The sequence below is a fragment of the Catenuloplanes indicus genome (genome assembly GCF_030813715.1).
In the GTDB taxonomy this organism is placed as follows: domain Bacteria; phylum Actinomycetota; class Actinomycetes; order Mycobacteriales; family Micromonosporaceae; genus Catenuloplanes; species Catenuloplanes indicus.
Genome location: NZ_JAUSUZ010000001.1, coordinates 217,924 through 327,469 on the forward strand (window position 1 = coordinate 217,924; position 109,546 = coordinate 327,469).

Annotated in this window: 114 protein-coding genes, 3 pseudogenes and 1 riboswitch (2 of these 118 running past the window's edge); of the genes and pseudogenes, 56 read left to right on the plus strand and 61 right to left on the minus strand. The window is 72.6% G+C overall.

What is annotated here, in order from left to right; genetic code table 11:
- The 3 genes in view from J2S42_RS01265 to J2S42_RS01275 are tightly spaced (at most 45 nt apart) and all read left to right on the plus strand, a layout consistent with a single transcriptional unit that may run on beyond the window.
- Nucleotides 1–177, plus strand: the 3' end of a protein-coding gene (locus J2S42_RS01265) for an ABC transporter ATP-binding protein (RefSeq protein WP_307234333.1). Its footprint begins 777 nt before the window's first position; the window shows 177 of its 954 coding nt (coding positions 778–954); its start codon lies beyond the left edge, outside the window; its stop codon occupies nucleotides 175–177.
- The gene (locus tag J2S42_RS01270; protein WP_307234335.1) at nucleotides 177–986 is read left to right on the plus strand and encodes an ABC-2 transporter permease family protein; all 810 of its coding nucleotides are present in this window, start codon (nucleotides 177–179) and stop codon (nucleotides 984–986) included. The genes J2S42_RS01265 and J2S42_RS01270 overlap by 1 nt, the downstream gene beginning before the upstream one ends.
- Nucleotides 987–1,031: 45 nt before the next feature.
- Nucleotides 1,032–1,652: a TetR/AcrR family transcriptional regulator gene (locus tag J2S42_RS01275; protein WP_307234337.1), complete on the plus strand. Its 621-nt coding sequence runs from the start codon at nucleotides 1,032–1,034 to the stop codon at nucleotides 1,650–1,652.
- 60 nt (nucleotides 1,653–1,712) lie between these two features.
- On the opposite strand, the gene J2S42_RS01280 is transcribed toward J2S42_RS01275, so the two are convergent.
- Nucleotides 1,713–2,591 carry an SDR family NAD(P)-dependent oxidoreductase gene (locus J2S42_RS01280; RefSeq protein ID WP_307234339.1) on the minus strand — a complete coding sequence of 293 codons (879 nt, stop codon included), beginning with the start codon at nucleotides 2,589–2,591 and terminating at the stop codon, nucleotides 1,713–1,715.
- Nucleotides 2,592–2,757: 166 nt separating this feature from the next.
- On the opposite strand from J2S42_RS01280, the gene J2S42_RS01285 reads away from it, so the two are divergent.
- Complete coding sequence (locus tag J2S42_RS01285; RefSeq protein WP_307234341.1) at nucleotides 2,758–3,618, plus strand: helix-turn-helix transcriptional regulator; 861 nt, start codon at nucleotides 2,758–2,760, stop codon at nucleotides 3,616–3,618.
- Nucleotides 3,619–4,127: 509 nt separating this feature from the next.
- Here J2S42_RS01285 and J2S42_RS01290 read toward each other — a convergent pair.
- From J2S42_RS01290 to J2S42_RS01315, 6 genes are all read right to left on the minus strand, one after another.
- On the minus strand, nucleotides 4,128–4,871 hold the full coding sequence (locus tag J2S42_RS01290) for a hypothetical protein (protein ID WP_307234343.1): 744 nt from the start codon (nucleotides 4,869–4,871) through the stop codon (nucleotides 4,128–4,130).
- A gap of 672 nt (nucleotides 4,872–5,543) precedes the next feature.
- Nucleotides 5,544–6,458 carry an ABC transporter permease gene (locus J2S42_RS01295; RefSeq protein ID WP_307234345.1) on the minus strand — a complete coding sequence of 305 codons (915 nt, stop codon included), beginning with the start codon at nucleotides 6,456–6,458 and terminating at the stop codon, nucleotides 5,544–5,546.
- Nucleotides 6,451–7,476: an ABC transporter permease gene (locus J2S42_RS01300; RefSeq protein ID WP_307234346.1), complete on the minus strand. Its 1,026-nt coding sequence runs from the start codon at nucleotides 7,474–7,476 to the stop codon at nucleotides 6,451–6,453. Before J2S42_RS01300 ends, J2S42_RS01295 begins: the two co-directional genes overlap by 8 nt.
- Nucleotides 7,473–8,972 (minus strand): ABC transporter ATP-binding protein, encoded by a 1,500-nt coding sequence (locus J2S42_RS01305; protein ID WP_307234348.1) that lies wholly within the window; start codon nucleotides 8,970–8,972, stop codon nucleotides 7,473–7,475. Before J2S42_RS01305 ends, J2S42_RS01300 begins: the two co-directional genes overlap by 4 nt.
- On the minus strand, nucleotides 8,962–10,038 hold the full coding sequence (locus J2S42_RS01310) for a BMP family ABC transporter substrate-binding protein (protein WP_307234351.1): 1,077 nt from the start codon (nucleotides 10,036–10,038) through the stop codon (nucleotides 8,962–8,964). Before J2S42_RS01310 ends, J2S42_RS01305 begins: the two co-directional genes overlap by 11 nt.
- 57 nt (nucleotides 10,039–10,095) lie before the next feature.
- Nucleotides 10,096–11,262 (minus strand): cytochrome P450, encoded by a 1,167-nt coding sequence (locus tag J2S42_RS01315; RefSeq protein WP_307234353.1) that lies wholly within the window; start codon nucleotides 11,260–11,262, stop codon nucleotides 10,096–10,098.
- 153 nt (nucleotides 11,263–11,415) lie between these two features.
- Between J2S42_RS01315 and J2S42_RS01320 the strand changes: the two genes are divergently transcribed.
- Nucleotides 11,416–12,483: an LLM class flavin-dependent oxidoreductase gene (locus J2S42_RS01320; protein WP_307234355.1), complete on the plus strand. Its 1,068-nt coding sequence runs from the start codon at nucleotides 11,416–11,418 to the stop codon at nucleotides 12,481–12,483.
- Between the two features lie 11 nt (nucleotides 12,484–12,494).
- Here the strand turns inward: J2S42_RS01320 and J2S42_RS01325 are convergent, their stop codons facing one another.
- Both J2S42_RS01325 and J2S42_RS01330 read right to left on the minus strand, forming a co-directional pair.
- The gene (locus J2S42_RS01325) at nucleotides 12,495–13,442 is read right to left on the minus strand and encodes a TIGR03620 family F420-dependent LLM class oxidoreductase (RefSeq protein ID WP_307234357.1); all 948 of its coding nucleotides are present in this window, start codon (nucleotides 13,440–13,442) and stop codon (nucleotides 12,495–12,497) included.
- Nucleotides 13,443–13,607: 165 nt separating this feature from the next.
- Complete coding sequence (locus J2S42_RS01330) at nucleotides 13,608–14,387, minus strand: SDR family oxidoreductase (RefSeq protein WP_307234359.1); 780 nt, start codon at nucleotides 14,385–14,387, stop codon at nucleotides 13,608–13,610.
- 80 nt (nucleotides 14,388–14,467) lie between these two features.
- On the opposite strand from J2S42_RS01330, the gene J2S42_RS01335 reads away from it, so the two are divergent.
- The 3 genes and pseudogenes from J2S42_RS01335 (at nucleotide 14,468) to J2S42_RS01345 (ending at nucleotide 16,230) form a co-directional block, all read left to right on the plus strand.
- Nucleotides 14,468–15,064, plus strand: coding sequence for a TetR/AcrR family transcriptional regulator (locus tag J2S42_RS01335; RefSeq protein ID WP_307234361.1), 597 nt, complete (start codon nucleotides 14,468–14,470; stop codon nucleotides 15,062–15,064).
- Nucleotides 15,065–15,244: 180 nt separating this feature from the next.
- Nucleotides 15,245–15,598 (plus strand): annotated as a pseudogene (locus J2S42_RS01340) (MFS transporter); the annotation flags it as partial.
- A 293-nt stretch (nucleotides 15,599–15,891) separates the two neighbouring features.
- Nucleotides 15,892–16,230 (plus strand): hypothetical protein, encoded by a 339-nt coding sequence (locus J2S42_RS01345; protein ID WP_307234363.1) that lies wholly within the window; start codon nucleotides 15,892–15,894, stop codon nucleotides 16,228–16,230.
- 674 nt (nucleotides 16,231–16,904) lie between these two features.
- On the opposite strand, the gene J2S42_RS01350 is transcribed toward J2S42_RS01345, so the two are convergent.
- From J2S42_RS01350 to J2S42_RS01360, 4 genes and pseudogenes are all read right to left on the minus strand, one after another.
- Nucleotides 16,905–17,780: a ketopantoate reductase family protein gene (locus J2S42_RS01350; RefSeq protein WP_307234365.1), complete on the minus strand. Its 876-nt coding sequence runs from the start codon at nucleotides 17,778–17,780 to the stop codon at nucleotides 16,905–16,907.
- A 24-nt stretch (nucleotides 17,781–17,804) separates the two neighbouring features.
- A pseudogene (locus tag J2S42_RS01355) lies at nucleotides 17,805–18,168 on the minus strand (TrmH family RNA methyltransferase); the annotation flags it as partial.
- Nucleotides 18,169–18,221: 53 nt separating this feature from the next.
- A pseudogene (locus J2S42_RS42100) lies at nucleotides 18,222–18,308 on the minus strand (rRNA methyltransferase); the annotation flags it as partial.
- Nucleotides 18,309–18,310: 2 nt separating this feature from the next.
- A complete protein-coding gene (locus J2S42_RS01360) occupies nucleotides 18,311–19,096 on the minus strand; it encodes a phytanoyl-CoA dioxygenase family protein (protein WP_307234367.1) in 786 nt (261 codons plus the stop codon).
- A 266-nt stretch (nucleotides 19,097–19,362) separates the two neighbouring features.
- Here J2S42_RS01360 and J2S42_RS01365 point away from each other — a divergent pair, with 266 nt between their 5' ends.
- Nucleotides 19,363–20,784, plus strand: coding sequence for a hypothetical protein (locus J2S42_RS01365; RefSeq protein ID WP_307234369.1), 1,422 nt, complete (start codon nucleotides 19,363–19,365; stop codon nucleotides 20,782–20,784).
- Nucleotides 20,785–20,914: 130 nt separating this feature from the next.
- On the opposite strand, the gene J2S42_RS01370 is transcribed toward J2S42_RS01365, so the two are convergent.
- Nucleotides 20,915–21,673 (minus strand): nuclear transport factor 2 family protein, encoded by a 759-nt coding sequence (locus J2S42_RS01370; RefSeq protein ID WP_307234371.1) that lies wholly within the window; start codon nucleotides 21,671–21,673, stop codon nucleotides 20,915–20,917.
- Between the two features lie 338 nt (nucleotides 21,674–22,011).
- Here J2S42_RS01370 and J2S42_RS01375 point away from each other — a divergent pair, with 338 nt between their 5' ends.
- On the plus strand, nucleotides 22,012–22,839 hold the full coding sequence (locus J2S42_RS01375; protein ID WP_307234373.1) for a helix-turn-helix domain-containing protein: 828 nt from the start codon (nucleotides 22,012–22,014) through the stop codon (nucleotides 22,837–22,839).
- Between the two features lie 1,131 nt (nucleotides 22,840–23,970).
- Here J2S42_RS01375 and J2S42_RS01380 read toward each other — a convergent pair.
- Nucleotides 23,971–24,714: an ABC transporter permease gene (locus J2S42_RS01380; RefSeq protein WP_307234375.1), complete on the minus strand. Its 744-nt coding sequence runs from the start codon at nucleotides 24,712–24,714 to the stop codon at nucleotides 23,971–23,973.
- A complete protein-coding gene (locus J2S42_RS01385) occupies nucleotides 24,714–25,436 on the minus strand; it encodes an ABC transporter ATP-binding protein (RefSeq protein WP_307234377.1) in 723 nt (240 codons plus the stop codon). Before J2S42_RS01385 ends, J2S42_RS01380 begins: the two co-directional genes overlap by 1 nt.
- A 123-nt stretch (nucleotides 25,437–25,559) precedes the next feature.
- On the opposite strand from J2S42_RS01385, the gene ccmD reads away from it, so the two are divergent.
- Nucleotides 25,560–26,756, plus strand: a complete 1,197-nt coding sequence (gene ccmD, locus J2S42_RS01390) for a heme exporter protein CcmD (protein WP_307234379.1) — start codon at nucleotides 25,560–25,562, stop codon at nucleotides 26,754–26,756.
- Nucleotides 26,753–27,409, plus strand: coding sequence for a response regulator transcription factor (locus J2S42_RS01395; protein WP_307234381.1), 657 nt, complete (start codon nucleotides 26,753–26,755; stop codon nucleotides 27,407–27,409). Before ccmD ends, J2S42_RS01395 begins: the two co-directional genes overlap by 4 nt.
- A 932-nt stretch (nucleotides 27,410–28,341) precedes the next feature.
- Here the strand turns inward: J2S42_RS01395 and J2S42_RS01400 are convergent.
- The gene (locus J2S42_RS01400; RefSeq protein WP_307234383.1) at nucleotides 28,342–29,121 is read right to left on the minus strand and encodes a TspO-related membrane protein; all 780 of its coding nucleotides are present in this window, start codon (nucleotides 29,119–29,121) and stop codon (nucleotides 28,342–28,344) included.
- On the minus strand, nucleotides 29,111–29,644 hold the full coding sequence (locus tag J2S42_RS01405; protein WP_307234385.1) for a MarR family winged helix-turn-helix transcriptional regulator: 534 nt from the start codon (nucleotides 29,642–29,644) through the stop codon (nucleotides 29,111–29,113). The genes J2S42_RS01400 and J2S42_RS01405 overlap by 11 nt, the downstream gene beginning before the upstream one ends.
- Nucleotides 29,645–29,723: 79 nt before the next feature.
- Between J2S42_RS01405 and J2S42_RS01410 the strand changes: the two genes are divergently transcribed.
- Together J2S42_RS01410 and J2S42_RS01415 are read left to right on the plus strand one after the other, a co-directional pair.
- Nucleotides 29,724–30,740 (plus strand): ATP-binding cassette domain-containing protein, encoded by a 1,017-nt coding sequence (locus J2S42_RS01410; RefSeq protein ID WP_307234387.1) that lies wholly within the window; start codon nucleotides 29,724–29,726, stop codon nucleotides 30,738–30,740.
- Nucleotides 30,737–31,573 (plus strand): hypothetical protein, encoded by an 837-nt coding sequence (locus J2S42_RS01415; RefSeq protein WP_307234388.1) that lies wholly within the window; start codon nucleotides 30,737–30,739, stop codon nucleotides 31,571–31,573. The genes J2S42_RS01410 and J2S42_RS01415 overlap by 4 nt, the downstream gene beginning before the upstream one ends.
- A gap of 72 nt (nucleotides 31,574–31,645) precedes the next feature.
- Here the strand turns inward: J2S42_RS01415 and J2S42_RS01420 are convergent, their stop codons facing one another.
- Both J2S42_RS01420 and J2S42_RS01425 read right to left on the minus strand, forming a co-directional pair.
- Entirely contained in the window at nucleotides 31,646–33,037 is a 1,392-nt protein-coding gene (locus tag J2S42_RS01420) for a matrixin family metalloprotease (protein ID WP_307234390.1), read from the minus strand.
- The gene (locus J2S42_RS01425) at nucleotides 33,034–33,162 is read right to left on the minus strand and encodes a hypothetical protein (protein WP_307234392.1); all 129 of its coding nucleotides are present in this window, start codon (nucleotides 33,160–33,162) and stop codon (nucleotides 33,034–33,036) included. Before J2S42_RS01425 ends, J2S42_RS01420 begins: the two co-directional genes overlap by 4 nt.
- A 143-nt stretch (nucleotides 33,163–33,305) precedes the next feature.
- On the opposite strand from J2S42_RS01425, the gene J2S42_RS01430 reads away from it, so the two are divergent.
- Nucleotides 33,306–34,442: a right-handed parallel beta-helix repeat-containing protein gene (locus J2S42_RS01430; RefSeq protein WP_307234393.1), complete on the plus strand. Its 1,137-nt coding sequence runs from the start codon at nucleotides 33,306–33,308 to the stop codon at nucleotides 34,440–34,442.
- Between the two features lie 51 nt (nucleotides 34,443–34,493).
- Here the strand turns inward: J2S42_RS01430 and J2S42_RS01435 are convergent, their stop codons facing one another.
- Together J2S42_RS01435 and J2S42_RS01440 are read right to left on the minus strand one after the other, a co-directional pair.
- Nucleotides 34,494–35,156, minus strand: coding sequence for a lytic polysaccharide monooxygenase auxiliary activity family 9 protein (locus J2S42_RS01435; RefSeq protein ID WP_307234395.1), 663 nt, complete (start codon nucleotides 35,154–35,156; stop codon nucleotides 34,494–34,496).
- Between the two features lie 165 nt (nucleotides 35,157–35,321).
- Nucleotides 35,322–36,053 carry a dienelactone hydrolase family protein gene (locus J2S42_RS01440; RefSeq protein WP_307234397.1) on the minus strand — a complete coding sequence of 244 codons (732 nt, stop codon included), beginning with the start codon at nucleotides 36,051–36,053 and terminating at the stop codon, nucleotides 35,322–35,324.
- Between the two features lie 292 nt (nucleotides 36,054–36,345).
- Between J2S42_RS01440 and J2S42_RS01445 the strand changes: the two genes are divergently transcribed.
- Genes J2S42_RS01445 through J2S42_RS01470 form a run of 6 tightly spaced genes read left to right on the plus strand, consistent with a single transcriptional unit; the run spans nucleotide 36,346 to nucleotide 39,760 of the window.
- Entirely contained in the window at nucleotides 36,346–36,687 is a 342-nt protein-coding gene (locus tag J2S42_RS01445) for a YbaB/EbfC family nucleoid-associated protein (protein WP_307234399.1), read from the plus strand.
- A 5-nt stretch (nucleotides 36,688–36,692) separates the two neighbouring features.
- A complete protein-coding gene (locus J2S42_RS01450) occupies nucleotides 36,693–37,076 on the plus strand; it encodes a YbaB/EbfC family nucleoid-associated protein (protein ID WP_307248581.1) in 384 nt (127 codons plus the stop codon).
- On the plus strand, nucleotides 37,069–37,395 hold the full coding sequence (locus tag J2S42_RS01455; protein ID WP_307234401.1) for a hypothetical protein: 327 nt from the start codon (nucleotides 37,069–37,071) through the stop codon (nucleotides 37,393–37,395). Before J2S42_RS01450 ends, J2S42_RS01455 begins: the two co-directional genes overlap by 8 nt.
- 3 nt (nucleotides 37,396–37,398) lie before the next feature.
- A complete protein-coding gene (locus J2S42_RS01460; RefSeq protein WP_307234403.1) occupies nucleotides 37,399–38,400 on the plus strand; it encodes a hypothetical protein in 1,002 nt (333 codons plus the stop codon).
- Complete coding sequence (locus J2S42_RS01465; protein WP_307234405.1) at nucleotides 38,397–39,560, plus strand: hypothetical protein; 1,164 nt, start codon at nucleotides 38,397–38,399, stop codon at nucleotides 39,558–39,560. The genes J2S42_RS01460 and J2S42_RS01465 overlap by 4 nt, the downstream gene beginning before the upstream one ends.
- Nucleotides 39,524–39,760, plus strand: a complete 237-nt coding sequence (locus J2S42_RS01470) for a hypothetical protein (protein ID WP_370879135.1) — start codon at nucleotides 39,524–39,526, stop codon at nucleotides 39,758–39,760. Before J2S42_RS01465 ends, J2S42_RS01470 begins: the two co-directional genes overlap by 37 nt.
- Here J2S42_RS01470 and J2S42_RS01475 read toward each other — a convergent pair.
- A complete protein-coding gene (locus J2S42_RS01475; protein WP_370879365.1) occupies nucleotides 39,748–41,235 on the minus strand; it encodes a pectate lyase family protein in 1,488 nt (495 codons plus the stop codon). The two genes, J2S42_RS01470 and J2S42_RS01475, sit on opposite strands and share 13 nt — an antisense overlap.
- 249 nt (nucleotides 41,236–41,484) lie before the next feature.
- Nucleotides 41,485–42,693: a citrate synthase family protein gene (locus J2S42_RS01480; protein WP_307234409.1), complete on the minus strand. Its 1,209-nt coding sequence runs from the start codon at nucleotides 42,691–42,693 to the stop codon at nucleotides 41,485–41,487.
- A 67-nt stretch (nucleotides 42,694–42,760) separates the two neighbouring features.
- Between J2S42_RS01480 and J2S42_RS01485 the strand changes: the two genes are divergently transcribed.
- Nucleotides 42,761–43,852, plus strand: a complete 1,092-nt coding sequence (locus J2S42_RS01485; protein WP_307234411.1) for a citrate synthase 2 — start codon at nucleotides 42,761–42,763, stop codon at nucleotides 43,850–43,852.
- A gap of 217 nt (nucleotides 43,853–44,069) precedes the next feature.
- Here the strand turns inward: J2S42_RS01485 and J2S42_RS01490 are convergent, their stop codons facing one another.
- Entirely contained in the window at nucleotides 44,070–44,882 is an 813-nt protein-coding gene (locus tag J2S42_RS01490; protein ID WP_307234413.1) for a hypothetical protein, read from the minus strand.
- The gene (locus tag J2S42_RS01495) at nucleotides 44,879–45,472 is read right to left on the minus strand and encodes an RNA polymerase sigma factor (protein ID WP_307234414.1); all 594 of its coding nucleotides are present in this window, start codon (nucleotides 45,470–45,472) and stop codon (nucleotides 44,879–44,881) included. Before J2S42_RS01495 ends, J2S42_RS01490 begins: the two co-directional genes overlap by 4 nt.
- A gap of 72 nt (nucleotides 45,473–45,544) precedes the next feature.
- Between J2S42_RS01495 and J2S42_RS01500 the strand changes: the two genes are divergently transcribed.
- Entirely contained in the window at nucleotides 45,545–46,345 is an 801-nt protein-coding gene (locus tag J2S42_RS01500; RefSeq protein ID WP_307234416.1) for an alpha/beta fold hydrolase, read from the plus strand.
- On the opposite strand, the gene J2S42_RS01505 is transcribed toward J2S42_RS01500, so the two are convergent.
- The gene (locus tag J2S42_RS01505) at nucleotides 46,327–46,740 is read right to left on the minus strand and encodes a DUF6924 domain-containing protein (protein ID WP_307234418.1); all 414 of its coding nucleotides are present in this window, start codon (nucleotides 46,738–46,740) and stop codon (nucleotides 46,327–46,329) included. The genes J2S42_RS01500 and J2S42_RS01505 overlap by 19 nt on opposite strands.
- Before the next feature lie 128 nt (nucleotides 46,741–46,868).
- On the opposite strand from J2S42_RS01505, the gene J2S42_RS01510 reads away from it, so the two are divergent.
- Nucleotides 46,869–47,267, plus strand: a complete 399-nt coding sequence (locus J2S42_RS01510) for an NUDIX hydrolase (protein WP_307234419.1) — start codon at nucleotides 46,869–46,871, stop codon at nucleotides 47,265–47,267.
- Nucleotides 47,268–47,444: 177 nt separating this feature from the next.
- A complete protein-coding gene (locus J2S42_RS01515) occupies nucleotides 47,445–48,251 on the plus strand; it encodes a nitroreductase/quinone reductase family protein (RefSeq protein ID WP_307234421.1) in 807 nt (268 codons plus the stop codon).
- A gap of 156 nt (nucleotides 48,252–48,407) precedes the next feature.
- Here J2S42_RS01515 and J2S42_RS01520 read toward each other — a convergent pair whose 3' ends face one another.
- A complete protein-coding gene (locus J2S42_RS01520; RefSeq protein WP_307234422.1) occupies nucleotides 48,408–49,559 on the minus strand; it encodes a helix-turn-helix domain-containing protein in 1,152 nt (383 codons plus the stop codon).
- A gap of 66 nt (nucleotides 49,560–49,625) precedes the next feature.
- Between J2S42_RS01520 and J2S42_RS01525 the strand changes: the two genes are divergently transcribed.
- Entirely contained in the window at nucleotides 49,626–50,810 is a 1,185-nt protein-coding gene (locus J2S42_RS01525) for an MFS transporter (protein ID WP_307234424.1), read from the plus strand.
- Between the two features lie 4 nt (nucleotides 50,811–50,814).
- Here J2S42_RS01525 and J2S42_RS01530 read toward each other — a convergent pair whose 3' ends face one another.
- The 6 genes from J2S42_RS01530 to J2S42_RS01555 form a co-directional block, all read right to left on the minus strand.
- The gene (locus tag J2S42_RS01530) at nucleotides 50,815–51,606 is read right to left on the minus strand and encodes a GNAT family N-acetyltransferase (protein ID WP_307234426.1); all 792 of its coding nucleotides are present in this window, start codon (nucleotides 51,604–51,606) and stop codon (nucleotides 50,815–50,817) included.
- A 12-nt stretch (nucleotides 51,607–51,618) separates the two neighbouring features.
- Nucleotides 51,619–52,140: a nucleotidyl transferase AbiEii/AbiGii toxin family protein gene (locus J2S42_RS01535; RefSeq protein ID WP_307248583.1), complete on the minus strand. Its 522-nt coding sequence runs from the start codon at nucleotides 52,138–52,140 to the stop codon at nucleotides 51,619–51,621.
- Nucleotides 52,125–52,259, minus strand: a complete 135-nt coding sequence (locus tag J2S42_RS01540) for a hypothetical protein (RefSeq protein WP_307234428.1) — start codon at nucleotides 52,257–52,259, stop codon at nucleotides 52,125–52,127. Before J2S42_RS01540 ends, J2S42_RS01535 begins: the two co-directional genes overlap by 16 nt.
- Nucleotides 52,260–52,352: 93 nt before the next feature.
- Complete coding sequence (locus J2S42_RS01545) at nucleotides 52,353–53,210, minus strand: bifunctional 5,10-methylenetetrahydrofolate dehydrogenase/5,10-methenyltetrahydrofolate cyclohydrolase (protein ID WP_307234430.1); 858 nt, start codon at nucleotides 53,208–53,210, stop codon at nucleotides 52,353–52,355.
- 15 nt (nucleotides 53,211–53,225) lie between these two features.
- Nucleotides 53,226–53,309, minus strand: a riboswitch (ZMP/ZTP riboswitch).
- A gap of 160 nt (nucleotides 53,310–53,469) precedes the next feature.
- Nucleotides 53,470–54,240, minus strand: a complete 771-nt coding sequence (locus tag J2S42_RS01550) for a maleylpyruvate isomerase family mycothiol-dependent enzyme (protein WP_307234432.1) — start codon at nucleotides 54,238–54,240, stop codon at nucleotides 53,470–53,472.
- A gap of 38 nt (nucleotides 54,241–54,278) precedes the next feature.
- Nucleotides 54,279–55,196, minus strand: coding sequence for a LysR family transcriptional regulator (locus J2S42_RS01555; protein WP_307234433.1), 918 nt, complete (start codon nucleotides 55,194–55,196; stop codon nucleotides 54,279–54,281).
- Nucleotides 55,197–55,266: 70 nt separating this feature from the next.
- On the opposite strand from J2S42_RS01555, the gene J2S42_RS01560 reads away from it, so the two are divergent.
- Entirely contained in the window at nucleotides 55,267–56,193 is a 927-nt protein-coding gene (locus J2S42_RS01560) for a DMT family transporter (RefSeq protein ID WP_307234436.1), read from the plus strand.
- On the opposite strand, the gene J2S42_RS01565 is transcribed toward J2S42_RS01560, so the two are convergent.
- The gene (locus J2S42_RS01565) at nucleotides 56,094–56,990 is read right to left on the minus strand and encodes a helix-turn-helix domain-containing protein (RefSeq protein WP_307234438.1); all 897 of its coding nucleotides are present in this window, start codon (nucleotides 56,988–56,990) and stop codon (nucleotides 56,094–56,096) included. The two genes, J2S42_RS01560 and J2S42_RS01565, sit on opposite strands and share 100 nt — an antisense overlap.
- 83 nt (nucleotides 56,991–57,073) lie before the next feature.
- On the opposite strand from J2S42_RS01565, the gene J2S42_RS01570 reads away from it, so the two are divergent.
- Nucleotides 57,074–57,403, plus strand: a complete 330-nt coding sequence (locus J2S42_RS01570) for a DUF3140 domain-containing protein (RefSeq protein WP_307234440.1) — start codon at nucleotides 57,074–57,076, stop codon at nucleotides 57,401–57,403.
- Here J2S42_RS01570 and J2S42_RS01575 read toward each other — a convergent pair.
- A complete protein-coding gene (locus J2S42_RS01575) occupies nucleotides 57,390–58,424 on the minus strand; it encodes a glycoside hydrolase family 113 protein (RefSeq protein ID WP_307234442.1) in 1,035 nt (344 codons plus the stop codon). The two genes, J2S42_RS01570 and J2S42_RS01575, sit on opposite strands and share 14 nt — an antisense overlap.
- Before the next feature lie 49 nt (nucleotides 58,425–58,473).
- Between J2S42_RS01575 and J2S42_RS01580 the strand changes: the two genes are divergently transcribed.
- Both J2S42_RS01580 and J2S42_RS01585 read left to right on the plus strand, forming a co-directional pair.
- Nucleotides 58,474–59,088 carry a TetR/AcrR family transcriptional regulator gene (locus tag J2S42_RS01580; RefSeq protein WP_307234443.1) on the plus strand — a complete coding sequence of 205 codons (615 nt, stop codon included), beginning with the start codon at nucleotides 58,474–58,476 and terminating at the stop codon, nucleotides 59,086–59,088.
- 347 nt (nucleotides 59,089–59,435) lie between these two features.
- Complete coding sequence (locus J2S42_RS01585) at nucleotides 59,436–60,215, plus strand: PP2C family protein-serine/threonine phosphatase (RefSeq protein ID WP_307234445.1); 780 nt, start codon at nucleotides 59,436–59,438, stop codon at nucleotides 60,213–60,215.
- On the opposite strand, the gene J2S42_RS01590 is transcribed toward J2S42_RS01585, so the two are convergent.
- On the minus strand, nucleotides 60,212–60,712 hold the full coding sequence (locus J2S42_RS01590) for a DUF6624 domain-containing protein (protein WP_307234448.1): 501 nt from the start codon (nucleotides 60,710–60,712) through the stop codon (nucleotides 60,212–60,214). The two genes, J2S42_RS01585 and J2S42_RS01590, sit on opposite strands and share 4 nt — an antisense overlap.
- A gap of 142 nt (nucleotides 60,713–60,854) precedes the next feature.
- Between J2S42_RS01590 and J2S42_RS01595 the strand changes: the two genes are divergently transcribed.
- On the plus strand, nucleotides 60,855–61,829 hold the full coding sequence (locus J2S42_RS01595) for a tyrosine-type recombinase/integrase (protein ID WP_307248585.1): 975 nt from the start codon (nucleotides 60,855–60,857) through the stop codon (nucleotides 61,827–61,829).
- A 70-nt stretch (nucleotides 61,830–61,899) separates the two neighbouring features.
- On the opposite strand, the gene J2S42_RS01600 is transcribed toward J2S42_RS01595, so the two are convergent.
- The 3 genes from J2S42_RS01600 to J2S42_RS01610 all read right to left on the minus strand — a co-directional run bounded on the left by J2S42_RS01600 (nucleotide 61,900) and on the right by J2S42_RS01610 (nucleotide 65,177).
- Complete coding sequence (locus J2S42_RS01600; RefSeq protein ID WP_307234450.1) at nucleotides 61,900–63,582, minus strand: endo-1,4-beta-xylanase; 1,683 nt, start codon at nucleotides 63,580–63,582, stop codon at nucleotides 61,900–61,902.
- A 63-nt stretch (nucleotides 63,583–63,645) separates the two neighbouring features.
- Nucleotides 63,646–64,116 carry a hypothetical protein gene (locus J2S42_RS01605; protein ID WP_307234452.1) on the minus strand — a complete coding sequence of 157 codons (471 nt, stop codon included), beginning with the start codon at nucleotides 64,114–64,116 and terminating at the stop codon, nucleotides 63,646–63,648.
- Between the two features lie 23 nt (nucleotides 64,117–64,139).
- Nucleotides 64,140–65,177, minus strand: coding sequence for a tyrosine-type recombinase/integrase (locus J2S42_RS01610; RefSeq protein ID WP_307234454.1), 1,038 nt, complete (start codon nucleotides 65,175–65,177; stop codon nucleotides 64,140–64,142).
- Between the two features lie 586 nt (nucleotides 65,178–65,763).
- On the opposite strand from J2S42_RS01610, the gene J2S42_RS01615 reads away from it, so the two are divergent.
- A complete protein-coding gene (locus J2S42_RS01615; protein WP_307234457.1) occupies nucleotides 65,764–66,216 on the plus strand; it encodes an SRPBCC domain-containing protein in 453 nt (150 codons plus the stop codon).
- Nucleotides 66,213–66,551 (plus strand): ArsR/SmtB family transcription factor, encoded by a 339-nt coding sequence (locus tag J2S42_RS01620; protein ID WP_307234458.1) that lies wholly within the window; start codon nucleotides 66,213–66,215, stop codon nucleotides 66,549–66,551. Before J2S42_RS01615 ends, J2S42_RS01620 begins: the two co-directional genes overlap by 4 nt.
- Here J2S42_RS01620 and J2S42_RS01625 read toward each other — a convergent pair.
- Complete coding sequence (locus J2S42_RS01625) at nucleotides 66,511–67,425, minus strand: alpha/beta fold hydrolase (RefSeq protein ID WP_307234460.1); 915 nt, start codon at nucleotides 67,423–67,425, stop codon at nucleotides 66,511–66,513. The genes J2S42_RS01620 and J2S42_RS01625 overlap by 41 nt on opposite strands.
- Before the next feature lie 79 nt (nucleotides 67,426–67,504).
- On the opposite strand from J2S42_RS01625, the gene J2S42_RS01630 reads away from it, so the two are divergent.
- The 3 genes from J2S42_RS01630 to J2S42_RS01640 are packed head-to-tail and all read left to right on the plus strand — an operon-like array spanning nucleotide 67,505 to nucleotide 69,110.
- On the plus strand, nucleotides 67,505–68,062 hold the full coding sequence (locus J2S42_RS01630; protein WP_307234462.1) for a TetR/AcrR family transcriptional regulator: 558 nt from the start codon (nucleotides 67,505–67,507) through the stop codon (nucleotides 68,060–68,062).
- Between the two features lie 47 nt (nucleotides 68,063–68,109).
- Complete coding sequence (locus J2S42_RS01635) at nucleotides 68,110–68,460, plus strand: hypothetical protein (protein WP_307234464.1); 351 nt, start codon at nucleotides 68,110–68,112, stop codon at nucleotides 68,458–68,460.
- 8 nt (nucleotides 68,461–68,468) lie between these two features.
- Nucleotides 68,469–69,110 (plus strand): nucleotidyl transferase AbiEii/AbiGii toxin family protein, encoded by a 642-nt coding sequence (locus tag J2S42_RS01640; protein WP_307234466.1) that lies wholly within the window; start codon nucleotides 68,469–68,471, stop codon nucleotides 69,108–69,110.
- On the opposite strand, the gene J2S42_RS01645 is transcribed toward J2S42_RS01640, so the two are convergent.
- Nucleotides 69,094–69,942: a helix-turn-helix transcriptional regulator gene (locus J2S42_RS01645; RefSeq protein ID WP_307234467.1), complete on the minus strand. Its 849-nt coding sequence runs from the start codon at nucleotides 69,940–69,942 to the stop codon at nucleotides 69,094–69,096. The genes J2S42_RS01640 and J2S42_RS01645 overlap by 17 nt on opposite strands.
- A gap of 102 nt (nucleotides 69,943–70,044) precedes the next feature.
- Between J2S42_RS01645 and J2S42_RS01650 the strand changes: the two genes are divergently transcribed.
- The 3 genes from J2S42_RS01650 (at nucleotide 70,045) to J2S42_RS01660 (ending at nucleotide 72,893) form a co-directional block, all read left to right on the plus strand.
- Nucleotides 70,045–70,782, plus strand: a complete 738-nt coding sequence (locus J2S42_RS01650) for an SDR family NAD(P)-dependent oxidoreductase (RefSeq protein WP_307234469.1) — start codon at nucleotides 70,045–70,047, stop codon at nucleotides 70,780–70,782.
- A 111-nt stretch (nucleotides 70,783–70,893) separates the two neighbouring features.
- The gene (gene hemC / locus J2S42_RS01655) at nucleotides 70,894–71,814 is read left to right on the plus strand and encodes a hydroxymethylbilane synthase (protein WP_307234471.1); all 921 of its coding nucleotides are present in this window, start codon (nucleotides 70,894–70,896) and stop codon (nucleotides 71,812–71,814) included.
- A gap of 356 nt (nucleotides 71,815–72,170) precedes the next feature.
- Nucleotides 72,171–72,893: a hypothetical protein gene (locus J2S42_RS01660; protein ID WP_307234473.1), complete on the plus strand. Its 723-nt coding sequence runs from the start codon at nucleotides 72,171–72,173 to the stop codon at nucleotides 72,891–72,893.
- Nucleotides 72,894–72,908: 15 nt separating this feature from the next.
- On the opposite strand, the gene J2S42_RS01665 is transcribed toward J2S42_RS01660, so the two are convergent.
- Together J2S42_RS01665 and J2S42_RS01670 are read right to left on the minus strand one after the other, a co-directional pair.
- Complete coding sequence (locus J2S42_RS01665) at nucleotides 72,909–73,715, minus strand: SDR family NAD(P)-dependent oxidoreductase (protein ID WP_307234475.1); 807 nt, start codon at nucleotides 73,713–73,715, stop codon at nucleotides 72,909–72,911.
- Complete coding sequence (locus tag J2S42_RS01670; RefSeq protein ID WP_307234477.1) at nucleotides 73,712–75,295, minus strand: ABC-F family ATP-binding cassette domain-containing protein; 1,584 nt, start codon at nucleotides 75,293–75,295, stop codon at nucleotides 73,712–73,714. Before J2S42_RS01670 ends, J2S42_RS01665 begins: the two co-directional genes overlap by 4 nt.
- A 190-nt stretch (nucleotides 75,296–75,485) precedes the next feature.
- On the opposite strand from J2S42_RS01670, the gene J2S42_RS01675 reads away from it, so the two are divergent.
- Nucleotides 75,486–75,863, plus strand: a complete 378-nt coding sequence (locus tag J2S42_RS01675; protein WP_307234479.1) for a VOC family protein — start codon at nucleotides 75,486–75,488, stop codon at nucleotides 75,861–75,863.
- Here J2S42_RS01675 and J2S42_RS01680 read toward each other — a convergent pair.
- Complete coding sequence (locus J2S42_RS01680) at nucleotides 75,860–77,554, minus strand: AAA family ATPase (protein ID WP_307234481.1); 1,695 nt, start codon at nucleotides 77,552–77,554, stop codon at nucleotides 75,860–75,862. The two genes, J2S42_RS01675 and J2S42_RS01680, sit on opposite strands and share 4 nt — an antisense overlap.
- A 55-nt stretch (nucleotides 77,555–77,609) precedes the next feature.
- Nucleotides 77,610–78,182 (minus strand): GNAT family N-acetyltransferase, encoded by a 573-nt coding sequence (locus J2S42_RS01685; protein ID WP_307234483.1) that lies wholly within the window; start codon nucleotides 78,180–78,182, stop codon nucleotides 77,610–77,612.
- 23 nt (nucleotides 78,183–78,205) lie between these two features.
- Between J2S42_RS01685 and J2S42_RS01690 the strand changes: the two genes are divergently transcribed.
- Nucleotides 78,206–78,814 carry a pentapeptide repeat-containing protein gene (locus tag J2S42_RS01690; RefSeq protein WP_307234485.1) on the plus strand — a complete coding sequence of 203 codons (609 nt, stop codon included), beginning with the start codon at nucleotides 78,206–78,208 and terminating at the stop codon, nucleotides 78,812–78,814.
- A gap of 2 nt (nucleotides 78,815–78,816) precedes the next feature.
- On the opposite strand, the gene cydB is transcribed toward J2S42_RS01690, so the two are convergent.
- Nucleotides 78,817–79,860 carry a cytochrome d ubiquinol oxidase subunit II gene (gene cydB / locus J2S42_RS01695; RefSeq protein WP_307234487.1) on the minus strand — a complete coding sequence of 348 codons (1,044 nt, stop codon included), beginning with the start codon at nucleotides 79,858–79,860 and terminating at the stop codon, nucleotides 78,817–78,819.
- A gap of 20 nt (nucleotides 79,861–79,880) precedes the next feature.
- Nucleotides 79,881–81,293 (minus strand): cytochrome ubiquinol oxidase subunit I, encoded by a 1,413-nt coding sequence (locus J2S42_RS01700; protein WP_307234488.1) that lies wholly within the window; start codon nucleotides 81,291–81,293, stop codon nucleotides 79,881–79,883.
- 209 nt (nucleotides 81,294–81,502) lie between these two features.
- Between J2S42_RS01700 and J2S42_RS01705 the strand changes: the two genes are divergently transcribed.
- The 5 genes from J2S42_RS01705 (at nucleotide 81,503) to J2S42_RS01725 (ending at nucleotide 85,392) form a co-directional block, all read left to right on the plus strand.
- Nucleotides 81,503–82,270 (plus strand): lysophospholipid acyltransferase family protein, encoded by a 768-nt coding sequence (locus J2S42_RS01705; protein WP_307234490.1) that lies wholly within the window; start codon nucleotides 81,503–81,505, stop codon nucleotides 82,268–82,270.
- Between the two features lie 54 nt (nucleotides 82,271–82,324).
- Complete coding sequence (locus tag J2S42_RS01710) at nucleotides 82,325–83,272, plus strand: helix-turn-helix transcriptional regulator (protein ID WP_307234492.1); 948 nt, start codon at nucleotides 82,325–82,327, stop codon at nucleotides 83,270–83,272.
- Between the two features lie 56 nt (nucleotides 83,273–83,328).
- Nucleotides 83,329–84,129 carry a GNAT family N-acetyltransferase gene (locus tag J2S42_RS01715; protein ID WP_307234494.1) on the plus strand — a complete coding sequence of 267 codons (801 nt, stop codon included), beginning with the start codon at nucleotides 83,329–83,331 and terminating at the stop codon, nucleotides 84,127–84,129.
- A 53-nt stretch (nucleotides 84,130–84,182) separates the two neighbouring features.
- Nucleotides 84,183–84,881 carry a Type 1 glutamine amidotransferase-like domain-containing protein gene (locus tag J2S42_RS01720; RefSeq protein ID WP_307234495.1) on the plus strand — a complete coding sequence of 233 codons (699 nt, stop codon included), beginning with the start codon at nucleotides 84,183–84,185 and terminating at the stop codon, nucleotides 84,879–84,881.
- Between the two features lie 94 nt (nucleotides 84,882–84,975).
- Nucleotides 84,976–85,392: a YcxB family protein gene (locus J2S42_RS01725; RefSeq protein ID WP_307234498.1), complete on the plus strand. Its 417-nt coding sequence runs from the start codon at nucleotides 84,976–84,978 to the stop codon at nucleotides 85,390–85,392.
- A 13-nt stretch (nucleotides 85,393–85,405) separates the two neighbouring features.
- Here the strand turns inward: J2S42_RS01725 and J2S42_RS01730 are convergent, their stop codons facing one another.
- Both J2S42_RS01730 and J2S42_RS01735 read right to left on the minus strand, forming a co-directional pair.
- A complete protein-coding gene (locus J2S42_RS01730; RefSeq protein WP_307234500.1) occupies nucleotides 85,406–86,512 on the minus strand; it encodes an acyl-CoA dehydrogenase family protein in 1,107 nt (368 codons plus the stop codon).
- A gap of 97 nt (nucleotides 86,513–86,609) precedes the next feature.
- Entirely contained in the window at nucleotides 86,610–87,524 is a 915-nt protein-coding gene (locus tag J2S42_RS01735) for an RNA polymerase sigma factor (protein ID WP_307234502.1), read from the minus strand.
- Between the two features lie 68 nt (nucleotides 87,525–87,592).
- On the opposite strand from J2S42_RS01735, the gene J2S42_RS01740 reads away from it, so the two are divergent.
- On the plus strand, nucleotides 87,593–87,886 hold the full coding sequence (locus tag J2S42_RS01740) for an SDR family oxidoreductase (RefSeq protein WP_307234504.1): 294 nt from the start codon (nucleotides 87,593–87,595) through the stop codon (nucleotides 87,884–87,886).
- A gap of 150 nt (nucleotides 87,887–88,036) precedes the next feature.
- On the opposite strand, the gene J2S42_RS01745 is transcribed toward J2S42_RS01740, so the two are convergent.
- Together J2S42_RS01745 and J2S42_RS01750 are read right to left on the minus strand one after the other, a co-directional pair.
- Nucleotides 88,037–88,765 carry a hypothetical protein gene (locus tag J2S42_RS01745; RefSeq protein ID WP_307234506.1) on the minus strand — a complete coding sequence of 243 codons (729 nt, stop codon included), beginning with the start codon at nucleotides 88,763–88,765 and terminating at the stop codon, nucleotides 88,037–88,039.
- A 90-nt stretch (nucleotides 88,766–88,855) separates the two neighbouring features.
- The gene (locus J2S42_RS01750; protein WP_307234508.1) at nucleotides 88,856–89,353 is read right to left on the minus strand and encodes a GNAT family N-acetyltransferase; all 498 of its coding nucleotides are present in this window, start codon (nucleotides 89,351–89,353) and stop codon (nucleotides 88,856–88,858) included.
- Between the two features lie 90 nt (nucleotides 89,354–89,443).
- Here J2S42_RS01750 and J2S42_RS01755 point away from each other — a divergent pair, with 90 nt between their 5' ends.
- The gene (locus tag J2S42_RS01755; RefSeq protein WP_307234509.1) at nucleotides 89,444–90,091 is read left to right on the plus strand and encodes a TetR/AcrR family transcriptional regulator; all 648 of its coding nucleotides are present in this window, start codon (nucleotides 89,444–89,446) and stop codon (nucleotides 90,089–90,091) included.
- A 298-nt stretch (nucleotides 90,092–90,389) separates the two neighbouring features.
- Here the strand turns inward: J2S42_RS01755 and J2S42_RS01760 are convergent, their stop codons facing one another.
- Nucleotides 90,390–91,055, minus strand: a complete 666-nt coding sequence (locus J2S42_RS01760) for a response regulator (RefSeq protein ID WP_307248587.1) — start codon at nucleotides 91,053–91,055, stop codon at nucleotides 90,390–90,392.
- Nucleotides 91,040–93,901, minus strand: a complete 2,862-nt coding sequence (locus J2S42_RS01765; protein ID WP_307234511.1) for a histidine kinase — start codon at nucleotides 93,899–93,901, stop codon at nucleotides 91,040–91,042. The genes J2S42_RS01760 and J2S42_RS01765 overlap by 16 nt, the downstream gene beginning before the upstream one ends.
- A gap of 97 nt (nucleotides 93,902–93,998) precedes the next feature.
- Between J2S42_RS01765 and J2S42_RS01770 the strand changes: the two genes are divergently transcribed.
- Complete coding sequence (locus J2S42_RS01770) at nucleotides 93,999–94,904, plus strand: CPBP family intramembrane glutamic endopeptidase (protein ID WP_307234513.1); 906 nt, start codon at nucleotides 93,999–94,001, stop codon at nucleotides 94,902–94,904.
- Here J2S42_RS01770 and J2S42_RS01775 read toward each other — a convergent pair.
- Both J2S42_RS01775 and J2S42_RS01780 read right to left on the minus strand, forming a co-directional pair.
- A complete protein-coding gene (locus tag J2S42_RS01775; protein WP_307234515.1) occupies nucleotides 94,883–95,413 on the minus strand; it encodes a LuxR family transcriptional regulator in 531 nt (176 codons plus the stop codon). The two genes, J2S42_RS01770 and J2S42_RS01775, sit on opposite strands and share 22 nt — an antisense overlap.
- Nucleotides 95,410–98,151, minus strand: a complete 2,742-nt coding sequence (locus tag J2S42_RS01780; protein WP_307234517.1) for a helix-turn-helix transcriptional regulator — start codon at nucleotides 98,149–98,151, stop codon at nucleotides 95,410–95,412. Before J2S42_RS01780 ends, J2S42_RS01775 begins: the two co-directional genes overlap by 4 nt.
- Nucleotides 98,152–98,379: 228 nt before the next feature.
- Here J2S42_RS01780 and J2S42_RS01785 point away from each other — a divergent pair, with 228 nt between their 5' ends.
- From J2S42_RS01785 to J2S42_RS01805, 5 genes are all read left to right on the plus strand, one after another.
- The gene (locus J2S42_RS01785) at nucleotides 98,380–100,065 is read left to right on the plus strand and encodes a dynamin family protein (protein ID WP_307234519.1); all 1,686 of its coding nucleotides are present in this window, start codon (nucleotides 98,380–98,382) and stop codon (nucleotides 100,063–100,065) included.
- Nucleotides 100,062–101,990, plus strand: a complete 1,929-nt coding sequence (locus J2S42_RS01790) for a dynamin family protein (protein WP_307234520.1) — start codon at nucleotides 100,062–100,064, stop codon at nucleotides 101,988–101,990. Before J2S42_RS01785 ends, J2S42_RS01790 begins: the two co-directional genes overlap by 4 nt.
- Nucleotides 101,987–103,531 (plus strand): hypothetical protein, encoded by a 1,545-nt coding sequence (locus J2S42_RS01795; protein WP_307234522.1) that lies wholly within the window; start codon nucleotides 101,987–101,989, stop codon nucleotides 103,529–103,531. The genes J2S42_RS01790 and J2S42_RS01795 overlap by 4 nt, the downstream gene beginning before the upstream one ends.
- A gap of 77 nt (nucleotides 103,532–103,608) precedes the next feature.
- Nucleotides 103,609–104,409: a hypothetical protein gene (locus J2S42_RS01800; protein ID WP_307234523.1), complete on the plus strand. Its 801-nt coding sequence runs from the start codon at nucleotides 103,609–103,611 to the stop codon at nucleotides 104,407–104,409.
- A complete protein-coding gene (locus tag J2S42_RS01805) occupies nucleotides 104,406–104,774 on the plus strand; it encodes a GntR family transcriptional regulator (protein ID WP_307234525.1) in 369 nt (122 codons plus the stop codon). Before J2S42_RS01800 ends, J2S42_RS01805 begins: the two co-directional genes overlap by 4 nt.
- Nucleotides 104,775–104,885: 111 nt before the next feature.
- On the opposite strand, the gene J2S42_RS01810 is transcribed toward J2S42_RS01805, so the two are convergent.
- Nucleotides 104,886–105,224 (minus strand): helix-turn-helix transcriptional regulator, encoded by a 339-nt coding sequence (locus J2S42_RS01810; RefSeq protein WP_307234527.1) that lies wholly within the window; start codon nucleotides 105,222–105,224, stop codon nucleotides 104,886–104,888.
- A gap of 243 nt (nucleotides 105,225–105,467) precedes the next feature.
- Between J2S42_RS01810 and J2S42_RS01815 the strand changes: the two genes are divergently transcribed.
- Both J2S42_RS01815 and J2S42_RS01820 read left to right on the plus strand, forming a co-directional pair.
- Complete coding sequence (locus J2S42_RS01815; RefSeq protein ID WP_307234529.1) at nucleotides 105,468–106,091, plus strand: TetR/AcrR family transcriptional regulator; 624 nt, start codon at nucleotides 105,468–105,470, stop codon at nucleotides 106,089–106,091.
- A 516-nt stretch (nucleotides 106,092–106,607) separates the two neighbouring features.
- Complete coding sequence (locus J2S42_RS01820; RefSeq protein WP_307234531.1) at nucleotides 106,608–108,095, plus strand: FAD-dependent oxidoreductase; 1,488 nt, start codon at nucleotides 106,608–106,610, stop codon at nucleotides 108,093–108,095.
- Here J2S42_RS01820 and J2S42_RS01825 read toward each other — a convergent pair.
- The 4 genes from J2S42_RS01825 to J2S42_RS01840 form a co-directional block, all read right to left on the minus strand.
- Complete coding sequence (locus J2S42_RS01825) at nucleotides 108,092–108,448, minus strand: GntR family transcriptional regulator (RefSeq protein ID WP_307234533.1); 357 nt, start codon at nucleotides 108,446–108,448, stop codon at nucleotides 108,092–108,094. The genes J2S42_RS01820 and J2S42_RS01825 overlap by 4 nt on opposite strands.
- Nucleotides 108,449–108,513: 65 nt before the next feature.
- On the minus strand, nucleotides 108,514–109,335 hold the full coding sequence (locus J2S42_RS01830; protein WP_307234535.1) for an NAD-dependent epimerase/dehydratase family protein: 822 nt from the start codon (nucleotides 109,333–109,335) through the stop codon (nucleotides 108,514–108,516).
- 37 nt (nucleotides 109,336–109,372) lie between these two features.
- Nucleotides 109,373–109,504 carry a hypothetical protein gene (locus J2S42_RS01835; protein WP_307234537.1) on the minus strand — a complete coding sequence of 44 codons (132 nt, stop codon included), beginning with the start codon at nucleotides 109,502–109,504 and terminating at the stop codon, nucleotides 109,373–109,375.
- On the minus strand, nucleotides 109,501–109,546 hold the end of the coding sequence (locus J2S42_RS01840; protein WP_307234539.1) for an LD-carboxypeptidase. 284 nt of this gene lie beyond the right edge of the window; the window shows 46 of its 330 coding nt (coding positions 285–330); its start codon lies beyond the right edge, outside the window — the gene reads right to left on this strand; the stop codon is at nucleotides 109,501–109,503. Before J2S42_RS01840 ends, J2S42_RS01835 begins: the two co-directional genes overlap by 4 nt.

Consider the following 109,546-nt stretch of genomic DNA (forward strand, 5'->3'; position numbering starts at 1 on the left):
GCAGGCGCACACGACGCCGCCCCGATCAACCGCGCGGCCCATGCCGCCGGCATCACTCTTCGCAGTCTGAACGTCGTCCAGGATTCCCTCGAGGACGTGTTCCTCGCGATGACCGGCGACACGGACCAGCAGCTCATGGCCGCCCGCGCCACCGAGGCCCAGCGAGGAGGCCGGTGATGGTGATCGACATCGTCAATGCCGTACGCAGCGAACTGGTCCGGACCCGTCGCAAGGGTCTCGTCATCGGCTGGCTGGGCCTCACCGTACTGGCCGCCGTACTGATCAACGTCGTGATGTTCCAGGTGGTCGACACCGCTGAAGCCGTGCCTGCCGCGGGCCCCGGCGTCACCTTTCCCACCGCCGAGGAACTGGCCCGTCCCGAGGGCCTGGTGGCCGGGCTCGGGGCCGCCGCCAGCATGTTCGGGGTGATCACTCTTTCGTTCTGGGCGCTGATCACGGCTACCGACTACCAGACCGGGCTGATCCGGCTGCTCGTTTCCGCGCAGCCGCGCCGGTGGATCCTGCTGACCAGCAAGATCATCGCTCTGGTGCTGTGGACGGCGGCGGTGACGACCGTCGCCGTCATCGCTGACCTGGTCGTCGCCCCGGCGGTGGCCGGCGGTTCCCGCATCGACGTGTCCGCCTGGCGAGAGAACGTGCCGGCGACCCTGGCCGAGGGCTGGCTCAATCTGTTCTGCGCACTCGTGGTGTGGGGGATCTTCGGACTTGCCGTGGCAGTCGTGGCCCGATCGAGCGCCATCGCCATCTCTGCCGGGGTGGGTTACGTTCTCGTCGTGGAGTCCGTGATCCGGGCTGCAGCGGACAGCCTCGGCGACCGGCTACCGGGAAGCACCCTGTCCGCACTGGCTCAGGGCGGCGACGCCACCCTGAGCTATGGGACCGCCCTGGCCCTGGGCGCTGCCTACACTCTCGTGAGCATCGGCATCGCCCAGATCGTCTTCCACCGGCGCGACATCACCGATTGACGGCCGGCATCCGAGAACGCCGCGAGAGAAGGAGAGTGCACGAGGTTGGCCGCACGTGGTGATGCAACGCGCGACAAACTGCTCGACGCGACCATCCGGCTGGTTCGGGAGGTCGGGTACACCCAGACGACCACGCGTGCCATCGCTCAGGCCGCCGGGGTCGCCGAAGGTACGCTGTATCGCCACTACCCCGACAAGGCCGGCCTGCTCGCGGCCGCGATCAGCAAGCGGAGCGCCCCTGTCCTCGCCTGGGTCCGGGGGCTGCCCATGAAGGCCGGAACAGGTACTCTCGCCGGCAACCTGACGGATTGCCTGACCCGGCTCGCTACGCTGCGTGCCGATATCGTCCCGTTCGAGCTGGCGATCCTCACCGATCCGGAACTCGGCCGCGCGGCCGCCGCGGCACACGCAGCCGAGCCCGGTCCGCCCGAATTTCTCACGCAGTACCTGCACGCCGAGCAGCGGCTGGGCCGGATCCGGGCCGACGTCGATCCGGGCAGGATCGCCGTGGTGCTACTGGCGACGCTCTTCGGCCTCGCCGTGCCGGCGCCACCAGCCGTCGATGCCCTCGGCGACAGCTGGCCGGACGTCAGCGATGCCGTCGCCATGATTGTCGAAGGAGTCGCCGCCCGCCCCGCCACGAGCGAGCCTCCCAGGAAGGTCTAATTAGGAGCGCGATGCCGAGGCCGGCCCCGGTGATCGGAACGGTCTTGTTCGCCGGGTCGGTCATGCGTTCCCCCGGTCGTGAGCGCCAATGTCGGTGAGCGCGGTGGTGGCCTGCCACAGCCTCGTGGCTGTGGCAGGGTTCCGGGCGGCGCGGCTGGGCTTGTGGACCACGGGGTGACCGGTGAAGTGGAACAGGCCGCCCGGGCCGACATATGCGTTTCCGGGCACGTCCTGGGTGGCCGCGTAGAGGATCGGCAGCGCGGCGGGCTCGACGTCCTGGACGAGGGCCGGGAAGCGGTTGACGACGTTCAGCCACGAATGCGCGTTGAGTTCACTGCGCACGACGCCGGGGTGCGCGACGATCGAGCGGACGGGGCTGCCCTCGGCGGTCAGGCGGCGCTCCAGCTCCAGTGAAAAGAGGATCATGGCGAGCTTGGACGCGTTGTACTTGTCGAGCATCGTGCGGAACCCGGGGTTGCGCCAGTCGAGGTCGTCGAGGCGAAGTCTGCCGAAGCGGTGCAGCTGGCTCGAGACGCTGACGACGCGGTCGGTCACCCGGGGCAGCAGCAGGTTGGTGAGCACGAACGGGCCGAAGTAGTTGGTCGCCGTCTCCACGTCGAGGCCCTGCGCGGTCCGCGCCGCCGGGATGCGGGCCACCCCAGCATTGTTGATCAGGACATCGACGCGGCCGGTGTACGAGTGCGCGAACGTGCGCACCGAGTCGAGGTCGGAGACGTCGAGCTGCTGGAACTCGAGGTCGCCGCCGGTGCCGGTCAGCGCCCGGCGTGCCTTCTCCACGCTGCGGACGGCGACCACCACGTGGGCGCCGGCCCGGGCGAGTTCGCGGGTCACGACGAGGCCGATGCCCCGGCCGCCTCCGGTGATCACCACCGTCCGGCCGGTCAGGTCCGGCATCTGGTCCGCGGTCCATCTGGTCATGAGGTGTCCTCCGTCATCGGGCGTTCGTCATGCGACGCCGACCAGTAGAAGAGACCCCGGGCGCCGGATTAAGTGCCCGCTCAGCCTTTGACCGCCAGTACCTGGTTAACCGCGGCGGTCGGGCCGATCATGGGAGCAGGTACACGACGACTGAGACCGGGGCCCGATGGAAGACGACACGCTTGATGGTGACGGCCTGGCGGCCTTTCTGCGCGGTCGCCGGCTGGCGCTGCAGCCGGAGGACGTCGGGCTTCGGCGCGGGCCCCGGCGGCGTACCAGTGGACTGCGTCGGGAGGAGGTCGCCGAGCTGTGCGATATGTCGGTCGACTACCTGACCCGTCTGGAGCGTGGCACCAAGTCGAAGCCGTCCCAGCACATGGCCGCCGCGCTCGCCCGGGGGCTGCGCCTGACCCCGGAGGAGCGTAACCACCTCTTCCTGCTCTGCGGCCTCCGTCCCGAAGCGCGTGATCCCCGGGACGCGCACATCAGCCCCGGGCTGTTGCGTGTGATGGACCGGCTCCAGGACACGCCGGCGGAGATCGTGGGCCCGCTCGGCGACACGCTGCAGCAGACGCCGCCCGCCGTGGCCCTGCTCGGCGACGAGACCCGCCACACGGGCCCGGCGCGCAGCGCCTTCTATCGGTGGTTCACCGACCCGGCCGCGCGCGCCCGATACCTGCCCGAGGACCACCAACTACACAGCCGCGTGTACGTGTCGATTCTGCGTGCCGCCGCCACCGCCCAAGGGGCCGGATCGTCGGCCGCCGTGCTCGCGGCCGGGCTGCAGCGGTACCCGGAGTTCGCCGAGTTGTGGCAGCGCCAGGAGGTGGGCCTGCGGTGGAGCAGCGCGAAACGCTTCGTCCATCCCGAGGTCGGGCGCATCGATCTGTACTGTCAGACGCTGTTGGACCCGGATGAGGGCCAGTCGTTGCTGATCTTCACCGCCACGCCCGGCACGGAGAGTTATGACAAGCTGACGCTGCTGGCCGTGCTGGGCACCGACAGATTCGCCGGCTCTGACGCGTGAGCCGCATGTCCGACAACACCGCAGCCGCGGCGTGCAGGCGGGGCAGCGGTCGAGCCAGGCCTCGACTGGGTCCCCGCCCCGGGAAGAGGAGGCGCTGATCTTCTCTTCGTCCTCCGCCGGCGACGCTGCATCCTCCGGATCCTCCGCTCCCGGGCGGGCGGCGTGCTCACGGCTGCTCGATGATGTCGGCCAGGGCGCTCGGTTTCGGCCTCGTGGAGGGCCGCCACCGGCTGCGCGCACGCGACTGACTTCTCCGGGCGGGCGGTCGATGGCCGGTGTCGACAGCACTCGCAGGCCGGCCAGTCCCACATCGTCGCCCTTCCACCCACGCAACCCCATGGTCGACACTGACGTTGTCGCCGGCCGGGGGGTTACCGGTCGGCGGCAACGCGACGGTCAACCCGCGGTCAAGGTTCCCATGCCGTAGGTGGAGCCATGACCGATCCGGCTGATTGACACCGCGGGCGCGCAGCAGGCGAGCCGGTGCAGCAGCGTGGTGTCCGGGATGGCTATGCCGGGACGATGATCCCGCCGGGCTGGATGGATACCGTGACGCCGATCTCCTGGGACGCCGCCGCGGCGAGCACCGCGTCGGCCTCGGTGCGGCCTCGGGCAGGCGGGTCGATGTAGTCGCCGTGAACAATGATGCCGTCGAAGTCGGCCGTGACGCCCGCGGTCGAGTTGATCGTGAAGTTGGCGAACGGCCCGCGGCCGCTGAGGCCGTGGAGAGCTTTTTGTCCGCGGGTGAGGTCGGCCAGGCTGTACTTGCGTTGCCGGACGGTCACGGTGATGCCGAGCTGGGCTGCCTTCTCCGTGATGGCCTTCTGCGTCTGGTTCGCCTCACCGTGCCAGAGCAGGATCGTGGAACCTGTCTGTGCGTCGTTCACCGAGGCCACGTAACCGTTCGCGTGCACGTCGGGTTGGGTGAGGATCCAGGTGTTCAGGTCGGAGAGCCGGTTCTGCATCACGGTGCTGTCGGGCCGCGTGGCGGGTGCGGGCTCGGCGGCCGCGCCGGCCGTCACTGCCACCCCCGTGAGCACGGCCGCGGCCAAAATCGTACGGCGACTCCACCGCTTCACCGCCGGGGGAGCCGACGGGTCGCCGGCTGTCTCGCTGAAGGCCATGTTCTTCCCCTGTCGAGGTATGGATCGGGCGGGCCGGCAGGTGGCGCTCACCACGTGCCGGCCCGCCCAGGGATGCGGATCGGCAGTCACCGGGCCGGTACCTGGAACGGCCCGGACGATGGTACGCATGCTGGTAAACAGAGGGTCGCGCTGCGAACGCCGCCGTCGCGGACCGGGCCGCCGCAGGGTGACAGCACCGCGGAACGCGTGGCTCCGCCGGCTGTAGCGCGGCGGCCCGGGCCTGCGCGCACACGCTTCCGGATCGTCACGATCGGTAAGCGTGCCGTTTGCCCCCGGACCCTGCCGCCGGTACGGTGCCCCGTCACCCAAGGTGTAGCCTCCGCGGACGCAAAAACGCTGATCAGGGGGCTGGAGCAATGGCCGGATTACGCCGTACCCCTGCCGCTTGTGGTGTTGTGGCCGTTGCGCTGTCGTCCGGATGCACGCCGGAGAGATTCACCGAGACGTCACCCCCGTGGCGGGCTGGCCGTGGTGACCGCGTCCGGCTGCGCGGAACCTGCCGTTCCACGCGGAGACCGACGCCCAGGGGAGGCTGCGGATGTTCTCGTTCGGCCTGCCCGAGCCGCCGGAATACGGGCCGGACACGATGAGCCTAGCATCCTAGGAAGCGTTGAACGGTGTGCCTCACGGCACCCATAAAACCCAAACAAGGACGGCTTCGCCGACAAGCCCGAAGAACGTGACTTTGCGGAGCGGGTCGCGCCAGCGGTGCTGCCCTCGGCGGATTGACCGCCGTCTGCTGGCCGGCGAACGCGACGCCGGGGCCCGTGACGGCGTGCGTCAGGACGGGCGCCGGAAGGGCTGTGCCAGTGCTGCCGGCCGTCGTTGCCGGGTGGTGAACAGCAGCATGGCGAGCAGGGCCAGCAGGTACGGTGCCGAGATCAGCAGCTGCGAGTTGACCGTGTACCCGAGGGCGGGCAGGGCCAGGCGCAGCGCGTCGGCGAGGCCGAACAGGGCGCAGCCGGCGAGGGTGCGGCCGAGGCGCCATCCGCCGAAGATGACCGCGGCGATGACGAGGTAGCCGCGGCCGGCGGTCATGTTCTGGTTGAAGGAGCCGACTTCGCCCACCGCGAGATAGGCGCCGCCGAGCCCGGCGAGGGCACCGCACCACAGCAGCGCCTGCCGTCGCCGCAGGTTGACCCGGATGCCGGTCATGTCCGCGGCCTGTGGGTTCTCGCCGGCGGCGCGCAGTTCCAGTCCCCAGCGGCTGCGTTCGACCAGCCACCAGGTCAGCGGGAGCAGCGGGAGGAGCAGGTAGACCGGCCAGCGTTCGGTGAACAGTGGCGTGCCGAGTACCGGCAGGTCGCGCAGTACCGGCACGCTGACCTGCGCGACCTGGTGCCGGCCGAGTTCGCCGACGGTGAGCAGGTAGCTGGTCAGGCCGAGGACGAGTGCGTTGAGGACGAGCCCGGCGACGAAGGTGTTGATGTGCCAGCGGTGCGCGAGTGTGCCGTGGGCCAGGCCTACGACCGTGCCGAGCGGTACGCCGGCGAGCAGCCCGGCGGTGGCGCTGCCGGTGAGGCCGGCGACGGCGATCGCGCCGAAGGCGGCGCCGAGCATCATCGCCTCGACGGAGACGTTGAGTGTGCCGGCGCGTTCGGCGACGTATTCGCCGCAGGCGGCGAACGCGAGCGGCGCGGCCAGCCGGATGCCGCTGGAGAGGATGGTCTCCAGGTTCGCGGCGATGCTACTCATGTGACCACCGGCCGGCGACGAGTGCGAGTGTCAGTAGTGCCTTGACGACGTCGACGAGGTAGGGTGGCACGCCGGTCGCGGCGAGGAAGCTGCCGCCGGCGCGCAGGGCCGCGAAGAGTGCGGCGACCGGGATGGTGAGCAGCGGCCGGTTGCGGGCGATGAGTGCGACCAGCAGGCCGTCCCAGCCGATGTTGATCGAGAGGTCGGGTTGCAGCCGGTTGGTGCTCAGTGGGCTGGTCAGCAGCACGGCGCCGGCCATGCCGGCGAGCGCGCCGGAGGTGGCCAGGGCGGCGGCGTTGACGGCGGCGACGGGTACGCCGGCGTGCTGGGCCGCTGCCGGGTTGAGTCCGGTCATCGTCAGTCGCAGTCCCCATCGGGTCCGGTCGAGTGTGACGGCGGCGAGCAGCGCGGCGGCGAGTGCGACGGCGAGCCCGAGGTTGAGTTGCAGCGCGGGGTGGTCGCCGAGCGAGCCGAGCAGCGCGGCGGGGGGCAGTGTGTTCGACTGGGGTAGTGCGGCTGCGGCGCCCAGCCGGGATTCCTGGAGCAGCCAGGGTGTGGTGACCGCGTATGCGACCGCCTGTTGTGCGAGGAATGTCGTGAGCAGTGTGCTGACCGCGATGTCGACGCCGCGGAGGCGGTGCATGAGTGCGCTGAGCCACGCCCAGGTGCCGGCGGCGAGTGCGGCGGCGAGCAGGACGACGAGTGGCAGGGCGGGTTCGGGTGCGGCCAGGCGTAGTCCGGCGGTGGCGCCGGCGAGCGCGCCGATGAGCACCTGGCCTTCCTGACCGATGTTGAATGCGCCGGACCGGGTGCTGCAGCAGGTGCCGACGGCGACGAGCAGGAGCGGCGCGGCGTACAGCAGGGTTTGGCTGATGGCGGTCGGGTCGCCGAGGCTGCCCTGGATCAGTGCTTGCAGCGCTGCGGTGGGGGAGCCGCCGGTGGCGGTGATGAGCAGGGCGGAGAGGGCCAGTGCCGCGGCGGTGGTCGCGGCGGGTAGCCAGGGTTCGGTGCGGGTCATGTGGCGCCGCCGATGAGCAGGCCGAGCTGTTGCGGGTCGGCCTGTGCGGTGGGCAGCTCGCCCACGATCCGGCCGTGGAGGATCACGGCGAGCCGGGTGGTGAGTGCCAGGAGTTCGTCCAGGTCGGTGGAGATGATCAGGACGGCGATGCCGTCGACGGCGCAGCGGCGTAGGCGGGTGTACAGGTCTTCGGCGGCGCCGACGTCGAGGCCGTGGGTGGGCTGGGCGGCGACCAGGACCCGGGGCCGGCCGGAGAGTGCGCGTGCCAGTACGACGCGTTGCTGGTTGCCGCCGGAGAGGTGGCGTAGCGGTGTGTCGAGGGAGTGGGTGGTGATGCCGTACTCGTCCACCAGGGCCTGTGCCTGCCGGTGCAGGCGCCGCCGGTCGATGAGTACGCGGCCGCTGACGTCGCCGAGCCGGGTCATGAGGAGGTTCTGGGCCACGTTGAGGTCGGCGATGATGCCGGTGCGGTGCCGGTCCTCGGGCACGATGCCGAGGCCGGCGGCGGTGAGTGCGCCGGGCCGGTGCAGGTCGACGGCGGTACCGGCGATCTCGACCGTGCCGGCGTGCGGGACGGTCAGTCCGCTGAGGATGTCTTCGAGTGTTTTCTGGCCGTTGCCTTCGGGGCCGTACAGTCCGGCGATTTCCCCGGGCTGGACGGTGAGGTGCAGGTCGTTGAGGCCGGGCGGCACGGTCAGCCCGGTGAGCCGCAGTGCTGCTCCCGGTGCTGCCGGTGCTGCCGGTGGGGTGGGGTGCGGGGGTGTGCCTGGTGTCGTCGTCTCGCGGTCGATCATCTGCCGGGCCAGTTCGGTCTCGGTGGTGGCGGCTGTGGTGCGGCGCAGGACGACTCGTCCGGCGCGCATGACGGTCACCCGGTCGGTGGCTGTGGTGATCTCGGTGAGTTTGTGGCTGATCAGGACGACGGCGCGGTCTTCGGCTGTGACGGCGCGGCGCAGGACGGTGAACAGTTCGGCTGACTCGGCCCGGGTCAGCACGGATGTGGGTTCGTCCATGATGAGTACGGCCGGGTCGCGTCGCAGGCATTTGATGAGTTCGACGCGTTGCCGTTCGCCGGCTGACAGTGTGCCGACGGGGGCGTCGGGGTCGATGACGAGTCCGTAGTGTTCCGCGACCGCGCGTACGCCGGCCCGGGCCGCGGCTCGCCGGACCGGTCCGGGGTCGCCGAGCACGACGTTCTCCCACACGGTGAGTGGGTCGATCAGGCTGAGGTGCTGGTGCACCATGCCGATGCCGTGTGCTGCGGCGTCCCTCGGCCCGGTGATGGTGACGGTGTGGCCGTCGCGTGCGACGGTGCCGGCGTCGCGTGTCTCGAGCCCGAGCAGGATGCGCATCAGCGTCGATTTGCCGGCGCCGTTCTCGCCGAGCAGGCCGTGGATCTCGCCGCGTTCGACGGTCAGGTCGACGTTGTCGCAGGCGATCACCGTGCCGTACTTCTTGGTGATTCCGCGTAGGCGCAGGGCCGGTTCAGGAGCCAAGCTTCTGCACCTCGGCCGCCGGGTCGATGGTGCCGCGGCCGATGTCGGCGATGAACGCCGCCAGTTTCGCGTTCTGTTCGGGGGTGCCGTTGCAGAGTTTCACGGTCGGGTACGGGTCGACGCCCAGCTGCCACGTCTTGGTGATCCCCATCTGCAGCGTGCCGGCCGCGTACAGCTGTAGTGCGGCGGCGAAGTAGTCGCCGGGGTCGAACAGCACCGAGATGTCGAAGGTGGGGCTGGTGGAGGTGCACCGGTCGGTTCCGGGGGTCAGCGTGATCGCGCCGGCGGAGTTGGCCAGCGCGGTGGCGACGTCGGTCGCGCCGCCCAGGTACGGGTAGATCGCTCCGGCTCCCTGGCTGAGCTGTGCCTGGGTTGCTTCCCGGGCTTTGCCGGAGTCGTCGAAGTCGCCGGTGTACGTGGTGACGAGCGTGGCGTCCGGGACGAGTTGGCGGATGCCGGCCAGGAACGCGGACGAGGCGATTTTGGTGAAGTCAGCCTCCGGGCCGGTGACGAACCCGGCCTTGGTGCTGTTGCGTGTCTGCATGAGCAGGCCGGCGGCGTACCCGGCGACGAGCATCGACTGTTTCGGGTCGTCGCTGGACAGCATGATCTTCGGGGTCTGTGGGACGTTCGCGGAGGACGGCACGTACCAGGCGGTGGTGGCGCAGACGGCTTCCTCGGAGGCCGGGATGGCGTCCTTGAGTTCGCTGGCGCCGATCGCGACCATGTCGGCGTGCTGTCGGCACAGGGCGCGGGCGGCGGTGAGTGCCTCGGAGACCGGCACGCTGCCGCGTTTGATGACGGTCCAGCCCTGCGCCGCGGCGAATGCCTCGGCTTTGACCACGAAGCTTTCGTAGTAGCCGTTGTCGTTGATGTCGCCGGGGCTGAGCACCCCGATGATGACCTTGCCGTCGCCGTTGACGTCGGGTGCGCCGGGCAGCAGGGTGCCGGTGCTGCTGCCCGGTGCCGCGGACGGTGCCGGGGTCGCGGTCTCGTCGTTGCTGACACATGCGGCGAGCGCGGTGGTCGTGGCGGCGGCGGTGATCAGTGCCAGTGTTTTCCTCACGGACGCAGTCAAACTCATCCCCGTCGATTCTGTAAGTCCGTTGTGGATATTCGTGGTTCACCGGTGTGGTTGGTGCAGGTCCGGTAGCCGTGCGGTGAGCACCTGCAGTGCGATGCGCGCCTGGGCCCGGGCCGGTGCCGCGCCGACGCAGGTGTGCACCCCGGCCCCGAAGCCGAAGTGCCGGGCAGGCTTGCGCGTGACGTCGAATTGCCCGGCGTCGGGGTAGTGCTGCTCGTCGCGGTTCGCGGACGCGAACACCACCAGCACGTCCGCCCCCTGCGGGATCTCGACGCCGCCGATGGTGGCGGCGCGGGTGGCCCGGCGGAACATGGTGCGGATCGGCGTCCGGAACCGCAGCACCTCCTCGACCGCGCCGGTGATCAGCTCCGGCCGGCGGCACAGCAGCGCCCACTGCTGCGGGTGGGCGGCCAGGAGCGTCACGGCGCTGCCGATGAGGTCCGCGGTGGTGATGTGCCCCGCACCGAACGCGCTGCTGATCGTGGTGACCAGTTCCGCCTCCTGGTCGGCGGTCAGTGGCCCGTCGCCGTCGGCCAGTGCGGCCGTGACGTCGCTGATCAGGTCGCCGTTCGGTGCCGCGCGCCGCCGGTGGGCGTACCGTGCGACGAGGTGCTGGTACGCGACGACGGCCCGGGCGTCGGCCGCTTCGTCAGCCTCGGTGAGGTCGGTGACGCCCAGCCGGAACGACGCCTCGCTGCCGTCGCGTGCGGTCGGCACGTCGCCGGGTGCGAACCCGAACATCTCGGCTGCGGTCCGCAGCGGCAGTGGCTTCGCGAACCGGGTGATCAGGTCGGTGCTGCCGTCCGTGGCCAGCCCGTCGACCAGGGTCTCGGCCCGTGCCCGTACGCCCGGCTCCAGGTCTTTGATCCGGCCGGGTGCGGTCAGGTGCCGCGTGTACGGCAACCGTAGCCGGCGGTGGGTGTCCCCGTCGGACGTGACGTTGTCCGCGCGCGGTGCGAACCCCTCGGCGAGCGCGGTCAGCGTCGCCGGGTGCAGCGGCCGGAACGGCCGCAGGCTGTTGACCGAGGAGAAACCCGCCCAGTCCTTGACCACGGCCTGGACGTCGGCGAACCGGGTCACCAGCCAGGCGTCGATGCGCGGTGCGTAGAGCACCGGTTCCCGGCGGCGGGCCTCGGCGTAGAAGGGGTACGGGTCCTCGGCGTGTGCGCCGAGCGGGTCGTAGCTCTCCGCGAGATCACTGACCACGTGGCGGCTCCTCGGGTGACTGCCGGTCCATCGAGAGTGAACCATGGCCGGGACGCCGGGCAACAGTGCCGCCGATTCCGTCGTGGACGAGGACGACGGCCGGGAGCGGAGGTGGTTTACTCCCCTGAAACCAACTCCGATTCGGGGGTGTCGATGGCAGGCAACGGTCGCGCGGGCAAGGAGTTCGGTGTCTTCCTCCCGATCGGCAACGGCGGCTGGATGATCTCCCGGTCGGCGCCGCACCCCGAGGCGACCTACGCCTACAACCGCCGGGTGGCGCGCGACGCCGAGGCGATCGGGCTGGACTTCATCATGTCGATGGCGAAATGGAAGGGCTTCGGCGGCAGCACCGACCACTGGGGCCGCACCCTGGAGTCGATGACGATGATGTCGGCGCTGGCCGAGGCGACCAGCACGGTCGGCATCTGGGCCACCGTGCACGCGAACGTGTTCCATCCCGCGCTCGCCGCCAAGATGTTCACCACCCTGCAGGACGTCTCCGGCGGCCGGGCCGGGATGAACATCGTCAACGGCTCCTACGCCGCCGAGTTCGCCCAGATGGGCCTGTGGGACCCGGCCCTGTCGCACGACGAGCGCTACCGGATGACCGAGGAATGGCTGATCGCGGTCCTGCGGCTGTGGACCGAGGACACCGTGACGATGGCCGGTGACTTCTTCACCCTCCAGGACTGCGAGTCACGCCCGCACCCGGCGGTCCGGCCGACGCTGATCAGCGCCGGCCGGTCGGAGAAGGGCCGCGAATTCCAGGCACGGTACGCCGACGGCGCCTTCCTCAGCGCCGACAACCTCGACCAGATGCGCGACTACTCCCGCGCGGTCCACGACCGGGCCGCCGACCTCGGGCGCACGATCAAGACCTACTCGATGCTCACCGTCGTGCTCGACGAGACCGACGCGGCCGCGGCGGCCAGGGCGGCCCGCTACGCCGTCGGCCTCGACAAGGTCGCCCTGGCCGGGATGCGCGCGTCGTGGGGCATCCCGGCCGACGCGGCACGCGCCTGGGCCGAGGGCGCCCCCGGGGCGGAGGCGTTCCAGACCGCGTACGTGACCGGCCGCCCGGAGACGATCACCGAGCACATCACGCACATCATGACGGCCGCCGAACTGGACGGCCTGATGCTGATCTTCCCGGACTACCACGCCGACCTGCCCCCGTTCGGCGAGTCGGTCCTGCCCGCCCTCCGCCGCAGCCTCACCTGACCGGCGGGGGGTCAGGTGAGGTGGGGCAGAACCGTGGCGAGCTCGGCCCACTGCTGTGCGGGGATCTGCTGGCCGGGGGTGATGACGTGCAGCGCGACGTGGTCGGCGCCGGCGTCCAGGTGTTGCTGGATCCGGGTCCGGACGGCTTCGAGGTCGCCCCGGGCGACGAGTGCGTCGATGAGGCGGTCGCTGCCGCCGGGCACGAAGTCGGCGTCGGAGAATCCGAGGCGGCGCAGGTTGCCCTGATAGGTGTGCAGGCCGAGGAAGAAGCCGATGCCGTCCCGGGCGATCTCGCGGGCCCGGCTCGGGTCGGTGTCCAGGACGACGGTCAGGTGCGGGGCGAGGAGGGCGTCGCCGCCGAGGTTCTCCCGGTAGCCGGCGGCGGCCTCGGCCGGTACGAGGAACGGGTGCAGTCCTGCGGTCCGGGCTCCGGCGAGCGTGGCCATTCTCGGTCCGAGTGAGCCCAGAAGCCGGCGGTGCCCGGGAAGCGGCGCCGGTGCGTCATCGAGGACTTGGAGGTAGCTGTCCATCTCCTGGACGGCCGTGCTGAACGGCTTGCCGAGGGCACGGGCCACTTCCGGGGCGCTCACGCCCAGTCCGGTGAGCAGCCGGCCGGGGAAACGCGACTCGACCGTGGCGGCGTGGGCGGCCAGTTCGGCGGGTTCCTGCTTCCAGATGCTCTGTACGCCGATGACGACGGACGCCTGCCGGGTGGCGTGCAGGAGACGTTGCGCGTCGGTGAACACCGGGCCGCCGTCCAGCCCGGGAATCCACAACGCGCGGAACCCGGCCTCGTCCAGATCATGCGCGGCGTGTTCGATCGCCTGGGCGGGAGCGGTGCGCAGCTGCATGCTCCACACACCGGCCCGGCCGAGCCGTTCGCGCCACCGCGCACGGTTGCCGTGGGCGCTTGTTGCAGCGCCGCTGTCGTTCGATGCTGTCCTCGGGTCACCGGTCATGTGATCGTCCTGCCAGTCATAGATGTGGGGCGGTGTGGGGGTGCGGGGACGACCCCGGTCGGCCGCGCGCACCCCGCGGCCGACCGGGTCTCCGAGCCAGGGCCGGTATCGACGCGGGCGGCACCTTGACCACGCCTCGCTCCGGCCTTCACGTCGAGACCGGGGCTAGATGGCGGGGAGTTCGCCGCCGTCGACGTTCAGGCTCGCCCCGGTGATCCACTGGGCTCGGTCCGAGGCGAGGAAGGCGACGGCCTCGGCGATGTCCCGCGGGTCGCCGGGGCGGCCGAGCGGGATGCCCGCGGTGATCGCGGCGAGCTCGACGCCCATCGCGTCGGCGAAGTTCTGGCGGATCACGTCGGCGCCTGGGGTGAGCACGTTGCCGGGCATGATCGTGGTGACGCGGATCCCGGCCGGCGCCAGCTCCGCGGCGAGCGCCTTGCCGTAGGTGTTGAGCGCGGCCTTCGCGGCGCCGTAGTGCGCCAGCGGCGGGCCGGGCAGGATCGCCGACCCGGAGGAGATGTTGACGATCACGCCGCCCGCTCCGGCCTCGCGCAGCGCCGGCAGCAGCGCGTTGTTGACCCGCACGGCGGACAGGTAGTTGAGGTCGAGCGCGTCGCGCCATTCCTCGTCCGGGATGGTCGCGATGCCGCCGAGGTGAGTCCGCGCCGCGGCCGCGTTGTTCACCACGATGTCGACGCCGCCGAGCTCGCGCAGCGCTGCCGCGGTGAACGCCTGAACGCCGGCGAGCGTGCTGATGTCGCCCTGGATGAAGGTGGCGCCCTTCGGCGTCTCGCCGGTGGCGTTGCGTGCCGTGGTGACGACGCGCGCGCCGCCGTCGAGCAGCCGCTGCACGACAGCCGCGCCGATACCGCGCGAACCGCCGGTGACGATCGCGCGCTTGCCGGCGAACTCGGTGAGGTCTGCTGGAACAAGGGTTTTGAACATGCGTTCAGAATAAGCATGTTCTGGAACGCACGTCCAGAACTTTTTTGGAACCAGCGTTCAGAACGACGTACCATGGGGGCATGGGGCGTCCACGTAAATTCGATGAGCACGAGGTGCTGGTCGCTGTGCGCCGGCAGTTCAACGAGACCGGCTACCACGGCACCTCGGTCGAGGATCTGTCCCGCGTGACAGGGCTGAGCAAAGGCAGCCTCTACAGCGCTTTCGGCGACAAGGACACGCTGTTCCGGCGCATCTTCGAGGAATACTGCGCCAGCTCCGACCAGGGCGCCGCCGCGCGGGTCGACGGTCCGGAGGATCAGGCACTCGACCGCCTCCGCGCCTGGCTCGCCGCGCCCGAGGGCTGCCCCGACCGGCGTGGCTGCCTGCTGGCCAAGACCACCGCCGAACTGGCGTGGGAGGACGAAAACATCGCTGCCCGCTCGCGCGCGGCGTACGAAACGCTGCTCGAAAGCTGCCGCCTGCTCGTCGAGCAGGCACAGCGTGCCGGACAGGTCGATCCGGCCGCCGACCCCGAGGCGCTCGGCGGGCTCATCCTGGCCACGCATCGCGGGCTTGAGGCGCTCCTCAAGGCGGGGGTCGACACGAAGACGCTGAACCGCATCGCCGACGCCGCGATCGACGGCATCACGCTCAGCCCCGCGCGCCCGAGCGCGTGACGGCCGGCCTGCGCCGGGTGCACACGCCCGTCCGCGGCCACACCTGAGGTCTGCGCGCACTGCGGCGGCGACGCCGTACCGGATGTCCTGCGACTGGTATCGACCCACAGACAGAAGTTGGGATGCGCCTCGACAAGGTCACGGTCACCGCTTCGCCGCGAGAGCACACCGCGCGCCAGCGCGAACCAGTTCGCCGCCAAGCCGCTGGGGGCCTGGCTGTTCGTGATCACCGCCGCGGCGCCGTTCGGGGTCAACGCGCTGACGTTCGCACTGGCCGCCGCGCTGATCGCGAAGATCCGGCCGGTTCCCGCACCACCGGCCGGGTCCCGGACACGGCTGCGCGCGGACATCGCCCACGGGATCCGCTGGCTGTGGGGGCATCGTCTGCTGCGGACGCTCGCCGTCAGCATGGGACTGGGGAACGTGGCGTTCTGCGCCGCGCCCGCGGTGTTCGTGCTCTACACCAGTGAGCGGCTGGGCCTGTCCGGCGTCGGCTACGGATTCCCGATGATCACCTTCGCCGTCTTCGGTGTCCACATCATGGTCTGGCGTGGTCGTGGTGACCCTGCGCCAGCGAGCCGGCCCGGCCGCGACCAACGACACCGGGATCGACCGGCTCTGCATGAGGCGCAACGTCGTTGCAGCGGTTTTGGCAGCTCTTCGCGTTCTGTTCGGCTGCGATACACCAGGAAAACGGATGCGCGGTCGTGGTGGCCCGGATTGCGATGATCATCTACGCTGCGGCCGTTGAGGTGATGGAGTGAAAGGCGTTATCGGTGTCGCAGTCCGAAGCAAGGCGAATGCATTGGACCCCGATTCTGCTGGGTGTGGCCGTCATCGGATTCCTCGGTTGCATGGGCGGCATGTTCTGGCTGGCTTACAAGTCGTTGGGCATCGATCATCTCAGCGATGAGGAGATTCGCGACGGCCGTGCGTGTACCGCGGCGGTACTGTCCATCGAGGACACGGGATCGATCCTCAACGACGACACGGTCTACGAGTTCACGCTCCGGGTGCAGCCGTCGGACGGCACCGGGTACGAGGCCACCGTTCGGGACGCGCTGAACTCGGTCGAGGCCGGGCGGGTCGGTGCGGGCACCACCGAGTTCCGGTGTGTCATCGACCGGGACGAGGCTTCCCGCATCGAGGTCTTCTGGTCCGACTGACCGGGGCGCCCACACCCCGGGTTTGCCGGACCACCCGCGGATCCGCGGCCGCGGGAGCAGCGGGACGGGACCACGCCGGAAGCGGGACATCGGGTGGTGGAGAGACCGGCGCCACCGGCGGCGGCCGACGGCACGGGGATCAGGCGTCGTCGGTGCCGACGAGCGTGAGCCGGTGCCGGCCAAGGTCCAGGACGGCCGGTCCTGCCCGGACTCCGCCGGACGACGACCCGGACGGCGTCACGCCCGGCATGCAACGTACGGTCGGCAAACGGCGCTGACCTCCGCACGTTCAGCCGTACGCCGGCCGAGGGCCTCGTACGGGATGATCGCTGCTGCTCGATCATGGCCGACAGTGCGGTGGTCTCGGAGGCCGGCACGCTCATGCTCAGCACGTGCGCGGTGCGCGGGCCGGCGGGCGCGTACCGGACGGCGTCGGCCGCGTGTGGCAGGCAGCGGTGCCACGGCTCGAACAGGGTCTGCTGCCACGGCGCGATGTCCTGATCGGCCGGGAGAAAATCGGCGAGGCAGTCACTGACGGTGGGCACGGCGCGTGGCCGGCCGGCGCTCCACTCCGGTCCGGCCGGCATCCAGCGGAAGCCGGCCACGAACCCGGCCAGAATGTAGCTCTCGGTCACCTGCCCATGATCGCCGACCGCTTCGTCACCTTCCATCGCCTACCGAACTCGCGCATAGGTGCGCATCTGCGCGGCCATCCGCTCGAGTTCGGCTGCCACCGCCGCGGGCGAGGCGGTGTTGAGGCCGCTGTGCAGCGCCGTCGGACCGCGCAGGAAGCGCCGCAGCACGGTCACGAGCAACCCTTCCGGCAGAACCTGGAACGCGCCGAACCCGCGGGGGACCGGCGGGTTCGGCATGGCGGCCAGGTTCTGCCGGATGAGGCGGACCATGCCGCGCAGCGCGCCCGGATCGCCGGCCAGCGCCAGCGGTCCGCCCGCCGCGTTCGCCGCCTGCTCGAGCGGCACCGAGAAGGCGGCGTGCGTCTTGAGCCAGGCGTCGATCCGCGGCTCGGCCTTGGCGTTGATCCCGGCGGCGCGGACGTCCCGCACGATCCGGCGCAGTCGCGGGGTGCTACGCCCGTCGGGTTCGCCGATCGGCATCGGGACCATGCGGGTGGCAAGGCCGGCCGGGCGGTAGCGGACCACGTCACCGTCCATCGTGCCGCCGGCCGCGCCGAAGCCGAGCAGCACCCGCTCGTGGCCGATCACCGCTCCCAGCGGTTCCGCACCGGCCGCCCAGTTGAGCAGGAACAGCACGTCGCCGTCGAGGCCGGCGAGCGACTCCAGCACCGCGTCCACCTGATGGGTACGGACGAAGACGGTGGTCAGGTCGTACCCGCCGGCCGGGTGCTCGACCACGGGGACCGGCACCCGCGTGACGGCCGGGGCGTCTCCCTCGGCGAGTTGCACGCCGTCCCGGCGCAGGGCGGCCAGGCGCGCACCGCGGGCCAGCAGCGCGACGTCGTGCCCGGCCTCGTGCATCCGGGCGGCGAACAGGCTGCCGAGCACTCCGGCGCCGTACACGAGCAGTTTCATGGCAGCCTTTCGAGAACCACTGTCTCATACGATCGTTTGATTAATACGATCGTATGATACGCGGGTGCGCCAGCGGCGGGCGGCGGCCCGCTGCCGGGCCGATTCGTACAACAGGACCGGGGCGGCGGTCGCCGCGTTCAGGGAGCTGGCGGACCCGGACATGGGGATCCGGACGGACCTGGTCGCACACCTGGCGCCAACCGGAGCTGAGGCCGGTCGTCTCATTACCGATCACCGCCAGGGTGGGCTGGGTGAAGTCGTGGCCGACGGCACGGAGATCGGCGACCCAGGACAGGACGGCCCGGTGGGCGGGTACCCGGACCACGGGCACGGCGAACAGCGAGCCGGTGCTCGCCCGGACCGCCTTCGGGTCGTACACGTCCGCGGACCGCACGAGACGGCGACCTTCAGGGTGATCGGTCGTACGCCCGGCACGAGGAACTCGCCGCGTCGCTGCCGCGTGGACCGGTTGCCGAGCAGCGCCTGCCACCGCTGGAACCGTGCGTTGCGGCCACTCACCCGCGGCACCGCTACCGGACCCCGCCCGCGTCCTGTCCGAGACCCCGGCGGATCGCCGTCTCCACGGGGGAGTACGCGCCGTCGGGCCGCTCCAGTGCGTACGGTGCGCCCGGCATCAGCGGCGGCTGGGCCATGAAACGGGGAACGCTTCCGTGGTGCGGTTGCGCCGCGTGCACCAGGAACGGGTGGCACAGGAAGACGTCGCCCGGAGATCCGGTCGCGAGGGCGAGCGGCCGGTGCGCGGACGCCGCCGCCAGGTCGGGCGCGAGGGTCAGTCCGCTCGCCCCCTCCGTCCCGTACTTCTCCAGCACCGCCGGTACGTCGAGATGGGAGCCGACCCGGATCCTGGTCGGGGCGTCCGTCTCACCGACCTCACTGAACAGGAACAGCATCAGCAGGGCCCGGCCGCGGGAGTACACATTGGTGAAGTACCAGCTCTCGCCGTCCGGCAGATAGCTGCCCTCGATGTGCCAGCCCGCGTCGTCCGGCTCCTCCTCGTGCGGGAACCGCAGCGGGAAGGTGCCCAGCGAGTAACGCGGCTCCCAGCGTCCCGGACCGGCGAGCAGGTCGTACGCGTGATGCAGGAACGGGGAGTTGGGAGCGGCGGCGAACGGCCCCTGCGCCATGCCGGGCACCCAGTGCACGGGCTGCGTCCACGTCACCGGGTCGTCCGGGTCGCAGCCCGTCTCCCGCCACAGCAGACGCGCGCAGTCCGCTGCCACGCGCGGCGCGACGGCGCCCTCCAGCTTCACGAAGCCGTCGCGGAGAAAGCGGGATACCAAGGCCGTGTCGTCCATGCCCCCATCGTGCGACGGCGCCGGACGCGATCACCCGACACTTTCCGCGTCACTTCGGTCGGTGCACCCACCCTCGTCTGATCGAACGCGCCGGGCACCGCGTGCAGGCCTCCGCGAGACGGGCCGCCCGAATTGTCGATCGGTACCGTGGGTAACGCCACGCTCAGCCTACATCGCGGCCGAAGCGCCGTCACTCGGGCGAAAAGCCCTGTGGAACAAGGGCTTCCCGCGCCTACGGTGATGCGGTCGCCGACGTGGGAGGCCGTGTGATCCAAGGGTTTTCGCTCAACCCAGCCGCGCCGCAGGACCTGCTGCGCCGCCTGTTCGAGAACCATCCGCGGGAGTTCGGCCCGGCCCTGCGGCAGCGCGCCGACCTGCCGGACGACATCGTGGCCGCGGCGGTACGCCACCCCAGCCCGTGGACCCGCCGGGCGATCGGCTCGAACCCGTCGGTCGACCCGGAGATCCGGCTGTCGCTGGTCGAGGACCCGGACGGCGATGTGGCGCTCGCGGTGGTGCTGTCGCCGTGGCCCGGGCAGCGGTGGCGCGAGGCGGTCACCCGCCACCTGGACCATCTCGTCGCGCTGGTGCACGCGGGCCGGCGGGACGAGCAGGCAGCCCGGGTGGCCCTGGAGGAACTGGGCTCCGAGGACCGCCGGGCGGTCGCGCTGATGGTCGCGCATCCGGCGCCGACGGTCAGGCTGGCCGCGGCCGGGCTGATCGGCCCGGGCCGGCCACTGTGGAACCGGCTCGCCGCGGACGACGACCCGCGGGTACGCGCGGACGTGGCCCGCCGGGAGCATGAGGCGACGCGCGCCCGCGGTCTGGCCGACTTCCCGCAGAAGCCGTGTCATGCCCGTACGGACACGATCGTCGGCCGCCGTCTCACCCCGGAGGCGGTCGCGCATCTGCTGCGGACCGAGCCGGCCAGCCTCGCCTACAACAAATATCTGACCCCGGAGACGGTCGCCGCGCTCGTCGCGCACCCCGACCCGGCCGTGCGGCGTCCGGCGGCGTACCGGACCGACCTGACACGTGCGCAGGTGCACGCGCTGATCGCCGACCCGGACGTGTCCGTGCGAACCGCCGCCTCGCTCCACGCACTGCTCGGCGAGGAGATCCAGACGACGATCGACATCGACCCGTCGACGATGGACCCCGACATTCTTGCGCCCGTGCCGGACGACCTGACGGAGTCGATCCGGCTGGCCACGTCCGTCAACCCGCTGCGGCGCCGCCGCGCCGCCCGGGACCCACGGCTGCCGGCCGGGACGGTGACCGTCCTGGCCGGCGACGCCGACCCGCAGGTGCGCATGCACGTCGCGCTGCACCACCCGGATCCGCCGCCCGCGCTGCTGCTGCGCGTCTTCCGCGAGGACGTCTCCCGCCGGCGCGCGCTGGCAAACCGGATCCCGCCGGACGGGCTCTCCGCGTTCGCCGCCGATCCCGACCCGGAGTTCCGGGCACTGGCGTTGCGCGATCCGGCCACCGACCCGATCCCGCTCCTGGACGACCCCGATCCACGGGTACGCCGGGCCGCGGTCGCCTCCCCGCGCGTTCCCGCTGATCGGCTCGTGGTCATGCTCGACGACCCCGACCCCGGGGTCGCCGACGCGGCCGCGGCCAATCCGGCGCTGCCCGTACCGGTGATGGTGCAGCGGGCCGCCGCGACCGCACGGCCGGCTTGACGGCGCGGCGGGCACGTTCGAGGAGACCGCGGCGCTCGATGCCCCGCGTGGTCGCGCTCAGAACATGCCGTTGTCGTTGCTCCTGTGTGGCTACGTCGGGGTGAGTGCGGGTCCCGGCGGCGGGTGGGGGTCAGAACAGGCCGTTCGTGTGCGGCAGGTCGTTCTTGATCTCGGGAGTGACGTCCCAGTGCTCCACGATCCGGCCGTTCTCGACGCGGAACAGGTCGTAGAAGGCGGTCGGGGTGGTCCCGAAACGGCCCTCGGAGACGGTCAGCACGAAGTTGCCTTCGGCGATCACCTGGTGCACGGTGTCGTAGACCATGGCGATGCCCTGCTCGGCGAGCGCGCCGAGCGCGGCGCCCAGACCGTCGAGGTCGTCAGCGATGCCGACGTTGTGCTGCCGGTACTTCTCGGTGCTGAGGTAGTCGGTGATCGTGTCGGCCTTGCCGCCCTTGAGGACGGTGTCGACGAAATCGGCGACGAGCCGGCGGTTGGCGTCGGTGGCGTCGAGGCCGGTGACCTCGGTGGCGCCGTCGGTCTGCGACCGGCCGGAGACGGTCTTGTCGACCTGGGGGGTCAGGGCGTCCCAGTGCTCGGCGAGTTTGCCGCCGGCGACCCGGAAGACGTCGAACGCGACGAGGGGGTCCGGGCCGAAGCCGTGGTAGGTGCCGTGCAGGGCGACCAGGTCGCCGTCGGCGACGACCCGGTGCAGGTCGTAGCGGAAGTCGGCCGGCAGGTTGGCGACGAGTTGCCGCACGCCCTCCGGGCCGTCAGCGGCCAGGCCGCTGTGCTGAACGTAGTCCGGGGCGATCCAGCGGTCGACGGCCGACGGGTCCTTGTCGCCGAACAGCTGCCCGGCGGCGGTCAGAACGATGTCCTTGGCGGTCATGATGATGTGCCTTTCTCGATGGTCGTGGCGCATGGGATCGGTCGTAGGGGGCTTCATGCGGCGGTTGTCGCCGGGATAGCGGTGCAGAAGCCGCGGTCGGGCAATGCACGCGGGTGCTGCCGTGCAGTAACAGGTGGGGAAGCGAACAGGACGCGCACGGTGACCACCCCCGCTCCTCGCCGTGCGCCGGCCTGCTGGCCTGTGCTGTTGGCTCAACCGTAGGAGCCAAAAAGGGGCATAGCCGGGTACGTTGGCGACCTGTGATGGTAAAAAACCGACACAGCAGCGGCGACATCCCTGAACTGGGGTTCGCCGCCCCGGCCGGAACCCCGCCCGGGGTGGAGGTGCTCACCCTGCAACGGCTGCGCTCACGCGTCGCCCATGACCTGCTCGCCACGCCACGCCGGCCGACGTTCCACCACCTGCTCACCGTCAACCGAGGCACGCTCCGGCACACCGTCGACTTCACCGCCTACGCCCTCGCCCCGGGCACGTGGCTGTGGGTGCGCCCCGGCCAGGTCCAGCAGTGGAGCCGACTCGACGACGTCGACGGCACGCTGGTGCTGTTCCAGCCGGCCTTCCTGGACCCGGACACCGGCACGGCCGCACGACTGGACGACCCGCACGCGCCGGTCCTGCTCGAATCCGGCGGTGACGAGCAGCGGCGGCTCGCCGACGCCGCCGGGCACCTCGCCCGCGTCTGCGCCGACCCCGGGTCGCTGCCGCTGGAGGTCCACCAGGCGGTGCTGCGGCATCTGCTCGCCGTGCTGGTGCTGCGCCTGGCCCATCTCGGCGCCGCACCCGGCAGCCTCGCACCCGATCCGAACGACACGTTCCTGCGCCTGCGCGACGCCGTCGAACGCGACTTCACCCGCACCCGCCGGCTGGAGGACTACGCCCGTACCCTCGGCTACTCCGCCCGGACTCTGTCCCGGGCCGCGCAGACCGCCGCCGGCGTGAACGCCAAGGAGTTCATCGACCGCCGCGTGATCCTGGAGGCCCGCAGGCTGCTGGCACACAGCGACCACACCGCCGCGCAGATCGCCGCCCGGCTCGGCTTCACCAGCGCCACCAACTTCAGCAAATACTTCCATCAGCGCACCGGGACCACCCCGATCGCTTTCCGCGCCGCCGTGCGAGGCGGCGCGTCACCCGGCCCGTCATGACGCCCCGCAGCAACCCGGATCGCCGCACGCCGCCCGGAAGCTCGCGATCTCGTCCAGCGAGATGGGTCATCCCGGAATGGCGTAGCTGGTGGAGGGTGTACCCGGCACCGTGCGGGTCGTGAGACTGGGATGCCCGCTTGAACAGGTACTCGGCGCGCGGGTAGGACAGCCGGCCCCGGCCGGTCTCCGGGCAGATGTCGCCCAGGGCCGGCGCGCGGCGTCCGGCGGCGGGAGCGCGCCGGTCGGCCGGGAACACCGGCCCGACGGTGCGGCCGGCCAGCAGCCGGGGAAGGAGCCGGGCGGAGGGCACGGCGGAACTCCGTGTCGAGGCCGGGGACGTCGAGGCCGAGGACCTCCTCGGCGCGGGCGCAGGTCTCGTAGAGCATCCGCCACAGCACCCGTTCGCGCAGCGGGTTACGGTCGTCGGTGAACAGCCGCTCCAGGCGGGCGCGGGGGATGGCCTTGCCCCTGGTCGGGGTGACCTTGCGGCGTTCCAGGCGCCGGCCGGGGTCGGTGGTCAGCGACTCCTGGCGGCGGCAGTAGGCGGTGAACGAGGTCAGCGCGGACAGGTGCCTGTTCCAGGTGTTCGCGGCACCGGCGTCCCAGCGGGCCATCGCCTGCTCGTAGACCTCCGGGGTGAGGCGGCGACCGGCAGCTGGTCGCCGACGGTCTCACGCAGTTGGCGCAAGGTCGCGGTGTAAGTGACGCGGGTGCCAGGATCGGCGCGGAAGCGGTCGCGGAACGCGTCGACGGCGACCACGAGCGCCACCGAGGGCCGGGCGGTCGGCAACGGGATCACGGACACCTCGGCGACCTCCTCCGGAGATGTGACACAGAATGTGGCCGAGTCGCGCCCGCGATGCCATTTAACTCCAGGCAGCCACCCACCGAACGGCAGCATCGCAACAGGCCGGGACGGTGGCGGCGATGCCGGGGCCTGGCTGCCTGCAAATGGTCAGTTTTCGGCCCCGGCTGCGTTCGGCCGAGGTGGTAGGCAACGTCGGGCACCTCCGCCAGGCCGAACGTGGCGCTCACCGTCGGGTTGACACCACGTTCGGCCTGATCACTCCGGGACAGCTACCGGTCCACCACATCTCAGTTACCCGGTGACCTGAGCGGAAGGGCTTCTGGTTACACGTCTCGACGCCGGTGCACCAGCACGGCGGCTACGAGGAGGGTCAGCGGCCACAGCACGTACGTGAGCCAGGCGTGCGGGGCGGTGGGATAGATGTCGCCGGCTGCCTCCGGTGTCCCGAACGCCTGAGTCAGTCGCTGCCACGCCGGGAGCAGCATCGCATGGTTGATCGCCCGCGGTAGTTCCTGGCGGGTGCTGAACAGCTGCGGGGCCAGGACCAGCAGCATGATCCCGGAGACGTACACGGCGCCGGCATGGCGCACGAGCGCCGCGAGACCGAGGCCGATCAGCGCACACACCGGTCCGATCAGGATCGCCGCGAGCAGGGCGGCACCCGTTCCGGGTCGGCTGAGCGTCACATCGCCAAGGATGAGCCCGACGATGGTGAACGAGGTCGCGGCGATGACTGTTCCGGCGACGGTCCAGAGTGCGACGATCACAGCGGCCTTGGCCAGAATCACGTCCGTGCGGGCCGGTACGGCGACCGAGGTGGCCCGGATCAGGCCGCTGCTGTACTCGCCGAGCATCGTCGAGGAACCGGAGCCCGTCGCTACCACGATCAACACCAGGAAGCCTGCCAGGGGGAAGGCATCGCTGAGCTCGAACCGGCTCTCCGGCTGGTTCGTGTACGCGTCCACCGCCGCCGAGCCCGCCACCGCCAGCGCGGTTCCCACCACGGTCCATCGGGTCGAGCGCAACGAGCGTACCTTGAGCCATTCGGCCGCGATCACGTCGCGCATCACGCACCCCCGGCCCGGTAGTCGACGCTGGCGGAGGTCAAGCGCAGGAACACGTCCTCCAGCGAGCCGCCGGAACCGGTCAGCTCGCCGACCGAGCCGGCGGTGAGCAGCCGGCCCTGGCCGACCACGACGATGTCGTCGGCTGTCACCGCCATCTCGCCGATCAGGTGGCTGGAGAGGAAAACGGTGCGGCCCTCGGCGGCGAGCCGGCGGAACAGCCCGCGCGCCCAATGGACTCCTTCGGGGTCCATCCCGTTCACTGGCTCGTCGAAGATGAGCACTGGTGGGTCACCGAGCAGGGCGGTGGCCACGCCGAGCCGCTGTCGCATGCCCAGGGAGTAGGTGCCGACGCGCCGCTGCGCCACGGGGGTGAGGCCGACCTCGGCGAGCACCTCGTCGACCCGTCTTCTCGGCAGGTCGTTGCTGCGGGCCAGTGCTGCCAGATGCACTGCGGCGGTGAGACCGGGATGTGCCTGCTGGGCGTCGAGCAGCGCTCCCGCGTGTCGCAGACCGCGCCGGTGGGAACGGAATGGGACTCCACTGATCGTGGCGGTGCCGCTGGACGCGGCGTCGAGGCCGAGGAGTACCCGCAGGGTGGTCGTCTTGCCGGCGCCGTTCGGGCCGAGAAACCCGGTCACCCGGCCGGGCCGGGCGATGAACGACAGCCCCGCCACCGCGGTGGTGGGCCCATACCGTTTGGTCAGCTGGTCGACTTCAATCATTCCGGTCACTGTTCCGGTTGCCGCCAGGAGAATCATCGGACCACAGACCGTCAGCGATGCCGACCGTGGTCGTACGCCCGTGGCCGGATGTCCTTGCCGTAACCGCGCCGGTAGGCTCGCCGCATGCCTGTCCCGCCGCGCCGTCTGCCGCCGGGCGGCTGGGTGGCGCTGCTCTGGTCGATTGCCGTGTTCTGGGCGTTGCGCGGATACTCCGGCTTGCCCGGCCTGCCGTCCGTGCTGTCCCCGCGGCCGATCTGGTGCTGGGCCGTCGTCGCCGCCGCGGCCGCGACCGGGCTCGGCGCGAGCACCCAGGTACGCCGCCGCCCCCTGACAGCGTTGTACCTGCTGGTCGTCTGCGCCATCGCCGTCGTACTCGCTGTGGGTCCCCAGGGCCTCGCCGCCCATCCGGACCAGATGTTAGGCCTGTTCCTCCTCGCCGCCGACCTGGTGCTCGCCCGTATCGTCATGACCCGGCAGCCCCGAGCATGGAGCGCCGCCCTTCTCCCCGTACTCGCCGCCCTACCGGTCGCCGCCCTGTTACGGGTGGTCTTTCGGCAGCCCTTCCCGAGCGACGACGTCGGTGTCACCATCGACGAGACCGTCTGGCTGGCGTATGCGGTGTTGCCCGCCATGGTCGCCGGCCTGCTCAGCTACTCGGTCCGGCAAGGCCGGGAATACGCCCGGCGGCTCCGCGAACAGGCCGCCGAACAGGCCGTGGTGGCCGAACGGTTGCGCATCTCCCGGGAACTGCACGACCACGTCGCGCACAGCGTCGGGGTCATCGCGCTGCAGGCCGGGGCCGCGGCCCGGGTCATGGAATCCCAGCCCGAACGGGCCCGCGAGGCGATGCGGGCCATCGAGGCCACCAGCCGCGACACCCTGGCCGGGCTGCGCCGCATGCTCGGCAGCCTCCGACACGCCGAGCAAGCACCGCTGCGGCCCGCACCCGGACTGGCCGACTTGGACCAGCTCGTCGCAGCCGCGACGGCCGCGGGCGTAGCGGTCGACCTGACGGTCAGCGGCGAGCAGCGGACCCTCGCCGCTGACGTCGAGCTCTCCGCGTACCGGATCATCCAGGAGTCGCTCACCAACGTGCTGCGCCACGCGGACGCCGAAACCTGCCGGATCTCGGTCGACTACGGCCCTGGCGAACTGGCCATCGAGGTGGCCGACGACGGTTGCGGCGGCGACCCGGCCACCGGGGGCTTCGGCCTGACCGGCCTTCGCGAGCGGGTCGCCCTGGTTAACGGCACCATCACCGCAGGCACACGGCGCGGCGGCGGCTTCCGGGTCGCAGCGCGGCTACCGGTCGCGACATGACGACCGTGCGGGTACTGCTCGCCGATGACCACGCATTGATCCGCAGCGCCCTGCAGATGGTCCTTGCCGATGCCGACGACATCGAGGTGGCCGGTCAGGCCGAGACCGGCGCCGACGCCGTACGGCTGAGCCGTGAGCTGAAGCCCGATGTAGTGCTGATGGACATCCGCATGCCCGACCTCGACGGCATCGAAGCCACCCGTCGCATTACCGCCGAACCTGGCGCTCCCCACGTCGTCGTGCTGACAACCTTCGACGATGATGAATACGTGTACGGGGCGCTGCGCGCCGGAGCATCCGGTTTTCTGGTCAAGGACATGGCGCTCGATGAGATCGTCACCGCGATTCGGGTGGTGGCGACCGGGGATGCGCTGATCGCCCCGAGCGTGACCCGGCGCCTCATCGAGATGGTGGCCAAGCATCCATCGCCAGGGGCGGCCGGCCCGGTTTCGCTGAACGGCATCACTGGGCGCGAGCGTCAAGTGCTGACCCTGATCGGGCAGGGTGCCACCAATGCCGAGATCGCCGAACGGATGCACATCACGACGCCCACAGTGAAGAGCTACGTCGGCCGGCTGATGACCAAACTCGCCGCCCGCGACCGAGTCCAGCTCGTGATCGTCGCGTACCGGACCGGCCTCGTCACCCCCTGAACTCCGTCACCCTGGCCGCGCAGTCCCGAAAATCTTCACGAACGCCGGCCGAGTCACCGCGGAAAGCGGGAGGACCGGGGTTCCGCCGGCTATCAGGAATGGACCAACCACACCAGCGATCACCCCGGTCCTCAAGATGATGGCCGTCAGATTCCCTGCACAGCACGGCATATGCGGTAACCCACGTTGCCGGTCGATGCCAGCGCCCCTGCCCCGACCCTCCGCTCATGCGAGCGAGGTCGTGGGGATGTCCTGCCCAGTGCGGGGCGCCGGGATCGTGACCGCGCCGCCGTAGTCCAGCCGAGTGGCCCGGCATGAGCAATCCTGCCAGCGGCGAGTTCGATCCATTCGCGCAGTTTGGCCACGTCGTAGCTGTTCCCCATCGGACGAGTCTGCCAGCTCGAACCCTACCGTCGGGTAACTCCGCCCCGTAGGACAGCTACCCAAGCGTGGGCCCCAGTCGGCGACTCGACGACCCAGTCCGGGGCGGGAACCCGCCTGAATATTGGATTGATGTTATCGGTAATCCGATAATTCATTCAGCGCGCCCGAAAATGGTCAAACCGGACCGACGAGCGGACACACCATAATGACAGTTATGTGGTGAAGACCCAGAGCAGCGGTTGCTGTGTCAGTGACGCAACAGGACACCGCGGGAGACGGCCTCAGGCAGATGACGTCCCCACCGGCACGGGATCACGCGTCAGGAGGACAGCTCCGGCAGACGCGAAGGACTTCCCGGTAGCCCGGTGGCCAGCGGCCGACGGTAGGCCATGTCGCCGAGCGCCGTGGCGACGAGTTCGGCACGGGCACGCGGCCGTGTGCGCGGTTCGGGAACAGCGCGGCTTCGGCCCTGCCGAAATCGCAGGAGAATCCTTCTGACAGAAGCCGCGCGGGGAAATCGGACGGCCGGCACCCGGCCGGCCGGCCGATCAGGCGGTGGAGGGCCGACGTCGGGCCGGGGGACGGCGCGTTGTCGCGACGGTCGCGACGGCGAGGGCGCCGATCCCGGCGACGGCCAGCGCCCCGAGGGCGCCGGCCCCCGTGCTGAAGGTGGACAGGGCCACGCCGAGCAGAGCCCAGATTCCGGTCGCACCGGCCGCGACACGTGCCGGGAACGTGCGGCACACCGCGGTGACGAGCGTGATCTCGCTGACCACCGCCGCCGCCAGCAGCGCGGCCAGTAACGGGATCGGCGGCCGGCTGGTCACGCTGGCGACGTTGATCCATACCGCTGCGGCGCTCCAGCCTGCGTAGACGCCCAGCACGCTCTCCACGAGGACCGTGTCCTTGGCGAGTCCGCCTCCGGTGCCGTGCACGTCGGGTGCGCGGCGGAGCGCGACCACCAGCATCGCGAGCATCAAGCCGAAGACCGGAACCGTCAGCACGGGTACGGCGGCGGCCAGCAACAGCCACAGTACGAAACCGGTCTGCGTGATGCTCAACGGTACGTGCAGGCGCCGGAAGGCCGGCGCGATTGCGCGGTCCCGCTTCAGTCCACATACCGCCACCAGCAGACAGCCGAGCACCACCACGCCCCACACCGCGAAGAACGGCCCGGGCGGCACCACCACCGGATCGTCGTCGGCACCTTGGTCGAAGCCGGCCAGAGAAGGGCTTGCGGCCTGGATCAGCGCCGTGGCCAGCAGTACCCAGGCTCCGATCGGTGTGTTCGGCCACCGCCGGCGTGGGACCTGATGTTCATCGCTCATCGGGCTGCGTCCCTTCGGATCGGCGGGTGTGCGCCGTACCGCCGGTGGTTGCGGGGTTGGCTTCCTCGCCGGCGGCCGGGGTGACCTCGATGGTCGCTGCCACGCAGGCGCGCAGGAAGCGTTCGATGACGTCCGCCTCGCTGGGGGTGAATTCGGCGACGACGGCGCGCAGGCGGGCGCCCAGGGGGGTGAAGTACGCCACGGTCAGGTCGCGGGCCCGTTCGTGCAGCACCAGGACGCGGCTGCGCCGATCGTGTTGAGCCGGGATGCGACGTATGTGACCTGCCCGTTCCAGGCGGCTCAGCAGGGCGGAGGTGGCCGGCGCGCTGAGGGACAGTGCCGCCGACAACCGCGTCGGTGTCATCGGTGACCGTTGCAGTTCGCCGATCCACAGGTGCGCCATGGCCTCCAGATCGGTGCGATGCAGATGATGCCGGCGCGCGAAGACGTCGGCGAAGCGGTCGTTGGCAAGCGTGAACTCGCGCAGCAGGGCGACGATCTGGCCAGCTTGTGGCGTGGTCACGGATGACATGCTACTACTTCCATCATGGAAGTAGTAGCGGTGCGGGGTGCGCTCAGCCGCAGTAACGGGAGGTGATCCGGTGATCGAGATCGACGGGCTGGTCAAGCAGTACGGCCCGGCACGGGCGCTGGACGGTTTGTCATTCACCGCCAAGGCCGGAACGGTGACGGGATTCCTCGGTCCCAACGGGGCCGGTAAATCCACCGCGCTGAGGATCCTGCTCGGCCTGGATCGCGCCGACGCCGGACATGCCACCGTCGGCGGGCGCCGCTACGCCGACCTCCGTGCACCGCTGCACCTGGTGGGAAGCCTGCTGGATGCCAAGGCCGTGGCTCCGCGCATGAGCGCCCACTCGCATCTGCTGGCACTGGCCCGCAGCAACGGCATCAGCATCCGGCGGGTGACGCACGTCCTGGAGACCTGTGGGTTGCAACAGGTGTCACGGCGGTCGGCGGGCGATTTCAGTCTTGGCATGAGCCAGCGTCTGGGTCTCGCGGCGGCACTGCTCGGCGACCCGGCTGTGCTGATCCTGGACGAACCGGTCAACGGACTGGACCCCGACGGGATCATCTGGCTGCGCGGGCTTCTGCGCGCCCTTGCCGCGGAAGGGCGCACCGTGCTGCTGTCCTCGCATCTGATGAGCGAGATGGCGCAGACCGCGCATGATCTGGTGGTGATCGGGCAGGGCCGCCTGCTGGCCCAGACCACGGTCGCCGACATCGTCTCCCGCGCCGCCGGCGGCGGGGTGCGCCTGCGTACCCCGGACGCGGGCGCCTTCGCTGATGTGCTCCGGGGCCGCGGCTTCACCGTCGGCACGCCGGACGGATCCGGCGTCCCCGGAGACGATCCTGGCTCGCCGACGGGCCACCCCGGCGGGGTCACCCTGCACGTGCGGGCCGGCACCACGGACGAGATCGGCCGTCTCGCCGCCGAACAGCGCATCACCGTGCTGGAACTCAGCTCCCTTGAGGTCTCTCTCGAAGAGGCCTACCTACAGCTGACCCGGGACCAGGTGCAATACCGCGGCCGCTTCACCTCCGACATCGAAGCCCCGGCCGGCGGTCGCGTGCCGGAGACAGACGGAGTGCTCTCATGACGCCGGCCGACTCGCCCGCCGGCCTGATCGACGACCGGCTCGCACACGTCCGGCCGACCCGCCGGCGGCAACTGCGTAACGCCGTGGCAGCCGAATGGGTCAAAGCGCGCTCGGTTCCCTCCACCTGGACCGCCCTCGGCACGTTCACCGTCATCATGCTCGCCCTTTCCCTCGTCATTCCGCTGACGCGAGAGGTCGGCGATGCCGCCGCGGCCGCGCAGGCCGGTGCACAACCGGTGGCTCTCGCGCTCAGCGGTGTATTCATGGGCCAGGTCGCACTGGCTCTCTGGGGAGCCTTGCTGGTCACGGGCGAGTTCTCGTCACGGTCGATCACCACATCGACGCTCGCGGTACCCCAGCGCCAGGTGTTGCTCGGCGCCAAGGCGGTGCTCCTGGTGGTCATGACGGCCCCGCTGGCGCTGCTGATCACCGCGGCCGCCACGGCCCTCGGCCTGGCCGCGCTCGACTCCCGCAACGTGCCCGTCGACGCGGGCGATCCCGCCGTGGTCCGTGCCGTATGCGGCGGCGCCGTCTACCTGACGCTGGTGGCGGTGCTCGGTCTCGCGGCAGGAGCTGTGCTGCGCTCCACCGCCGCCGCTGTCGTCTGCCTCACCGGAGTGCTGTTCCTGCTGCCCGTCCTGATCGGGCTCCTGCCCGCCTCGATCGCCGACACGGTCAGTCCCTGGCTCCCGAGTCAGGCCGGGCAGGCGGCGATTCAGCTGGCCACTCCGGCCGGATACCTGGAACCTCTGTCCGGTGTGCTGGTCCTGTTCGCCTACACGCTGGCAGCGCTCGCCACCGGCATGTACCGCGTGGTCAAGCGCGACGTCTAGCACGCGCTGGGCGCTGCCGGCCGTGCGGGAGGGGTGGATGGCGATCCGGTGGGATCGCCATCCGTACGCGCGTCAGATCGTGGGTGGGCGGGTCCAGAGGCGGTTGTCGGAGGTGGCGCAGAAGAGGCTGCCGGCGACCGCGTCCATCGCGACCACGTTGTTCGCGTGCCCGATGTCGGTCCACGGCGTGTCCCACGGGTTCGGGTCGCGCATCCACAGGTTGCCGTCGCTGGTCGCGCAGAACAGCGTGGCGGTGAGCCCGGCCAGCCCGACCACGTTGTCGGCGTGGCCGATGTCGGCCCAGCCGACCTCCCACGGCACCGGATCACGCATCCACAGCCGGTTGTCGCGCGTGGTGCAGTAGAGCTTGCCGTTGAGGCCGGCCATCGCGGTCACGTCGTTGGCGTGGCCGATGTCGGTCCACGGCGTGTCCCACGGGAACGCATCGCGCATCCACAGCCGGTTGTCGCCGGTCGCGCAGAACAGCATGCCGTTCAGGCCGGCCATCGCGACCACGTTGTTCGCGTGCCCGATCGCCACCCAGTCGACCTCCCACGCGATCGGGTCGCGCATCCACAGCTGATTGTCGCGCGTGGTGCAGTAGAGCTTGCCGTTGAGACCGGCCATCGCGGTCACGTCGTTGGCATGGCCGATCTCCCGCCATGGCGGCTCGTAGAGCGAGGTGACGGCCGCGAGGTCGTCGTCGGTCAGCGACCGGAGCTCGAAGTTCGGCCGGACGGTCGGGAACATCACCGCGCCGGGGACGCTGGAGTGGGCCAGGCCGAGCAGGTGGCCGATCTCGTGCAGGGCCACGGTCTCCACGTCGAACGCGCCGGACTGCGCGCCGACCGACCAGGTGTGCTCGGAGTCGTCGAAGTGCAGCGGTTTCGGCAGCGTGTTCGTCACGACCGAGCAGCCGGGCGGGAAGTCGGCGTGGGCGAGCGTGCCGCCGACCATGCTCAGGTCGGGGTCGGCCGCGGGCCGCCAGCCGATCCGGATGTCCGGGTTCTGGCCCGCGGACACCTCGGCGAACGTGAGCGGGGCCGCGGCGGCCCAGGTGGCGAACGCGGCACGGACCGCGTCGATCTCCGCGGCGCCGGTGATGTCGGCGGTGCCGGAGTCGAACGTGTACGTGAGCGTCCGCCGGTCCCACGCGCAGGTGGTCGCGAACGCCACGCCGTTGCTCATGTCCGGCAGCGCGCACCGGGCCTTGGTCATCTCCTCGCGGGTGGCGTCGTCGAACGCGCCGGTCGCGGTCAGACCGAGCCGCTCCTGGAACTTGTTGAGCGCCTCGGACGTACCCGCGTCGAGCTGGTCCGGGGTGTAGTCGGCACGCCGCAGGTAGCCGAACGAGCGCAGGTAGCGCTGCACCTCGGCCAGGCCGGTGGCGCTCTCCCCGGCCTTGATCGTGGGTACCTGGGCGATGGTGTCGAGGTCGAGTCTCCTTGTTCGCGGAGCGGTCATGGCGAGTCTCCTTGGTCGCGTACACCGTCCCAGGTGGACGTGGCGGAGTCGGCGCCCTGCGCGGGCACCGGCACGGTGCCGTCCGGCGCCTCCAGACTCGTACCGTCGACGTGGATTTTGATCATGTCGGCACCGCCGGGCATCTGCGAGAACTGCCCTCAGTGTGACCTGGATCACTGTGTCCTGGGATCGGCTGATCGTGCGTGCGTGGCCGCCGATCAGGCCCCGTATGCCACGATCAGTGATCGTGATGGATATACAGCGGTTGATGATCCGGCCCCTGCTCGTGTGTGCGGCGGTCGCGGTCGCCACGGTCATCCCCGGGGCCGCGCACGCGGACGTGGCCGTGCAGACCATTTATGTCAATGCCACCGGTACGGACACCGCAACCGGTACGAGCCCGGCGACCGCGGTCCGCACGCTGGCCCGGGTGGAGCAACTGGTCGCGGCCGGGCCCGCCGACCAGGACGTGGAGGTGCGCATCCACGCCGGGACGTACGTCACCGGCGGCGTCACCTGGGACACCTACCGGCCGGGGCGGACGATCTCGTTCATGCCGGACGACTACACCGTGGGCGAGGGCCGGGACGGCATCGCCGCGCTGCCGGTCTTCGAGAACGCGCGCTCGTCCTCCGGCCGCTACCTGCCCGGCTACTGGTTCTACGCGTGCCTGCCGTCCGACGGGCGCCCGCTGACCGACGGCGGGCCCGGCGGCCTGCGCTTCTACTACCTGCAGATCCAGCGGTACGCCAGCGGCGGTCTCTCGCTGGACGGCTCCGCCGGCCCGTGCGGCGGCGCCTACCAGCCGTCGTCCGGGCCCGGGCAGCCGTCCGCGCGCGGGCTGGACGGCAACACCGTGTTCGGGATGGTGTTCACCGACCTCGGCAACGCGTACACCGGTGGCGGGTGCGCCGACGAGGACTTCCCGCGCTGCGGGTACGGCGGTGTGGTGCTGACCGAGTCGTCCGCGAACCGAATCGAGAACAATCACTTCGTGGACCTGCGCAACACCGAGGCGAGCTTCGTGCACGGCATCTACATCACGCACAAGAGCTGGTCGAACCGGTTCGCGGCCAACCGGGTGACCGGCGTGAGCAGCGATCCGGTCAAGGTGCGCGACGCCAGCAACTTCAACACGTTCGAGAACAACGTGTTCGGGGCGAACTCGTGGCCGCGCAGCACCACGCCGGGCGTGCACTACCTGGAGGAGGTCGGCGCGTCGGAGTGCTCCTCGTACCACAACCGGTTCGCCTACAACGACCTCGGTACGTACCTCACCGGCAGCACCGCGAACCTGCCGGTCTGGTACCTGAGCCCGGAGGGCGCGACCTGGCCCGGGCCGTCCGGCTGCCCCGCGCTGCCGTCCGGCGAGACACGCCTGATCACGGCCGGCAACACGTACTAGACAGAGCGCCGGCCCCCGGTGACCGGGGGCCGGCGGGACTGTGTGGTGCTATCAGCCGAACGTGATGTCACTGCACCACATGTAGGCCTGGTCGGAGTGCGACGCCTGCCAGATGACGAACAGGATGTGGTTGCCGGTGTAGCCGGACGTGTTCACGTTGAACCGGATGTCCGTGGCCGGCGCGTACCGGCCGGTCTGCGTGATGAAGTCCAGGTGGCCCCAGCCGAGCGCCTGCGTGGCCGGGTTGTAGCTGTTCTTGCTCACGTAGACCCGGAAGTAGTCGGCACCGTGACTTGCCTGGTCGTACAGGTGAACGGTGAAGTTGTTCGAGACCCTGGTGCTCTTCCACGCACCGGGCTGGTTGAGGCTGTTGTTGCGGGTCAGGCCGTTGCTGCACAGCTGGCCGTCGGGCGTGCGGGCCTGGAACTGCCCGCCGAGACCGTCCCGCAGCGCGCTCATCCAGTTCCACATGGTGTCCGAGTTGGCCTGCCACGCCTGCCAGCACATCGGGTCCTGCTGCTGCATGGCCGGGTTCATGTGGTCCGCGCCCCACGTCTTCCAGCACTGGTAGGCGCGGGAGGCGGGGTCGACGATGTTGCCGTGTGCCTGCGCGGGGGCCGCCCACGGCAGCAGGCCGGCCATCGCGGTGAGCAGCAGGACGAGCGCCCTCAGGGCTGGACGCTTGCCGGACTGTCCGGACTTAGGGGTACGCATGGCGCATCCTCCATTCTTCGGCGCAGATGTCGCATTGGGAGCGCTTCCACAGCGTTACATCCACATCCATGGATGTCAAATGGGACGCATGCAGTGGAGATCAGTGCCGGAAGGATCACGCCGGGGCAGCGTGGCCGCGCCGGTCCGCGCGGCCACCGGCCTCCGCTACAGGTGACGGCGGAAGAAACGCAGGTTGCTGTCCAGCTCGTACTCGGGGAGTACCGCGGCGTGCGGGCCCGGGTTCGCGTGCAGTGACTTCTCCGCCGAACCGAGCGCGTCGAACAGCGCCAGACCCTGCTCCCGCGGCACCCGCTCGTCGTCCCACTGCAGCAGGAACTCCACCGGCACGGTGATCCGTGCGGCCGCGTCCGCGGACGCGAGCGCGCTGCCGAGACCGAGCACGGCCGCGCGGATCCGCGGCTCGGCCGCGACGAACGGCACACCGAGTCCGCAGCCCAGTGACACACCCCAGTAGCCGGCCGGTCCCGCGGCAACGTGGCCGCCGGACTGCAGCGCGTCGAGCACGCTCCGCCACTCCGGCACGGTACGCCGCGCGACCAGCGCCTGGAACGTGGCGATCAGCGGCGCGACCGGCTCACCTGCCTCCACGCGGGCCTGGTTCTCGGTGGCGATGCGGTCGAACTCCGGGTCCGTGGGCCGGTCACCGTGGCCCGGCACGTCGACGGCGGCGACCGCGAAGCCGCCGCCGGTGACGAACCGGTGCGCGCGAGCCAGCATGGCCGGTGCCTTCTTGTGCTGGCCACCGCCGTGCCCGAGCAGGATCAGCGGGCGCGGGCCGGTCGCGCCGGCCGGCGTCCACAGCACGCCGGGCAGGTCGTCGAGGGAGAAGAGCCGTTCATGGACGCCGTCGGCCGACGTCTCGGAGAGGAAACGCATGACTGCCTTTCGCGCAGTACGCGGGTGTCTCCCTCAGGCCATGCGGGGGAGGGAGGCCCGGATCGTCACAGCGTTGATCGGTCTCACCCCCTCCGGTCGGTACGAGTCGCACGGCGGGCGGAAAACTAGCACGGGTACGCCGTACCGCCGAAACGGTTTTCGGGTTTTCGGTGACACCCGTCACAACGCTGCCCGTTTCCTGTCCTGCCGTACCCGAACGCGCAGCTCGGCGCTGGCACGCCTGACCTACCGTCACCGCGCACACGAACGAACAAGATCAGCGAGGTGCGGCGTGGACACCGGAGCGATGGTGGAACGTGCCCGGCGGGTGCGGGAGGCGGTGGCGACCGCCGCGGTGGAGGTGACCAGCGCCGACCACGAGGTCACCGTGGTCGCCGGCCCGAACGGCGTGGTCCGCGACCTGCGCCTGACCTCGCGCGCGTTCCGCCTGACCGGCGCGGAACTGGGCGAGCTCGTGGTCCGCACGATCGCGGCCGCGCACGCGCGGATGGCCGTGGAACTGCGCGAGACCCTCACCGACCTGGTGGGCGAACGCGGGCCCGGCGTACCGGACCCGCTGGCGCCGTTGCCCAGCCCGGCCGCGATGCGCGCGGAGATGGATGGCCCGCGGTGACCACGATGCCTGATCCGGCGCAGGTGCTGGACATGGTCGACCGCCTGCGGCGGCAGAACCAGCAGATGATCGACCGGTACGAGGAGTTCGTCGCGCATTCCGGCGAGCTGACCGGCGAGGGCTGGTCACTGGACGGCACGGTCCGGGTGCGGATCACCCCGGACGGCGCGGTCGAGACCGTGGACATCCCGGACGCCGCGCTCCGCCACGGTGCGCACCTGGCCGAGATGATCCTGACCGCGATCCGCGAGGCGCAGGCGGACCGCGCACTGAAGATGACCGCGCTCGGCGAGTCGCTCGGCACCGGCCGGGTGTGGGCCCTGGTCGACGAGGCGATCCCGGAGCACACCCGCGAACGGATCGAGGAGAGGGAGGACCGCCGTGGGTGACGGCATCTACGTCCCGACCGACAAGCTGACCAGCACCGCACAGGTCTTCGAGGCCCTGTCGACGAGCGCCGGCCAGGTCCACGCCGCGCTGCAGGACGCGCACCCGGACCCGGTGCTGTGGGGCCTGCTCGGCCAGCTGCTGAAGCCGATGTACGAGTCGAAGGCGGTGGAGGCCGACCGGCACATCGGCAAGATCGCGGAGGCGCTCAGCTCCCAGGGCAAGGCGATCCAGGCCACCGCCGACAACCACCGGGACCTGGACGAGGCGACCGCGGCCGCGTTCCAGCGCTTCCTGGACAAGCTCGCCGGAGGTAACTGAACCGTGCCCGACGACGCCTACCTCTCCAACGACGAGGACACCGGCAACAAGTACGCCGCCAACGTCGTCGACTACGGCTGGGACTCGGTCATTCCGCTGGCCGGCGCCGGCAAGACGATCGTCGAGGGTTCCGCGAAGATATGGAACGACGACGATCGCCAGGCGAACATCGCCGAGGTCGCCGGTGGCGTGGCGGACCTCGGCCTCAACGCGCTCGCGTTCGCCGGGGACCCGCTGAACTGGCTGATCACCGCCGGCCTGTCCTTCGTCATCGACTTCTTCCAGCCGCTGGAGGACGCGCTCAGCCTGGTCACCGGCAACGCCGAGCGGATCGAGCCGCACGCGAAACAGTGGGCCGCGATCGGGGCCGCGCTGGCACCGCTGGCGCAGTCGATCCGGCAGGCGATCGACGACGACCTGATCGAGTGGAAGGGCGAGGACGCGGACGCGGCCCGCAAGCTGCTCGGCGAGTTCGCCGACGCGGTCGAGGCGACCGGGAACGAGGCCGTCGACGTCGGCGAACTGCTCATGCTCTTCTCCAAGCTGATGGCCGCGGCCCAGGCTCTGATCATCGGCATCATCGCCATGGTGGTGGAGTGGGCGCTGATCGAGTGGGCGATCGCGATCGGCCTCGCGGTCCCGACCGCCGGTGCGTCCGTCGCGGCGGCCGCCACGGCCACGACCGTGCAGATCGGTGTCGGCACCACGCGCGCGGTCCGGATCATCGACAAGGTCGTCCGGATCATCTGGAAGATCGGCGAGGTGCTCGGCAAGATCATGCCCGCCGGTCTGATCGGGAAGGTCGGATCGAGCGTGGTGGAGTTCCGGAAGGCCAGCGCCACGATGTCCACGGTTCTGCAGATCGCCGCGCACGTCGCCGGTGACGAGGAGACCTGGCGGCCAGTGGTCGCCGCGGTCGGCGCGACCTCGTGGAAGAACGAGACCACGCCGTCGTCCGGGCGGTCACCGGAAGAGATCGACGACATCCTGGACCGCTCGGCGTGAGCAGGCTCCAGAAGATCGAGGTGTTCGAGGGCGCGCAGGTAATGCCCTGGCCGGAGAACACGCCGCGGCCGCAGCCACCGCCGGGCACCGCCGGCATCGCCGTGTGGGTCCGCCGGAGCCGCCACGACCCGAACCACTGGGGGCACGGGCACGGGGTCGGCGTGGACGATCGGCCGCTGTTCTGGGGCCTGGGCAGGATGGTCACGTTCGTCGAGCCGGGGGAGCACCGGGCCGAGGTGCGCAACCGGGGCGTGGTGTCCTCCGCGCGCACGGTCCGGGTAGCGGCCGGTGAGGTCGCGGAACTCGAGTTCTGGACGCCCGCGTCCTTCGACAGCACCGCGCGGGGCGTGCTGGCGCCCGCACCGGCCCGTCACCGGATCGGCTCCGGTTCCGGCGTGCAGCCCGCGTTCTTCGGCACCCTGGTGGCGTGCGGCGCGGTGGCCGTGCTGCTTCCGGACGCGGTGCCGCAGTTCGTCCTCGGCGTGACGGTCGCCGCCATGCTCGTCCTGCCGGTCCTGGCCGTGTGGGCATACGTCGCGTGGAAGCGGGCCGCCGACCGCCGCTACCGGCGGGAGATCTCGGCGGAGGCCCGGGACACCCCGGGCGCGGCGATGTTCCTCGGGGAGGGGACCGCACCCGGCGGACTGACCGACGCGGCGCACGGCGCCGTGGTGGTCACCTGTGTGCTGAAGCACCACTACCGGTGGAACGACCGCAGCGGCCTGATGATCCCGGATCAGGACCCGAACGCGTGGGTCCCGGCGCCCACGCTGACGGTGGACGGCCGGCCGCAACCGTTCGGCTTCCTGAACTGGGCGTATCGCCTGCCGGCCGGCCCGCACACGCTGACCGTCACCCCGCGTCCGCCGGTGCAGGCGCCGATCGGCGAGCAGTGGCGGCACATCGCGCCGCCCCCGGTCACTCCGGTGATCGACGCACCGCCGGGCACGGTCCGGGTCGACATCACCGCAGGCCAGGTCACTCACCTGACGATCACGGTGGAGGCGACGACGGCCGTGCAGTTCGTCGCCGTCTCCGCCTCCGCGCCCACGGTGCTGACCGGCTTCACCGCGACGGTCACCTCGGCGGAATGGTGGACGACGACGTCATGTACCAGTCCACGATGGCCAGCGCCCGGTCCACCGCGCAGCTCGGCGTGATCGCGCGGCAGGGCGTGCGCGCGCTCGGCCCCGGCACCCCGGCAGCCGGCCGGCTGGAGAACATCGCGCGGTTCGTGGACTTCGTGTCGGAGGGCATCGCCCGCGCCGCCGACCAGGCGCGGGACCTCCTGCACGGCGACGCGGCGGGGGCCACCTCGCGGCGGTCCCCGCCGGTGACGCCGGGCGGTCAGGAGGCGTAGGTCTCGAACTCCGCCACTCTCGGCGTACCCGATGCGCTGATGATCTCGAACGTGATCTTCTTGGCCGACGTGGCGCTGAACGTGATCGCACCGGCGCCGGACCCGGTCTTGAGCACCGCGCCGGTGTCACCGTTGAGCACGCGGTACGCCCCGATCAGCCCGGTCGCGCCGGACGCCTCGCGGATGGTGATCCGGGAGACGGACGTGGCCGACGGCCACTTGACCGAGATCGAGCCGGTGGTGCCGCTCGGCGACCAGTACGTGGCCGGGTCGCCGTCCTTGACGTTGCCGTAACTGGTGCCGCCGGCCTTGCTGGAACCGTCCGCACCGCCGGCCAGGCTGAGGTTCGTGCCGGCCGGCGGCGGCGTGACGGGCCCGCCCGTGGTCGGCGGCGGGGTCACCGGGCCGCCGGTGGTCGGCGGCGGCGTGACCGGGCCGCCGGTCGGGGACGTGGGCACGCAGGTGCCGTTGGAGACCTGAAGGCCCTTGTTCGCGCCGGCGGTCTGGGCCACGACGTTCGGCACGCAGCTCGCGCCGTCCAGCGTGTACGCGTACGGGATGCTCACGGTCGTGTTCGACGTGACGTCCGGCCCGGCCGGTCTGTGGTCGCCGCTCGCCGCCGACCAGGTCACGTTGTCGAAGATGTTGCCGCTGACCTGCCAGAAACCGGCCTCGGTGGTGTAGAACGTGCCCAGGACGTCCGTCGAGTCCTTGAAGTAGTTGCTGTCCACCCTGGCCCGGCCGCCGGCCCGCGAGTTGATCCCGGACTCGGCCAGGTTCGTGTACGAGTTGTTGTAGATGTGCGCGATCCCGCCGCGCAGCAGCGGCGTGCGCGAGTCGATGTTCGAGTACGCGTTGTGGTGGAACGTGATGTAGTTGTTCCCGGTGTCGCTCTCGCTGGAGCCGATCAGCCCGCCGCGCCCGGAGTTGCGCAGGATGCTGTACGACAGCGTGACGTACTTGACGTCGTCCTTCATGTCGAACAGGCCGTCGTAGCCCTCGTCCTCACCGCCGGACGCCTCCAGCGTGACGTGGTCGACCCACACGTTGCGCACCGTGCTCTCCATGCCGATCGCGTCGCCGCCGTTCGACGTGGGAGAGCCGGACTTCTTGACGTTCCGTACCGTCACGTTCTGGATGATGATGTTGCTGGAGTTCCGGATGTGGATGCCGAGCTGGTCGAAGACCGCGCCCGATCCGGTGCCGATGATGGTGACGTTGCTGATGTCCTTCAGCTCGATCACGCCGGCCGCGGTGTTGCAGCTGTCGCCGGACACCTTGGCCGTGTTCCCGTGGTTGATCGTGCCGGAGACCTGAATGATGATCGGCGTGCTGCTGCTGGCCCGGTTGCACAGCGCAGCGTGGATGGCGGTGCCGGTGCTCGCGGTCACGGTCGCGCCGCCCGCACCACCCGTGGTGCCGCCGTTCTGGGTGGCGAAGCCGGTGACACCGCCGGTCGCCGCGTTCGCCCGCATGGGCAGCGCGACGGCCAGCACACCGCCGATCGCGGTGACGGCGACGGCCGTCCCGATCCCGAGAGCCGCTCGTGGTTTCACGTGTCTGTCCCTTTCGCCCGATGGCGTACGGCGTGTGCCCCGGCACCCTGGGCGAGGCGGCGGGCACGCCGTGCAGCGCTTCTGGAAAGCGCTTTCCGAGCGCTTAGAATAGAGAGGTGTCGATCGAAAAGGCAAGGATTCCGTACGGCCGGTGCCAGGACCACCGGCTCACGGATGCAACGTGCCGACGTTGAGCGGCGGCAGGCCGGCATACCGTCCGGTCGGCCGGAAGCGGCTCGGCTGGTCCGCGTACTCCTCGATCGCGTGCGCGATCCACCCCGCCGTCCTCGCGACCGCGAAGATCGCCTCGCCCGCGTCCCCCGGCATCTCGTGCCGCAGCGTGAACGCGGCCAGCGCCAGATCGATGTTCGGTGCGACCCCGGCTCGTGCCCGCATCGCCTCGGCGACCGCGGTGACCGCCTGGGCCTCGACCGACTCCGCCGGCAGCAGGCCGAGCAGCGTGCTGGCGCGCGGGTCGCCCGCCGGGTAGAGCGGATGGCCGAACCCGGGCACGCCACCGCCGGTCCGCAGCCGGTCGGAGATCGCGCCGAGCGCGCTACCGCTGCTGATCGCGGTGCGCAGCATCTCGGTGGCCAGCCCGCTGGCGGCGCCGTGCAGCGGGCCGTCCATCGCGGCCAGACCGGCGCCGACCACCGCGTACGGATGAGCCCGGGTGGAGGCGGCTACCCGGGCCGCGAACGTGGACGCGGCCAGATCGTGGTCGGCGAGCAGCACCATGGCGGCGTTCAGCGCGTACAGGTCGTCGTAGGACGGCTCCTTCGCGGTGAGCCGGCTCCACAGCAGCGCCGCAAGGCCGGCGTCACCGGGGACGCTCAGCTGCGGCAACGCGGAGACCATGGCCTGCAGTAGCGTCTGCGCGGTGGCGATCACCGCGGCCGGCGTGGTGTCCAGGCGGAGCGGGTCGGCGGCGCCGAGCGCCGCGACGATGATCCGGAGACGGTCGGTGAGACGCGCGGTGGCGGGCAGTGGCCGGGTAACGTCCCGGGCGAGCGTCTCCAGCCATGGCGCGACCTGTGGGAACGGCGTCATGTCGTCCAGCTCGCCGGTCCACAGCAGCCGGGCGACGGCCTCGTACTGCTCTTCCCGCGCGAGCTCGCTCACGTCGTGCCCGCGGTAGAAGAGCGTGTCCGCGGTGATCAGCGTGATGCCGGTGTGGACGGCGGGGGAGCCGGGCCGGTCGACGGCGCGGGGGCCGCGGGTGGCTTCGAACGCATGCACGTCCGCCTCCGCGAACAGCGTCTCCTTGCCCTGGGCGTTCCGGCGCCCGGCCAGCAGCCCACGGCTGACGTAGGCGTAGACGGTCGCGCGTTTGACGCCCAGTCGCCGGGCGACCTCATCGGTGGTCAGCATCCGCATGTGTCCATCTTCTCATGTTGACTGGATCAACATTGACAGGTTGATTCGACTGCCCGACAGTCAACATATGACTACCGTGAACCCGGGCCTGGCCGGCGTCGTCGCGTTCGACACCCGCATCGCCGAGCCGGACCGCGACGGCGGCGCGCTGCGCTACCGCGGCATCGACGTCGAGAAGCTGATCGGCCGGGCCGGTTTCGCGGACGTGTGGGGCCTGCTCGCCGACGGCGACTTCACCAGCCCGCTGCCGCCGGCCGAACCGTTCGCACTGCCGGTGCACTCCGGCGACATCCGCGCCGACATCCAGGCCGCGACCGCGATGATGGCGCCGTACTGGGGCCTGCGCCCGCTGATCGACATCGACGACGCACAGGCCCGCTCCGACCTCGCCCGCACGTCCGGCATGATGCTGTCGTTCGTCGCCCAGGCCGCACGCGGCGTCGGCCTGCCCGCCGTGCCACAGCGCCGCATCGACGAGGGGCGCGGCACGACCGAACGCTTCATGATCCGCTGGCAGGGTGACCCGGACCCGCGCCACGTCGAGGCGATCGACCGCTACTGGATCTGCGCCGCCGAACACGGCATGAACGCGTCCACGTTCACCGCCCGCGTCATCGCCAGCACCGGCACCGACGTCGCGGCCGCGCTCTCCGGTGCCGTCGCCTCCATGTCCGGCCCGCTGCACGGCGGCGCCCCGTCCCGCGCCCTCGACATGGTCGCCGAGGTCGAGCGCTCCGGCGACCCCCGCGGCTACGTCCGGCAGGTCCTCGACTCCGGCCGCCGCCTGATGGGTTTCGGCCACGCGATCTACCGCGCCGAGGACCCCCGCGCCCGCATCCTCCGCGCCGCCGCGCGTGAGCTCGGCGCACCGCGCTACGAGGTCGCGCTCGCGCTGGAGGAGGCCGCGCTGGCCGAGCTGCGCGAACGCAAGCCGGACCGGGTCCTGGAGACCAACGTCGAATTCTGGGCCGCCATCGTCCTCGACTTCGCCGGCGTCCCCGCCGACCTGTTCACCCCGCTGTTCACCTGCGCCCGTACGGCCGGCTGGAGCGCACACATCCTGGAACAGAAGGCTCTCAACAAGATCATCCGCCCGTCCGCCGCCTACGTCGGCCCTACCGACCGCAACCCGGCCGACGTCCCCGGCTGGCACTTCTGACCCCGAACCCGCTTCACCCGCTTCCCGCCTGACCGGTGCCCGCGGGAGCGCGCGAACCGGTCGTCGCCGGCGCTGCACGATCCGCGGACGCCAGGTCGACGGCTGTTCAGCCGGGGCCTGCCACCGCCGCGAGCATCGGCAGGGTGCCGCAGCCCGCTGGCGCACCACGTCGTGGCCGGGACCCGCACGGGTCCCGGCCACGACGTGGGTGGTGAGGTCAGCCGAGACGCGGGGCGTCGTGCAGGTCGCGGGCGGAGATGCTGGGGATGGTGGTGCCGTCGGTCAGGGTCAGGGTGAGGGCGGTGCTGTTGGTGGACGATTCGTCGGCGCCCTCCGGGTACCAGGCCAGGAAGTAGCCGTCCTGCAGCGACGCCTGAACGGTGCGGGACTCGGCGCCGGTGACCGTGATGGTCACCGCGGTGACGTCGCTGCCGACGCGGCCGGTCATCAGGCGGGCGTAGCCGTCGTCCGCCTGGAACTGCGGCCAGGCCTGCATCTCCACGCCGGTCCGGCCCAGTTCGGCCGCGGTGACCGGAGCCTCGAACTGGCTCGGCGAGAGCACCGCACCGTCCGCCGCGCGGAAGCACGCGACGATCCACCGGTCGGTGATCACGCTCAGGTAGGCGTAGTCGCCGCGGGTCTCGCCGATGACGCGGCCGGCCCGGGCCTCGTCCAGCGAGTACCCGGCCGCGGGCACGCATTCGTCCACGATCGCGGTGGCGTCGGCCGCGGGCAGCGGCGCCGGTGCCGGCGTCCACGACGCGAACGCGGGCTCGGCCCCCAGGTGCGGCACCGCGATCGTGGCGCCGGCCGCGGCCACCGCGACGACTCCGGCCGCGAGTGCGAGCCGCGCCCGGCGCACCGACGACGGCCGCGTCACCGCGGACCCCGCAGCCGATTCACGGGCCACCGGTGACGGCGCGGTAGCGGTGATCCGGTCCGCCATCGCCTGTGCGGACCCGGTGTGCACGCGCGACGGCACCGGCTCGGCCGCGTCGCGCAGGGCGGAGAAGAGATCGGAACGGTTCATGCGGAGGCTCCAGTCTGGGCGACGCGGCCACCGGCGGCGTCGGTGCTTACGGAGGGGGCGGAAGAGGCGGGCGTGGGATGCGCCGCGCGGTGGTCGAGGTGCCGGCGCAGGCGCCGCCGTGCGCGCATCAACCGCACGCTGAACGTGGCCCGCGTGACGCCGAGGACCTTCGCCGCCTGCGGCCCGGTCAGATCCTCGAACACGGTCAGCGTCAGCACCTGCTGGTCGTCCGGGCTCAGGTGCTTCCAGGCCTGCACCAGGTCGAGTCGCGCCGCGACCTGGTCGGACTCGGCGCGGGCCACCGTGTCCGGCTCGCGCAGGATGCGCAGCGCCAGGCTCTGCTGCCGATGGTCTTTGCGCCGCGAGTTGCGCATCGTGTGGTACGCGACCGTGAACAGCCAGGCGCGTGCCTCGTCACGGGGGACCGGTACGTCCGCGAAGCGCCGCCAGGCCACCAGGAACACGTCCGCGACCACGTCCTCCGCGACCGCCGGATGTGTCCGGCGCTCCACGAAGAGCAGCAGATCGTCGTACGTGTCCCGGAACAGTTCCCGGAACGCGCCCTCTGGATCTCGGGTGGATGGGTTCACATCCCTCACATGTCCCGCACGCCCGCGACCGCTACAGGCGTAGCCGCCGCACTTCTCCATGAGCGAATAAGGGTGGACGCCGAAGCCAGCGAAGGCGCGGAGGCCCGGATGACCCCGGCCACGTTGCGCGATCTCGGCGGTGCCGGGCAGCCGGTGCTGATGATCCCGGGCCTGTGCGGCACCGCACCCGAGTGGTCAGCCACCGCAGCGTGGACCACCGACACCCATCACGGATACGTGCTGGAGCCCTGCGGCCACGGCGACGCCGAGAGACACCCGGCCGACGTGTCCCGCGCCGCCCACGTCGCCGACACCGCGGCCGCGCTGGCGCACATCGGCCCGGCCGTGCTGATCGGCCAGTCACTCGGCGGCCACCCGGCGCTGCTCACCGCGGCCGCGTACCCGTCGCTGGTGTCCGCTCTCGTTCTTGCCGAGGCCGGCCCCGGCGGACCGGACGACGCCACGGTCCGGGACATCCGTGCCTGGCTGGCGTCCGGGCCGGCCCTGTTCCCGGACCGCGCGACCGCGGCGGAGTTCCTCGGCGGCGGGCCGGTCGGTGCGGCGTGGGCCGCCGGGCTGCGCCGGGGGCCGGAGGGCCTGCGTCCCGCGTTCGACCCGGAGGTCATGACCGCCACGCTGGCCGCCGCGGTCGGCCCGCGCTGGGACGAGTTCGACGCGGTCACCTGCCCGACGCTGCTCGTCACCGGCGAGCACGGCGTGCTGCCCGCGGACGAGGTGGCCCGGATGGAACGTCACCCGTACGTGCGATCGGTCCGCATCCCGGGCGCGGGCCACGACGTGCACCTGGACAGCGCCGACGCGTGGCGCGCGGCGCTGTCCGGCTTCCTGCGCGCTCAGGCGCCGCCGCGGTAGACACCGCCGCGGCCGGCCGTGCGGGCGAAGTCGGCGAAGTCCGTGGTGGCCAGGTCCAGGTTCGTCTGCACGCTGAAGACCTCGTCCGCGATCACCCGGAACGCGCGGCCGGGCTCGTCGGACAGGTCGACCGCGATCACCGGGTACTCCGGGTCGCGCAGTGCCTCGCCGTCGACCAGGAACGCGATCGCCAGGTCCTCGTCGCCCTCGGCCAGCCGGACCAGGCCACCGGGCGTGAGGCCGTCGTGCGCGCGGTCGTCGAGGAACATCATCGTCGCGCGGTAGTCGTCCAGGTGACGCTGCAGCGTCTTGCGGAACGTTTCCCAGGCCGCGTCGTCCGTGAAATCGGTGCGGATCAGCAGGCCTTGCGCGTCCGGGGGGATCGGGAGGGTCATCGTTTCCTCGGGTGAATCGGGTCAGGTGCCGTGCGGGCGCCAGACTACAACGCGGTGAGCTGCACACCCTCCGGCGGACCGCACGCCGCGCCACACCCTTTCGGGTTCGCCGGGCAGAATGTCGGCGCATGCGCATCATCGACAAGGTGGCCTGGCTCCGGATCGAGGACGGCCGGATCCTCTCCACCCGCTCGCACGGCAAGGACGTCTTCTACTTCCCGGGCGGCAAGCGCGAGCCGGGCGAGTCCGACCTGGACACGCTGACCCGGGAGATCGCCGAGGAGCTGACCGTGACCGTCGACCCGGCGACCGCGGCCCCGGCCGGTGTGTTCGAGGCCCGCGCGCACGGCCACGGCGACGACGTCCTGGTCCGGATGACCTGCTACACCGCGGACTACACCGGCGAGCTGACCCCGGCCGCGGAGATCGCCGAGGTGGTCTGGCTGACCTACGCCGACCGGGACCGCACCTCCCCGGTCGACCGGATCATCTTCGACCACCTTCGGGAAAAGGGGTTGCTGAGCTGACCGGCACGCCGCTACAGTCACCAACCGTGACTGCCGGGTCGGCCTTGGGCCACTACCGGATCGGGCGCCCGGCCGGCGCGTGATCCCTCGGCGGGCCCGCGGCCCGCCTCCTCCCTGTCTGCACCTTTCTCGCCTCCTTTTCCGAGCGCCGCGAAACAGACAGGGGATACAGCGCGCGTGTCCAACGACTTCAACAGCCGCAACATCGAGGAGTTCCGGGCCAACCGGGGCCGGATCGCGCTCTTCGGCGACGCCCGGCTGCTGCTGCTCACCACGACGGGCGCCCGCACCGGGCGCCCGCACACCACCCCGCTCGGCTACCTGCCGGACGACGAGTTCCGCCTGCTGGTGATCGGCTCAGCGGGCGGTGCCGACCGGCACCCGGCGTGGTACCACAACATCCTGGCCGACCCGAAGGTCACGGTCGAGGACGGCATCTTCACCTACCCGGCCGTCGCCGAGGTGATCACCGGCGCGGAGCGTGACCGGCTCTTCGCCCGGATCGTCGAGGCCCAGCCCGGCTACGGCGACTACCAGCGCAACACGAAGCGCGTGCTGCCGGTGGTCGCGCTGCGCAACGCGTCCCAGGGCCCGCCCCGGGTCGGTAACTCGTTCGGTGAGACGCTCAAGGCGATCCACGACTCGTTCCGCCGCGAGCTGGCCCGGGTCCGCTACGAGGTCGCCGCCGCCGGCCCGGCACTCGGCGCGCAACTGCGCATCAACTGCCTGTCCGTCTGCGGCGGCCTGCACATCCACCACCGCGGCGAGGACGGCGGCATCTTCCCGGCCGTGCTCGCCAACGCACCCGAGCTGGCCCCGGTCATCGAACGCCTCAGCGCCGAACACCGCACGATCGCCACGCTGATCGACGAACTCGAGGCCGCGGTCCGCACCGACAACCCGCTGCCCCAGGTCGAGCGCCTGATCGACGAACTGGAGGCGCACCTGCGCTACGAGGAGGAGATGCTCGTCCCGGTCCTCTGACCACACCCCACGCCGGAGGCGAGGAGCAAGATCCGCAACCCTTTCTTCCCGCTTCCGGCGTGGCCGGTGTCCGCATGCTCCCGCGGGCACCGGTCGTCGCCGGCGCTCCTCCCTGCCGGTTGCGTGGGTGGCTGATCAGGACACCCCGGACCTCGGTCAGTCGTCGCCGGGCTCGGGCAGGGGTTCGGCTGTGGCGGCTGCTGAGGCCGCCGCCGACCCGGGCGCCACGCCGCCCGCGGCCCGGCTGCGCGCCCTGCTCGCCGGCGCGGCCCGCAAGCTCACCGCCGACCGCGTGGTCGCCTGACGAACGGCTCCGGCGCGAAGATCGGGATCGTCAGCCGGGCGGGCGGCGGTGATCAGAGTGCGGCCGGCGGCGGTCAGGGAGTAGAGGACGGAGCGGCCGGCGCGGCGCCGGAGGACCAGGCCGGCGTCGAGCAGGACGGCGAGGTGGCGGCCGATGCTGCCGAGGGCGAGGCCGGTCAGCGCGACCAGCTGCGTGGTCGACTTCGGTGGGTCGAGCAGCACGAGGAGCCGGGCGCGGACCGGGCCGAGCAGGCGGGCGAGCGCGTCCGGGGCGGGGCGGGACGGGCCGGTCTGGGCCAGCGGCGCGGACGCCGGATAGATGATCGCCTGGCAGCCTCGGTCGCGTTCGTCGCCGGCGACCCAGCCGCGGCCGACCGAGATCGGCACGAACAGCAGCGCGCCGGAGACCTCGCGGGGCGGGTAGCGGGCCGCGTTGATCTGCAGGCGGCCGTTGCCGAGCCAGCGCATGTCCGCCTTCAGGTCGGCGAGCGCGGCCACCCAGCCGCCCTGGGTGAGCTGCCGGGTGCGGGCCACCATGTCCGCCTCCAGGATCCGGCGGCGGCGCGGCCAGTCCGGCGCGATGATCGTCTCCCACACCCATTCCAGCAGTTCCGCGATGAGCGGGCCGGGGGACAGCGTGCCGAGCACCTCCGGCGCGGGCGGGCCGCCGGTGAGCGTGAGCGCACGGGCGATGTCGGCATGCGCGTACGCGTCCGGGGTCCGCCGGATCCGGTCGATCTCCTCGTCGATCGGGCGTTCCGTCACCGCTTGCGGCGGCGCGAGGAAATCGGCCAGCCAGCCCGGCCGCAGCGACGCCGCGAGCACCAGTTTCACGTCGGGCCGGCGCGCGATCCAGCGACGGTACGCGGGACCGTGCGCGTCCACGAAAGCACGGTCGCCGTCGCGTTTGTGCAGCCGGAGCAGCGCGCCGGTCGCCTCCGCCACCGGGGAGATCACGAAGCGGGCACCGGCCAGCGTCTCGGTGTCGATCTGCCACCACGTCATCGCGTTGCTTTCGCCTCCCCGCGAAAGATTAACGCCCGCCGCACCCGCGTTCGCAGACTGCCGATCATGCATACGTACGGTGCGCTGTTCCGCACGCCCGAGTTCCCGCCGTTGTTCGTGGTCGTCTGCGCCGGCGCGTCCGCGTCCACGATCGGCGGTCTCGCGCTCGCCACGATCGTCTTCGCCGGGACCGGATCCCCGCTGCTCAGCGCGATCAGCATGTTCGGCCCGGCCGCGGCGCAGCTGCTCGGCGCCACGCTGCTGCTGTCGGTCGCGGACCGGGTGCCGCCGAGGGCCGCGCTGGCCACCTGCGCCGCGCTGTCCGCGTCCTGCCTGGCGCTGCTCGCGATCCCCGGCCTGCCGCTGCCGGCCGTGTTCGCGCTGCTCGGCGTGATGGGCCTGGTCGCGTCCGTCGCCGGTGGCGTCCGGCTCGGCCTGCTCACCCAGGTGATACCGGCGGACGGCTACCTGCTGGGCCGCTCGGTGCTCAACATGTCGGTCGGTTCTGTGCAGATCCTCGGGTTCACGGCCGGTGGCGCGCTGCTCGCGGTGTTCCCGCCGCACGGTGTGCTGGCGCTGGCGTCCGGATGCCAGCTGCTCGGCGCCGTGACCGCGCTGCTCGGCCTGCGCTCCCGGCCCCCGCGCGCGTCCGGGCGGCCGTCGGTGGCCGCGACCTGGCGGGCGAACGCGCGCCTGCTGTCGTCGGCACCCCGCCGGTACGTACTGGTCGCGCTCTGCGTGCCGAACGGCCTGATCGTCGGCTGCGAGGCGCTGTTCGTGCCGTACGCGCCGACCCACGCCGGGATCCTGCTGGCCGCGGCCGCGCTCGGCATGCTCACCGGTGACGTGCTGGCCGGCCGGTTCCTGCCGCGCGCGTGGCGGGAACGGGCCGGTGCGGTCCTGCGGTTGCTGCTCGCGGTGCCGTACCTGCTGTTCGCGGCCGGTCTGCCGCTGTGGCTCGCGGCGATGCTGACCGCGGTCGCGTCGGTCGGTTACTCCGGCACGCTGGTGCTGCAGGAACGACTGATCGCGCTGACCCCGGACGACCTGCGGGGCCAGGCGCTCGGCCTGCACTCGTCCCTGATGATGGGCATGCAGGCGGTCGGCGCCGCGCTCGCCGGTGCGGCCGCGGAGATCACCGGCTCGGCCGCGGCCGGGATGACGGTGATGGCGGTCCTGTCCGTCACGGTCACGCTGCTGGTCGCCGCGGGCCTGCGCACCCCGGTCCCGCAGCCGGTGCCGGCGCACTGAGGGCTCAGGCCAGCGTCTTCGTCAGCGCGAGCTGGGTCTTGCGCACGGTGTAGCCGCGTCGCGCGTAGAACCCGTGCGCCTCGGTGCGTTCCGTGCCGGACCGGATGTACATGCTGGTCACGCCGTGCCGCACCGCCCAGCGTTCCGCGGCGGCCAGCAGCGCGCTACCGGACCCGGACCCCGGCTGCGCGACCGCGAGCCCGCCCAGCTCCGCCCGGGTGCCGGCGATCAGGCCGTGCGTGATCATCACGTGCACCCACCCGGCCACCCGGTCGGTGACGGCCACGTAGACCACGTTCCCGTCCTCCGGCAACCCCCGCAGCCGCTCCGCCACGTCGTGCGCGGCCACGGCGTACCCCATGGAGGTGGTGATCAGGTCGGTGAGGTCCTCGGCGTCGTCGGCGGTGGCCAGCCGGATCGCGGCCACCGGCTCCGGCTGCCAGGCGAGCGCCGGGAACTCCGGGTACCTCGCCTGCGCCGCCCGCACGCCGGGCAGTCCGGCCTGCGCCGCGGCCACGGCGGGCGTCACCCCGGAGGCGAGCAGCGCCGCATAGTCGTCCACATCGGATGCGAGCACTGCCGCCTCGCCGTCCGCGCCGAGGTAGACCACCGGCGGGTTCGCGTCGATCAGCCACAGTGCCACGCAGCCGCCGGTGGCGTCCCGGGCCAGCACCCGGAACTCCGCGCCGGACCCCCGCGCCGACGCGGTCCACGCCCGCCACCAGTCCCGGGTCCGGTCCGGCCCCCACGTCACCGGCGCGCACCCGGCGGCCTCGTGCAGCTCGATCAGGCTCACGACCGACAGATGCTAGTCCATGTCGTACGAGCGGCGCAGCGCCGTGATCAGGCGTCGTTTCCATGCGCTGTCGTCGCCGGTGACGTGCGGGTACTCCAGGCGGAAGTTGGCCCAGTCGACGGCCCAGCGCTCGACCGAGTCCGGGCCGAACCGGTCCGCCTCGTGCATGATCTCCGGGCGCAGCAGGTCACGGACCAGGGCCGGGTCGACCGTGGTGTGCTCGGCGAGCAGGACCGCGTCGTAGAGGTCCTCGCCCTGCGGGTACGTGTCCGACTCCAGCCACCGCAGCTTCCAGCCGAGCGCGAGCGCGGGCGGTGCCGCGAGCACCACCGTGCCCGGCGCGATGACCAGCGGTTCCGGGTCCATCAGCATCTCCTCGCCGAAGACCACGTCGATCTGCACGGACGTGTCCGGTGCGCCGTCGACCGGGACCGGGCAGACCAGCCGCCAGCCGGGCGCGTCGTCGTACGCCCAGATGATCTCCGACCGGACCCGGCCCGGCGCGGGTGCCGCCTCGGTCAGGAACCGGCGCAGCTGCGGCCGCGGTCGAGGACGATGTCGCTGAACTTCATCCCCTCGCGTTCCGCGGCCTCGGACACGCGCCGGCGGTAACCGGCGCCGGCGGTCAGATGCACCTCGAAATGTCGTGTCATGCCGTGCATACGAGAAACCTTCGCACGGGCCGCAACCGGAAAAGCCGCCCGGGAGCAGCGGGTGCTCCCGGGCGGTGCGAGACGGGGGCCGGCTCAGGCGGTGGCGCGTTCCGCGGCCGCGACCGCGTTGCGGAACAGCATCGCGACCGTGGTCGGGCCGACGCCGCCGACCCGCGGGGTGATCGCGCCGGCGACCTCGGCGCAGGACTCGTCGACGTCCGGCAGGATCCGGCGGCCCTCGTAGCGCACGCCACCGCCGACCACGACCGCGCCCGGCTTCACGTGCTCCGGCTGGATGATCCCGGGCACGCCCGCCGCGGCGATCAGCACGTCCGCACGCTGCGTGTACCGCGGCCAGTCGGCGACACCGGTGTGCACCACGGTCACGGCCGCGTTCGCGGTCGGTCGCTTCTGCGCCAGCAGCATGGCGAGCGGACGGCCCAGCGTGGCGCCACGGCCGAGGATGACGACCTCACGACCGGCGACCGGGATGTCGTAGTGGGCGAGCAGCGCCTCGATCCCGGCCGGGGTGCACGGCAGCGGACCGGGCAGGCCGAGCGCGAGCCGCCCCATGTTCAGCGGGTGCAGGCCGTCGACGTCCATGTCCGGGTCCATGACCTGCAGCGCCCGGTCGTAGTCGAGGTGGCCCGGGATCGGGTACTGCACGAGCAGCCCGTGCACGTCCTTGTCGTCGTTGAAGCCGCGGATGACCCGCTCCAGCTCCGCCTGCGTGACGTCGCCGGGCAGGTGCGCGTGCGGCGAGACGAACCCCAGCTCACCGGCCTGCTTCTGCTTGATCCGGATGTACCCGGCGCTCGCGTCGTCGTCACCGACCAGGATCGTGGCCAGCGCGGGCGTGACGCCCTTGGCCTTCAGCGCGGCGACGCGGGCGGTGACGTCCTCCAGAACGGCGTCGGCGACGGGCTTACCAGGGAGAAGTCGGGCAGACATGAGAACTCCTGCAACCGTGGGCGCCCAGGCGGTCGACGTCCCACGACGAGCTCCCCGATGGTCGCTGCCATCCCCGTGCCGCCAGTCGCTTGTCGCGTCCCAATATGCACCATGAGCACGGCGGGACGCCAATCAACCACGGCGATTTCCCGCTTCCGGCGGGTAGGCCGAGGTGCGGCCGGGTCGTGGTGACCACGACGTCACCGGAGCCCGCGGGAGCACCGCGACGTGACCACGCCGGAAGCGGGTCATACGGCTTCTACAGGGTTGTCGCCCGTGACCACTGCGCGACCAGGTCCGGGGAGCCCATCACGGTCGGGGGCGGGACGCGGTGCCAGAGGAAGAGGTAGAGCTCGGCCAGGCCGCCGAGGACGACGGCGTCGCCGTCGGCGGTGCTGGTGACGCGGCGCCAGCCGGGGGTGGGGGTGCCCAGGTCGACGCGCCAGATCTCGCCGGTGTCGGCGGCGGCGAGGACGAGGGTGCCGGTCAGCGGGGTGGCGCCGTCGGGCAGGAGGCGGCGCTGGATGGTGGGGTGGTGCAGCATGGCGCCGAGGAATTCCTCGATGCCGTCGCGGGCGACGGTGGCGTCGATGCGGGTGGGCTGGCGCAGGGCTTCGGCGGCGTCGAGGCCGTGGACGACGGCCTCGTGGAGCATGCGGCGGGGCCAGCCGGCGGCGCGGCGGTCGTGGCCGAACGTCCAGACCGGGCGGTCGGGGTCGGTGGACTCGAGGGTGGCGAGCAGGCGCTGTGCGCCGACGAGGAGCCAGACGGTCAGGTCGGCGGCGTCGTGCGGGACCTCGGCGGCGAACGCGTCGAACGGCAGGCGGCGCGGCATGCCGGAGGCGACCATGGCCTCGGCCCAGCGGTGGGTGGCGCCGATGTGGCCGGAGAGGGCGCCGAGGTCCCAGCCGGGGCAGGCGGGGACCGGGGTGGCCGGGTCGGCGTCGGCGACCAGATCGACGAGGCGGCCGACGGCGCCGCGCAGGGCGGACAGGTGTCCGGCGTAGTCGAGGCCCAACTCCGTGCTCATCCGGAAAACGTACCGGCGGGCGGACGGTTGGTGCCACATCAGCGTCGGACGGCGGCGTCCAGGTCGCGCATACGGCTGGTGACCAAGGCCGCGACCGCGCGGACCGCGGGGGACAGCACGGCGTCGGGGCGGTGCGCGATCGCGAACGTCTCGTAGCGGCGGGGACGCAGCGTGGTCCAGCCGAGGCCGTCCGGGAGACGGTGGGTGTGCAGCACCCCGCGCCAGGTGACGGTGTCGGCGAGGCCGCGGGCGGCGATCTCCAGCGCGGTCTCCGGGTCCTCGACCTCGACCCGGGTGGTCAGCTGGTGGCCGTGCGCCTGGAGGTCGCGGGCGAGCATGCGGCGGGTCGAGTCGTCGTCGCGGAAGCTGACGTCCGGCAGGACCAGCGGGGCGGCGGCCAGCCGGGCGGGCGTGACCGCCTGGTTGAGGCGGTCCGGGTCGGCGCTGACGTAGACGAGTTCGTCGCGCATGACCGGGGTGACCGCGAGCCCCTGCGTGGACGAGCCGGACAGCGCGATCACGGCCGCCTCCAGCGTGCCGCGGCGCAGCTGGGCGGCGATCTGCGCGGAGTTCAAACCGGCCAGCTCGAGCCGGATGCCGGGGTGCCGTGCCAGCACGTCCGAGACCAGGCCGGCGCCGAGGTAGAGCCGGGCGGTGCCGAACACGCCGAACCGGACCGTGCCGGTAAGGACCTCCCGGACCCCGGCGACCGCGCGGGTGCCGGCGTCGACCGCGGCGAGTGCGGCGGTGGCGTGCGGCACCAGCGCGTGCGCGGCCTCGGTCGGGGTCAGGCCGCGCCCGGCCCGCCGGAACAGGCGCGCGTCGATGCCCTGCTCCAGCAGCCGGACCTGCTCGGACAGCGACGGCTGGGCGTAGCCGAGCGCGGCCGCGGCGGCGGTGAACGAGCCGTGCTCGACGGTGGCCAGGAAACACCGGAGCTGATGCAAAGTGACCAAGGTTTTTCCTTCGGGTGGTCAAGGAAACCAAGGCTACCTCTCTAGATCGCCGGTGCTTACCGTCGACGTCGTGGGATTCGTGTGGTGCCTGGTCGCGGCGGCCGGGTTCGGGTTGGCGCCGCTGTTCGCGAAGCAGGCGTACGCCGGTGGGCTGTCCGTGACGACGATGCTGACGGCCCGGTTCGCGCTGGCCGCGCTGCTGCTGTGGGCGATCGTGGCGATCCGCCGCCGCCCGGTCCGCATGCCCGCGCGCACGCTCGCGCTGTGCGTCGGGCTCGGCGCGGTCGGCTACGCGCTGCAGGGTGCGGCGTACTTCGGCGCGGTGTCGATGATCGACGCGTCGCTGGCCGCGCTGCTGCTCTACACGTACCCGGCGCTGACCTTGATCCTGGGTGTGGTGTTGCGGCGGGCGCGCGCGGACCGGCGCCGCGTGCTCGCGCTGGCCGTCTCCGGCGGCGGGCTGATCATGCTGCTCGGCGCCGGGTTCGACGGCGGCCTGGGTGTGCTGCTCGCGCTGACCGCGGCCGGTACGTACGCGGTCTACCTGACCGTGTCGGAGACGCTGCCGGCCGATCTGGACGTCTTCGCGCTGACCGCGATCGTGTGCACGTCGGCCGCGGTCAGCCTGGGGGTGGGCGGCGCGGTGACCGGGGGTCTGCACGCCCCCGGCGCCGTGTCCGCGTGGGGGTGGGTGGCGGTCATCGCGGTGATCGGCACGGTGCTGCCGATCGCCGCGATGTTCGCCGGCGTACGCCTGATCGGGGCGTCCACGGCCGCGATCCTGTGCGGCCTGGAGCCGGCGATCACGGTCGTGTCGACCGCGCTGGTGTTCGGTGAGCGCCTGACCGCGGCGCAGCTGGCCGGCGGCGCCGCGATCCTGGCCGCGGTGGTGATCCTTCAGCTCCCGGCGCGCAGCGCGTCGATCAGCCAGAGGAACGCCGGGACCTTGGGCGTGAACGGCTCCCAGCCGTTGATCGTGCCGAGCAGCGCCCAGTAGCGCTCCACCCGCACGTCCGCGAACATCGCCATCTCGTCCGCGAGCTCGCGGCGGGCCTGCGGGGCGAGGTCACCGACGATCTCCCGGGCGATCTGCCGCCCGCGTGCGGACTCCGGCGGCACGCCGTCGGCGAGCGCGCCACCGGCCTTCTCCTGCACCGCGGTGAAGTCGTACGCCGCGGTCAGCCGCTCCTGCGCGCCCGCCCCGGCCAGCGCCATCTCGCGGGTGCGGGCCCGGAAGTCCGGGTCGCTGACCAGCTCGGCCAGCTCCACCCACGCGTCGACCTGCGCGGGCGTCGGATCGTCCGGCAGGCTCAGCTGCCGCATGCCCGCGGCGATGCCGTAGCCCGGGCTCTCCGGGTGCACGCCGCCGAACGTGGCGTCCACGTACTCGTCGATCAGTTCCTGCCGCTCCCGCGCAGACAGCTGTGCCAGCTTGTGCATCAGTCTCATCTCCTCCGCCGTACCGTTCCTGGCCGCGACCGACGCGAGCACCGCGCGCCGCACGCGCAGCAGCTGGATCTCCGCGTCCAGCGCCCGCACGTGCGCGGCCGCCACGTCCGCGACGGTCCGCTGCCGGGCCAGCACCTGCTGCACCACGTCCAGGCCGAGGCCCAGCTCACGCAGCGTGCGCACCAGCTCCAGCCGCGCCACCGCAGCGGCGTCGTAGAGCCGGTAGCCACCGGCGGACCGCCCGGTCGGCGGCAGCAGATCGCTGTCCGACCAGAACCGGATGGTGCGCACCGGCAGCCCGGTCCGCCGGGCCAGTTGCCCGATCGTGTAGAGCTCGTCGGTCACGGGGATCAGCCTGCGGCTTCCAGTGGGTGGAGAGTCAAAGCCCATTCTTGATTACGAGCCTGACCTGCGGGTACGTCCGGGGCATGGCTGGTGACACGTACACGGAGTTCACGGACGCGGTGAACATGACCGCCTCGGAACTGGAGAAGTGGCTGGGCACGGACGAGGCCAAGGAGGTCGGGCAGAAGTCCGGCCCCGGCAGCGAGTCCGTCGGCCACGACAGCGGCCGGAAGATCGTCAAGATCCTGCACACGAAGAAGGCGGACCTGACCGACGCGGACGAGGCGCACATGCGCAAGGTGATCGGCTACGTCCACCGGCACCTGGCGCAGAAGCCGTCCGGCGACGTCACCGACACCCGGTGGCGGCACTCGCTGATGAACTGGGGCCACGACCCGCTCAAGAAGAAGTAGCCGCCTCCTTCCGGGCGCGGCCGTACTCGGCGAGGGCGTGAAAGGCCGCCTTCGGCGTCCAGGGCATGCCGGGGTACGCCGTACCGGTGCGCCCCACCGCGACGATCCCGAAGGCGGCGCGGTCGAAGTCGCGCGCCGGGTCGTCGCCGGCGGGCAGGTGCCGGGCCGCGAACGTCTGCACGAACGCGGTGTCCACACCCCCGGCGTCGAAGACGTCCAGCAGCTCCCGCAGGTAGCGGGCCTGCTCGGCCTCGTCGCGGGTCACCTGCGCGGTGAGCGCGACCGGCCGTGCGGTGTGCGGGTCGTAGGCGACGATGTCGGACCGGCTGCCCAGATCCGCCGCGCCGGTGAACGCGGCACAGCCGAACTCGGTGATCGCGACCGGCTTGCCGTGCGCGGTCAGCGCGGCCAGGCTCGCCGGCAGTGCGCCGGCGTTGGTCGCGTCGCGATAGCCCGCGTCGGTCGCGATGATGTCGAACGGTGCCCAGTCGACCGCCTCCATAGGGAGCGATGCGTACCCTACCGGGCCGTTGAAGTGCTTCCGCCCCTCGGCCGCCGCGGCCGCCAGCAGGGCGTTGGTGTCGCGCTGCACCGCGGGCAGCAGCGCGCGGAGCCGAGCCGGGTCGGCGTAGGCCGCGGCGCGCTCGGTCAGCGTCGCGCCGGGCATCAGCCCGATCGTCATCAGGCTGATCTCCGAGCCGGTGAGGAACCGCACGTCCGCGCCCGCAGCCCGGATCCGCTCCGCGCGCCGGGCCGCGTCGGCGAGGAACTCCAGCAGCTCATCGGTGGTGAGGTCGTTGGTGAACGGGCAGTACCAGACCTCCAGCCCGGCCGCGGCCGCGGCGCGGGCGGCGACCTCCAGCCGGTCCGCGACGCCGCCGGTGATCCGGACGGCGTCCGCGTGCAGGTCGTCGCGGATGATCCGCATCTCCGCCGCGACGACGCCGGCGTCGAACGGCTCGTGGGTGGTGGTGCCGCAATTGGTGAAACCGGTGTCGTAGGTGACGCCCCAGGCGCGCATGCCGAAACTCCAAATAGGGTACGCGGCGTACCGTAGTAGAATTCGCGGCGTGGCGGAAGGGCGGCGGCGGGGGACGGAACTGGAGACCGCGATCCTGCGCGCCGCCGCGGAGGAACTGCGCGCGGGCGGGTACGCGGGGATGACCATGGACCGGGTCGCCCGCCGCGCCGGGACGAACAAGAACGCCATCTACCGGCGCTGGCCGCACCGGGCGGCGCTCGGCGTCGCGGCCTACAAGCACCTCGCCGTGACCCGCACCGCTGCCCCGGACACCGGCAGCCTCCGCGGCGACGCGCTGGAACTGCTCCGCGCGGCCAACGCCACGTGGTCGTCACCGCACGGGGCGATCCTCCGCGACCTGCTGGCCGCGGCCGCCGACGAGCCCGGACTGCTGGAACTGCTGCGCGACCAGGCCGGCGCCGGCCCGATGAACGCCGCCTGGCTCACCCTGCTCAGCCAGGCTGTCGCCCGCGGCGAAGCCGCACCCACCGCCGTCCACCCCCGCGTCGCGTCCCTGCCGATGATGCTGCTCCGCGGCGAATACGCCGTCCGCGGCATCCCGTCCGTACCCGACGACGTCCTCGTCGAGATCGTCGACGAGATCTTTTTGCCGCTGGTCCGGGGCCGCGGTGCGGGTTTGCCGGGGCGCGCGGTCTCCCGGTGAGCGACGGGGGCGAGCCGCGCGGTAGCGGGTGAACGCGTCCGAGGCCCGGCCAGCTGCGCTATCGGTGGGCGGGCTCGCCCGACGAGTCGCCGGATCGTGGCAGCTGGGCTCCTCCCGGGTCGCGGCGGCTGGGGCGCTTCCCAGGCCGCGGCCCGGCCCATGCCGAGCCACGGCCTGGGCCCCGGGCCGGGCGGCACGGCGCGCTGCGGATCCCGTCGGCCACGACCGCATCCGGCGGTGATCTGCCCTCGCCCGCCTGTGTCACCTGACCGCCTGATGGCCGGTCAACTGGAATGCTGAACGCCCCACCCGTGATGCGTGTTGCGGTCGTCGGGCAGGCTGGATGGGTGACCACCACGATCATGGCCGAGCGCGCCCTGCCGCACCCGGCGCTGCGGCTCCGTGTCGCCGGTGGGACCTGCGTGGGCAACCGCTACCCGGCGAACTTCGACGTGCTGCACATCGGGGACGACGTCGTCGCCGTCGCGGACGGGATGGGGGCGGGCGAGGGGAGTGCCACCGCCGGGCGGACCGCGATGGCGACGTTCACCGCGGCGGTGCGGCAGCCGCCGGAGGCGCAGCGCCCGCAGGCAATGCGGCAATCGCCGGTGGGCGCGGAGACGCTGCGGGAAGCCGTCGCGGCGGTGCAGCGGGACGTGCGCGAGGCCGGGCGGCGGCTCGGCGGGCAGCTCACCGGCTGCACGCTGACCGCGCTCGTCCCCGGACCGGGCGACCTCGCCTGGATCGTCCAGCTCGGGGACTCGCGTGTCTACCGCCGCCGCGGCAACCTCCTCGAACTGCTCACCACCGACCACACCGCCGCCTGGCTCGGCGCGGTCAACGGCTGGTACCCGCACGACTCACCACAGGCGCACGCGGCCCGCTACCAGCTGCACCGCTACGCCGGGCACCCGGACGAGCCGGAAGCGGACCTGATCGCGGTCACGCTGCGGCCCGGCGACACCTACCTCGTCTGCACCGACGGGATCGCCGAACAGGTCGGCTACAAGAGGATCGACGAGCAGCTGCGCAAGGCCCTCGGCGACGCGGCCCGCGGGCTGATCGACGACTCGCTCGCGGCGGGCGGCCAGGACAATGCCACGGCCGCCCTGCTGCGCGTCGGCTAGGCAGCCGGGACGCCGGTCTGCGCCGCGAACGACTCGATGCCGGCGGCGGCGCGCAACTCCTCCATCCGCTCCGGCTCCTCCATCGGCCACGGCACCGGACGGCCGTCGCGGACCCCGGCGATCTGCGTGCCGTACACCTGCCGGCGCCCCTCGTTGATGCGCACCCGGTCGGTCAGGAACGCCAGGTCACGGGACGCCGCACGGCCTTCCGCCACCGCCTCGGACAGCAGGGCCAGCGCCAGCCGCTGCACGTCCAGCCGGTGGTCGGCGTGCTGCGCCACCTTCCACGCGGCCTGGGACGCGTCCCGCCCTACCAGGTCGTCGCCGGGCCAGCCGTGCCCCTCCAGAATCTCCGCGAGCCGCTCCGCGTGGGCCGCGGTCACCCGCCGCCATGCCAGCTGCGCCTCATGATCCTCCTGGTCGAGGGCCGCCGTCGTGACCTCCAGGTCGACGCGGCCCATCTCGATCAACTCCGACTGCAAAGCGGTGTCCGTCACCAGGCCACCGTAGGCGCCCCCGAGCGGCAAAAAATCGGCCTACGGTCCGAGGGAAACCGCCACCGGCGACCGATAGAGTTGAGGAACAGCACGGGACACACCGCCCCAGGCGGGCGCTCCCGGCCGTACCGTGGCATGGTTTCTGATCGTGGAGATCGGCACCGTCATCCCCGCCGCCCGCCGCGCGATCGAGACCGCCGGTGGCGCGGCCGACTTCACCGACGCGTGGCTGGCCAACCGGCGGCTGTCCGCGCACACCCGCGCGGCCTACAAGCGCGACATCACCAGCTGGCTCGCCTGGTGCGACGGACGAGGTCTGTCTCCGCTGGCGGCCACGTTCCTGCACGTCAACGCCTACGCACGGGAGCTGGAGACCACGCTCGCCGCGACCACCGTCGCCCGCAAACTGTCCGCCATGTCCAGCTGGTACGACTTCCTGCACCGCCTCGACGCCGTCCCCGGCAACCCGGTCTCCGGCGCCGACCGCCCGCACGTCGACCGGGACCACTCCGGCACCGTCGGCCTCACCCCGGCCGAGGTCGACGCGCTCCTCGCCGCCGCCGACGCCGCCACCGGACCGACCGCCGACCGCACCCGCGCGGTCATCGCACTCCTCGCCGACCTCGGCCTGCGCGTCGGCGAACTCTGCGGCCTCGACGTCACCGACCTCGGCTACGAACGCGGCCACCGCGCGATCCGCTTCACCGGCAAGGGCGGCAAAGCCAGACGACGAGCCCTCACCCCGGGAACGTCCGCCGCCGTCGACGCCTACCTGCACGCCCGCGCCACCGCCGCCGGCGTCGCGGTCGCCGACCTCGCCGGCCCGCTGCTGGTCACCGCCCGCGGCGGACGACTCGACCGGCACGCCGTATTCCGCCTGGTCCGGCAGCTCGCCCGGGAAGCCGGCATCCCCGCCTGGCAACAGCTGTCCCCGCACTCGCTGCGGCACGCGTTCGCGACCACGGCGCGCGCCGAGGGCGTACCGCTGGAGGACGTCCAGGACGCGATGGGCCACGCCGACCCACGCACCACCCGCCGCTACGACCGCGACCGCCACAACCTCGACCGCGACCCGGCCTACGCCATCTGGGCCGCCCGCGCCCGCCGCCGCGGCTGACCCGCAGCACGTACGGAAGGCCGCCGCGGTGCCGGACCACCGAGCCTGCCCGCGCACCCGCCGGCGGTCATCACCGGCCGGCGGCTCGTAGGGTGTCCCGCAGGGCGGCGACCGCGGGCTTCTCGCGTAGTAGCTGGTCCCACGGCAGTTCGTCGCCGGGTTCGAGTGGATAGCTGTCGTGTTCGGCGGTGGAGCCGTAGCGATCGGTGATGCCCCAGGTGCTGAACGAGGTGCAGGTCGGCTCGGACAGGCAGGCACCGAGCACGCCGGCGAACTGGGTGGCCTGGACGTCCGGCGATTCGCCGTACACGTCGATCTCGGAGATGCGCGCGGACAGGCCGAGTTCGGCCAGGTCGGCGATGTGGGACCGGAGCTGCGCGGGGTCGATGTGGTCACCGGCTTCGTGGATGTGGCTCTGGAAGCCGACGCCGTCGACCGGCACTCCACGCTCCTTGAGGCGGGCGACCAGGGCGTACAAGGCGTCCCAGCGGGGGCCGTCGGCCTCGGCGCCGAACTCGTTGAGGTACAGCTTCGCCTCGGGGTCGGCGGCGCGGGCGGCGGTGAACGCCTTGTCGATGTACGACTCGCCCATCGCTTCCTGCCACAGGTGCTCGCGCAGACCGGGACCGCCGTCGGGCCCGTCGTCGTCCGGCGACAATGGCTCGTTGACGACGTCCCACTCCGCGACCCGGCCACGGTAGTGACCGGCGACGGTCCGGACATGGTCGGTCATGACGCGTTCCCGGTCCGCGACGGCGACCTGCTGCATCCAGCGCGGGTTGGCCTCGCCGAAGACCAGGGTGTGCCCGTGCACACGCATGCGGTTGGCAGCCGCGAAGTCGACCAGCAGGTCACCCTCCGTGAAATCGTACGTGTCCGGCCCCGGGTGCACGAACTGCGGCTTGAGGGCGTTCTCGGTGGTGAGCATCGAGAACTGGGTGGCGGCGAGGGCACGGTAGCCGTCGTCGCCGGCCAGTGGTTCGGCCGCCATCGCGGCCCCGATCGGCAGCGGGCGGCCGGCGTCCTCCGCCAGACCACGCAAGGAGTCCGATGGCGGGGCCGGCTCGCGCGCCGTCCGGGTGTCGCGGACCGCGACACCGCCGCCGTCGCGCGCCGTCGCCTCCAGCGCTGCCAGGGTCCAATCCGGCTCGCCGGGCACGGCGTCCACCCCGAACATGACGGAACCGGCGTCGAACACTCCCGGATCCGGGACGGACACGCGGGTGTCGCCGGCGGACAGCACCAGATCGCCGGCGTCACGTTCGACCGTGACGGTAACCGTGGCGGGCGCGGTGACCGGCGCGGTGCGATCCACGGCCGGTGCGGCGGAACCGCCGTCCCAGACGGCCAGGCTCAGCGCGCGTTCCGAGACCGTGATTCGCAGGCCTCGCCGCATCTGCCGCCACTCGTCGTAGACGATCGGCACCTCGCCGTACAGGTACAGCGACGCGGTCTGGCCGGCCGGACGGTGCACCGTCGCACTGACCCGAAAGTCGCCGCGAACCTGAAGCTGGGGGCCGCGCAGGTTCACCGGCGGATGGGGCTGCCCGCCCGTACCGTCCTGCAGCACGATCTGCCGTCCCAGGCCATGGATACGCACACCGCCGGACCCGGCGGTCGCGCCCGGCACGTGACTCCAGTCCCCGGCGAGCAGGTCCGCCCGGCCACCGGACCGAGCGGGACTGCACGCGGAGGCGAGCAGACACAGCACGGAGACGAACAGGGTCAGGCAGGCACGGGAGAGGTTCGGCACGGGTCCTCTTGGAATCGGCGATGAAGGGCCGCCCGACAGTACCGGCCGGCAGCGACGGAGCGCTCAGTGAGCGTTGTGCTGGTCGACCGCGCGCGCCGCCAGCACCGGCGACATGATCATGTAGAAGAGCCAGGTCAGCGGTCCCGTGACGAAACCGATCAGTACCAACGCCAACGCCACGTTCACCCAGAACAGCAGCCAGTAGCTGACCATCAGCGTCACACCCAGCCCGGCCCGGCCCGCATAGAGCGCGCCCACGCCGAACAGCCCGAACAACCCCAGGAACAGCTCCAGCATCACCGCCGCTCCGGTCGACTTCAACGGCCGCGCGGGCGGCGCGTACGCCGGATAGTACGGCTGCACCTGCTGAAACACCGGCGGAGCCGGCACCGGCACCGGCACCGGTGCGGCCGGCGGCGGACCGTAGGGCGCCAGATCGTGCTTCGTCGGGTCGGGCTCACGCCACGGGGACGCGCCGGGGGAGAGGCGCGCAGTGTCCCCGAACGGATCCTGCGGCTCCGGGTCATGACTCACACGGACAAGTGTGCACTGCCCGTCTACCCCGCATCACCGACGGCCAGGCGGGCGAGCGCGCGATTCGTCCGGTTCGCCTTGATCGCGGCGCGTTGCTGGCCGGCGGTCACGTCGATGTAGTTCTGGCTCGTGGTCAGCGTGGCGTGGCCGAGCAAACGCATGATCTCGGACGCGCTGGCACCGTCCTCGGCCAGCCGGGTCGCGAACGTGTGCCGCAGCGCGTGCAGCTGCGCACCGGCCGGGACCCGGTCGACGATCCCGGCCCGGCGGTAGCAGGACTCCACCAGATACTGCAGGCCGCCGCGGCGCAGGGGAGCGGAGAACCGGTCGACCAGCAGCGCCGACTCCCGCGACACCGTACGCGCGCCGAAACGGTGACGCCGGGACTCCAGGTAGCGCTCGATCAGCGCGTCCAGCTCCGGCTCGATCGGCACCGACCGCGGGCGCCCGCCCTTGCCGAGCACCTCCACCCGGCGCTCACCGTCCCGGCCGACGACCGAACCGACGCGCAGGTCCAGCAGCTCGGCCAGACGCAGGCCGGCACACAACGCCAGCGCCAGCACGACCAGGTCGCGCTCCGGCCACGGGTGCCGCTGCCGGCCGTCCGATGCCTCGGCGACCGCCTCCAGCAGCTTCTCCGGGGTCTCCTCGCCACGCAACGGCTTCGGCGTGGGCGTCGGCACCCGCGGCTTGTCCACCGCGGACATCGGGTTGCCCGGCACCCGCCCGTCCGCGACCAGGAACGCGAAGAAACTGTTCCACGTCGACCAGGCCCGGTACACCGACGCGGCGGCGCGGGGCGCGGCGAAGTGGGCGAACGCGGCGCGCAGCGACCGCGCGGTGACGGCCGAGATCGGCAGCGTGGCCAGGGGGAGGGGAGCGGCACCACCGGGAGTCAGGTCACCGTCGGCGAGCAGCCGGGCGATCGAGGTCAGATCACGCCGGTAGGCAGCGAGCGTGTGCGCCGACGGCTTCCGGATCGCCCGCGCCGCCAGGAACTCGTCGATCAGCACGATGAGCTTTTCGTCACTTTCACCCGTTACGTCCGGTATGTGCTGCATAAGGAATATTATGCAGCAAAAAACCTTAAAAGCCAGAAAATCCTTCAAGGATACGGCCGGACACGGTCACCACGAGCTTTGAGACCGGCGGCACGGAGGCCGGATTACGGCGGCACGCACACCGGCATCCCGCGACGGGCGCGGATGGCCGGGCCCCGCCGGGCGGGGCAGAGGACGGCCCGTGATCATCACTGCGCTCGTCCGGCTGCCGGCGTCGCCGCCTCAGTCCCGCCGCGTCCCGATGCCGCGCTCGTCCTGGAACATGAACGGTTGCCACAGTCCCGGCGCGCGTTCGTCGTAGTACGAAGACCTCCCGTCCGGCACGTGCGCTTCGCCGCGGCGCCCACCCGTCGCGCTACCGCGCCGGCGGGGCGCCGCCACCCGTACCGTTGAATGATCTTCTGGTTTTGGGTCCTCGGGGTTTCCGGCCGCTTTCGGGGAGCGCTCCGCCCGCCCAGGGCGCACTAGTTGACATAATGTGCATTATCGAACCTTAGCGGGGGAGTCGAGAAGCAACATTTGGTTGCGCGTTCCCTGCCACCCGGCTACCGTGAAGCGCAACCGAACGTTGCGAAAGGCGGCGACCATGGAACACGGCACGATCGAACGGCAGATGCACATCGAGGCGAGCCCGGAGAACGTCTTCGAGGTGCTCAGCAACCCCGCACACCTGCGGGAATGGTGGCCCGACGAGGCCGACTTCCCCGGCCGGCCCGGCGGCGACGGCTGGATCAGCTTCGGCGACCCGGCCGCCGGGGGCAAGCGTGAGCGTTTCACCGTCGTCGATGTCGTGCGCCCGCGCACGTTCTCCTTCCGGTGGAACCACGCCGACGGCGTCACGGCCGCGCCGGGCAACTCCTACCTGGTGGTGTTCGAGCTGGAGCCGGTCGACGGCGGCACGCTGCTGCGGATGACCGAGTCCGGTTTCCGGGAGCGTGGCTGGGACGCCGCGACCGTGGCAGCCGCGCACGCGGATCACGTGCGCGGCTGGGACCTGTTCCTCCCCCGCCTGCCGATCGCCGCGGCGAAACTGCCGTGACCACCGCGGTCGACGACGAGCTGTGGTCGGCGATCGGTGATCCGATCCGGCGGCGGATGCTGGATCTGCTGCTGGCCGGTGACGGTGCGGCCACCGCGACCGGGCTGGCGGAGCGGTTGCCGGTGACGCGGCAGGCGGTCGCGAAGCACCTGGTGGTGCTGGACCGGGTGGGTCTGGTGCACGGTGCGACCGCCGGCCGGGAGCGTCAGTTCCGGGTGGACGAGGTGCGGCTGGCGCGTGCGGTGGCGCAGTTGTCCGAGGTCGGTGCGGCCTGGGACCGGCGGCTGGCGCGGATCAAGCGGCTGGCCGAGTCGCTGGAGCGCTCCGACGGTTAGCGAGTGCGCGGATGTCCGCCGCCAGCGTGTCCCACAGATGTTTCGGCAGGTCGTGGCCCATGCCGGGGTAGAACCTGATCGGGGCGCGCAGGCGGCGGGCCAGGTCGAGGCCGCCGGTGGCGCGGATCATCGGGTCGTCGAGGCCGTTGATGATCTGGATGGGTACGTCGGGCAGCGCGTCGAACGGCCACGGTTCGCCGGTGCGGCCGGCGGCGATCTGGCGGCGGTCGGCGGCCTGGGAGTGCGGGCGGCGGGCGTAGCTGCGGCGGCCGATGTCGCGGGCGAACTCGTCGTCGAAACGATCGAGCGCGTGCGGTGAGGCGAGCGCGCGCATGACGGCCACGGTCATCTCGGCCTCCCCTTCGGCGCCGGGTCCGTAGCGCCGGCCGAGCAGTGGCCGGATGGCCTGGAACCGGGTGTAGCGCAGGATGCGGTGTCCGTGCATGTAGCCGCCGGTGAGCATGGTCATGCTGCGGACGCGGTCGGGTGCGCGGGCGGCGAGCAGCAGTGAGACGCCGATGCCCATGGAGCCGCCGACGAGGTGTGCGGAGGGCCAGTCGTTGGCGTCGAGGACGGCGGCGGCGTCGTCGGCGAAGGCGGTGACCGGGTACGGCGGGCGGCGGGTGGTGCGCAGGACGGTGGTGAGGTAGCCGGCCGCTTCGTGCTCGTCGAAGTGGGTGGAGAGGCCGCTGTCGCGGTGGTCGAACCGGACGACGGAGAAGCCGGTGTCGGCGAGGAGGTGGCAGAAGTCGTCCGGGATCCAGGTGGAGGGTCGTCCGTGGCCGCCGATGATCAGCAGTGGGTCGCCGGTCTCGCCGAATCGTTCGTAGGCGATGCGGACGTCGCCGTTGTGGGCGTACTGCACGGTGGTCATGGTGTTGCTCCCCTCGTTCGATACACCTGTATCGTATAGGTGGTGTCAATACACTTGTATCGGTAAGGGGGTGGTGGGCGTGCCGCGGACCGTGGATCTGGACGCCCGTCGTGCGGAGATCGCCGACGCGCTGCTGCGACTGGTCGAGAACCGTGGCCTGGCCGCCGCGACGATGCGGGAGACCGCGGCCGCCGCGGGCGTGTCGCTCGGCGCGGTGCAGCGGTGTTTCGCCACCCGGGAGGAGATGGTGCTGTTCGCGCTGAACCGGATCAACGAGCGGTTCCGGGCGCGCGTGCTGGCCGCGGTCTCCCCCGGCGACGGCCCGCGGGAGGCGGCGCGCACGCTGGTCGTCGAGATGCTGCCGTTCTCCGACCCGGGCCGGGCGGATGCCCGGGTGGCGCTGGCGTTCCTGGGCGTGGCCGCGGGTGATCCGCAGGTGGCGGCCGCGCTGCGCGCCGGGGATCGGGGCGCGCGGGAGTTCTTCGCCGGTCACCTGGCCGGGTTCGGTCATCCGCCGGTCGCGGCGACCCGGCTGCTGGCGCTGGTCGACGGTCTGCGCGCTCCCCTGCTGCTGGGTTTCCTCGCGCCCGCGGACGCGCTCGCCGCGATCGACGCGCACCTGGACGAGCTGTTCTGAGACTTGGCGGCTTCTTCGCAGGTCCGGGCGGGGGTTACCATGACCGCATGGCGACCGTCACCCCGCTGCGCTCCCCCGGCCGTGCCCGGCCGGGCCGTGGCGCGCTCGTGGTGGACGCGCTGGACGAGCTGGCCGGTCCCGAGCGCGGGGTGGTCGAGCTGCCGCACCGGATGGTGTGGCAGGCCGTCGACCAGCGGCGCTTCGACCTGGACGATCCGTGGTCGCGCGGCCGGGCGTACGAGATCGTGCTGCGTGAGGCGGTCCGGCACGAGGAGCTGCGGTCGCTGCTGAGCGCGCGGCTGCTGCGCGCGGTCTGGTCCGACCTGCACCTGCCGCGTGGTGTGCGCTCGGCGTGGCAGCTGCGTTTCCCGCAGCTGGCCTGGCCCGCCGCGGCCTGATCCCGCGCATGCGGTTGCACCCGGCGCACGCGCGCATCGCCCGGATCGCGCTGGCGGTGGCGAACCGGCACGGTTTCGCGCTCGGCGGTGGCCTGGCGCTGATCGCGCACGGTGTGGTGCACCGGCCGACCGAGGACGTGGACCTGTTCAGCGACGTGGCCGGTACGGTCCCGGCCGCGACGCGGCTGGTGGCGGCGGCGCTGCGGGCGGACGGTTTCACGGTCGCGGAGATCGAGGACGAGACCGGGTACCTGGGGTATCACCTGGCCGAGCTGGAGATCACCGATCCGGGGCGGTCCGGGATCGCGATCCGGGTCAGCCTGGGCGAGCTGCACCGGGCACGCTCCCCCGTGGTGCTGGATCTGATCGGGCCGGTGATGGACCTCGCGGACCTGCGGGCGTGGAAGGTGTCGGCGCTGGTGTCGCGGGCCGAGCCGCGGGACTACATCGACGTGGCCGCGTTCCTGGCGGACGCGGACGCGGCCACGCTGATCGGCCTGGCCCGGGCGGTCGACCCGGAGATCGAGGCGGAGGACATCGCGCGGATCCGGCCGCGGCTGGACCGGATGCCGGACCGGGAGTTCCACGCGTACGGGCTGAGCGAGGAGCAGGTGGCGCAGGTGCGGAAGCGGTTCACGGCGTGGCCGTGACGGCGCTCCCCCAGGACGCGACGATCGGCAGCAGGCGGGCGGTCGCGGAGTCCGGCTGGCAGGTGTAGACGATCAGGCGCTGCCCTGGCTCGTGCGGCGCGACCAGGATCTCGATGTCGAAGTGCAGGTCGCCGGCGACCGGGTGGCGGATGTGCTTGGCGGCGGGGGCGTAGTCGCGCACGCCGTGGTCGTCCCACCAGCCGGCGATCATCGGGTCGGTGCGGCGCAGCCCGTCGATGAGCTCGTGCAGGAACCGGTCCTGCGGGTGGCGGCTGGACTCGCGGCGCAGTGCCGCGACCGTGCCCTGGGCGAACTGCTCCCAGTTGATGATGCGGTCGCGGGCGCCTGGGTCCTGCAGCAGGTAGCGGATGAGCGAGGTGCCGATCTCCATCGGGTGGCCGAGGACCGCGGGGAGCAGGCCGGTCCGGCCGAGGACCAGCCCGTTCCAGCCGAGGATGAGCGCGGGCAGGTGGTCCAGCGCGGTCAGCATCCGCAGCAGTCCGGGGTCCGCGCGTTCCGGCCGGCCGCGGGCGGGCGCGCGCCGGGCGGCGGCCGGTGCGGCCAGGTCGTGCAGGTGGCCGCGCTCGACGTCGTCGAGGCGCAGCGCGCGGGCGAGCGCGTCCAGCACCTCGCGGGAGATGTTGGCCTGCCGGCCCTGCTCGACGCGGCTGTAGTAGTCCGGGCTGAGCCCGGCGGCGATCGCCAGTTCCTCACGGCGCAGGCCGGGCACGCGGCGGGGCCCGGGAAACGCGGTGATGCCGGCCTGCGCGGGGGTGAGCTGACTGCGGCGGGCGCGCAGGAACGCGCCGAGCTCCGCTCGACTTCGGGACACCCGTCGAGGGTACGGCCGGCGTGCGCGGCCTGGGTGGTCCTGCCGTGCCCAGGTTGACCGTGATCTGGTGCGCCTCGGCCCGGTGGCCGTTTGCTGGTCGGCATGAACACCACCTCCACTGCCATCGTGACCGGTTCCACCAGCGGCATCGGCGCCGCGATCGCCCGTAGCCTGGCCGCGGCCGGCACCCGCGTCGTCGTCAGCGGCCGGGACGCCACCCGCGGCGCGAAGGTCGCCGCCGACATCGGGGGCGAGTTCGTGCCGGTCGACCTGGCCGGCCCGTACCAGGGCATCCGGGCTTTCGCCGCGGCCGCGGCCGGCCGGCTCGGCGGCCGGGTCGACATCCTGGTCAACAACGCCGGCATCTACCCGGCCGTGCCGACGGCCGCGCTGCCCGACGACGCGCTGGACGCGATGCTGGCCACGAACATCCGCGCCCCGCACGTGCTGGTCGCCGCGCTGGCCCCGGCGATGGCCGCGCGCGGGTCCGGCGTGATCGTCAACATCGGTTCGTGGATGGCGCACGTGGGCGTGCCGTTCGGTGCGATGTACACGGCGTCGAAGGCCGCGCTGGAGCAGATGACGCGCACGTGGTCGGCGGAGTTCGGCCCGTCCGGGGTGCGGGTGGTGACGGTCGCGCCGGGCATCACGCTGACCGAGGGCAACGCCGCCCACCGCGAGGTCATCGACCACCAGACTGCGGGCACCCCGGCCGGCACGCACGTGCACCCGGCCGACATCGCCGCCGCGGTCCGCTTCGTCACCTCCCCGGAGGCCGCCATGATCCAGGGCTCCGTCCTGTCCGTCGACGGCGGCCTGCTGGGGGCACGTCTGCGCTGAGCCGGGTACGGGGGCGCACCGATCGGTGCGCCCCCGTACGTACCCGCGCGTTCGTGCTCTTTCCGGCGGGCTGGCTGCCGGCGGCCGGGTGGGAAGGACTAGCCTGCGGGTATGTCTGTTTCGCGGGTGGTGCGGGTCGGGACGCGGAACTCGCCGATGGCGCTGGCGCAGGTGGAGCGGGTCAAGGCGCGGCTGGCCGAGGCCCATCCGGACGTCACGGTCGAGGTCGTGTCCATGACCACCAGCGGTGACCGGTGGCAGGGCAGCCTGGCCGCGCTCGGCGGCAAGGGCGCGTTCACCAAGGAGGTCGACGCCGCGCTGCTGGACGGGCGGGTCGATCTCGCGGTCCACTGTGTGAAGGACGTGCCCGGTGACCGGCCGGCGCCGGCCGGGACGGTGATGGCCGCGTTCATGGCCCGCGACGACGTGCGCGACTGCCTGGTCCACCCGGGTGGCCTGTCGATCGGCGAGCTGCCGGCCGGGACCCGGGTCGGCACGTCCGCGGTGCGGCGGGTGGCGCAGATGGCGCTGCACTGGCCGCATCTGACGCCGGTCCCGATCCGTGGCAACGCGAACTCGCGGCTGGCCAAGTTGGACGCCGGTGAGTACGACGCACTGCTGCTGGCCGTGTCCGGCCTGGAGCGCATCGGCCTGCCGGAGCGAATCACGCACCCGATCGGCACGGACACGATCGTGCCCGCGGTCGGCGCCGGCACGCTGGTCATCCAGGTTCGGCAGGACGACACCGCGCTGCGCGACCTGGTCGCCTGCCTGGACGATCCGCGCGCGGTCCGGGAGACCACGGCCGAGCGCACGATGCTGCACATCCTGCAGGGCAACTGTCACAGCCCGATCGGCGCGCTGGCCCGCACCGAGCCGGACGGCCGGCTGAGCCTGCGCGCCCGCGTGATCAGCCTGGACGGCAAGACCGTCCTCGACGTGCAGGAGTGGGCCACCGACCCGATCACGCTCGGCACCTCCGTCGCCGCCGCGCTGCTGCGTCAGGGCGCCCGGGACGTGCTGGGTCTGTAGCCCGCGGCTGTTCCCGCAACAGGTGTCATGAGGTCCGCGCTGCTTCTCCGTAACGTCGCTGCCGGTCAACGGCATCGACGTCGGCGACATCGTCGCCGGAACGTGAGGAGAGCGCATGCGTGTGTCACGACGGCTCGGGACCCTGGCCGCTTCGGCGGCGGTCGCGGCCACGCTCATCGTCGATCGCGTGCACCGGGTGGTACTGATCTGAACCGGGCCGGCCGGCGTCCCCGTGTGACGGGCGCCAGCCGGCCGTGTCGTGTCCGGAAACCGTTGTGCCGTAGGGCAATGGTGAAAGTGTCGGTGGGGCCTGGTAAGAATGCGGCCATTGGACGTGTGTACGGAAGAGGAGTCTGATGGCTGCCGCAGGAGCCGCGATACGCGGACTGACGCCGGATGAGTTGCACCAGATCAAGCAGACCCTGGCGGGCGGCCGGAAGCCGAAGGTGATGTTCACCGAGTCCGCCGGCCAGATCGCGGGTCAGATCGGGCAGGTGATCGAGCTGCAGGACCCGGAGACGTCGGAGGAGTTCGTCGTGGTCCGGTTCGGCCGTGACGAGCTGCCGTTCTCCCCCGCCGATCTGACCATCCCGCCGAAGGGCGCGACCGGTCGCAGGACCACCGAGCCGGAGCCGGAGCCGGAGGCGGCACCGCCGGCGCCGGAGCCGGAGTTCATGGTGGTCCGGGAGCGGCCGGTGCCGGAGAAGAAGACCCCGACGACGATCGAGGAGCAGAGCACAGTGACGGAGACGCCGGAGGCGCCGAAACCGCCGGTGAAGAAGGCGGCGGCGAAGGCGGTCAAGCCGAAGGGCCCGGCCGGCCTGACCGTGACGCTGGCCTACGACAACGGCGAGTGGACGGTCGCGGCGCAGCAGGGCACCAAGGCCCTGGCGAAGCCGTACGTGGTGAAGCCCGCCGAGGCGCTGAAGATCGTGGCACTGGTGGACGTGCCCGGTGTGCACGAGGCGGTCGAGGCGATTCTGTCGTCGGAGCGCGCCGAGGCTGAGCAGCAGGCGGAGAAGTTGCGCGCCGAGCTGGCCGAGGTCGAGGCACGCCTGGCCGAGTTACGGGACGTGTAACGGGCGCACGGCCGGTCACCGCATCTCGATGCGGTGACCGGTGATCCGGCGGGCGGTGTCCGAGGTCAGCCACGCGATGACCTCGGCGACCTCGGCCGGCCGGGCCAGGCCGAGCCAGTGCGGGTCGGCGTCGACGGCCTCGGCGACGGCCGGGGTGATCCAGCCGGTGTCGGTGACCGGTGGGTGCACCATGTTCGCGGTGATGCCGAGCTGCGCGAGTTCGGTCGCGGCCGTCATCGTGTAGTTCTCGTGCGCCGCCTTCGCCGCGCCGTAGGACGCCTCGCCCGGGAACCCCTTCGGCGAGCCGGAGGTCAGGCCCACGATCCGTCCCCAGCGGGCGCCGCGCGCGACGTGCCGGCGGGCGAACTCGGCGATCAGCAGCGCCGGTGCGCGGGTGTCCACGGCGAACTGGTGGTCGAACCCGGCCGCGGTCACCGGTGTCAGTGGCCGGCCGAACGTGTCGGTGCCGTCGGCGGAGAACGTGTCCGCGAGCCAGCCGCTGGCGTTGTTGACGAGGATGTCGACCGGCCCGAACGCGTCCTCGGCCGCGTCGAACAGCCGTCCGGCCACGTCCGCGTCGGTCAGGTCCGCCTCCACCGCGGCCGCGGTCCCACCGGCCGCGCGGATCCGGTTCAGCACCGGTTCGCAGGTCAGGGCGCGGTCCGCGGCGTAGGCCGGTGGCATGGTCGGGTCCGGGCGGTGCGCGGACGGCGGCATCGGCAGCGCGGTGAGCAGCACCGCGTCGCCGCGGGCCGCGAGCGCTTCCGCGACGGCCGCGCCGATGCCCTGGTTGGCGCCGGTGACGAGGGCGACGTGGGTCATAGTGCAACCTCCCGGTCCAGCCCGATCGCGCGGGCGAAATATGCGTCGTGGGTAACGACGATCAGCGTGCCGTGGTATGCGCGGAGCGCCTCCTCGACCACGTCGAGCGCGTCGAAGTCCAGGTAGTTCGTCGGCTCGTCCAGCAGCAGCACCCGCGCGGTCGAGTTGACCATGATGGCCAGCAGCAGCCGGCGCAGCTCCCCGGCGGACAGCGTGGCCAGCGGCGCGTCCCACGTCTCCGGGCCGAACAGGTGCGCGTCCAGCAGCGCCTCCGCGTCGTCGGCGTAGACCGGCACGTGCGCCCGGAAGTGCTCCAGCACGGTCGTCCTCGTGCGCAGCGTGTCGTGCGTCTGCGGCAGCAGCGACGCCGGCCCGCCGGTGACCTCGCCCGCGTCCGGTGCCAGCTGCCCGGCCAGCACCCGCAGCAGCGTGGTCTTCCCGGACCCGTTCGGCCCGGTGATGCGCACCCGGTCGCCACCCGCAACCTCCAGGTCTAGATCGCGCAGCAGGGTACGTACGGAGATCCCGTGCGCGGACAGGCCGACGGCCTCGGTGTCCGGGAACGCGAGGGTCAGCGGCGGGCGGGTCTGCGGCTGCGCGATCCACCGTGCCGATTCCATCTGCCGGCGCAGCCGCCGCTCGCGGGCCTTGGCCTTCTTCGCGACCTTCTTCGCGTACCGTCGAAGCTGATCTGTCCCCAGGCCCTTGCGCATGGTGGTCTCGACGCCGAGCGCGTGCTGCCGGGTGCGCGCGATGTCGTCCTCCCAGCGGCGCAGGTCCTTCTGCTGTGCCTCGTAGTCCAGCAGCAGCGCCTGCCAGCGGCGTGTCTTCTCCGCCCGGTACGCGGTGTAGCCCCCCTCGTACCGTTGCGGCGCGGTGTGGATGCCGTCGAGCTCGACGACGCGGGTCACGGTACGGTCCAGGAACGCCCGGTCGTGGCTGACGACGAGCAGCCCGCCGGGGAACGCGGCCAGCCACCGGCCCAGCCAGTCGATACCGTCCGCGTCCAGGTGGTTGGTCGGCTCGTCCAGGATCAGGATCTGCTCACCGGTCTCCGGCGTGGCCAGCAGCACCCGGGCCAGCGTCAGCCGGGCCTGCTCACCGCCGGAGATCCGCCACAGCGGCGTGTCGTCGGCCAGGTGCGCGACGTCGAGGCGCTGCCGGACCTCGGCGAGCCGGTTGCCGGCCTCCCAGCCGCGCAGATCGGTCCACCGCTCCTGGACCCGGCCGTACTCGTCGAGCACCTGCGGTCCCGGCGCCGTGGCCAGCGCGTGCTCCAGCGTGCGCATACGGGCCGCGACGCGGTGCACCTCACCGAGCCCGCCCGCGAGGTAGTCACCGACGGTCTGCTCCGGGTCCGGGATCTGCTGCGCGAAGTACCCGATCGTGGTGCCGGGCGACAGCGTGACGTGCCCGGTGTCCGGCGTCAGCCGGCCGGTCAGCACCCGCAGCAGCGTGGACTTGCCGGCACCGTTCGGCCCGACCAGGCCGACCCGGTCACCGGGGCCGAGCGTGAGGTCGACGTCCGTGAACAGCGGCTCGGCGGCGAACGAGACGGACAGCGAGACGGCTTTCAACATGAGACACCCCAGCGGTACGCGTGGCGATCACGCCGCGGCAGCCCTTGCGCTGCTGGCGGCACGGCACGAACCCGTCGGGAATCACATGTTCCGCGCTCACCCTCCTCCGGTCGGTTCGTCACCCACCCTGCCCGGGCGCCGGGCCCGGCGCAACCGGTTTTCGTCAGGGGTGGTTGCTAGCGTGACCGGCATGTTCGATCACGTGGGGATCCAGGTCGCGGACGTCGAGAAGTCGCTGGCGTTCTATCTCGGGGTGTTCGCCCCGATCGGCATGCGGGAGGAGAAACGGTTCCCGGTGCCACCGTCGATCGTGGCCGGTCTCGGCCTCGGCGGCGAGCCCGGATTCTGGCTCAGCCCGTCCGGCGGCCCGGAGACCCGCGAGCTGCACATCGCGTTCCCGGCCCCGGACCGCGCCGCCGTCGACGCGGTCCACAACGCGGCAGTCGCCGCCGGCGCCCAAGTGCTGCACCCACCGCGGATCTGGCCGGAGTACCACCCCGGCTACTACGCCGTCTTCCTCCGCGACCCGGACGGCCACAACGTCGAGGCGGTCCACCACACCTCCTAGAGGACGATCCACTCCAGGCGGTCACCCGTGAGGACCGGGCGGTAGCGGCCGGCGAACGGCTGGCCCGTCTCCAATGAGGTGGCGACCTGTTCCAACAGCTCGGCCACGGAGGCCGGCCAGCCGCTGAAGAGCACTCCGTCCTCGTTGTAGAACTCGGCGACACGGCCGGTTACGGCCGGTTTGCGCTGGTCGGCGAGGAGATAGCCGCCGTCGCCGGCGCTGGCGAACGGGATGTACTCGTTGTCCCACCACGAGGTGTCGCCCGGCGTGTGGTGCCGGGCGACGATGTCGCACAGCGACTGCCACGCGTCGACCGTCTCGGCCACGGCCATCGGCGGGTGCATGAACGGCAGCGGGAAACCGGCCACGCCGTCGGCGGTGCCGTTGTGCCGCAGCAACGACGCGACCAGATCCGGCGGGAACGGCACCGACATCCGCCGCTGCGCCGCGTCGATCTCGGCGACGCCGGCGCCCGGTCGCAGCGACGCGTGGCTCTCCGGCGCCTTCGCGGCCAGCCACGTCTCGATCCGCTCCCAGGCGGCGTCGACCCGGTCGGTCACCCGCGGGCTCGGCCGGGTCGGCGGGCCCTGCAGCTGGTCCACCGGGCAGACCTGCGTCACCGGCACACCGGTCAGCGACGGCGCCGGCACCGGCGGGGTGTCCCGCCACCGCGGCGTGGCGGGGGCCGCGGCGGACATCCCGGCGGTCACCTCCGGCCGCGCCGGCCGGTCGCAGAACGCCAGCCCGACCGCGGCCACCGACATCGTCACGAACAACGCGACCAGCGCCAGCGCCACCCGGACCCCGCTGGTCACCGGCACCGGTGAGGCCGCCGGTGCCGGTGAGGCCGCCGGTGCCGGTGCCGCGGGCCGGCCGCCGGAGGCGTGCAGGATCGGGTCGAGGAAACCGCGCGCGGTCTGCGGTTCCGGCACACCGGCCCCGGCCGGAATCCGCCCGGCCGGTGCCACCGGCAGCCGATCCGCCAGCTCCTTCGCCGCCGGCGACCGGCCGGAGGCCGCAGCGGGCGGTGTTACGGGGTGACTGTCGCCCGGCGCCGCGTCGGTCCGGGCACCGAGATCCGCGTCCCCGGGGGTGACCGGCGGGCCGGCCGTGCCCGCCGTGGATTCCTCGGCCGCCGGGGAGCCGCCGGGCACGGCGCGCACGCCGCCCGCCGGATCCGGACGCTCGCCGGCCGCCGCGCCCGGACGCGACCCGGCCCGCGCGTCACCCGGCGGTGGACCGCCGACCGTGACGACCGCGCCCGCCAGGCCACGGCCGGTCAGCGCGCTCAGCGCCAGCGTGGTGTGGTTGGCCGCGTCCGGCCCGTCGCCGGTGACCAGCACGACCGGCGCACCCAGCCGCGCCGCCAGGTCCGTCATGGTCCAGCCGGCCCGGCCGACCGGCACGAGCAGGCCCGGCACCCCCGCGACCAGCACCAGCCCGTGCGTCCGCGCCAGCGCCGCGACCAGGTCGCGCACGTCGGTCAGCGCGAGCGGATCCGCGTCCGTGTCGCGCAGTTCGGCCCACGCGGCCACGCTCCCGCGCACCCGGTCGCCGGAGCCGCCGATCGCGACGGCCGCGACCCGCACCGACGCGGCGGCCGCCAGCGCCGCGACCGCGGCCGCCCAGTCCACCTCCGCGGACGTGGGCACCACGACCCACGCCCCGCCGTCCGGCCATTGCTCGCCCACCCGACGCCCCCGTCAGCGTGCCCCGTCACGAAACACGTCGATGGTAGTCGACCACTTAGGACGGCAGCCCCGGGTGCCGCAGGATCCAGGCGTCCACGCCGTTCGCGACCAGCTGGGTCTCGACCGCCCAGCCGCTGCGCCGGTACATGGCCACGTTCGCGGCGGTCGCGGTCTCCAGGTAGGCGGGCACACCGTCCGCGGCCGCGCGCCGCAGGCCGGCCTCCATCACGGTCCGCCCGAGCCGCCGCCCCGCGTGCGCCGGGTCGCAGGCGAGCACGCCCAGGTACCAGTGCGGTCCGGCCGGCAGGTGCGGGTGGATCACCGCGTCGTACGCGTCGACCCGGGCCGCCGCCTCCGCGGGCAGGTACGACGCGGCGGGCGGCCACGCCGCGCCGGGACCGGGCGGGTCCCACATCGCGATCGCGGCCCCTCCGTCGGCCAGCCACACCGTCCCGGACGCCACCCGCCGGTCGAACAGATGCCCGGCGAAGACCGGTGCCAGCGCCGCGTACGACTCACCCGGAAAAAGGTGCCGCAACACCGGATCGGCCGCGAACGCCGCCACGAACGTGCCCACGACCCGCTCCCGGTCGCGCGGCACGGCCTGACTGATCACCGCTGTAGTCACCGCACGACGATACGCTGCCGGGCATGGCGACCGACCCGGCACGGCTCCCCCGCACCGAGACCGCGATCCACGATGCCGACTGGGCGCTGGATGACCTGTCGGGGCAGGTGCATGAGCGGGTGGCGTTCAGCGGGGTGGATCTGACGGAGGCGACGAGCACCGGGGCGAGTTTCACGGAGTGCGTGTTCACGCGGTGCCGGTTCAACGCGGGTGCGCACGTCCGTACCGCGCTGGTGAACTGTGTGTTCGTGGGGTGTTCGTTCTTCGAGGTACGGCTGGATGACTGCAAGCTGGTCGGGAGCGTATTCGAGGACTGCACGTTCGGGTTGTTCGCGGTGACCGGCGGCGACTGGTCGTTCGTGTCGCTGGCCCGGGCGCAGCTGCAGAAGGCCACGATCACGGGGGTACGGATGCGCGAGGCCGACCTGTCCGGTGCGAAGGCGGCGCGGGCCACGTTCCGTGACGTCGACCTGTCCGGTGCGTCGTTCCGGGGCGCCGACCTCAGCGGGGCCGATCTGCGCGGCAGCGACCTGACCGGCCTGGACCCGGTGACCGCCACGCTGAAGGGCGCCGTGATCGACACCGCCGGGGCGGTGCAGATCGCCGGCGCCCTCGGGCTCGACGTGCGCTGACGCTACGCGCCGCCGATGGCGGTGCCGGCCGGGGAGGAGACCGCACCGTCGTCGGGGATGTGGTGCACGCCGATCCGCTTGCGGAACACCCAGTACGTCCAGCCCTGGTAGAGCAGAACGACCGGGGTGACCAGCACCGCCACCCACGTCATGATCTTCAGCGTGTACGGCGTGGAGGACGCGTTCGCGATGGTCAGCGTGTTCGCCGGGTCGGTCGAGGACGGCATCACGTTCGGGAACAGCACGGTGAACAGCGTGACCACGGCCAGCCCGATGGTGATCGCGGTGCCGGTGAACGCCCAGCCCTCCCGGCCGGCCCGGTTCGCCAGCAGCGCGCCGGCCAGAGCGAGCGCCGCGAGCGCAGCGGTGACGACCGACGCCGCGTTGCCGCCGAACGAGGCCACGGTCCAGGCCAGGAACGCGACCGCGAGCAGCGCGGTGACCAGCCCGGCCCGCCCGGCGATCCGGTTGGCACGGACCCGGATGTCGCCCTCGGTCTTCAACGCCAGGAACACCGCGCCGTGCGTGAGGCACAGCGCGACCATGGTCACGCCGCCGAGCAGCGCGTACGGGTTGAGCAGGTTGAAGAACCCGCCGGTGTAGTCGAAGTCCGCGTCGATCGGCACGCCCCGGACGATGTTCGCGAACGCGACACCCCAGAGCAGCGCCGGCGCGTACGACCCGAAGATGATCGCGATGTCCCAGTTGCGCTTCCAGGCGGCGTCGGTGCGCTTGCCGCGGTAGTCGAAGCCGACCGCGCGGACGATGAGCGCGACCAGGATCAGCAGCAGCGGCAGGTAGAAGCCGGAGAACAGCGTGGCGTACCACTCCGGGAACGCGGCGAACATGGCGCCGCCCGCGGTGATCAGCCAGACCTCGTTGCCGTCCCAGACCGGGCCGATGGTGTTGATGACGACGCGGCGTTCCCGGTCGTTGCGGCCGAGCACGGGCAGCAGCATGCCGACGCCGAAGTCGAAGCCCTCCAGCACGAAGTAGCCGACGAACAGCACGCCGATGAGGATGAACCAGAAGGTTGCGAGATCCACGATCGTGTCTCCTAGCGCGATCAGTACGCGAACGCGAGCGGACGATCGGCGTCGTCCTTCTCGTCGTCGCCGGGTTCGGGGTGGATCTCCGGCAGGCCGCCCTTGGCGTACTTGAGCAGCAGTTTCACCTCGACGACCGCGAGCGCGGCGTAGAGCAGCGTGAACGTGGCGAACGAGGTGACGACCTCGCCCATCGACACGCTGCGGGACACGCCGTCGCGGGTGAGCATCTCGCCGAAGACCAGCCACGGCTGCCGGCCCATCTCGGTGAAGATCCAGCCGAACGAGTTCGCGACCAGCGGCAGGATCGGCAGCGTGAGCACGGCGGTCAGCAGCAGCTTGCTGGTCGGGGTGCGGCCCTTGCGGGTCATCCAGAGCGTGAGCAGCGCCAGCGCGCCGGCGGCCAGGCCGAAGAAGATCATCATGCGGAACGACCAGTACGTGACCGGGATGATCGGCGCGTAGTTGACGCCGGCGCCGTACTGCGCGGTGTACTGCTCCTGGAGGTTGTTGATGCCCTCGATCTCGGCGTGGATGTCACCCTTGCCGAGCCAGGACAGCAGGTCCGGGATGGTGATCGCGAAGACCTCGCGGCTGCCGTCCAGGCTGCCGATGGTCAGCAGCGAGAACGGCGCCGAACTGGTCGTCTCGTAGAGTCCCTCGGCCGCGGCCATCTTCATCGGCTGCACCTCGGTCATGATCTTGCCCTGGAAGTCGCCGGAGATGAGCGTGCCCGCGGTGGCCAGGATCGTGACCCAGCCGCCGAACGTGAGCGCGGTGCGGAACGCCGGCTTCTGCTCGTCCTGGCCGCGGTAGAGGTGCCACAGCGCGACCGCCACGATCAGGCCGCCGGCGACCATCAGCGCGCCGAAGAACGTGTGCGGGAACGTGGCGAGCGTGACCTTGTTGGTCAGCAGCGCGCCGATCGAGTTCAGCTCCGCGCGGCCGGTGTCCGGGTTGATGTGGAACCCGACCGGGTTCTGCATGAAGGAGTTCGCCGCGAGGATGAAGTACATGCTCAGGATCGTGCCGATCGAGGCGGCCCAGATGGTGGCCAGGTGGATCGGCTTCGGCAGCCGCTCCCAGCCGAAGATCCACAGGCCGAGGAACGTCGACTCGAGGAAGAACGCGACCAGTGCCTCGATGGCCAGCAGCGACCCGAAGACGTCACCGACGAAGCGGGAGTAGTCAGACCAGTTCATGCCGAACTGGAACTCCTGCACGATGCCGGTCACGATGCCCATCGCAAAGTTGATCAGGAAGAGCTTCCCGAAGAACTTGGTCAGGCGCAGCCACTTCTCGTCGCGCGTCCGGAACCAGATCGTCTGCATGATCGCGACGAGCAGCGACATGCCGATCGTGATCGGGACGAAGAGGAAGTGGTAGACGGTGGTCACACCGAACTGCCACCGCGCGACATCCAACGCGTCCAAAGCTCCCCCACCCTACGGTTTTCTACTACACACAATCATACTACGAGCCGTAGTAGATGATACGTGGCCCCGACCGGCATGATCAGGGCCGTTGGTCCCGGGCCGGTGGGCCCTGCTTCCCCCAACGGCGGCCACCGGCGCCGACTCAAGGGCGACAACCGAAAAGCACCACGCGGGTACGCCGGGCGCGCGCCTGGCAGGATCTTGACGTGACCGACACCACCCCGTGGACCGCACCCGGCGTCTGGCGCGGCCTGCTGCTGGCCGCCCGTGGCGTGGTCGGCGTGACCGCCCGGCTCCACGTCACCGGCCACGTGCCCGCGCCGCTGCGCCGCGGCCCGCTGATCCTGGCCGCGAACCACATCAGCCCGGTCGACCCGGTCGTCATGATGGCCGCCTGCCGGACCGCCGGTATCGCCCCGCGGATCATGGCGACCGGGGGCGTGTTCCGTACCCCGCTGCTCGGCTCCCTGATGCGGGCGTCCGGGCAGATCCGGGTGGACCGGCGCAGCGCCACCGTGGCCCGCGCGCTCGACGACGCCGCGGCCGCGCTCCGCGCGGGCTCGGTGGTGCTGATCTACCCGGAGGGGCGGATCGGGCTCGACCCGGGCCTGTGGCCGGAACGCGGCAAGACCGGCGCGGCCCGGCTCGCGCTGGCCACCGGTGCGCCGGTGATCCCGGTCGCGCAGTGGGGTGGGCACGCACTGATGCCCTACGACGCGCCGCCCGCCGCCAACGCCCGCGCGCTTCTGCGCGACCTGCGGCGGCGCCCGGCCGTCCGGGTCGGGTTCGGCACGCCGGTCGACCTGTCCGGCCTGACCGCGGACGTCCCGGGCGACGCGCAACGCGCCACCGACCGGATCATCGACGCGATCACGGCCACGCTCGCGCCGCTGCGCCCCGGCGAACCCGGCCGGCCGCACCACCACGACCCGACCCGTCCGGCCGACGACTCGCGGACCCATCGCCGGCCGTAACGCCCGGCCGGGTCGTACGTTGACACCGACGGGGCCGCTCTGTGGGAGGCGTGCATGCCGCACCGGTTCGTGCTCGAGTCGGGCGACCCTGACGTCGCGTACGAGGCGATCAGAACCATCTACCGCACCGCCCGGATCGCCGCGGCCGGCGAGCACCGCCGCCGGATCCGGATCGCCCAGCAGGTCGTCGGCGCGATCGAACTGCACCGGGTGTCCTTCCCGCTGCGCTTCCACGCCACGTCGCCGCCGCTCGGCACGCTCGTGGTCGGCCGGGTCCGGGACGGCGCGATAACCTACCGCGACCGCCGCCGCTGCGACCACTACGCCGCCGGCGAGCTCTATCTGCTCGGCGACCCCGGCTGCGAGTACGACACGGCCGTGCACACCGTCGACGCGGCGTTCGCCCGGATCGACTACCGGCTGATCAACCAGATCGCCGAGGCGGAGTCCGGCGCGCCGATCCGGTTCACCGGGTTCCGCCCGATCAGTGACGCCCTGGCCGCGCGCTGGGCGCACACGTACGACTTCGCCCGGCACAACGCCGACACCGCCGCCGGATCACCGCTGCTGGCCGACTCGGTCAGCCGGGTGCTCGCCACGACCGCGCTCGCCGCGTTCCCCAGCAACGTGCTGCGCGACCCGACGATCGAGGACCGGCACGACGCCCACGACGCCCACCCGGCCGCGCTCCGGCGCGCGATCGCCTACATCGAGTCCGGCGCGGACCGCACGATCGGCCTCGCCGACATCGCCGGTGCCGCGCACGTCTCCATCCGCGCGCTGCAGCTCGCGTTCCGCCGTCACCTGGACACCACGCCGGTCGCGTACCTGCGCCGGGTCCGGCTCGCGCACGCCCACCGCGACCTGGTCCACGCCGCGCCCGGCACCGTCACGGCCGCCGAGCTGGCCGCCCGCTGGGGTTTCGCCGACCTAGGCCGCTTCACCGACCGCTACCACGCCGCCTACGGCTGCACGCCCACGCAGACGCTGCACCACCGTTGACCTCAACCCCGCTTCACGTCGCACCCGCGCGTGGAGCAACTGACATCATTGTCACCATGGTCGATATCGCCGCGCTGCTGGCCGCGTACGACGGGCGGATGCGCATGCCGTCCGGTGCCGTGCCGGCTGGTGTGACGTACGAATTCGACGGGCCGGTGCTGCGGATCGCCGGTCCGCACATCGGGCGGATCCGGGCGCCGCGGGACGTCGGGGTCGGCGGGGCCGCACTGGATCGGCTGATCGCCCGGCAGCGGGACTACTTCGCGGCCCGCGGCCAGGGTGTCGAGTGGAAGGTGCGCGGCCACGACCTGCCGGCGGAACTGCCGGAGCGGCTGGTCGCGGCCGGGTTCACCGCGGGCGGACCGGCGTCGGTGCTGATCGGCGTCGCCGCGGAGGTGTCCGCGAACAGCACCGACGCACCGGTGCTGCCGGCCGGCGTCGTGCTGCGGCGGGCGGCCGGCGCCGAGGACCTGCGCCGGATCGCCGGCCAGCAGACCGAGGTGTGGGGGTTCGACTGTTCCTGGGTCGCCGAGCATCTCGGCGCGCACGTCGCGGCCGACCCAGGCCAGATCAGCATCTGGGTCGCCGAGGCCGGTGACCGGCTCGCCTGCACGGCCTGGTCGGTGTACTCCCCGGGCACCGAATTCGTCGGGCTGCTCGGCGGCACCACGCTGCCGGAGTGGCGCGGCCGCGGCCTCTACCGCGCCATGATCGCCGTCCGGGCCCGGGAGGCCGTCACGCGCGGCTTCGGCCTGCTGCACGTGGACGCGTCGCCGGCCAGCGCGCCGATCCTGCGCCGCCACGGCTTCCACGACATCACCACGTCCACTCACTACGAGTGGGCCCCGCCGGAGTGAGTGCGGCTCTACACTGTGGTCCGGCAGAATCGTACGCGTGTTCGGAGGCCGTGGTGAAGTTGCTGCTCACGTCCGGTGGGGTGACGAACGCGAGCATCCGCGCGGCGCTCGTCGGGCTGCTCGGCAAGCCGATCGAGGAGTGCCGGGCGCTGTGCGTGCCGACGGCGCAGTGGGGGCATCCGATGTGCGGGCCGGAATCGGTGCGCGGCCTCATCGCCGCCGACCCGGCGCCGGACTGGCAGTACCTGTCCGGGCTCGGCTGGGCCTCGCTCGGCGTCCTGGAACTCACCGCGCTGCCGAGCATCGGCCGAGAGCGGTGGGAGCCGTGGGTACGGCAGGCCGACGTGCTCCTCGCCGACGGCGGCGACGCGACCTACCTCGCCCACTGGATGCGCGAGTCCGGCCTGGCCGCGCTGCTGCCGTCGCTGCCCCGCACGGTCTGGGTCGGCGTGAGCGCGGGCAGCATGGTGCTGACCCCCCGCATCGGTGACTACTTCGTCGAGTGGCCGTCCGCGCCGAGCGACCGCACGCTCGGCGTCGTCGGCTTCTCCCTCTTCCCGCACCTGAACGCGTTCCCGGGCAACAGCCTGGCCGACGCCGAGCGGTGGGCCGCCACCATCGACAACCCGGCCTACGCCATCGACGAGCAGACCGCGATCTCGGTCGTCGACGGCACGGTCGAGGTGATCTCCGAGGGCACCTGGACCACGCTGCGTGAGGGCTTGCGCGCCACCGCGCCGGTGTCGTCGTAGCCCTGCGGGGCCTCGTCGAAGCGGGCGCCGGTTCTCGTGCTGTCCACAGGGGAATCCTGCCGTTCACCGTAACCGCTACCACTACGATGCGGCGGTGCAGATCTCCCTGTGGGTTCCCTATGCGGCGCTGATCCCGCTCGGCGTCCTGCTGATCGTGCTCGAGCCGGCGATGCCCCTCGCGTACGCCGCGCTGATCATCGGGTTCTTCCTGATCTTCGGCGCCGGTCCGCTCACGGTGGCCCGCGCGGTGCGGGCGCAGTCCCGGGCGATCCGCGACGGGCAGCACCTCACGCTGGACGTCGAGTGGATGACCGTGACCTACCCGCTGGCCGAGTCCCGGTTCCGGTGGGCCGGCCCGGACCGCGTGATCGATACACCCGAGGTCTGGTACGCGATGTTCGGCAAGGCCCAGGCGATCGCGATTCCCAAGGCGGAGATGACCGACGCACAGCGCGCCGAGTTCGCCTCGCTCGTGGCCACCCGGCTCACCCCGGCCGTGCCGCCGGGGTGAGCCGGGGCGCCGGTCAGACGAACGGCCAGCCGGACGGCTGACCGACCGCGAGGCGGCCGGGGATCGTCCACTGGGTGGTGGACAGGTTCGCGGCCTGGGCGGCGGCCATCCCGTCGCGGAAGACGCGGCCGAGGCGATTCTCCCGGTAGAGCGGCTCGGAGCTGCCCAGTTCGTACATCGCGACCAGCACCGCCCGGGACGTCTCCGTCACCAGGCACATCGCACCGCGTACCGCCGCGCGCTGCTCGTCGCTCGTCGCCCGCCCGGCGATGACCGTGCGGTCCAGGTCGCGCTGCGTCTCCAGGAGCAGGCCGCGTGCGGCGGCGACCTGGGACAGCGCGCGGCCGACCGCGGACGTCAGGTGGTCCTTCTCGGCCAGCGGCACGCCGTCCATGCCACGCTTGACCGGCGCGATCGCGATCACCTCGTCGATCGCGGCCTGGGCCATGCCGATCAGCACGGCGGCACAGCCGGGCATCAGCAGATTCGGGGCGGGCAGCCGGTACGCCGGGTGGTCCACCCGCGGCGCCGCGAACAGCGCCTGCGTCATGTACGCCGGGACGAACACGTCCTCGGCCTGCACCGCGTTGCTGTCCGAGGCGCGCATGCCGACCGCGTCCCAGGTGTCCAGCACGGTCACGTCGGACGCGGGCAGCACGCAGAAGCGCAGCCCGACCTCCGGGTCCGCGCCGGCCAGCAGGAACCACTCGGCCAGGTGCGCGCCGCTGACGATCTTCCACCGGCCGCTGATCCGGTAGCCGCCGTCGGCCGGGGTCAGCATGCCGGGCTGGCCGGAGTGCGCGATCAGCGGGTCACGGCCGGCGCCCCAGACCCGGGCGACGCCCTCCTCGGGCAGCCAGCCGGCGCCGAAGCCGACGTTGAGGTTCCACAGCACCCAGGCGGTCGGCCCGTCGATCCGGGCGATGCGGGCATAGACGTCCAGCGCGTCCGCGACGGTCGCCTCGTACCCGCTCATCCCGGCCGGGGTGAACAGCCGGAACGCGCCCCGCTCGCGCAGCTCGGCGACCAGCTCCGGCGCGATCCGGCCGTCGGCCTCGGCGGCGTCCCGGTACTTCTCGATCGCCGGGCGCAGCAGCTCGGGCAGTTCGCTGATAGACACGATCTCTTCCTTCCGTGCGGGCCCGACGTTCAGGCCCTCCACGGACGAGATGCGGGCCGTGGCCGGAAACTGCGCCCCGGATCCTGTGATCCAGGCCTCAGCGGCGCGGCGTCGTGTCGTAGGCGACGCCGAGCCGGGCGACCCGCCCCTCACGCAGGCGCAGCAGCCAGGCGAACCGCGGCGGGCAGTGCTCCGGGTCGTAGGACGGGTTGATGAAGTCGCCCTCCCACAGCACCACGTCGCGGCTACCGACCGCGTCGTGCAGCGACACGGTGACGCCGGCGCCCATCGTCCGGTCGATCATGTCGCGGGCCGTGTCCCGGTCGCCGTGCAGCCAGCCCATGAACACCACGGAGAGGTCCGGCCGGAACCAGTCGTCGATCACCCGGTGGTAGCCGCCGGCGTGGATCATCGCGAAGTGCTGCTCGGCCTCCCGGCGCCGGGCGCGCGCCTCCACGTCCGCGGCCCGGAACGCGTCACCGGCCGTCTCCCGCAGCGCCCGGGCCAGGATCCGGCGGCCGTCGCGCAGCCGGCCGGCGACCGTGTCCACGCCGACGCCGCACAGCTGGGAGATCTGCGCGTAGGACGACATGCCGGTGAAGTACCGCAGCAGCATCACCTCGCGGATCGGGTCGGACAGCCGCGCGATCGCGTGCCACACCCAGTCCCGGGTACCGGCCCGGTCCAGCAGCTCGTCCGGCCCGTCCACCACCGGCAGCCACGGCTCCGGGTCCGCGACCGGCGCCGGTACGCGGGTGCGCAGCCGCATCCGGCACGCGTTCCGGGTGATCGCGCGCAGCCACGCCCCGGCCGCGTCCGGCTCACGCAGGCTTCCCACCTGCCGGAACGCGGTGATCATCGCGTCCTGCACGGCATCGTCGACCTCGTCGGTATAGCCGAGCACGCCGATCGCGGTGACCCGCATCGCGGCCCGGTGCCGCTCGGCCAGCACGGCGAACGCCGCCACGTCCCCACCCCGCGCGGCACCCGCCAGCTGTCCGTCGGTGTCCATCCGCGCCACTGTAATCCAAGGTTCGATAACCGCCGGGCCCGTCCAGCGGTACGCCGCAGACTCTCCTTATGGACGAGACACTGAACGGCGGGGTCGCGCTCATCACCGGCGGCAGCCGCGGCATCGGCGCGGCTGTCGCGCTGCGGCCGGCCCGGCTCGGTGCCGACGTGACGCTGACATGCCAGGAGAACGCGGATCGGGCCGGCGGCCGTCGTGCGACCGCGGTCCGCGCGGACAGTGCCGGCCCGGCCGCGGTGACCGCGCCGGCCGACATCGCGGCCACGGTCGCGTTCCTGGCCGGCCCGGACAGCCGCTACATCACCGGCACCACCCTCCACGTCGACGGCGGCGTCAGCAGCTGACCGGGCCGGCGGGTACGCGTTTGCGCAGTCGCATCCTCCCGTCGCGCGACGGGAGGATGCCGGGCGGTTATCGGGCGCTCTGCGCCCGAAATATCGTGCTATCTCACCCCGCGCGCCCGAGCTCGGCGCCGCTCTCGCGCCACTGATTGATCACACAGGCGTTCGACCGGGGCCGGAAGGGATCATAGACACGGCGGCCGGGAATTCTGTTCGGAAATGTCGGGCCCGCACTGAGGGTGCATCGCCCGGTACGTTCCTGGCCGGCCTACGGGCCCAGCCGACTGGCAGGGTGCGGTGATCCAACTCGGGAACGGTGCGATCTACCGGGTGCCGAACGAGTCGATCCATGGCCGCGGCACGAACCTCAGCCGTCTCAATGGGGTCATCGCGAAGGTATTGCAGCCGTTGGCGGATCCGGTCGTCCAGCGGCGTTCGCTGCACGGCCAGTAGCCGGACGTCGGCCTCGCAGTCCCACAACCCTTCGATGATCTTGCGCTGTGCACCGGCCAGGTCGAGCGTGGCCAGCGCTCGCAGGTAGGAGGCCCGTTCATAGGAGTGCGGGCTGAACCACAGGCGGGGCAGCGTAGTCGCGGCTGGAGGGCCGCCGATGCGGGCCAGGCCGCTGACCAGTTCGTCGTAACCGCACCGGTCGTCCGGGCGGGCGTCCAGCCGATCCAGGCCGGCGACCAGCACTGGAATGTCCGTGACGTCGCCGTGGGTGGCCAGTAGGCGCAGGCCCGTCACGGTGCAGGTGTTACGCCCCCACGGGAGCGACTTGAGCGGCCCGTCGAAAGCGATCCACCCGCTATCGTCGCCGTCCGGCGTGCCGGTGGCGCCGGACCATGCACGCTCCGCAGCGGGATGTTCGCGTTCGTTCATTCGCTCCCCGGTTTCCGCTGGTCCGAGCCGTGACTTTCGACATGGCGGTTGGGGCCAGTGTGCTGGGCGCGTGCGGGCGTCGTCGGCGAATCAGTGACTGCCGGACTCCAACGCGGGTGCGGTGAGATCCTTGCGGAACAGCACCATGTCATCCCCGGTCTCGTAGTAGTCGCGGACGCGTGCTTCCTCGTCGTATCCGCACGACAGGTAGAACGCCCGGGCGCGATCGAACGCCGGGGTGGCGGATGTCTGGATCAGCAGGAGCCGCTGATCACGGGTCCGGAGGTCTGCTTCGACCGCTTGCAGCAGGCCGGTGCCCACGCCGCGGCGGTGGTGGCTGCGGTCGACACCGATCATGGTGAGTTCCCACGTGCGGTCGGTGGCGGGTAGCGGTTCGTAGTAGGCCACGGCGGCCAGCCGGCCGTCGTGGTCGTCAACGAGGCAGGCGTGCCCGCCGTCGGCCTTGGCGGCGAAGTAGTCGGCCATCATCTGCTGCACGAAGCCGATGGCCTCTGGCGGAAACAGCTCTGAAGTCACCGCCAAGGTGGCGACGTCGGATGCGTCGTCCGGGGTGATGGCGCGGATCATCGAATGCCTCCAATGGTTGCCGGGCGGCGCTGGCTGGCCGCACCGGCTAAGAATGTACTGGCCGATACATTCTGGCGATAGGATTTCGGCATGCCGTCGCCACCCGCGACCGCCAAAGGGCGGGCCACCGTGCAGCGGGTGCTGGACGCGGCGTGCGCGCTGTTCGCCCGTCAAGGCATCCGCGCCACCACCCTCGATCAGGTTCAAGCCGCCTCGATGACCGGCAGAAGCCAGCTGTATTCGTACTTCGCCGGCAAGGCCGACCTGGTCACCGCGGTTGTCAACCAGCAGGTCGAGCGGGTTATGGACGCTCAGCAACCCCTACTGGATGACATCGCGGCCGCCGCCGACGTGCGCCGCTGGTGCGAACTCGCCGCACAGCAGTACACCGCGGACGACCCCGTACGCTGCCCTATCGGTTCCCTGGTCAACGAGCTCAGCGAGCAAAACCCACACGCCCGTGCCGCGCTCGCCGCAGGCTTTGCCCGCTGGCACGCCGTTCTGTCGACGGGTCTACGACGGGTCCGCGACAACGGCGAGCTGGCACCACACACCGACCCCGACGAGGCGGCCGCAGCACTACTGGCGGCCTACCAGGGCGGCGTACTGCTCGCTGCGGCCACCGGCGATCTCCGCCTTCTCGAAACGAGCCTCACCACGGTGGCCACCGGCATACTCGTTGATTCTGACCCCAGCTCCGGGACGACCGGCTGTAGAAGACCGCGTGCTCGTCAGTGAAGAACCCACCGGCACGGGCCAACCGAGATCAACTATCTGTTGTTGTTTCTCGCTGGAAACTACGGCCGGGCCTACGGGCACCGGGCAGCCTCCCCCGGTCCGGGCGTCCCGGTCGTTCGCGGGCGGGTGTGCGACCCGTTCCGGCCGGTGCGGCGAGGCCGAGCCGATGGCGTGCCACGTCGAATGGAGCGTGCGCGTGGTGAGCCACGGCGTCCGCCGCGACCCACCACGTGTCGCCACCGGGCGACACGGGCTCCGGGAGACGACCGCGTTCACACCGGACGCGCGGCCGGCGGCGCTACGAGGAGCGCGGGCGGACCAGGCCGACGTCGTACGCCAGGATGGTCGCCTGCACCCGGTCCCGCACGCCGATCTTGGTCAGGAGCGCGTTGACGTGGGTCTTCACGGTGCCGACGCCGACGCCGAGGCGGGCGGCGATCTCGGCGTTGGACAGGCCCTCGGCGATCAGCGTCAGCACCTCGCGTTCGCGCGGAGTGAGCGCGGCCAGCTCCGGCCGCTCGACGGCCGGTGACGGTGTCACACCGGCGGCGAAGGCCTCGATCAGGCGGCCGGTGACGGCCGGGTCGAGCAGCGCCTCACCACCGGCGATCACCCGGATCGCGGCCAGCAGCTCATCCGGGTCCGCGTCCTTGAGCAGGAAGCCGGACGCACCGGCGCGCAGCGCCTCGAACACGTACGCGTCCAGATCGAACGTGGTCAGCACCAGCACTCTGGGCGCGTCGTCGGCCGCGGTGATCAGACGGGTCGCGGCCAGTCCGTCCATGCCGGGCATACGGATGTCCATGACCACCACGTCCGGCCGGACCGCGGCGGCCAGCTCCACCGCGGCGGCCCCGTCGGCCGCGGTCCCGACGACCTCCAGGTCCTCCTCGGCGTCGATGATGGCGACGAAACCGGCCAGCAGCATCGGCTGGTCGTCGACCACGATCACTCGGACGGCGATGGCCGCACCTCCTCGCTACCGGCCGCCACGCGTGGCGGCCCCGCTTCTGTGCCGGCCACCACCGGGGAGCCGGCCCGCGTCCCGGCCACCGTCGGCAGACCGGCCTCGGTGCCGGTTACCGGCGACGGCCGACTGCCGGAATCAGCGGCCGACGGCGCGACACCGGGTTCCGGTGATGCGTCGCTGCGGGCGGGCTGCGACTCGGTGCCGGCCATTGCGCGGGTTCCGGTCGGCGCCGCCGCCGGAACCGTGCCCGCCGGTGGCGGGGTCGGCAGCGGCAGCAGGATGTCGGTTTCGCCGGCCGGGTGCACGGTCATCGTGCCGCCGACCGCGTCGACGCGGCCGCGCAGACCGGCGGCGGCGCGCGGGTCGGTCAGCGCCGGAATCCGGTTCAGGAAGATCCGCAGGCCGCCGGCCGCGCCGATGACGATCTCCAGTGGCCCGGGGCCGGGCAGTGCGAGAGCCGCCTCGACCAGCCGGTACGCGGACACGTCCACGCCGGGCGGCAGGTCCGGCAGCGGCGTGGCATACCGGAGCATCACCGCGCGCCCGGCCGCCCGCTGTGCCTCGCACAGCGCGCCGATCTGCGCCGCGGTCGGCTGCGGCGCCGTCTCCGCCTCCTGCGCCGCGACGTCGCCCCGCGCGCCGCCGCGCAGGCTGCCGAGCAGTTCCCGCATCGCCGCCAGCGTCGCCCGTGCCGCCGCCAACACCGCATCCAGCCGCGCCGCGGTGTCGTCCGGCCACCCACCCGGATCACCGTGGCGGCCAACGGAGTCCGCACCCGCCGGTCCGGCGGGCGGCCGCTCGGCCGCGGTATGGCCGGTTCCTGCCGGCCCGGGGTCGGCGACGGCAGGGTTCCGCGAGTCCCGGTCGGCATCGGACGAGACCAGGCCGGCCACGCCGGCGGCCGGTTCGGCCGGTTGAACAGCAGTGATGAGGACGTCGGCGGGGCGGGTGGCCGCGGTGAGGACGTCCGTGGCGCGGGCGAGGACCGTGGTGCGGAGTTCGGCGGCGATTCGCCAGCGTTCCGCCAGGGCCTCGCCGGTCGCGGATACCGTCGCGGCCAGCACCAGGTCGCGTTCCCGGTCGCGCAGGCGGGTTCGGCGGCGCCGCCAGCCGGCGCCGGTGGCCCACGTCGCCAGCAGTGGCAGCGTCAGCAGCCCGCCGAAGACCACCGTCATCATCACGGTGAGGATCGCGCGTTCCGCGGCCCCGTCGTAGTCGGCGGGATCGGCGGCGGCGATGTCCGCGAACGCGCCGACCGTGATCGCCAGACCGGCCACGGCCCCGGTCACGGGCGCGACCAGCCATGTCCACGCGGCCCGGCCGCGGCCGTGCGCCGCGACCGCGTAGACCGCGTAGGCCTCCACGAAACCGGCCGGGATCAGCACGCTCAGCGATCCGGCCGGCAGCACGTCGGTCGCGGTCAGCGCGGTCCAGCCGACGAGCACGGCGAGCACCGCGGCGAGCGTCCGCCACGGTGCCCGGTGTGCCCAGGTCAGCGGCGCGGCGTGCAGGATCAGTACCGCGCCGGCCAGGAGCGCGGCGCCGTGCTCGCCTCCGGTGGTGATCGCCGGTTCGATCATCAGCACCGCGATGCTGGCCATTGCGAGCGCGACCGTGACCAGCGCGTCGGTCAGGTAGCCGCGCACCGACGCGGCCCGGCCCTGCCAGGCCCGCTGCAGGCGGGACGGTGCTGTCGCGGTCAGCGGCAGCCGTGCGGTGACCTGCCAGCCGCCGCCGGCCGGGCCGGCGGTGAGCGTGCCGCCGAGCCGCTCGGCGCGGGTGCGGGCACCGGCCAGGCCGCTGCCGGAGCCGACGCCGTCCGCGTCGGATGGGCGGGTCGCGGCCGCGTTCGTCACGTGCGCCTCGACCGCGCCGCCGGTCGTGGTGACCCGGATCGTGACCGCGCCGCCCGGGGCGTACCGCAGCGTGTTGGTCAGGGCCTCGCGGACGATCGCGAACGTCGTGTCCGCGACGTCGGCCGGGACCGCGCCGGGTGTGCCGGGGGCGAGCGTGACCGGCTGGCCGAGCCGCTGGAACTCGGCGGCGAGTCCGGCCAGGCGGGCCGGGAGGTCACCGGTCGCGTCCGCGGACCGCATCACCGCAACAAGATCAAAAAGCGTGTCCAGGGTACGGCGGGCCGCCTGCGCCGCGAACGTCAGCGCCTCCGTACCCAGCTCCGGCCGTTTCTCCGCGAGCCGGCGGGCCGCGGTCACGGTGACCACGATCGCGGTCAGGTGGTGTGCGCTGACGTCGTGCAGTTCCCGGGCGAGCCGGTGCCGTTCCTCGCGTGCGGCCTCGGCACGGGCCGTCTCCGCCTCGGCGAGCCGCCGCCGCGCGGTCTCCCGGCCGTGCCGCCACACCCGCCGCCGGTGCCCGAACAGCGCGGCCAGCGCCGCGATCAGCGCGTCCGCGACGACCAGCAGGACCAGCCCGGCACCGCTCTCCCCGGCGTAGTACCCGGGCGTGAACGCGTTCGCGACCATCATCGCGGCGGTGAGCGCGACGGTCAGGGCCACCGTGGTCCGCACCCCGGTCCAGGCCGCGACGGAGAACAGGCTGATCAGCGGCGCCACGCTGAGCACGTCGGCCAGCGAGACGCCGCCCGCGCCGAGCGGCTCGGCGCTCACCTGCGCGGTCATCGTCGCCGCGTGGACCACGATAGCGGAGGCGACCGGCCGGATCCGGCGGAAGGCGAGCGCGGCGACGACGACCACGGTCGCGGTCAGCACCAGCGCGATCACGGCCGGCGGCCGGCCGAACAGCGCGGGCCCGGGCCACACCCCGGTCTGCACGGCGCCGAGCGCCAGCGGCAGCAGCCAGTCGGTGCGCTTCGGGCTCATCGCCGCACATCGTAGGGGCTTCTCTACCGGAGGATAGAGACCGGGTTCGTGTCCGCGGCCGATGAGAACGCGTCCGCGCGCCGGAATGCTGAACCGCATGACGACGACGCTTGACGCACCGCGGACCGCCGCCGCACCGGTCCCCTACCACCGGCTCGCACGCACCGCACGGCATCGCTGGTGGCGGCCACTGGCCGGGACGCTGCTGGTCACGGCCGGCGCGCTGGTGGCCGCACTCGGCCCGTACCTGGTGGCGGGTCTCGTGGGCCTGGGGCTGGGTGCGCCGCAGGACGAGTTCGGCTGGCCGTCGCTCGGCGACGAGGCTGACCTCGCGGTGGGCCTGGCCGGGCTGGGCCTGGTGATCCCGGTGGTGCTGCTGGCGGCACGCGGCGTGCAGAAGCGGCCGGCCGGCACGGTGTCGTCGGTGGCGGGCCGGCTGCGGTGGCGCTGGCTGGGCCGGTGCGTGCTGCTGGCCGTACCCGCGGTGGGGTTGATGTACGGGGTGTTGTTCCTGCTGCCCGCGCCGGCGGAGGAGGAGACGGTCGCGTTCGCCGGCTGGCCGCGGTTCGCGCTCGGCGCCGCGGTGGTGCTGCTGCTGACGCCGTTCCAGGCGGCCGGTGAGGAGTACCTGTTCCGCGGCTGGCTGGTCCAGGCCTTCGGCTCCTGGTTCCGGTCGCCGTGGCCGGGGATCGTGGTGTCGGCGGTCGCGTTCGGGCTGCTGCACGGCTACGGCACGCCGTGGGGCATGGCCGACCTGATCTTCTTCGGCGTGGTGGCGGCGGTGCTGACGATCCGCACCGGCGGGCTGGAGGCCGCGATCGTGCTGCACGCGGCCGGTAACGTGGCCGGGCTGCTGGTCGCGGCCGCGGTCGGCGCGCTGGCCGGCGAGGAGACCGCGACGGACGCGAGTGCGCTCGTCGCGGCGGTGGACATGGTGATGGTGACGCTCTACGCGGCCGCGGTTCTCCGGCAGGCGCGCGCTCAGTCCCTGGTCTCCAGGTAGGCCATCACGGCCTCGCGGGTGCTGCGGACGCCGAGGAGCTTGCGGGCCTCGGCGATCCGCCGGTTCGCGGTGCGCAGCGACATGAACTCGGCCGCGGCCGCGGCCGCGATGGTCTCGCCGTTGGCCAGCCGGTCCAGCAGCGCCCGCTGTTCCGGGGCGAGCTGGTCGACGGTGCCGGTCTCCGGTGCGGCGGCCGGTGTGTCGGTGTCGCGGCGCACCGGGCCGAGGCGGGACAGGTCGCCGATCAGCGCGCGGCCGATGTCGCCGCCGGCGTCCGCGATCGCGATGACGCCGGCGCCGCGGGCGGCCGCGAGCACGACGAGCTGGACGGTGTCCAGGTCGGGGACGCGGCCGAACAGCACGAGGTGGTTTCCGGTGACGTCCCAGCCGGCCTCGGGCAGCGCGAAGCCCTCGCGGGTGGTCCAGCCGTCGCGGGCGAGCCGGCGCAGCACCACCGTGGCATCGGTGGCGCTCGGCAGCACGTACCGGGGCGTCTCCGGAGAAGTCACGACATCAGCGCCTCTCGGACGCGGACGGCCGCTTCGGTACGGGTCCGGGCGCCGAGTTTGCGCATCGCGGAGCGGATGTGCGTCTCGACCGTCTCCGCGGACACGCCGAGCTGCCCGGCGATCCGGCGGGTCGGGTCACCGGCCGCGACCAGCCGCATCACCTGCTGCTCCCGCGCGGTGAGGTCGTCGCCGGCGCGCGGGCCGCGGATGTCGCGGCGCACCGAGTGCTGGCGCAGCGCCCGCTGGGCCCGGCCGCGCAGGACCACCAGCCCGGCGCGTTCGGCCAGGTCCTCCGCGTTCAGCAGCGCACGGACGGCCAGGTCCGACTCGTCCTCGTGCAGGCCCTGCGCGATCAGGCAGCGGACCTGTTCGCGGAGCACCACGCTGGACCAGGCGGCGGCGGACGCGGCGAACGCGGACGGCGCGGCCGACGGCGACGCCGCGAACGCCGACAGCGTCTGGTGGATCGCGGTCGGCCCGCCGGCGGCGGACTCGAGGCCGGTCACGTCGATCGGCGCGCCGTCCCGGGCGGCCCAGCGCGCCGTGATCCGGTGCAGGCCGGACAGCAGCGGGATCCGGTCGGTGTCCGGGTCCCAGGTCGCGGCCCGGTCCGGTTGCCCGTCCAGCCAGGCGATCTCCGCGGCGACCCAGCCGGCGACCGGCGTGCGCGGTGCGGCGTCCAGCCGGGCGCGGGCCGCGCCGAGCAGCCCGGCGTCCGCCTCGACCAACCCGGCCGCGGCGGCTGCGTAGGCGCGGGCGAGCGCGGGCAGCGACCGGTCCATCAGGTCCCCGGCGCGGTGTACGACCAGGTCGGCGAGGACCGGCTCGACCACCGCCGGTGCGGACTGGACCGTGGCGACGCCGCGCGGCGGCTGTGCGTTGCCGGGCGACGGCAGGCCGGCGCCGAACGCCGGGATGGCCGGTTCGACCCGGGCGGACGCCTGCGCCGGGACACCGGCGACCGCGTGCCCGCGCAGCGCGGACGCCCACAGCCCGGCCGCGACGAACCGGGTCTGCCAGCTGTACGCCAGGTCGGCCTGGCAGGCCTGCGCCGCCACCTGGGCCAGGTGCGCGGCCTCCGGCAGCCGGCCGTCCGCCGCCAGCGTCTCGACCAGCACCCACGCGGACCAGCGGGCGGTGAGCGCGTCGCCGGCGTCCCCGGCCGCGGCGGTCGCGGTGGCGAGCGCGTTCTCCCAGCCGTACGCACGGCGGGCGGCGGCGACCGCGGCGAGCGCGGCGCGCAGCCCGGTGTGCGCGGGTGTCTCGCCGTGCCGGGCGATCACGGACGCGGCCGTGCCGACCGCAAGCGCGGGGTCGTCCGCCAGGTCGGTCAGCAGCAGCACCCGGTCGCGTGCGGCGAGCAGTTCGGGGGCCAGCCCGGCCGGGACCGCGGCCGCGCTGTGCCGGGCGCCGTCCAGGTCACCGGCCTGCAGCAGCGCCTCGGCGCGCAGCACCATCGCCTCGATCACGGCCGGGTCGGACGCGACCGTGTGCTCCAGCGGCGCGAGGACGGACGCGGCCGCGGCGGGCTGCCCGGCGGCGAGCGCGGCGCGGGCCGCGGCGACCCGGACGCCCGGGTCCGGCAGCGTGCCGGGCAGCCGGCAGGCGAGCAGCAGCAGTTCCGCGCGTTCCCCGGCGCGGCTCGTGGTCCGGGACGCGGAGACCGCCAGCCGGTACGCCTCGCCGGTGTCGCCGGCCGCGGCCAGGTGCCGGACGGACTCGCGCGGCGGGACCAGCCGGGCGAGGCGGCGGTGCAGGCCGGTGCGGGCGTCCGCGTCTAGCATGCCGGCCGCGACCTCGGCCACGTACGGCGAGACGGCCGCGACCATGCCGAGGTCCGCGCGGGTCGGCGGCGCTGTCGCAGATACGACAGAAAGAGTTCCGGTGATCGACTCGACCGGGTCGCCGGCCGGGATGCTCGACGGCAGCGACACGATCAGGCCGTTGTCGGCGAGTTCGGCCGCGCCGGAACCGAGCAGCCGGGCCGGTGCGGGCCGTCCGAGCAGGCCGAGCGCGGCCATCGCGGTCCGGGCCGGGCGGGTCAGGTCGGCGAGCGCGCCCGCGATCGCGTACCGCAGGTCGACCGCCTCGTCGACCGCGCCGGTCTGCTGCGCGTGCCGGGCGAGCGCCTGGCAGGCCAGCGGTGACCCACCGGCCTGGCGGACCACGGCCGCGACCGCGTCCGGTGCCAGCCCGGGCGCCACACCGCTGACGAGTGCGGACGCTTCCGCGCTGGTCAACGGCGGCACGGGCAGCCAGGCCGCGGCGGCGTGGCGGAGCGCGGCGAGGGTGGCGCCGGGCAGCCGGTGCGGGGTGCGCAGCGCGACCACGACCCGGGTGTGCGCCGCGATCAGCGGCAGCGCCGCCAGCGTGAGCGGGTCGGCCCACTGCAGGTCGTCGAGGACGAGCAGGCCGCCGCGGACGCGGGCGCGCACGGCCTCGGCCAGCAGCGGCGCGTCCTGCGCGGGCAGCCGCACGCGCACGGCCCGGGTCAGCGCGAACGCGGGCACGTCGCGCAGCGTGGCGAGGCCGCCACCGGCGAACACCGGCCCGGAGAACGCCTCCCCGAGCTGGGTGAGCAGCCGGGTCCGCCCGGCACCGGGGCCGCCGGTGAGCACCACCAGGCCCGGCTCGGCCAATGCTTTGCGCGCACCGGCCAGCACGTCGGGCGTACCCGTGGCCGTGTCCCGGCCCTCCGATGGCAGCATCACGTGCGTGCCTGACTCTGTCTCGTGCAAGGGTCCTCCCCCACCAGCTCGCTGCCACCGCCCATGCTGCCGGTTGCACGGTGGCACGAACATGGGATCCTGCGCCGGCAGGATATTCGTACCGTAGGGCCTAATAGTCTTGGGCCACGCAAGTAGAGGGTGTCACAGACGCTCTTCACCGCTCTGCCGGGAGGGATCGACCAAGCGATGCGCCGCAACAGTGCCATTGTGGCTGAGAAGACGGGCGGCTGACCAATCGTGGTGCAAGGTCCCCTGACCAACCGGGTCGCCGCGCTGTGCGACGAGGTCGGCCCGCGACTGTCGCCGGTCAGCGCGCAGCAGGTGCTCGCCGTCCGCCGCCGCCTGGACGAGGCGTTGCGCGTCGCGGTCGCCGGCCGCCTGAAGGCCGGGAAGTCGACACTCGTGAACGCGCTCGTCGGCCGCCGGGTCGCACCGACCGCGGTCGGTGAGTGCACGCGCGTGGTCACCCAGTTCCGCTACGGCACCGCGGACCGGCTGGACGTGGTCCGCCGGGACGGTTCGCGCGTGTCGCGGCCGCTGGAGGAGTCCGGCATGATCCCGATGCAGCTGGGCGTGCCGCGCGAGGACATCGCGTTCGTCGACGTGACGCTGACCAGCGACCGGCTGCGTGACCTGACCGTGGTCGACACGCCCGGTCTGTCGTCGACGAACCAGTCGATCTCGGCCGCGTCGTCCGCCTATCTGACACCCGATCAGGCGACCTCGGACGCGCCGCTCGACGACGACCTGGACGACGACTCGGTCGCCGCGGTCTCCGGCGCGGAAGCGGTCCTGTACGTGTTCACCCAGGCCGTGCGCGCGGACGACATCGCGGCGCTGTCGACGTTCCAGTCCGTGTCCGCGCGCCTGTCCGGCAACCCGATCAACTCGATCGGCCTGTTCAACAAGGTCGACAAGCTGGTCGCGGGCGGCGCGGACCCGTGGCCGGTCGCCGGGCCGCTCGCCTCCGACCAGGCCGGTGTGCTGCGCCGGGTGGTCTCCGAGGTGGTCCCGATCGCCGGCCTGCTGGCCGAGACGACCGAGGCGGGGCGGCTGACCGCGGCCGACTGCGAGGCGCTGCGTACCCTCGCCGGGTTGTCGCAGACCGAGCGCATGGTGCTGATGGCGTCGGTCGACCTGTTCATCAACCGCGACTGCCCGGTGTCGAAGGCGCAGCGGGAGCGGCTGCTGAGCCTGCTCGACCTGTACGGCATCGGTTTCGCGCTGGCGCAGTTCGCGAACAAGCCCGAGCTCGGCTCCGGCGAGCTGGTCCGGCTGCTGCTGCAGGCGTCCGGTTTCGCCCGGCTGCGCAACACGCTCGACCAGGCGTTCCGCTGGCGTACCGACGCGATCAAGGCGGCCTGGGCGCTGTCCAGCCTGGAGCGGCTGGCCGGGCACGCCGCCGCCCAGCAGGACCGGGAGCTGCTCCGCGACGCGATCGAGCGGGTGCTGCAGCAGCCGGAGTACCACCGGCTGCGGCTGCTGGAGGCGGCCCAGTCCGTCACGTCCGGCGCGGTCGTGCTGCCCGAGCAGATGGAGCGGGAACTGACCCGGCTCGCGCTGACCACGGACGCGGCCTGGATCCTGGAGATGCCGCAGGCGAGCGTGGAGCAGCTGGCCCAGGCCGCGCTGGCCGCCGCGAACCGGTGGCGGGTGTTCGCGGTCGCCGGGGCCAGCCCGGCCCAGGCCCGGGTCGCCCAGGTCGCACACCGCGGCTTCTTCCTGCTCGCCCAGCAGGTCCGCGGCCAGAACTCGGCCCACCCGGTCTCCGGCGCCGCACCCGTGGCCGCGCCGTGGCAACACCAACCGCCACCGCCGCCGGGGTACGGGCGGGCGCCCGGCCCCTACACTCCCGGCTACCCCGGTGCGCCCCAGTCCGGCCCGCCCCACCAGTACCGCCCCGGCCACGGAGGTTACCGATGACCGCACCCGCCGCAGCGAAACCCGGCGCCGAGGCGGTGCAGGCGCTCGCCCGGCAGCTCGCCGCGACCTCCGACGGCGCGCTGGCCTACCTGCGGTCGGTCGACCCGGACGCGGCCGCGGACCTCGACGAGCTGTCCCGCCGCGAGCGGGACAAGCCCGCGATCGTCATCGTCGGTGAGACCAAGCGCGGCAAGTCTTCCCTGGTCAACGCGCTGATCGGCGCGCCCGGCCTGTCACCGGTCGACGTCGCGGTGTCCACCTCGGCGTACCTGGAGATGACCGAGGCGCCGACGCCGCAGGCCCGCGCGTGGCAACCCGGCCAGGAGCACCCGGTCGAGATCGGCATCGAAGGACTGATCAACTGGGGTACGGCCGGTGGTGTGCTGCCCGAGGGCGCGCGCCCGCCGCGCCGCATCCAGATCGGCTACCCGTCGCCGCTGCTGCAGCACCTGACGCTGGTCGACACGCCCGGCACCGGCGGCCTCGACCCGGCGCACGCGGAGGTCGCGCTGGCGGCGGCGGAGCAGGCGACCGCGCTGCTGTTCGTCGTCGACGCGTCCTCGCCGCTGTCCCAGCCCGAGCTGGACTTCCTCATCCAGGCCTCGAAGCGGGTCAACCTGGTCATGTTCGCGCTGACCAAGACGGACGCGTACCCGGGATGGCGGACCATCCTGGCCGACGACAAGGCGCACCTGAAGACGCACGCGCCCCGGTTCGGCAACGCGCCCTGGTTCCCGGTCTCGGCCCGGCTCGCCGAGACGGCCGCGCAGATGCCGCCGGAGGTCGCGGCCGAGCTGGCCAAGGAGGCCCGGATCGACGAGCTGGCCAAGGCGCTGCGCCAGGTCGCCGGCCGCCGTGGCCTGCTCGACCGGGCGAACCTGCTGCGCGCGCTGCGCTCCGAGATGGTCCGCCGCGACCTTGCGCTCGGCGAGCAGATGACCGCGACCGACCCGGACCCGGCCGACGCGGCCCGGGCGAAGGAGCAGCGGCAGCAGCTGGCCGCGAAGAAGCGCACCGACTCCCGGCAGTGGTCGCTGGCGTTGAACACGCACGTGCAGCGGGCCCGGGTCGAGTCCACCGGTGGCCTGCGGACCGCGCTGTCCGAGCTGCAGGAGGACTACCTCGGCAAGCTCGACAAGTTCAAGCGCAACGAGCTGGAGGCGCTGCCGCAGAGCGTGGACGCGGCGCTGCACGCGGTGTCGCTGAAGCTGTCCGCCGACCTGGAACGCCGGTTCCGGCAGGTCGGCGAGGAGGTGCTCGCGCACGCGTTCCCGCCCGCCGAGCTGCAGCACGTGCTGGGCCGGCTCAACGCCCAGCTCGGCCACGCCCTCAACACCAAACCGCAGCGCGACGCCGGTACGGACAACGTGATGGTCGCGCTGTCCGCCGGTGGCATCGCGATGATGGCCGGCCGGGGCGCGATGGCCGGCGCGTCCGCGCTCGGCGCGACCGCGATCGTCGGCGGTGGTCTGCTGCTGCCGGTCGTCGGCGTCGGCATCGGCCTGGCCGCGGGCGCGTTCATCCTCTACAAGCGCCGCGTCGCCGGTGACCGGCAGCAGGCCAAGGTGTGGCTGCGCGAGGTGATCGGCGAGTCCCGGGCCGCGCTCACCGACGAGGTCGCGCACCGCTTCACCGACCTGCAGTACGCGCTGACGCTCGCGCTCGACGACGCGATCGAGCGCCGCCTGAAGGAACTCGACGAGCACATCGGCAAGATCGACCAGGCGCTCGCCACGGACAAGGCGACCCGGGCGAAGAAGAAGGCCGCGCTGACCGCGGAACGCGACGCACTCCGCGCCCGCGTGAAGCAGGTCGACGAGGTCCTGGTCAAGACCCGCGGCCTGGCACCCGCCTCGGCCAGCGCCGCCGTGAAACCCGCCGCCAAGCCCGCCGCCCCCGCCCCGACCGCTGGAGGAGCCCCGTGACCGACCACCAGGACTGGCCCGGCGGCGAACCACCGGACGACGACACCACCGGCGACGTCACCGGGCCCGGGGCGCCGCTCTACTCGCACTCTCCGTTCGGCGACGACCTGCCGTCCTTCGACGAGCCGGCGTCGTCGTACGACACCCCCGCGCTCCCGGACGAGCCGTCCGTCCCCGCGGACCCGGCCACCCCGGCGGAGGACGTGCCGGCGACCGAGGGGTTCGGCGCAGCGTACAGCGAGGACGACCCGTTCGCGGCGTCCGCCGTGGGTGCGGGCGGCGGCGGGCCGTACGAGTACACCGAGGGTTTCGGCGGCGCGGACGACCCGGACGCGACCGGCTCGGCGTCGTCCGCGGACGCGGTGGACTCCGGCGCCGACGCGGCTGCCGGAGACCCGGTGACCGATACCGGTTCGGCCGATTCCGGTTCCGCCGCCGGTGACGGATCGGGTTATCCCGCGCCGGGCGGCGCCGAGCCACCGGCCGCCGAGGGCTTCGGGGCTGCTCCGGCGGACCCGGGTGCTGCCGGCGACCCGGTTCCGGACTCCGCCGCCACGCCGGGAGCCGACGTGGCGCCCGGTGCCACGACGCCGGGGCCGGTGAGTCCGTCGCTCGGCGATGCCGCCGATCCCTCCGCCGGTACCCCGGACCCCGCGCTGCCGCCGGACCCCGCACTCGACGCGGGAGAACCGCTGCCCGGCTCCGCCGCCGGCGAACCGGGGGGCACCCCGGACCCGGCCGGCGCGGAATCCTCCGCGCCGGTGCCACCGGCGGAATCCGGTGCCGTCGATTCGTCCGGTGCGGGCGGCGGCGAGGAGTTCGTCCCGTCCGCGGAGCAGGGCTTCGGCGACGCCTATGCCGGGAGCGACACCGGCCAGAACACGGCGCCGCCGCCCGTCTCGCCGGATCCCGGCGGCGCGGACGTGTCCGATTCCGGCGGTGGCGCTCCGACCGCACCGGAAAGCTCCGGGGACGCGGACGGCTCCGGAGCGGGGACCCCGACCGCACCGGAGGGCTTCGGCGACGCGGACGTCTCCGGTGCGGATGCCGCCGAGCCGGTCGCGGCGCCGCCGTTCACCACGGACCCGGGGGCCGACGGCGATCCGGTCGCCGCGAACGACGCCGGCGTACCCGCTGATGATGTTGATCCTGCGGACGCGCCGCTGTCCGAGGAGGACTATGGTGCGACGCCGCCGGTCGGCGTCGACCCGGATCTCGCCGACCACGGCGAGGGCGCCGGATGGGACACGTTCCCGCCGGAGCTGGCCGTGGAGACGCCGGACCCGGTCGACGGCCCGCCGTGGATCGACCCGGACCTGCTCGGCACGCTGTCGCCCGCGGACCTGGCCGCCGGTCTCTCCCCGGCCGACCTGGCCACCTGGACCGACCCGCTCGCCGCCGACGCCGTGGTGCCCCCGGCCGATCTGCTCGACTACGCGGGCACCACGGATGCCACCGGTGACCCGTGGACGGCGCTACGCTCGTCCGACGACCCGGCCACCGCGGCCCTGGCCCGCTGGTGGGCGCCGCCGTCCGCGTGACGCCCACCCCGTTGACTTGTCGCAATCCTTGTCTCAACATAGTGAGACAAGGATTGCGACAAGTTGGGGAGGTCGCCATGGCGGGGAACGCACGTTCGGCGGAGCTCGAGATCGCCCGCCTGTGGCTGGCCGGGCGCGGCCTGGCCGACGTCACGCCGACACCGGGGCTGGCGGCACGCCTGACGGCCCGGCGCCGCGCGCGGGTCGCCGCGGCCCTCCTGCCGGCCCTGTTCCTGTGCGCGACCGCGCTGGTCTACGTCTCCGCGCTGCCGATCCGGCCCACCGATGAGGGGTTCGGCGCGGCGCGGCGCTGGTCGCTGGTGGTGCTGACCGCGCTGGTTGCCGCGCTGGTGCTGGGCCTGTCACTGCTGGACCGCTGGGTCCGCCGGGTCGATGCGCGCGCCGGCGCGGACCTGCCGCGCCGCGCGGCCCACTCGGTGCGACCCGGCTGGCGCACCGTGCTCGGCCTGCCCCGAGCCGCGTTGCTGCTGGTCACGTACGCGGCCGCGGCCGCGCTCGGTGCCGCGGCCCTGGTCGTCCGGGACGGTGCCGCCAGGTACGCGGCGGTCATCCTGCTCATCGGCCTGTGCGGCGTCGCGGCCGGCACGGCCGTCCAGCTGCGCCACGTACTCACCTCCCCGGTGGTCGCGGACGACGAGAGCTCGCTGCGGGCCGACCTGCTGATGCGCGTCGAGGACGCGCGCGAGGTGGCGCTGCCGACCGTGGTGTGGTCGCTGCCGGTCGTGTCCGTGTTCGACACCGGGCTCGATCCGTGGAACACCGGCTGGCTGGTCTTCATCGTGCTGAGCGTCATCGCGGTCATGCTGATCACGGCCGTGGACGGCCGGCGTGCCCTGACGGCCCGGCGCACCGCATGATCATCATTGACCCGGCGTCGCCCGTTCCGCCGTTCGAGCAGCTCCGCGCGCAGCTCGCCGCGCAGATCCAGGACCGTACGCTGGCCGTCGGTACCCGGCTGCCGGCCATCCGCCGCCTGGCCGCGGATCTCGGCCTGGCCGTCAACACGGTCGGCCGGGCCTACCGGGAGCTGGAGGAGGCCGGCCTGATCGAGACCCGCGGCGCAGCCGGCTCGTACGTGTCCGCGGCCGGCGAACAGGGACGCGAACGGGCCCGCCGCGCCGCCGCCGAGTACGCCGCCGTCATCGCCGGTCTCGGCATCGACCCCGCCGAGGCGGTCCGCATCGTCCAGGCGGCCCTGGGCCGGGGCGTCTCCGAGGCGTGAATTACCCGGTGAGGCGGCGCGCGGCCGTCGTGGTGCCCCGGCGCGGGTCCGCGCCGGGGCGGGGCCGTAGGTGGTGGCGAACGTGGCACTCCATGCGAAGGTCGCGGCCCTTCAGGTGCGCAGGGTCTGGCGGGGCAGCCGGCCGAAGGCCGCGTGGTAGTCGGCGGCGAAGCGGCTCAGGTCGGTGAAGCCCCAGCCTCTGGCGATGACGGTGACGGTGGCGCCCGTGGTGGGGTCGGCCGCCTGCAGGTCGCGGTGCGCCCGTTCGAGCCGGACCCGGCGCAGGTAGCCCAGCGGGGTGGTGTCCATGTGCCGGCGGAAGCCGGCTTGCAGCGCGCGGACGCTGACGCCGGCCGCGGCGGCGTGCGCGTCGATGCAGGCGACCGCCCGGCGCACCGTGACCGGCACCTCGCGCACGCCGAGCAGGCACGCCGCCGCGCCGAGCAGCACAGCGCCGCCGCCGGGCGATCCGCTCGGCGAGCCGCTGCCATCCGGTGCGCGACCACCGACGTGATCGCCGCGTCCGCGTTGCTCATCGGCCAGGCACGCGCTCGCACGGCGGACACCCTCCGCATCAGCCCGGTGCTCGACGGGGCTGACCGCCGCGGATCGCGACCGGACACCCCACCCGACGGCTGAATTTTGCGTGCCACGCATCTTTGCGGGGCGCGCACTTTTGTGTACCGTGGTCGCATGGGCTTGCGAGAGCAGAAGAAGCAGGCGACCCGGGCCGCGCTGAGCTGGGCCGCGGTCCGGCTGATCGTCGAGCGCGGCGCGGAGAACGTGCTGGTGGAGGACATCGCGGCCGCGGCCGGGGTGTCACCGCGCACGTTCAACAACTACTTCTCCAGCAAGGGCGAGGCGGTCGCGGCCCGGCACCTCGACCGCCACCTCCAGCTCGCCGCCGACCTGCGGGCCCGCCCGGCCGGCGAGCCGCTGTGGACCGCGATCACCGCCGCGGCCACGGCCCAGACCACACCGGGTCCGGAGGTGACCGCACACCCGCAGCATCCCGATCCGGCGGAGTGGGCGGCCGGCATCCGGGCGATGATGGCCTCCCCCGGCCTCCAGGCCGAGATGCTGCGCGCCGGCGTCCGCGCGGAGGCGGAGATCGCGGCCGCGGTCGCCGCCCGCACCGGCACCGACCCGTCTCGCGACCTCTACCCCACGCTGGTCGCGGGCGCGATCACCGCGGCACACAACGCCGCCCAGCAGCAGTTCGTCGCCCATGACGCGTCGGTGTCCATGACCGACCTGCTGCGCGAGGCCCTGTCCCTGCTCGCCGCCGGCCTCCCGGAGCCGGCCCGGGAACCGTGACACCCATCCGCGGGTACGCCCGGCGGCCCGCCGGGCGCCGGAGTGCACCGGCGCACGTGATCACCGGCATCCGCCGTCCGCACGGGATTGCCGGACCCGGTGCGCGTAACCACGGGCCGGCGGTGCCGCCGGGAGTTCGCTGACCTGCGGCCGGCCGCTTCGGCATCGACCAGGCTGTGGGCCACGAGGAGGAGGCGCCCGCCGAAGCTCGGGTTGTTGAATACCCACAAGATACCGGGCGCGAGGCGCCCGGTCGCAGGTCCACCCCACCGGCTCGATGAGGTGGACCGGACACGCACCACCCACCACGCCCCACCGCCACGACAGGCCGCCGACCGGCCGGGGCGTCAAGTCCGGCGGATCCCTCGGCAGTCGCCGAACGCCGTGATCCGGCCAGACACGCGGCTGTGGCAGGCAACCCGTCTGCCGCAAGCATCCCGGTGGCACGGCACATCGCACGAACCCGCACGCGACCGCGCGCCGGGCTGTCACACGTACCCTCGGAGGGGTTTTGTCATGAAATCTTATGATGTCATCGTCGTCGGCGCCGGGCCGAACGGCCTGATGGCCGCCGCCGAACTCGCACTCGCCGGTGTCCGCCCGCTGGTCCTGGAGCGCGATCCCGAGCCACGAACGGAGCAGCGCGCGAACGGCATGGTCGGCCAGATCGTGCGGCTGCTCGACCGCCGTGGCCTGCTGTCCCGGCTGACCGGTGAGGACACTCCGCCGCGCCCGGCCGACCACTTCATGTTCGCGGCCTACCCGATGCCGTTCCACCTGCTGCCGGACAACCCGGTCTACACCGTCCTGGTCCCGCAGCGCCGCGTCGAGCAGGTACTGGCCGCACGCGCCACCGAACTCGGCACGCGGATCGTCCGCGGCCGCGCGGTGACCGGCCTGTCCCAGGACGCCGACGGCGTCACGATCACGACCGACGACGGTACGGCCCACCGCTGCTCCTGGCTGATCGGCGCGGACGGCGGCCGGAGCACGGTCCGGAAACTGGCCGGGATCGGTTTCCCCGGCATCACCCACGACCGGACGGTCAGCCGCTCCGCGCACGTCCGGCTGGCCGCGGACGCGCTCGACCCGGACACGCACGCGCTGCGCGTCCCCGGGTTCGGTGAGTTCCGGCCGTTCCTGCACACTCGCCTGGAGCGCGGCATGGTGTCGTTCGCGCCGTTCCCGGACGGCCGGGTGATGGTGAACGTGTCCGAGCCCGGCGCCGATCCTGGCGAGCTGCCGCTGACATCGGAGGAGTTCCGGGCCGCGTTCGCCCGCGTGGTCGGTGTGCCGGCCCCGTTCCCGGAGGTCACCCCGTTGCGGCGGCTGACCGGCGGCAACACCCGGCTGGCCGACCGCTACCGTGCCGGGCGGATCTTCCTGGTCGGCGACGCCGCGCACGTGCACTCCCCGATCGGCGGCAACGGCCTGAACCTGGGCCTGCAGGACGCGGTGAACCTGTCCTGGAAGCTCGCCGCCGAGGTCCACGGCTGGGCACCGGACGGCCTGCTCGACACCTACGAGTCCGAGCGCCGCCCGGCCGGTGCCCGCGTCACCATGCAGACCACCGCCCAGGGCGTCCTGGTCGGTGCCGGACCGGAGGTCACCGCGCTGCGGACGCTCGTCGGTGAACTGCTCCAGGATCCGCCCGCGCTGGCCCGGATCGCCGCGCTGATCTCCGGCGCCGACGTGGTCCACCCGCACACCACCCGCTGGGCCCCGGACCTGACCGTCGATGGCCGGCCGCTGTCGGTGTTCACCGTCACCGCCCGCCCGCTGCTGATCGACACGACCCCGGACGGCCGGTATGCCGCGGCCGCCACCGCGTGGTCCGGCCGGGTCGGCGTCGTCACCGGCGCCGGCGGGACCAGCATGCTGATCCGCCCGGACGGCTACGTCGCCTGGGAGCACGGCGACGGCCTCACCGATGCCCTCACCCGCTGGTTCGGCGCACCGGCCCACAGCCACGGGCCGAGCGGTGCCGGGCCGGCGACCGTCTAGAGTCCCAGCGCCGCCCTCACCAGATCAAGAGCCTGCCCCGGGGGTACGCCGAGCGTGCGCGTCGCGGTCGCGTACTGCCCGGCGAGCCGCAACGCCTCGGCGGACGCCCCGGCGGCACGGGCCGTGATCACGGTCCCGTGCCGCCCGCGCGTCTCGACCAGACCGGCCGTCTCCAGTTCCCGGTACGCGCGAGCGACCGTGTTCACCGCCAGCCCGAGCTGCTCCGCCAGCGCACGTACCGCCGGCAGCCGCGTGCCGGCGGCCAGCTCCCCGTTCCGGGCGAGCGCCGCGACCTGGTCCCTGATCTGCGCATACGGCGGCACGTCCGCGCCGTCCTCGATCACAATCCGCACGCACCACTGTAAGCGGCCTCGCCGGCCTACCTCACGTGGGCGTTCGACCGGCGCCACTTCCCGGTTCAGCTGAGGAAGTCCAGGGCGGTGAAGCGAGGCCGGTAGCCGAGGGCGCGTGCGGCCGCGCGGGAGTCGTAGACCCGGTCGATGCTGGCCGGCAGGCGCCAGCCGCGTTCACGGAACGCGGCCGCGACCCGCGGCACCCGCTGGGTGATCAGCGTCGGGGCATCGCGGAACAGGTCGCGGCAGTCGCCGGGCGTGAACGGGTACGCGCCGGCGATGTTGTAGACGCCGGTGATCGCGGTCTGCCCGGCGGCGAGGACGACCGCCTCGGCGACGTCGTCGACGCCGACCGCGCGGTGCAGCAGGTGACCGGCGAGCACGTGCGGCCGTTCCGGGAAGCAGCGGGCGATCCGCAGCGCGATCGCCGGGATCGGCCCGGACGCGATGAGGCGTTCCGCGGCGAGTTTGGTGTCGTCGTACACGTCGCGGGGTTTCGGGGTGAGTTCCTCGTCGACCCAGACGGCCGTGCCCTGCGCGACCAGCGCGTGCCCGTAGACGCTGGTGGAGCTGATGTAGACGAGACGGCGCACGCCGGCGCGGGCGGCCTCGCCGAGCAGCGCCGCGGTCGCGTCGACGTTGACGGCCCAGAACTCGGCGTCGGGCACCGTGCCGACGTGCGGTGCGTGCAGCGCGGCGACGTGCACGAGCGCGTCGGTGTCACGGACCGCGTCCGCGCGGACCTGCGGGTCGCGCAGGTCCCCGGCGACGTCGACCCACCGGCCGGGGCTGCGGTCGGTGCCGCGCACCGACCAGCCGGCCTTGTCCAGTGCCTCCGCCGCCGCCGTGCCGACCAGGCCCGCCGCCCCCGTGACCACCACCCGCATGGGTTCCATCATTCCAGTTCCGGTGGCCGGGAAACGGTCAGAAGCCGGTGACGACCCGGTCCGGCCGGTGCCACGTCCACTCCGGGGCCGGCAGCGCGGGTGCGGGCCCGGCCGGGAACGTGCCCACCGGGGTGATGTCCAGGTCGCCGCCGCGGATTGGTGTTGTCACTGAACCCGGCGACACCCGGCGAACGGCTTCGGCGGCACCGAC

What these genes read in the sequence shown, in the direction of transcription:
- J2S42_RS01270 (WP_307234335.1), top strand. Translation starts at nt 177, where the DNA reads ATGGTGATCGACATCGTCAATGCCGTACGCAGCGAACTGGTCCGGACC.
- J2S42_RS01280 (WP_307234339.1), bottom strand. Translation starts at nt 2,591, where the DNA reads ATGACCAGATGGACCGCGGACCAGATGCCGGACCTGACCGGCCGGACG.
- J2S42_RS01285 (WP_307234341.1), top strand. Translation starts at nt 2,758, where the DNA reads ATGGAAGACGACACGCTTGATGGTGACGGCCTGGCGGCCTTTCTGCGC.
- J2S42_RS01290 (WP_307234343.1), bottom strand. Translation starts at nt 4,871, where the DNA reads ATGCGTACCATCGTCCGGGCCGTTCCAGGTACCGGCCCGGTGACTGCC.
- J2S42_RS01295 (WP_307234345.1), bottom strand. Translation starts at nt 6,458, where the DNA reads ATGAGTAGCATCGCCGCGAACCTGGAGACCATCCTCTCCAGCGGCATC.
- J2S42_RS01300 (WP_307234346.1), bottom strand. Translation starts at nt 7,476, where the DNA reads ATGACCCGCACCGAACCCTGGCTACCCGCCGCGACCACCGCCGCGGCA.
- J2S42_RS01320 (WP_307234355.1), top strand. Translation starts at nt 11,416, where the DNA reads ATGGCAGGCAACGGTCGCGCGGGCAAGGAGTTCGGTGTCTTCCTCCCG.
- J2S42_RS01325 (WP_307234357.1), bottom strand. Translation starts at nt 13,442, where the DNA reads ATGACCGGTGACCCGAGGACAGCATCGAACGACAGCGGCGCTGCAACA.
- J2S42_RS01330 (WP_307234359.1), bottom strand. Translation starts at nt 14,387, where the DNA reads ATGTTCAAAACCCTTGTTCCAGCAGACCTCACCGAGTTCGCCGGCAAG.
- J2S42_RS01335 (WP_307234361.1), top strand. Translation starts at nt 14,468, where the DNA reads ATGGGGCGTCCACGTAAATTCGATGAGCACGAGGTGCTGGTCGCTGTG.
- J2S42_RS01350 (WP_307234365.1), bottom strand. Translation starts at nt 17,780, where the DNA reads ATGAAACTGCTCGTGTACGGCGCCGGAGTGCTCGGCAGCCTGTTCGCC.
- J2S42_RS01360 (WP_307234367.1), bottom strand. Translation starts at nt 19,096, where the DNA reads ATGGACGACACGGCCTTGGTATCCCGCTTTCTCCGCGACGGCTTCGTG.
- J2S42_RS01370 (WP_307234371.1), bottom strand. Translation starts at nt 21,673, where the DNA reads ATGACCGCCAAGGACATCGTTCTGACCGCCGCCGGGCAGCTGTTCGGC.
- J2S42_RS01380 (WP_307234375.1), bottom strand. Translation starts at nt 24,714, where the DNA reads ATGCGCGACGTGATCGCGGCCGAATGGCTCAAGGTACGCTCGTTGCGC.
- J2S42_RS01385 (WP_307234377.1), bottom strand. Translation starts at nt 25,436, where the DNA reads ATGATTGAAGTCGACCAGCTGACCAAACGGTATGGGCCCACCACCGCG.
- ccmD (WP_307234379.1), top strand. Translation starts at nt 25,560, where the DNA reads ATGCCTGTCCCGCCGCGCCGTCTGCCGCCGGGCGGCTGGGTGGCGCTG.
- J2S42_RS01395 (WP_307234381.1), top strand. Translation starts at nt 26,753, where the DNA reads ATGACGACCGTGCGGGTACTGCTCGCCGATGACCACGCATTGATCCGC.
- J2S42_RS01400 (WP_307234383.1), bottom strand. Translation starts at nt 29,121, where the DNA reads ATGAGCGATGAACATCAGGTCCCACGCCGGCGGTGGCCGAACACACCG.
- J2S42_RS01415 (WP_307234388.1), top strand. Translation starts at nt 30,737, where the DNA reads ATGACGCCGGCCGACTCGCCCGCCGGCCTGATCGACGACCGGCTCGCA.
- J2S42_RS01420 (WP_307234390.1), bottom strand. Translation starts at nt 33,037, where the DNA reads ATGACCGCTCCGCGAACAAGGAGACTCGACCTCGACACCATCGCCCAG.
- J2S42_RS01425 (WP_307234392.1), bottom strand. Translation starts at nt 33,162, where the DNA reads ATGATCAAAATCCACGTCGACGGTACGAGTCTGGAGGCGCCGGACGGC.
- J2S42_RS01430 (WP_307234393.1), top strand. Translation starts at nt 33,306, where the DNA reads ATGATCCGGCCCCTGCTCGTGTGTGCGGCGGTCGCGGTCGCCACGGTC.
- J2S42_RS01435 (WP_307234395.1), bottom strand. Translation starts at nt 35,156, where the DNA reads ATGCGTACCCCTAAGTCCGGACAGTCCGGCAAGCGTCCAGCCCTGAGG.
- J2S42_RS01440 (WP_307234397.1), bottom strand. Translation starts at nt 36,053, where the DNA reads ATGCGTTTCCTCTCCGAGACGTCGGCCGACGGCGTCCATGAACGGCTC.
- J2S42_RS01450 (WP_307248581.1), top strand. Translation starts at nt 36,693, where the DNA reads ATGCCTGATCCGGCGCAGGTGCTGGACATGGTCGACCGCCTGCGGCGG.
- J2S42_RS01470 (WP_370879135.1), top strand. Translation starts at nt 39,524, where the DNA reads ATGGCCAGCGCCCGGTCCACCGCGCAGCTCGGCGTGATCGCGCGGCAG.
- J2S42_RS01475 (WP_370879365.1), bottom strand. Translation starts at nt 41,235, where the DNA reads ATGCGGGCGAACGCGGCGACCGGCGGTGTCACCGGCTTCGCCACCCAG.
- J2S42_RS01480 (WP_307234409.1), bottom strand. Translation starts at nt 42,693, where the DNA reads ATGCGGATGCTGACCACCGATGAGGTCGCCCGGCGACTGGGCGTCAAA.
- J2S42_RS01485 (WP_307234411.1), top strand. Translation starts at nt 42,761, where the DNA reads ATGACTACCGTGAACCCGGGCCTGGCCGGCGTCGTCGCGTTCGACACC.
- J2S42_RS01490 (WP_307234413.1), bottom strand. Translation starts at nt 44,882, where the DNA reads ATGAACCGTTCCGATCTCTTCTCCGCCCTGCGCGACGCGGCCGAGCCG.
- J2S42_RS01505 (WP_307234418.1), bottom strand. Translation starts at nt 46,740, where the DNA reads ATGACCCTCCCGATCCCCCCGGACGCGCAAGGCCTGCTGATCCGCACC.
- J2S42_RS01510 (WP_307234419.1), top strand. Translation starts at nt 46,869, where the DNA reads ATGCGCATCATCGACAAGGTGGCCTGGCTCCGGATCGAGGACGGCCGG.
- J2S42_RS01520 (WP_307234422.1), bottom strand. Translation starts at nt 49,559, where the DNA reads ATGACGTGGTGGCAGATCGACACCGAGACGCTGGCCGGTGCCCGCTTC.
- J2S42_RS01525 (WP_307234424.1), top strand. Translation starts at nt 49,626, where the DNA reads ATGCATACGTACGGTGCGCTGTTCCGCACGCCCGAGTTCCCGCCGTTG.
- J2S42_RS01540 (WP_307234428.1), bottom strand. Translation starts at nt 52,259, where the DNA reads ATGACACGACATTTCGAGGTGCATCTGACCGCCGGCGCCGGTTACCGC.
- J2S42_RS01545 (WP_307234430.1), bottom strand. Translation starts at nt 53,210, where the DNA reads ATGTCTGCCCGACTTCTCCCTGGTAAGCCCGTCGCCGACGCCGTTCTG.
- J2S42_RS01550 (WP_307234432.1), bottom strand. Translation starts at nt 54,240, where the DNA reads ATGAGCACGGAGTTGGGCCTCGACTACGCCGGACACCTGTCCGCCCTG.
- J2S42_RS01570 (WP_307234440.1), top strand. Translation starts at nt 57,074, where the DNA reads ATGGCTGGTGACACGTACACGGAGTTCACGGACGCGGTGAACATGACC.
- J2S42_RS01575 (WP_307234442.1), bottom strand. Translation starts at nt 58,424, where the DNA reads ATGCGCGCCTGGGGCGTCACCTACGACACCGGTTTCACCAATTGCGGC.
- J2S42_RS01610 (WP_307234454.1), bottom strand. Translation starts at nt 65,177, where the DNA reads ATGCAGCACATACCGGACGTAACGGGTGAAAGTGACGAAAAGCTCATC.
- J2S42_RS01615 (WP_307234457.1), top strand. Translation starts at nt 65,764, where the DNA reads ATGGAACACGGCACGATCGAACGGCAGATGCACATCGAGGCGAGCCCG.
- J2S42_RS01625 (WP_307234460.1), bottom strand. Translation starts at nt 67,425, where the DNA reads ATGACCACCGTGCAGTACGCCCACAACGGCGACGTCCGCATCGCCTAC.
- J2S42_RS01635 (WP_307234464.1), top strand. Translation starts at nt 68,110, where the DNA reads ATGGCGACCGTCACCCCGCTGCGCTCCCCCGGCCGTGCCCGGCCGGGC.
- J2S42_RS01640 (WP_307234466.1), top strand. Translation starts at nt 68,469, where the DNA reads ATGCGGTTGCACCCGGCGCACGCGCGCATCGCCCGGATCGCGCTGGCG.
- J2S42_RS01650 (WP_307234469.1), top strand. Translation starts at nt 70,045, where the DNA reads ATGAACACCACCTCCACTGCCATCGTGACCGGTTCCACCAGCGGCATC.
- hemC (WP_307234471.1), top strand. Translation starts at nt 70,894, where the DNA reads ATGTCTGTTTCGCGGGTGGTGCGGGTCGGGACGCGGAACTCGCCGATG.
- J2S42_RS01660 (WP_307234473.1), top strand. Translation starts at nt 72,171, where the DNA reads ATGGCTGCCGCAGGAGCCGCGATACGCGGACTGACGCCGGATGAGTTG.
- J2S42_RS01665 (WP_307234475.1), bottom strand. Translation starts at nt 73,715, where the DNA reads ATGACCCACGTCGCCCTCGTCACCGGCGCCAACCAGGGCATCGGCGCG.
- J2S42_RS01670 (WP_307234477.1), bottom strand. Translation starts at nt 75,295, where the DNA reads ATGTTGAAAGCCGTCTCGCTGTCCGTCTCGTTCGCCGCCGAGCCGCTG.
- J2S42_RS01675 (WP_307234479.1), top strand. Translation starts at nt 75,486, where the DNA reads ATGTTCGATCACGTGGGGATCCAGGTCGCGGACGTCGAGAAGTCGCTG.
- J2S42_RS01690 (WP_307234485.1), top strand. Translation starts at nt 78,206, where the DNA reads ATGGCGACCGACCCGGCACGGCTCCCCCGCACCGAGACCGCGATCCAC.
- J2S42_RS01710 (WP_307234492.1), top strand. Translation starts at nt 82,325, where the DNA reads ATGCCGCACCGGTTCGTGCTCGAGTCGGGCGACCCTGACGTCGCGTAC.
- J2S42_RS01715 (WP_307234494.1), top strand. Translation starts at nt 83,329, where the DNA reads ATGGTCGATATCGCCGCGCTGCTGGCCGCGTACGACGGGCGGATGCGC.
- J2S42_RS01735 (WP_307234502.1), bottom strand. Translation starts at nt 87,524, where the DNA reads ATGGACACCGACGGACAGCTGGCGGGTGCCGCGCGGGGTGGGGACGTG.
- J2S42_RS01740 (WP_307234504.1), top strand. Translation starts at nt 87,593, where the DNA reads ATGGACGAGACACTGAACGGCGGGGTCGCGCTCATCACCGGCGGCAGC.
- J2S42_RS01745 (WP_307234506.1), bottom strand. Translation starts at nt 88,765, where the DNA reads ATGAACGAACGCGAACATCCCGCTGCGGAGCGTGCATGGTCCGGCGCC.
- J2S42_RS01750 (WP_307234508.1), bottom strand. Translation starts at nt 89,353, where the DNA reads ATGATCCGCGCCATCACCCCGGACGACGCATCCGACGTCGCCACCTTG.
- J2S42_RS01755 (WP_307234509.1), top strand. Translation starts at nt 89,444, where the DNA reads ATGCCGTCGCCACCCGCGACCGCCAAAGGGCGGGCCACCGTGCAGCGG.
- J2S42_RS01765 (WP_307234511.1), bottom strand. Translation starts at nt 93,901, where the DNA reads ATGAGCCCGAAGCGCACCGACTGGCTGCTGCCGCTGGCGCTCGGCGCC.
- J2S42_RS01770 (WP_307234513.1), top strand. Translation starts at nt 93,999, where the DNA reads ATGACGACGACGCTTGACGCACCGCGGACCGCCGCCGCACCGGTCCCC.
- J2S42_RS01790 (WP_307234520.1), top strand. Translation starts at nt 100,062, where the DNA reads ATGACCGCACCCGCCGCAGCGAAACCCGGCGCCGAGGCGGTGCAGGCG.
- J2S42_RS01800 (WP_307234523.1), top strand. Translation starts at nt 103,609, where the DNA reads ATGGCGGGGAACGCACGTTCGGCGGAGCTCGAGATCGCCCGCCTGTGG.
- J2S42_RS01805 (WP_307234525.1), top strand. Translation starts at nt 104,406, where the DNA reads ATGATCATCATTGACCCGGCGTCGCCCGTTCCGCCGTTCGAGCAGCTC.
- J2S42_RS01815 (WP_307234529.1), top strand. Translation starts at nt 105,468, where the DNA reads ATGGGCTTGCGAGAGCAGAAGAAGCAGGCGACCCGGGCCGCGCTGAGC.
- J2S42_RS01820 (WP_307234531.1), top strand. Translation starts at nt 106,608, where the DNA reads ATGAAATCTTATGATGTCATCGTCGTCGGCGCCGGGCCGAACGGCCTG.
- J2S42_RS01830 (WP_307234535.1), bottom strand. Translation starts at nt 109,335, where the DNA reads ATGCGGGTGGTGGTCACGGGGGCGGCGGGCCTGGTCGGCACGGCGGCG.